The organism is Kosakonia sp. R1.Fl (assembly GCF_023516815.1).
Lineage (GTDB): Bacteria > Pseudomonadota > Gammaproteobacteria > Enterobacterales > Enterobacteriaceae > Kosakonia.
The window spans coordinates 4,528,984-4,644,326 of the sequence record NZ_JAMGSQ010000001.1 but is presented as its reverse complement, the minus strand read 5'-3'; the positions used below and the strand labels follow the sequence as shown (position 1 = coordinate 4,644,326).

General features: G+C 50.8%; 98 protein-coding genes, 1 tRNA gene and 1 pseudogene (2 of these 100 only partly in view). 62 read left to right on the top strand and 38 right to left on the bottom strand.

Features of this window, described 5'->3' with window-relative positions; all coding sequences use genetic code 11:
- Positions 1 to 580, top strand: the final stretch of a protein-coding gene (gene macB, locus M8Q36_RS21935) for a macrolide ABC transporter ATP-binding protein/permease MacB (RefSeq protein WP_249882364.1). The gene continues 1,367 nt to the left of window position 1, outside the view; the window shows 580 of its 1,947 coding nt (coding positions 1,368-1,947); the start codon falls outside the window, past its left edge; its stop codon occupies positions 578 to 580.
- 64 nt (positions 581 to 644) lie between these two features.
- Here macB and cspD read toward each other — a convergent pair whose 3' ends face one another.
- Positions 645 to 866 carry a cold shock-like protein CspD gene (cspD, locus tag M8Q36_RS21930; RefSeq protein ID WP_007374119.1) on the bottom strand — a complete coding sequence of 74 codons (222 nt, stop codon included), beginning with the start codon at positions 864 to 866 and terminating at the stop codon, positions 645 to 647.
- Between the two features lie 328 nt (positions 867 to 1,194).
- On the opposite strand from cspD, the gene clpS reads away from it, so the two are divergent.
- Positions 1,195 to 1,515, top strand: a complete 321-nt coding sequence (gene clpS / locus M8Q36_RS21925) for an ATP-dependent Clp protease adapter ClpS (protein ID WP_017456164.1) — start codon at positions 1,195 to 1,197, stop codon at positions 1,513 to 1,515.
- A gap of 30 nt (positions 1,516 to 1,545) precedes the next feature.
- Positions 1,546 to 3,837 (top strand): ATP-dependent Clp protease ATP-binding subunit ClpA, encoded by a 2,292-nt coding sequence (gene clpA, locus M8Q36_RS21920; protein WP_249882363.1) that lies wholly within the window; start codon positions 1,546 to 1,548, stop codon positions 3,835 to 3,837.
- 67 nt (positions 3,838 to 3,904) lie between these two features.
- Here the strand turns inward: clpA and M8Q36_RS21915 are convergent.
- The 8 genes and pseudogenes from M8Q36_RS21915 to trxB form a co-directional block, all read right to left on the bottom strand.
- Positions 3,905 to 4,463: pseudogene (locus M8Q36_RS21915) on the bottom strand (GGDEF domain-containing protein); the annotation flags it as partial.
- 7 nt (positions 4,464 to 4,470) lie between these two features.
- Positions 4,471 to 4,935, bottom strand: coding sequence for an RES family NAD+ phosphorylase (locus tag M8Q36_RS21910; RefSeq protein ID WP_249882362.1), 465 nt, complete (start codon positions 4,933 to 4,935; stop codon positions 4,471 to 4,473).
- A complete protein-coding gene (locus M8Q36_RS21905; RefSeq protein WP_249882361.1) occupies positions 4,932 to 5,375 on the bottom strand; it encodes an Xre family toxin-antitoxin system antitoxin in 444 nt (147 codons plus the stop codon). The genes M8Q36_RS21910 and M8Q36_RS21905 overlap by 4 nt, the downstream gene beginning before the upstream one ends.
- Before the next feature lie 156 nt (positions 5,376 to 5,531).
- The gene (gene infA, locus M8Q36_RS21900) at positions 5,532 to 5,750 is read right to left on the bottom strand and encodes a translation initiation factor IF-1 (RefSeq protein ID WP_001040187.1); all 219 of its coding nucleotides are present in this window, start codon (positions 5,748 to 5,750) and stop codon (positions 5,532 to 5,534) included.
- 289 nt (positions 5,751 to 6,039) lie between these two features.
- The gene (gene aat / locus M8Q36_RS21895) at positions 6,040 to 6,741 is read right to left on the bottom strand and encodes a leucyl/phenylalanyl-tRNA--protein transferase (protein ID WP_249882360.1); all 702 of its coding nucleotides are present in this window, start codon (positions 6,739 to 6,741) and stop codon (positions 6,040 to 6,042) included.
- Between the two features lie 106 nt (positions 6,742 to 6,847).
- A complete protein-coding gene (cydC, locus tag M8Q36_RS21890; RefSeq protein WP_249882359.1) occupies positions 6,848 to 8,569 on the bottom strand; it encodes a heme ABC transporter ATP-binding protein/permease CydC in 1,722 nt (573 codons plus the stop codon).
- Positions 8,570 to 10,336, bottom strand: coding sequence for a heme ABC transporter permease/ATP-binding protein CydD (cydD, locus tag M8Q36_RS21885; protein ID WP_249882358.1), 1,767 nt, complete (start codon positions 10,334 to 10,336; stop codon positions 8,570 to 8,572).
- Positions 10,337 to 10,451: 115 nt separating this feature from the next.
- On the bottom strand, positions 10,452 to 11,417 hold the full coding sequence (trxB, locus tag M8Q36_RS21880) for a thioredoxin-disulfide reductase (RefSeq protein ID WP_020457224.1): 966 nt from the start codon (positions 11,415 to 11,417) through the stop codon (positions 10,452 to 10,454).
- A gap of 554 nt (positions 11,418 to 11,971) precedes the next feature.
- On the opposite strand from trxB, the gene lrp reads away from it, so the two are divergent.
- On the top strand, positions 11,972 to 12,466 hold the full coding sequence (gene lrp, locus M8Q36_RS21875; RefSeq protein ID WP_000228469.1) for a leucine-responsive transcriptional regulator Lrp: 495 nt from the start codon (positions 11,972 to 11,974) through the stop codon (positions 12,464 to 12,466).
- Positions 12,467 to 12,586: 120 nt separating this feature from the next.
- Positions 12,587 to 16,603, top strand: a complete 4,017-nt coding sequence (gene ftsK / locus M8Q36_RS21870; RefSeq protein WP_249882357.1) for a DNA translocase FtsK — start codon at positions 12,587 to 12,589, stop codon at positions 16,601 to 16,603.
- 69 nt (positions 16,604 to 16,672) lie between these two features.
- Here the strand turns inward: ftsK and M8Q36_RS21865 are convergent, their stop codons facing one another.
- On the bottom strand, positions 16,673 to 17,350 hold the full coding sequence (locus M8Q36_RS21865; protein ID WP_249882356.1) for a hypothetical protein: 678 nt from the start codon (positions 17,348 to 17,350) through the stop codon (positions 16,673 to 16,675).
- A gap of 325 nt (positions 17,351 to 17,675) precedes the next feature.
- Between M8Q36_RS21865 and lolA the strand changes: the two genes are divergently transcribed.
- The 4 genes from lolA to M8Q36_RS21845 all read left to right on the top strand — a co-directional run bounded on the left by lolA (position 17,676) and on the right by M8Q36_RS21845 (position 22,627).
- The gene (lolA, locus tag M8Q36_RS21860) at positions 17,676 to 18,287 is read left to right on the top strand and encodes an outer membrane lipoprotein periplasmic chaperone LolA (RefSeq protein ID WP_249882355.1); all 612 of its coding nucleotides are present in this window, start codon (positions 17,676 to 17,678) and stop codon (positions 18,285 to 18,287) included.
- Positions 18,288 to 18,296: 9 nt separating this feature from the next.
- On the top strand, positions 18,297 to 19,640 hold the full coding sequence (rarA, locus tag M8Q36_RS21855) for a replication-associated recombination protein RarA (RefSeq protein WP_086871898.1): 1,344 nt from the start codon (positions 18,297 to 18,299) through the stop codon (positions 19,638 to 19,640).
- Between the two features lie 91 nt (positions 19,641 to 19,731).
- Positions 19,732 to 21,024 carry a serine--tRNA ligase gene (serS, locus tag M8Q36_RS21850; RefSeq protein WP_249882354.1) on the top strand — a complete coding sequence of 431 codons (1,293 nt, stop codon included), beginning with the start codon at positions 19,732 to 19,734 and terminating at the stop codon, positions 21,022 to 21,024.
- 454 nt (positions 21,025 to 21,478) lie between these two features.
- Entirely contained in the window at positions 21,479 to 22,627 is a 1,149-nt protein-coding gene (locus M8Q36_RS21845; RefSeq protein WP_249882353.1) for an MFS transporter, read from the top strand.
- A gap of 66 nt (positions 22,628 to 22,693) precedes the next feature.
- On the opposite strand, the gene pflA is transcribed toward M8Q36_RS21845, so the two are convergent.
- From pflA to ycaO, 4 genes are all read right to left on the bottom strand, one after another.
- Positions 22,694 to 23,434, bottom strand: coding sequence for a pyruvate formate lyase 1-activating protein (gene pflA, locus M8Q36_RS21840; RefSeq protein ID WP_020457230.1), 741 nt, complete (start codon positions 23,432 to 23,434; stop codon positions 22,694 to 22,696).
- Between the two features lie 194 nt (positions 23,435 to 23,628).
- Complete coding sequence (gene pflB, locus M8Q36_RS21835) at positions 23,629 to 25,911, bottom strand: formate C-acetyltransferase (RefSeq protein ID WP_249882352.1); 2,283 nt, start codon at positions 25,909 to 25,911, stop codon at positions 23,629 to 23,631.
- Between the two features lie 51 nt (positions 25,912 to 25,962).
- Positions 25,963 to 26,820 carry a formate transporter FocA gene (gene focA, locus M8Q36_RS21830; RefSeq protein WP_200553099.1) on the bottom strand — a complete coding sequence of 286 codons (858 nt, stop codon included), beginning with the start codon at positions 26,818 to 26,820 and terminating at the stop codon, positions 25,963 to 25,965.
- A gap of 406 nt (positions 26,821 to 27,226) precedes the next feature.
- Positions 27,227 to 28,987: a 30S ribosomal protein S12 methylthiotransferase accessory factor YcaO gene (ycaO, locus tag M8Q36_RS21825; RefSeq protein ID WP_249882351.1), complete on the bottom strand. Its 1,761-nt coding sequence runs from the start codon at positions 28,985 to 28,987 to the stop codon at positions 27,227 to 27,229.
- A gap of 136 nt (positions 28,988 to 29,123) precedes the next feature.
- Here ycaO and M8Q36_RS21820 point away from each other — a divergent pair, with 136 nt between their 5' ends.
- From M8Q36_RS21820 to M8Q36_RS21760, 13 genes are all read left to right on the top strand, one after another.
- Positions 29,124 to 29,816 (top strand): DUF421 domain-containing protein, encoded by a 693-nt coding sequence (locus tag M8Q36_RS21820; protein WP_097406920.1) that lies wholly within the window; start codon positions 29,124 to 29,126, stop codon positions 29,814 to 29,816.
- 162 nt (positions 29,817 to 29,978) lie between these two features.
- Complete coding sequence (gene serC / locus M8Q36_RS21815) at positions 29,979 to 31,064, top strand: 3-phosphoserine/phosphohydroxythreonine transaminase (RefSeq protein ID WP_249882350.1); 1,086 nt, start codon at positions 29,979 to 29,981, stop codon at positions 31,062 to 31,064.
- A gap of 71 nt (positions 31,065 to 31,135) precedes the next feature.
- On the top strand, positions 31,136 to 32,419 hold the full coding sequence (aroA, locus tag M8Q36_RS21810; protein ID WP_249882349.1) for a 3-phosphoshikimate 1-carboxyvinyltransferase: 1,284 nt from the start codon (positions 31,136 to 31,138) through the stop codon (positions 32,417 to 32,419).
- Positions 32,420 to 32,585: 166 nt separating this feature from the next.
- Positions 32,586 to 33,269, top strand: coding sequence for a (d)CMP kinase (cmk, locus tag M8Q36_RS21805; RefSeq protein ID WP_017456187.1), 684 nt, complete (start codon positions 32,586 to 32,588; stop codon positions 33,267 to 33,269).
- A 113-nt stretch (positions 33,270 to 33,382) separates the two neighbouring features.
- Positions 33,383 to 35,056: a 30S ribosomal protein S1 gene (gene rpsA / locus M8Q36_RS21800; protein WP_017456188.1), complete on the top strand. Its 1,674-nt coding sequence runs from the start codon at positions 33,383 to 33,385 to the stop codon at positions 35,054 to 35,056.
- Between the two features lie 183 nt (positions 35,057 to 35,239).
- Entirely contained in the window at positions 35,240 to 35,524 is a 285-nt protein-coding gene (ihfB, locus tag M8Q36_RS21795; RefSeq protein WP_007374142.1) for an integration host factor subunit beta, read from the top strand.
- A gap of 216 nt (positions 35,525 to 35,740) precedes the next feature.
- Positions 35,741 to 38,005, top strand: a complete 2,265-nt coding sequence (locus tag M8Q36_RS21790; protein WP_249882348.1) for a ComEC family protein — start codon at positions 35,741 to 35,743, stop codon at positions 38,003 to 38,005.
- Positions 38,006 to 38,041: 36 nt separating this feature from the next.
- The gene (gene msbA, locus M8Q36_RS21785; RefSeq protein ID WP_249882347.1) at positions 38,042 to 39,790 is read left to right on the top strand and encodes a lipid A ABC transporter ATP-binding protein/permease MsbA; all 1,749 of its coding nucleotides are present in this window, start codon (positions 38,042 to 38,044) and stop codon (positions 39,788 to 39,790) included.
- Entirely contained in the window at positions 39,787 to 40,764 is a 978-nt protein-coding gene (gene lpxK, locus M8Q36_RS21780) for a tetraacyldisaccharide 4'-kinase (RefSeq protein ID WP_249882346.1), read from the top strand. Before msbA ends, lpxK begins: the two co-directional genes overlap by 4 nt.
- A gap of 45 nt (positions 40,765 to 40,809) precedes the next feature.
- Positions 40,810 to 42,039, top strand: a complete 1,230-nt coding sequence (locus tag M8Q36_RS21775) for a winged helix-turn-helix domain-containing protein (RefSeq protein WP_249882345.1) — start codon at positions 40,810 to 40,812, stop codon at positions 42,037 to 42,039.
- Between the two features lie 53 nt (positions 42,040 to 42,092).
- Complete coding sequence (gene ycaR, locus M8Q36_RS21770) at positions 42,093 to 42,275, top strand: protein YcaR (RefSeq protein ID WP_020457241.1); 183 nt, start codon at positions 42,093 to 42,095, stop codon at positions 42,273 to 42,275.
- A complete protein-coding gene (kdsB, locus tag M8Q36_RS21765) occupies positions 42,272 to 43,018 on the top strand; it encodes a 3-deoxy-manno-octulosonate cytidylyltransferase (protein ID WP_249882344.1) in 747 nt (248 codons plus the stop codon). The genes ycaR and kdsB overlap by 4 nt, the downstream gene beginning before the upstream one ends.
- A gap of 136 nt (positions 43,019 to 43,154) precedes the next feature.
- Complete coding sequence (locus M8Q36_RS21760; RefSeq protein WP_045506688.1) at positions 43,155 to 44,048, top strand: YcbJ family phosphotransferase; 894 nt, start codon at positions 43,155 to 43,157, stop codon at positions 44,046 to 44,048.
- Here M8Q36_RS21760 and elyC read toward each other — a convergent pair.
- Positions 44,025 to 44,804: an envelope biogenesis factor ElyC gene (elyC, locus tag M8Q36_RS21755; RefSeq protein WP_249882343.1), complete on the bottom strand. Its 780-nt coding sequence runs from the start codon at positions 44,802 to 44,804 to the stop codon at positions 44,025 to 44,027. The two genes, M8Q36_RS21760 and elyC, sit on opposite strands and share 24 nt — an antisense overlap.
- A 118-nt stretch (positions 44,805 to 44,922) precedes the next feature.
- On the opposite strand from elyC, the gene cmoM reads away from it, so the two are divergent.
- The 7 genes from cmoM to M8Q36_RS21720 all read left to right on the top strand — a co-directional run bounded on the left by cmoM (position 44,923) and on the right by M8Q36_RS21720 (position 55,563).
- Complete coding sequence (cmoM, locus tag M8Q36_RS21750) at positions 44,923 to 45,717, top strand: tRNA uridine 5-oxyacetic acid(34) methyltransferase CmoM (RefSeq protein ID WP_249882342.1); 795 nt, start codon at positions 44,923 to 44,925, stop codon at positions 45,715 to 45,717.
- A complete protein-coding gene (mukF, locus tag M8Q36_RS21745) occupies positions 45,710 to 47,032 on the top strand; it encodes a chromosome partition protein MukF (RefSeq protein ID WP_249882341.1) in 1,323 nt (440 codons plus the stop codon). Before cmoM ends, mukF begins: the two co-directional genes overlap by 8 nt.
- Positions 47,013 to 47,717 (top strand): chromosome partition protein MukE, encoded by a 705-nt coding sequence (gene mukE, locus M8Q36_RS21740; protein WP_017456199.1) that lies wholly within the window; start codon positions 47,013 to 47,015, stop codon positions 47,715 to 47,717. The genes mukF and mukE overlap by 20 nt, the downstream gene beginning before the upstream one ends.
- Positions 47,717 to 52,165, top strand: coding sequence for a chromosome partition protein MukB (mukB, locus tag M8Q36_RS21735; protein ID WP_249882340.1), 4,449 nt, complete (start codon positions 47,717 to 47,719; stop codon positions 52,163 to 52,165). Before mukE ends, mukB begins: the two co-directional genes overlap by 1 nt.
- 184 nt (positions 52,166 to 52,349) lie before the next feature.
- Positions 52,350 to 54,152: a L,D-transpeptidase gene (gene ldtD, locus M8Q36_RS21730; protein ID WP_249882339.1), complete on the top strand. Its 1,803-nt coding sequence runs from the start codon at positions 52,350 to 52,352 to the stop codon at positions 54,150 to 54,152.
- A 188-nt stretch (positions 54,153 to 54,340) separates the two neighbouring features.
- On the top strand, positions 54,341 to 54,889 hold the full coding sequence (gene mepK, locus M8Q36_RS21725; protein WP_249882338.1) for a peptidoglycan L,D-endopeptidase MepK: 549 nt from the start codon (positions 54,341 to 54,343) through the stop codon (positions 54,887 to 54,889).
- A 26-nt stretch (positions 54,890 to 54,915) separates the two neighbouring features.
- Entirely contained in the window at positions 54,916 to 55,563 is a 648-nt protein-coding gene (locus M8Q36_RS21720; RefSeq protein WP_249882337.1) for an MBL fold metallo-hydrolase, read from the top strand.
- A gap of 45 nt (positions 55,564 to 55,608) precedes the next feature.
- Here M8Q36_RS21720 and M8Q36_RS21715 read toward each other — a convergent pair whose 3' ends face one another.
- The 4 genes from M8Q36_RS21715 to pncB all read right to left on the bottom strand — a co-directional run bounded on the left by M8Q36_RS21715 (position 55,609) and on the right by pncB (position 61,494).
- On the bottom strand, positions 55,609 to 56,799 hold the full coding sequence (locus M8Q36_RS21715; RefSeq protein WP_249882336.1) for an amino acid aminotransferase: 1,191 nt from the start codon (positions 56,797 to 56,799) through the stop codon (positions 55,609 to 55,611).
- Positions 56,800 to 56,986: 187 nt separating this feature from the next.
- Entirely contained in the window at positions 56,987 to 58,129 is a 1,143-nt protein-coding gene (locus tag M8Q36_RS21710; protein WP_065368872.1) for a porin, read from the bottom strand.
- 602 nt (positions 58,130 to 58,731) lie between these two features.
- Positions 58,732 to 60,132, bottom strand: a complete 1,401-nt coding sequence (gene asnS, locus M8Q36_RS21705; protein ID WP_249882335.1) for an asparagine--tRNA ligase — start codon at positions 60,130 to 60,132, stop codon at positions 58,732 to 58,734.
- Between the two features lie 159 nt (positions 60,133 to 60,291).
- A complete protein-coding gene (gene pncB / locus M8Q36_RS21700) occupies positions 60,292 to 61,494 on the bottom strand; it encodes a nicotinate phosphoribosyltransferase (protein WP_249882334.1) in 1,203 nt (400 codons plus the stop codon).
- 263 nt (positions 61,495 to 61,757) lie between these two features.
- Here pncB and pepN point away from each other — a divergent pair, with 263 nt between their 5' ends.
- Together pepN and M8Q36_RS21690 are read left to right on the top strand one after the other, a co-directional pair.
- Positions 61,758 to 64,370, top strand: coding sequence for an aminopeptidase N (gene pepN, locus M8Q36_RS21695; RefSeq protein WP_249882333.1), 2,613 nt, complete (start codon positions 61,758 to 61,760; stop codon positions 64,368 to 64,370).
- On the top strand, positions 64,342 to 64,545 hold the full coding sequence (locus M8Q36_RS21690) for a hypothetical protein (protein WP_249882332.1): 204 nt from the start codon (positions 64,342 to 64,344) through the stop codon (positions 64,543 to 64,545). Before pepN ends, M8Q36_RS21690 begins: the two co-directional genes overlap by 29 nt.
- Before the next feature lie 32 nt (positions 64,546 to 64,577).
- On the opposite strand, the gene ssuB is transcribed toward M8Q36_RS21690, so the two are convergent.
- The 5 genes from ssuB to ssuE are packed head-to-tail and all read right to left on the bottom strand — an operon-like array spanning position 64,578 to position 68,828.
- Positions 64,578 to 65,354 carry an aliphatic sulfonates ABC transporter ATP-binding protein gene (gene ssuB / locus M8Q36_RS21685; RefSeq protein ID WP_020457255.1) on the bottom strand — a complete coding sequence of 259 codons (777 nt, stop codon included), beginning with the start codon at positions 65,352 to 65,354 and terminating at the stop codon, positions 64,578 to 64,580.
- Complete coding sequence (gene ssuC, locus M8Q36_RS21680; protein WP_249882331.1) at positions 65,351 to 66,139, bottom strand: aliphatic sulfonate ABC transporter permease SsuC; 789 nt, start codon at positions 66,137 to 66,139, stop codon at positions 65,351 to 65,353. Before ssuC ends, ssuB begins: the two co-directional genes overlap by 4 nt.
- A 7-nt stretch (positions 66,140 to 66,146) precedes the next feature.
- Positions 66,147 to 67,292 carry an FMNH2-dependent alkanesulfonate monooxygenase gene (gene ssuD / locus M8Q36_RS21675; RefSeq protein WP_249882330.1) on the bottom strand — a complete coding sequence of 382 codons (1,146 nt, stop codon included), beginning with the start codon at positions 67,290 to 67,292 and terminating at the stop codon, positions 66,147 to 66,149.
- The gene (locus M8Q36_RS21670) at positions 67,289 to 68,260 is read right to left on the bottom strand and encodes a sulfonate ABC transporter substrate-binding protein (RefSeq protein ID WP_020457258.1); all 972 of its coding nucleotides are present in this window, start codon (positions 68,258 to 68,260) and stop codon (positions 67,289 to 67,291) included. The genes ssuD and M8Q36_RS21670 overlap by 4 nt, the downstream gene beginning before the upstream one ends.
- Positions 68,253 to 68,828, bottom strand: a complete 576-nt coding sequence (gene ssuE / locus M8Q36_RS21665) for an NADPH-dependent FMN reductase (RefSeq protein WP_249882329.1) — start codon at positions 68,826 to 68,828, stop codon at positions 68,253 to 68,255. Before ssuE ends, M8Q36_RS21670 begins: the two co-directional genes overlap by 8 nt.
- Before the next feature lie 247 nt (positions 68,829 to 69,075).
- On the opposite strand from ssuE, the gene pyrD reads away from it, so the two are divergent.
- Positions 69,076 to 70,086, top strand: a complete 1,011-nt coding sequence (pyrD, locus tag M8Q36_RS21660; RefSeq protein WP_065368864.1) for a quinone-dependent dihydroorotate dehydrogenase — start codon at positions 69,076 to 69,078, stop codon at positions 70,084 to 70,086.
- A 168-nt stretch (positions 70,087 to 70,254) separates the two neighbouring features.
- Positions 70,255 to 70,797 carry a cell division protein ZapC gene (gene zapC / locus M8Q36_RS21655; protein WP_249882328.1) on the top strand — a complete coding sequence of 181 codons (543 nt, stop codon included), beginning with the start codon at positions 70,255 to 70,257 and terminating at the stop codon, positions 70,795 to 70,797.
- On the opposite strand, the gene M8Q36_RS21650 is transcribed toward zapC, so the two are convergent.
- The gene (locus M8Q36_RS21650; RefSeq protein ID WP_249882327.1) at positions 70,794 to 71,903 is read right to left on the bottom strand and encodes a YcbX family protein; all 1,110 of its coding nucleotides are present in this window, start codon (positions 71,901 to 71,903) and stop codon (positions 70,794 to 70,796) included. The two genes, zapC and M8Q36_RS21650, sit on opposite strands and share 4 nt — an antisense overlap.
- 99 nt (positions 71,904 to 72,002) lie before the next feature.
- On the opposite strand from M8Q36_RS21650, the gene rlmKL reads away from it, so the two are divergent.
- The 6 genes from rlmKL (at position 72,003) to rmf (ending at position 79,931) form a co-directional block, all read left to right on the top strand.
- Positions 72,003 to 74,111 carry a bifunctional 23S rRNA (guanine(2069)-N(7))-methyltransferase RlmK/23S rRNA (guanine(2445)-N(2))-methyltransferase RlmL gene (rlmKL, locus tag M8Q36_RS21645; RefSeq protein ID WP_249882326.1) on the top strand — a complete coding sequence of 703 codons (2,109 nt, stop codon included), beginning with the start codon at positions 72,003 to 72,005 and terminating at the stop codon, positions 74,109 to 74,111.
- A gap of 12 nt (positions 74,112 to 74,123) precedes the next feature.
- The gene (locus M8Q36_RS21640) at positions 74,124 to 76,031 is read left to right on the top strand and encodes an ABC transporter ATP-binding protein (protein WP_249882325.1); all 1,908 of its coding nucleotides are present in this window, start codon (positions 74,124 to 74,126) and stop codon (positions 76,029 to 76,031) included.
- A gap of 11 nt (positions 76,032 to 76,042) precedes the next feature.
- On the top strand, positions 76,043 to 77,311 hold the full coding sequence (gene pqiA, locus M8Q36_RS21635) for a membrane integrity-associated transporter subunit PqiA (protein WP_249882324.1): 1,269 nt from the start codon (positions 76,043 to 76,045) through the stop codon (positions 77,309 to 77,311).
- Complete coding sequence (gene pqiB / locus M8Q36_RS21630; protein WP_017456220.1) at positions 77,301 to 78,941, top strand: intermembrane transport protein PqiB; 1,641 nt, start codon at positions 77,301 to 77,303, stop codon at positions 78,939 to 78,941. Before pqiA ends, pqiB begins: the two co-directional genes overlap by 11 nt.
- Complete coding sequence (pqiC, locus tag M8Q36_RS21625) at positions 78,938 to 79,510, top strand: membrane integrity-associated transporter subunit PqiC (protein ID WP_249882323.1); 573 nt, start codon at positions 78,938 to 78,940, stop codon at positions 79,508 to 79,510. The genes pqiB and pqiC overlap by 4 nt, the downstream gene beginning before the upstream one ends.
- A 253-nt stretch (positions 79,511 to 79,763) precedes the next feature.
- Entirely contained in the window at positions 79,764 to 79,931 is a 168-nt protein-coding gene (gene rmf, locus M8Q36_RS21620; protein ID WP_017456222.1) for a ribosome modulation factor, read from the top strand.
- A gap of 70 nt (positions 79,932 to 80,001) precedes the next feature.
- Here the strand turns inward: rmf and fabA are convergent, their stop codons facing one another.
- Both fabA and M8Q36_RS21610 read right to left on the bottom strand, forming a co-directional pair.
- Positions 80,002 to 80,520, bottom strand: coding sequence for a bifunctional 3-hydroxydecanoyl-ACP dehydratase/trans-2-decenoyl-ACP isomerase (gene fabA, locus M8Q36_RS21615; protein WP_131411023.1), 519 nt, complete (start codon positions 80,518 to 80,520; stop codon positions 80,002 to 80,004).
- A gap of 69 nt (positions 80,521 to 80,589) precedes the next feature.
- Positions 80,590 to 82,350 (bottom strand): AAA family ATPase, encoded by a 1,761-nt coding sequence (locus M8Q36_RS21610; protein WP_249882322.1) that lies wholly within the window; start codon positions 82,348 to 82,350, stop codon positions 80,590 to 80,592.
- A 182-nt stretch (positions 82,351 to 82,532) separates the two neighbouring features.
- On the opposite strand from M8Q36_RS21610, the gene matP reads away from it, so the two are divergent.
- On the top strand, positions 82,533 to 82,985 hold the full coding sequence (gene matP, locus M8Q36_RS21605; protein WP_065368857.1) for a macrodomain Ter protein MatP: 453 nt from the start codon (positions 82,533 to 82,535) through the stop codon (positions 82,983 to 82,985).
- 74 nt (positions 82,986 to 83,059) lie between these two features.
- On the opposite strand, the gene ompA is transcribed toward matP, so the two are convergent.
- Positions 83,060 to 84,109, bottom strand: coding sequence for a porin OmpA (gene ompA / locus M8Q36_RS21600; RefSeq protein ID WP_017456226.1), 1,050 nt, complete (start codon positions 84,107 to 84,109; stop codon positions 83,060 to 83,062).
- A gap of 367 nt (positions 84,110 to 84,476) precedes the next feature.
- A complete protein-coding gene (gene sulA, locus M8Q36_RS21595; RefSeq protein WP_020457271.1) occupies positions 84,477 to 84,986 on the bottom strand; it encodes an SOS-induced cell division inhibitor SulA in 510 nt (169 codons plus the stop codon).
- Positions 84,987 to 85,204: 218 nt separating this feature from the next.
- On the opposite strand from sulA, the gene M8Q36_RS21590 reads away from it, so the two are divergent.
- Positions 85,205 to 85,825, top strand: coding sequence for a TfoX/Sxy family DNA transformation protein (locus M8Q36_RS21590; RefSeq protein ID WP_249882321.1), 621 nt, complete (start codon positions 85,205 to 85,207; stop codon positions 85,823 to 85,825).
- Here M8Q36_RS21590 and yccS read toward each other — a convergent pair.
- Positions 85,819 to 87,948 (bottom strand): YccS family putative transporter, encoded by a 2,130-nt coding sequence (gene yccS / locus M8Q36_RS21585; RefSeq protein ID WP_249882320.1) that lies wholly within the window; start codon positions 87,946 to 87,948, stop codon positions 85,819 to 85,821. The two genes, M8Q36_RS21590 and yccS, sit on opposite strands and share 7 nt — an antisense overlap.
- 17 nt (positions 87,949 to 87,965) lie before the next feature.
- Positions 87,966 to 88,412: a YccF domain-containing protein gene (locus tag M8Q36_RS21580; protein ID WP_249882319.1), complete on the bottom strand. Its 447-nt coding sequence runs from the start codon at positions 88,410 to 88,412 to the stop codon at positions 87,966 to 87,968.
- A gap of 122 nt (positions 88,413 to 88,534) precedes the next feature.
- On the opposite strand from M8Q36_RS21580, the gene helD reads away from it, so the two are divergent.
- The gene (gene helD / locus M8Q36_RS21575; protein WP_249882318.1) at positions 88,535 to 90,589 is read left to right on the top strand and encodes a DNA helicase IV; all 2,055 of its coding nucleotides are present in this window, start codon (positions 88,535 to 88,537) and stop codon (positions 90,587 to 90,589) included.
- Positions 90,590 to 90,619: 30 nt separating this feature from the next.
- On the opposite strand, the gene mgsA is transcribed toward helD, so the two are convergent.
- On the bottom strand, positions 90,620 to 91,078 hold the full coding sequence (gene mgsA, locus M8Q36_RS21570; RefSeq protein WP_249882317.1) for a methylglyoxal synthase: 459 nt from the start codon (positions 91,076 to 91,078) through the stop codon (positions 90,620 to 90,622).
- Between the two features lie 137 nt (positions 91,079 to 91,215).
- Here mgsA and M8Q36_RS21565 point away from each other — a divergent pair, with 137 nt between their 5' ends.
- Positions 91,216 to 91,629 carry a CoA-binding protein gene (locus M8Q36_RS21565; protein WP_017456234.1) on the top strand — a complete coding sequence of 138 codons (414 nt, stop codon included), beginning with the start codon at positions 91,216 to 91,218 and terminating at the stop codon, positions 91,627 to 91,629.
- Between the two features lie 28 nt (positions 91,630 to 91,657).
- On the opposite strand, the gene hspQ is transcribed toward M8Q36_RS21565, so the two are convergent.
- Both hspQ and rlmI read right to left on the bottom strand, forming a co-directional pair.
- On the bottom strand, positions 91,658 to 91,975 hold the full coding sequence (hspQ, locus tag M8Q36_RS21560) for a heat shock protein HspQ (protein WP_017456235.1): 318 nt from the start codon (positions 91,973 to 91,975) through the stop codon (positions 91,658 to 91,660).
- 60 nt (positions 91,976 to 92,035) lie between these two features.
- Entirely contained in the window at positions 92,036 to 93,226 is a 1,191-nt protein-coding gene (gene rlmI / locus M8Q36_RS21555) for a 23S rRNA (cytosine(1962)-C(5))-methyltransferase RlmI (RefSeq protein ID WP_249882316.1), read from the bottom strand.
- A gap of 92 nt (positions 93,227 to 93,318) precedes the next feature.
- On the opposite strand from rlmI, the gene yccX reads away from it, so the two are divergent.
- The gene (gene yccX, locus M8Q36_RS21550; RefSeq protein ID WP_045506776.1) at positions 93,319 to 93,600 is read left to right on the top strand and encodes an acylphosphatase; all 282 of its coding nucleotides are present in this window, start codon (positions 93,319 to 93,321) and stop codon (positions 93,598 to 93,600) included.
- On the opposite strand, the gene tusE is transcribed toward yccX, so the two are convergent.
- Both tusE and yccA read right to left on the bottom strand, forming a co-directional pair.
- Positions 93,597 to 93,926 (bottom strand): sulfurtransferase TusE, encoded by a 330-nt coding sequence (tusE, locus tag M8Q36_RS21545; RefSeq protein WP_086871984.1) that lies wholly within the window; start codon positions 93,924 to 93,926, stop codon positions 93,597 to 93,599. The two genes, yccX and tusE, sit on opposite strands and share 4 nt — an antisense overlap.
- A gap of 88 nt (positions 93,927 to 94,014) precedes the next feature.
- Positions 94,015 to 94,674 (bottom strand): FtsH protease modulator YccA, encoded by a 660-nt coding sequence (yccA, locus tag M8Q36_RS21540; RefSeq protein ID WP_020457281.1) that lies wholly within the window; start codon positions 94,672 to 94,674, stop codon positions 94,015 to 94,017.
- Positions 94,675 to 94,946: 272 nt separating this feature from the next.
- On the opposite strand from yccA, the gene M8Q36_RS21535 reads away from it, so the two are divergent.
- On the top strand, positions 94,947 to 96,575 hold the full coding sequence (locus M8Q36_RS21535; protein WP_249882315.1) for an ABC transporter substrate-binding protein: 1,629 nt from the start codon (positions 94,947 to 94,949) through the stop codon (positions 96,573 to 96,575).
- A gap of 134 nt (positions 96,576 to 96,709) precedes the next feature.
- Positions 96,710 to 96,797: transfer RNA gene (locus M8Q36_RS21530), tRNA-Ser, on the top strand.
- Positions 96,798 to 97,013: 216 nt separating this feature from the next.
- Here the strand turns inward: M8Q36_RS21530 and M8Q36_RS21525 are convergent.
- Both M8Q36_RS21525 and M8Q36_RS21520 read right to left on the bottom strand, forming a co-directional pair.
- Positions 97,014 to 97,496: a YqeJ family protein gene (locus tag M8Q36_RS21525; protein WP_249882314.1), complete on the bottom strand. Its 483-nt coding sequence runs from the start codon at positions 97,494 to 97,496 to the stop codon at positions 97,014 to 97,016.
- Positions 97,489 to 98,343: a winged helix-turn-helix domain-containing protein gene (locus M8Q36_RS21520; protein ID WP_249882313.1), complete on the bottom strand. Its 855-nt coding sequence runs from the start codon at positions 98,341 to 98,343 to the stop codon at positions 97,489 to 97,491. Before M8Q36_RS21520 ends, M8Q36_RS21525 begins: the two co-directional genes overlap by 8 nt.
- Before the next feature lie 595 nt (positions 98,344 to 98,938).
- Between M8Q36_RS21520 and M8Q36_RS21515 the strand changes: the two genes are divergently transcribed.
- From M8Q36_RS21515 to M8Q36_RS21440, 16 genes are all read left to right on the top strand, one after another.
- A complete protein-coding gene (locus M8Q36_RS21515) occupies positions 98,939 to 100,648 on the top strand; it encodes a ShlB/FhaC/HecB family hemolysin secretion/activation protein (protein WP_349654607.1) in 1,710 nt (569 codons plus the stop codon).
- A 19-nt stretch (positions 100,649 to 100,667) separates the two neighbouring features.
- Positions 100,668 to 101,060: a holo-ACP synthase gene (acpS, locus tag M8Q36_RS21510; RefSeq protein ID WP_249882830.1), complete on the top strand. Its 393-nt coding sequence runs from the start codon at positions 100,668 to 100,670 to the stop codon at positions 101,058 to 101,060.
- Positions 101,053 to 101,808: an SDR family oxidoreductase gene (locus tag M8Q36_RS21505; protein ID WP_249882829.1), complete on the top strand. Its 756-nt coding sequence runs from the start codon at positions 101,053 to 101,055 to the stop codon at positions 101,806 to 101,808. Before acpS ends, M8Q36_RS21505 begins: the two co-directional genes overlap by 8 nt.
- Before the next feature lie 3 nt (positions 101,809 to 101,811).
- Positions 101,812 to 102,378 (top strand): 3-hydroxyacyl-ACP dehydratase FabZ family protein, encoded by a 567-nt coding sequence (locus tag M8Q36_RS21500; protein WP_249882312.1) that lies wholly within the window; start codon positions 101,812 to 101,814, stop codon positions 102,376 to 102,378.
- Between the two features lie 3 nt (positions 102,379 to 102,381).
- Complete coding sequence (locus M8Q36_RS21495) at positions 102,382 to 102,663, top strand: acyl carrier protein (RefSeq protein WP_249882311.1); 282 nt, start codon at positions 102,382 to 102,384, stop codon at positions 102,661 to 102,663.
- A 30-nt stretch (positions 102,664 to 102,693) separates the two neighbouring features.
- A complete protein-coding gene (locus M8Q36_RS21490; protein WP_249882310.1) occupies positions 102,694 to 103,854 on the top strand; it encodes an aminomethyl transferase family protein in 1,161 nt (386 codons plus the stop codon).
- Positions 103,855 to 103,954: 100 nt separating this feature from the next.
- Complete coding sequence (locus M8Q36_RS21485; protein ID WP_249882309.1) at positions 103,955 to 106,513, top strand: beta-ketoacyl synthase N-terminal-like domain-containing protein; 2,559 nt, start codon at positions 103,955 to 103,957, stop codon at positions 106,511 to 106,513.
- 4 nt (positions 106,514 to 106,517) lie between these two features.
- Positions 106,518 to 107,729, top strand: coding sequence for a beta-ketoacyl synthase N-terminal-like domain-containing protein (locus M8Q36_RS21480; RefSeq protein WP_249882308.1), 1,212 nt, complete (start codon positions 106,518 to 106,520; stop codon positions 107,727 to 107,729).
- 11 nt (positions 107,730 to 107,740) lie between these two features.
- Positions 107,741 to 108,730 carry an ATP-binding protein gene (locus M8Q36_RS21475; RefSeq protein ID WP_249882307.1) on the top strand — a complete coding sequence of 330 codons (990 nt, stop codon included), beginning with the start codon at positions 107,741 to 107,743 and terminating at the stop codon, positions 108,728 to 108,730.
- 3 nt (positions 108,731 to 108,733) lie between these two features.
- Positions 108,734 to 109,441: an ABC transporter ATP-binding protein gene (locus M8Q36_RS21470; protein WP_249882306.1), complete on the top strand. Its 708-nt coding sequence runs from the start codon at positions 108,734 to 108,736 to the stop codon at positions 109,439 to 109,441.
- Complete coding sequence (locus tag M8Q36_RS21465; protein WP_249882305.1) at positions 109,425 to 110,081, top strand: hypothetical protein; 657 nt, start codon at positions 109,425 to 109,427, stop codon at positions 110,079 to 110,081. Before M8Q36_RS21470 ends, M8Q36_RS21465 begins: the two co-directional genes overlap by 17 nt.
- A gap of 6 nt (positions 110,082 to 110,087) precedes the next feature.
- Positions 110,088 to 111,392 (top strand): ABC transporter permease, encoded by a 1,305-nt coding sequence (locus M8Q36_RS21460; RefSeq protein WP_283945981.1) that lies wholly within the window; start codon positions 110,088 to 110,090, stop codon positions 111,390 to 111,392.
- A 59-nt stretch (positions 111,393 to 111,451) separates the two neighbouring features.
- A complete protein-coding gene (locus tag M8Q36_RS21455) occupies positions 111,452 to 112,186 on the top strand; it encodes an outer membrane lipoprotein-sorting protein (RefSeq protein ID WP_502825498.1) in 735 nt (244 codons plus the stop codon).
- A gap of 17 nt (positions 112,187 to 112,203) precedes the next feature.
- The gene (locus tag M8Q36_RS21450) at positions 112,204 to 113,571 is read left to right on the top strand and encodes a hypothetical protein (protein ID WP_249882303.1); all 1,368 of its coding nucleotides are present in this window, start codon (positions 112,204 to 112,206) and stop codon (positions 113,569 to 113,571) included.
- 11 nt (positions 113,572 to 113,582) lie between these two features.
- Positions 113,583 to 114,515, top strand: a complete 933-nt coding sequence (locus tag M8Q36_RS21445; RefSeq protein WP_249882302.1) for an ACP S-malonyltransferase — start codon at positions 113,583 to 113,585, stop codon at positions 114,513 to 114,515.
- Positions 114,516 to 114,525: 10 nt separating this feature from the next.
- A protein-coding gene (locus tag M8Q36_RS21440) for a YcdU family protein (protein WP_249882301.1) crosses the window boundary here: on the top strand, positions 114,526 to 115,343 show its 5' portion. The gene runs 184 nt beyond the window's last position; only the first 818 of its 1,002 coding nucleotides appear in the window; the start codon lies at positions 114,526 to 114,528; the stop codon falls past the right edge of the window.

Below are 115,343 nucleotides of genomic sequence, written 5' to 3'. Positions count from 1 at the left end.
TAGCACCATCTCCGGGCGTATTATGGGGCAGTCCTGGCTAAACTCTATTACGGTGCGGGTGAATGAGGGCTACGGCAGTGAACAGGCGGAACAGCAGCTCACGCGGTTGCTCAGTTTGCGCCACGGTAAGAAAGATTTCTTCGTCTGGAATATGGACGGGGTCTTGAAAACGGCGGAAAAGACCACACGTACTCTTCAGCTGTTTTTGACGCTGGTGGCGGTCATTTCGTTGCTGGTTGGCGGTATCGGTGTGATGAATATTATGCTGGTGTCGGTCACCGAGCGGACGCGTGAGATTGGCATCAGGATGGCAGTTGGCGCCCGGGCCGGAGACGTCTTGTCGCAGTTTCTGATTGAGGCGGTGTTTGTTTGCCTTGTCGGTGGCGCGCTCGGCGTCACGCTCTCCATGTTGATTGCCTTTACCTTGCAGCTTTTTTTACCGGGCTGGGAGATTGGTTTTTCTCCGGTGGCGCTGTTAACGGCGTTTTTATGTTCGACGTTTACCGGTGTACTGTTTGGCTGGTTGCCTGCGCGTAATGCCGCGCGGCTTGACCCGGTGGACGCGCTGGCTCGCGAGTAATAAAAATGCCAGCCGATTGGGCTGGCATTTTGACTGCGGCATGTACACAATGTGATAACAGGCTTCAGGCCATGGCTTCCACTTCTACGGGCACGATGACGCTGGCGTGATTGCCTTTAGGGCCCTGGTGTACATCAAACCGGACAGTCTGCCCGGCTTTTAACGTTCTGTAACCATCCATTTGAATGGTGGAGTAATGCGCGAAGATATCTTCGCCGCCGCCTTCAGGGCAGATAAAACCAAACCCTTTGGCATTGTTGAACCACTTAACAGTACCCGTTTCCATGCTTCGACATCCTTCGTAAATCTTATTTAAGTAAGATGGAATGAACCGGTGGTAGAGCTAGCGGGCTGTTCAAAACCTCGCCAACTCTCGACTGTACAATTTAGATAATTCGTATAACGCGTCAAGCATTTGGCAGGGGTTCTGGGAGGCGGCGCATCAAAATTTTGAAGCAGTTAACGCTATTACAAAGGAATGTGACAGCCGTCGCGAATGACAACGATAGATGATTGTTATCTGACATCTGATGTAGATTGAAAATACATCTAGACTCATGTAATCGGCCGATTAAACGCTGCCGGAAACTGTAACCTAAGATGAAACGCTAACGATGGGTAAGAGCAATAGCTGGCTGGATTTTGACCAATTGGCGGAAGATAAACTGCGCGACGCGCTGAAACCGCCATCCATGTATAAAGTTATGTTAATGAACGATGATTACACGCCGATGGAATTTGTTATTGACGTGCTACAAAAGTTCTTTTCTTATGATGTAGAACGTGCAACGCAACTGATGCTTACGGTTCACTATCACGGCAGGGCCATTTGCGGTGTTTTCACCGCCGAGGTTGCCGAGACGAAAGTCGCAATGGTGAACAAGTACGCCAGGGAGAACGAGCATCCGTTGCTGTGTACGCTGGAAAGAGCCTGAATGCAGGCATGAAACTTGGGGGAGGTGCCTATGCTCAATCAAGAACTGGAACTCAGTTTAAACATGGCTTTCGCCAGAGCGCGCGAGCACCGACATGAGTTTATGACCGTCGAGCACTTGTTACTGGCGCTGCTCAGTAACCCATCTGCCCGCGAAGCGCTGGAAGCGTGTTCAGTGGACCTGGTGGCGCTGCGGCAGGAACTCGAAGCCTTCATCGAACAAACCACACCCGTTCTACCCATGAGTGAAGAGGAGCGCGATACGCAGCCGACGCTCAGCTTCCAGCGTGTTCTTCAGCGCGCGGTGTTTCATGTTCAGTCATCCGGGCGCAGCGAAGTGTCCGGCGCGAACGTGCTGGTTGCCATTTTTAGCGAGCAGGAGTCGCAAGCGGCTTATCTGCTGCGCAAACATGAAGTAAGCCGCCTTGACGTGGTGAACTTTATCTCTCACGGCACGCGTAAAGACGAGCCAGGCCCATCATCTGACGCCACTGGCAGCAGCAGTAGCGGGCAGGTGAACAGCGAAGAGCAGGCAGGAGGGGAGGAACGTATGGAAAACTTCACCACCAACCTTAATCAGCTTGCTCGTGTGGGAGGAATCGACCCGCTGATTGGCCGTGGTAAAGAGCTTGAGCGTGCGATTCAAGTTCTGTGTCGCCGTCGTAAAAATAACCCGCTGCTGGTGGGTGAATCCGGCGTAGGTAAAACCGCGATTGCCGAAGGGCTGGCGTGGCGTATTGTGCAGGGCGACGTGCCAGAAGTGATGGCAGATTGCACAATTTACTCGCTGGATATCGGTTCACTGCTGGCCGGTACTAAATACCGTGGCGATTTCGAAAAACGTTTCAAGGCGCTGCTGAAACAACTTGAGCAGGACAATAACAGCATTCTGTTTATCGATGAGATCCATACCATCATCGGTGCAGGCGCTGCGTCTGGTGGTCAAGTGGATGCCGCAAACCTGATCAAGCCGCTGCTTTCCAGCGGTAAAATCCGCGTCATGGGTTCCACCACGTATCAGGAATTCAGCAATATCTTTGAAAAAGATCGTGCTCTGGCGCGTCGCTTCCAGAAAATTGATATTACTGAGCCGTCCGTTGAGGAAACGGTGCAGATTATCAATGGCCTGAAACCGAAATATGAAGCGCACCACGATGTACGTTACACGGCAAAAGCGGTGCGTGCGGCGGTAGAGCTGGCGGTGAAATACATCAATGATCGCCATCTGCCGGATAAAGCGATTGATGTTATCGACGAAGCAGGCGCGCGTGCGCGTCTGATGCCGGTAAGCAAGCGCAAGAAAACCGTTAACGTGGCGGATATCGAATCGGTGGTGGCCCGTATCGCGCGTATTCCTGAGAAGAGCGTTTCTCAGAGCGACCGCGATACGCTGAAAAATCTTGGCGATCGTCTGAAAATGCTGGTGTTTGGCCAGGATAAAGCCATTGAGGCGTTAACTGAAGCCATCAAAATGAGCCGTGCAGGGCTGGGTCAAGACCATAAACCGGTCGGTTCCTTCCTGTTTGCTGGCCCAACCGGCGTGGGTAAAACCGAGGTGACAGTGCAGCTGTCAAAAGCGCTGGGCATCGAGCTGCTGCGTTTTGATATGTCCGAGTATATGGAACGTCATACGGTCAGCCGTTTGATTGGCGCGCCTCCGGGCTATGTTGGTTTTGATCAGGGCGGTCTGTTGACCGACGCGGTGATCAAACATCCGCACGCGGTGCTGCTGCTTGATGAAATCGAAAAAGCGCATCCGGACGTCTTCAACTTACTGTTGCAAGTGATGGACAACGGAACGCTGACCGATAACAACGGGCGCAAAGCTGATTTCCGCAACGTGGTGCTGGTCATGACCACTAACGCCGGGGTGCGCGAAACCGAGCGTAAATCCATTGGTCTTATCCACCAGGATAACAGCACCGATGCGATGGAAGAGATCAAAAAGATCTTTACGCCGGAGTTCCGCAACCGTCTGGACAACATTATCTGGTTCGATCACTTGTCGACTGAGGTGATCCACCAGGTGGTCGACAAATTTATTGTCGAACTCCAGGTGCAGTTGGACCAGAAAGGCGTATCGCTGGAAGTCAGCCAGGAAGCTCGCGACTGGCTGGCAGAGAAAGGATACGACCGTGCTATGGGCGCTCGCCCGATGGCGCGTGTTATCCAGGACAACCTGAAAAAACCGCTGGCCAACGAACTTCTGTTCGGTTCGCTGGTTGATGGTGGCCAGGTCACGGTAACGCTGAATAAAGAGAAAAATGAGCTGGAATATGGCTTCCTGAGTGCGCAGAAGCACAAACCGGAAGCGGCACATTAATCTTTGCGGTTCACGTCTAAAAACCGGGCGACATCAGCCCGGTTTTTTTATGTCTGCAAAAGCAGCTTCAAATTTCTCTGGTTTCGATACGACTGCGCCCGTGGCTTTTAGCAACATAAAATGCACGATCTGCTTTATCAATTAAACGTTTGTAATCCGGGTGGTAAACGAACCCGGTGACGCCGATGCTAACGGTGACCGAAAAGTGTTGCGCCGGCGCGACTTCAATTGTCAGCGCGGCAATTTTTTGCCGCAGTGCTTCAAGAATAATCTTCGCCTGTAACAGGTCAAATTCTACTACCAGCAGCACCATAAACTATTCACCGCCATAGCGGAAAACGTAACTACTACTGCGTAAATGATCGTAGATGACAGCGGCTACCGTTTTGAGCGTGGTATCGCCCGCGCAGTGCCCGAAGCTGTCGTTGATTCTCTTACAGTGATCGATACCAGCATTGCCAGAATAAAGGGTTTACGCACATTCAGTGCCAGCGAGATCTCCTGGCGCATGATGGTGGGAATAAAGCGTCGGTTGAGCAGCTGCGCCAGCGGATCTTTACCATTTCCAGCTCTCCCAGCGCATCGAACAACGCGGCTAGCAGGCGATGGATTTGTCCGGTAAGCTGCAAAAAATTATGGGTTTGCCAGGCGTGGATCGAAAGAGAAAGGAAGCGCTTTTACGGTTTTTAGCAGCTTATTAAAAGCAGGATGAAGCGGGTTCAGAATCGCATTATTCTCAAGCGGAATAACGCATGACGGCAGCACCAGTGCGATGGCGCTGTTGGCTTCCAGCCAGGCGGTACCTAAATCCATGGTCGAAAGTGGTGCCGGGTTTTCCTGCCAGTCTGGCGGTAGCCATTGCTTATCCAGATGTTCAATATCCTTGTCAGGGATCTCAATACTGAACAGCCCATACTGGTTCAGAACCGTGTCGCTGTGCACATGTACCAGCATTTCGAGTGTGGCAAGTGAAACGGACGAAGCGACGTAAACCGCCGGATGACCCTTGTGATTCCAGCGCCCGCCATAAAGATTTGCACCGCTGCCTGTCCAGGCCTCGCTGGCGTAGCGGCGCGTTACCAGTCGATAAAAGATCACGCAAACACTCCGTGCTCCAGCCTGCCGAGCAGGTCGGTCACCTCCAGCGCGCCACTTTCGGTGGCAATCAGCGAAATCGGCGCTACGTTACCAAGGCCGCGAACGGGGGTTTCCAGCCAGTTCCACGCCATTTTTTTGCTACCGAAAAACTGTACCGCAGCATCAACAACCCTCACTAAACGCGCAATGCGCTCACTTTCTTCCGGCGTGAGTGTGCGGCCGGCGCTTTTGCGACGCGCGACATTGCGTTCATTAATACCAGTGACGCGCAGAATGTCGGAGCGGGACATTTCTGTCCATTCATGAATATTGTCGAGAATGCTGACAGGCAAGCCCTCGTTTAACATCTGAACGAGTTTTAGCCCTCGGTTGGCAGGAAAACCGGCAAAGCGCCAGAGCGCATTTTCGACCGGTTTTTGATCCGGACTCCAGGTTCTCATTTTTCCTCCCGCGTGATGACATTTGTCAGGTTTGATTATAGACAATTGTCGTTATTGGTTAAAGTCTAATCAGGAAGGATAGGCGTAAGAAAAACAAAAGGCCGGGGGTTACCCGGCCTTCAAAATAGGTGCACTTAGCTGTGCTGATGGAAGATCTTAGCGGCTACGGAAGACAATGCGGCCTTTGCTCAGGTCGTACGGGGTCAGTTCCACAGTCACTTTATCGCCCGTCAGAATGCGGATGTAGTTTTTACGCATTTTACCGGAGATATGCGCAGTGACCACGTGACCGTTTTCCAGTTCTACGCGGAACATCGTATTAGGCAACGTTTCAAGAACGGTACCCTGCATCTCAATATTGTCTTCTTTGGCCATCTAATCCTCGGGGGTATCACTACCATAATTTTTGAACCGGCAAGATAATGCCGAAGTTCGTCTGTTAAGTAAAGATTTGCGCTGATAAAACGCAGCAAAACGACTTTTGCCAGTTACCCTCACGCCAACAGCCAGGACGCGCTAAAAGCGCAACCGTAAAGGGGAGCGGTGGAGTAAAGCGAAGGGCATCCCTGATACGAACAACTCCCGGGTGGGGCGGGGCAACAGGCAAAAGCTGCTCTGAGCGTCCATTATAACACCCTGATAAAAAATGTGCCGAAAACATTCGTCAGCGCGATGAAAACAGCGTTCGGGGCACCCAGAAGTGGGAAGAGAGCGGAAGTTTGCGCATTTTCTCGAGATGTAAAAGGTAATCCCGACGCGGGATCTCAATGGCACCGAGCGACGCAGTATGGCTGTTCAGGACCTGGCAATCAATTAACTCGCCGCCCATGCGTACAAATTCGCCGCTGAAAACAAGCAACGCTGTTTTGGAGGCATTTACACGGCGACTAAACATTGATTCACCGCAGAACAGCGCACCTTGTGACACGCCATACATCCCACCCACCAACTCGTTACCTTCCCAGACTTCAATCGAGTGCGCATGCCCCAGCTCATGAAGGCGATGATAAGCCATCACCACGTCAGGCGTGATCCACGTGCCCTCATCGCGATCCTGCGAGCAGCCATCGATCACCTGACCAAAAGCATGATTCAGCGTTACGCGATAGGGAGAGGTTTTATGAAAACGCTTCATGCTGCGGCTGATATGAAATGTTTCCGGCCACAGCACGGCGCGCGGATCGGGCGACCACCACAGGATTGGGTCGCCAGGCGAGAACCAGGGGAAGATGCCGCGCTGGTAGGCCATCAACAGACGCGCCGGACTGAGATCGCCGCCCAGCGCCAGCAGTCCATTGGGTTCACGCAACGCCGCTTCGGGCGAAGGAAAAGCGATTGAATGACGAGAGAGCTGCACCAGGCGCATGACTTCTGTGCTCCACAACGCGACAAGGGACCCTACTTACTATCGTCATTTTGGCCGTTCCACTTTAACGTTGCCGTTACAGAAACGGCAAAATGACGAATAGTCACTACAGACGCTGCTTAAACTGGTAGTACCGACCCTGTTTCGCCATTAACGCTGCGTGATTACCTTGCTCAATTATTTGCCCGTTGTCCATCACAATTATCCGATCGCAACGCGCCAGTCCGCGCAGACGGTGTGTGACCATCAGCAGCGTTTTGCCTTTCATCACATCACCCAGTAATTCAAGAATTTGGCTCTCTGTAGCAGCATCCAGACCTTCGGTCGGTTCGTCCAGAAGCACCAGCGGGGCATCATGCAATAACGCACGAGCAATCGCCAGACGGCGTAGTTCACCACCGGATAGCTGGCGTCCACCTTCGCCGAGCCAGGCATTCAGACCATTATCCTCAAGCAGTTTTTCCAGCCCAACGCGGGTTAGCATCGCACTCAGTGTGTCGTCATTGGCTTGCGGTGAGGCCAGCAGCAAGTTATCTCGCAGCGTCGCGCTGAACAGATGCACGCGCTGGGGCACCATACTGATAAGTTTGCGTAAATCAGCTTCCGCAAAGCTAGCAAGCGGCTGGTCATTGAGACGAATCTCTCCTTGCTGCGGATCCCATGCGCGCGTCAGTAATTGCAATAACGTGGATTTTCCGCACCCGGTGCGGCCAAGGATTGCCACATGTTCTCCGGCGGCAATCGATAAAGAAATTGAGTCCAGCGCACGCTGCGGTTGGCCTGGGTAGCTAAATGTCAGGGCATCGAATTGCACGGCGACATCTGTTGGCGTGATGACACTATTTTGCTGGAACGTCACTTCCGGCTGGCATTCCGTTACCTGCGTGATGCGTATGGCGGAAGCAATAACCTGACCCAGGTGCTGGAATGCACCGGTTACCGGGGCCAGCGCTTCGAAAGCCGCAAGCGCACAGAAGACAAACAGCGCAATCAATGCGCCAGGCTGCGTGTTACCACCAATATCGGCGGACGCAAACCACAGCATAACCAACACCGCTGTGCCGCTGATGAGTAGCATCACGGCCTGCGAGACAGCACTCAGATCGGACTGACGGCGCTGGGCGTCATGCCAGCTAAGTTCGGTGTTTTCTAACTGCGCACGATATCGCTGGCTGGCACCAAAAATGGTTAATTCCGCCTGGCCTTGCAGCCAGCTGGTTAATTGCTGGCGATACTGCCCGCGCAGGGCAGTCAGACTTTCGCCGGTCGGCTTGCCCGCGCGGTAAAATAACGGCGGCAGGATAATCAAGGTTGCCAGCATGATACCGCCCAACATCAGTGCCAGCGGTATGTCCAGTACGCTTAAACCCAGGGTAACAACAATGATCACCACCAGTGCACCAACCAGCGGGGAGATCACGCGCAGGTAAAGGTGATCGAGCGTGTCGACATCGGCGACGACGCGGTTCAGCAACTCGCCCTGGCGAAAACGCGCCAGCCCGGCAGGGGAGAGGGGGAGCAGTTTACTGAATGTCGAAACGCGCAAATGTTCCAGAACGCGAAACGTCGCATCATGGCTTACCAGTCGTTCAAAATAGCGCCCGGCAGTACGAATAATCGCTGCGCCACGCACACCGGCGGCGGGCAGCATATAGTTAAAACTGTAGATCCCCGCGACGCCAACCACGGCGCACGCAGAGAGGAACCAGCCGGAGAGCGTCAGCAAGCTAATACTGGCCAGCAAAGTGATAACGGCGAGGATAACCCCGAGCATCAACATCCACTTGTGGCGTTTATACAGTGCGAGATAAGGCAGTAATGCGCGCATTTAAATCTCCTCCTGGCGATGGGCGAGGAGATCCGCGAAGATCCCCTGCGCAGCAACGAGTTCGGCGTAGCTGCCTTGTTCCATAATCTGGCCATCCTGCATTACCCAGATAGCATCCCAGTCGGCCAGGTTTTCTAACTGGTGCGTCACCATCAGGGTCGTTTGCTGGCGCGAAGCATCGGTAAGTGCCTGCATCACGCGTTGCTCACTGTGGGCATCAAGGCTGGCGGAAGGTTCGTCCAGTAGCAGCAGTTTGCAGGGAGAGAGCAGCGCACGGGCAACGGCTACGCGCTGTGCCTGGCCAACAGAGAGACGTACCGCCTGATCGCCTGGCTGGGTCTCCAGCCCCTCTGGCAGCAGTGGCAGAAACTCACTGACCCAGGCTTTATCCAGAACGGCTTGCAGCTCCGCATCGCTGGCAGTGGGGCGTGACAGCAGCACATTTTCGCGCAACGTGATAGCGGGAAGTTGCGGATTTTGCCCAACCCAGCTTATCGCTTCGCGCCAGCTATCCGGCTCTAACTCACTCAGTTCGATGCCGTTAACGCGCAATGAACCTTCATAAGGCAGAAAACCGGAAAGTACATTGATAAGCGAACTCTTGCCGGAGCCGCTTCTTCCTACCACGACGACGCGCTGACCTGCGGACAGGGAAAAATTGAGCGGCCCGGCGAGCACCGTGCCTTCGGGTGATTTCAGCAGCAAATCGCTTGCCGTTAGCGTTACCGGCTCATCGGTTTTCAGCGTGAGATCACCTCGCTGCGGATGTGCGAGCGGCGCTTCCATAAAGGTTTTCAGGCTATCCGCTGCGCCAATCGCCTGGGCTTTAGCGTGATAAAAGGTACCGAGATCGCGCAGCGGCTGGAAGAACTCCGGTGCCAAAATTAACGTGAGAAAACCGGCGAACAGGGTTACGCCAGCCCCGTAGTGACCAAAATTCAGCTCGCCAAGGTAGGAAAAACCGAAATAGACCGCCACCAACGCAATCGATAACGAGGTGAAGAACTCCAGCACGCCGGAAGACAAGAAGGCCATGCGCAGTACTTCCATGGTTCGGCTACGAAAATCCTGCGAGGCTTGACGAATATTTTCTGTTTCCGCCGCGCCCCGGCCAAAAATGCGCAATGTTTCCATCCCACGTAAGCGGTCAAGGAAGTGGCCGCTCAGGCGCGCCAGCGCTTTAAAGTTACGGCGGTTGGCGTCCGCCGCGCCCATACCAACCATTGCCATAAAGAGCGGAATTAACGGAGCTGTACCCAGCAATATGAGCGCTGCTGCCCAGTTAATTGGGAACAGGGTGATAACAATCAGCAGCGGTACGCTCGCCGCCAGCGCCATTTGCGGCAAGTAGCGGGCATAGAAATCATGCATATCATCGATTTGCTCAAGTATCAGCGTGGCCCAGCTTCCGGCGGGTTTCCCCTGGATCCACGCCGGACCGGCCTGATGCAGTCGATCAAGAACCTGACGACGGATTTCGAAGCGAATATGCGCACCTGCATGGAAACCGACACGTTCACGTAGCCAGACTACCCAACTGCGCAGGATAAAAATCAGAACCAACAAGGTGAACGGCAGTAACAGGGCTTCGCGCGGGATATTCTCCATAATCATATGGTTCAGAATACGCGCCATAATCCAGGCTTGCGCGACGATCAGCACGCCGCTGACCACGCCGAGCAGGCGGGAGAGCGTCAGCCAGCGACGGGAAATAATACTTTGCTGTTTTAACCAGCGGGTCAGTTCTTGTTGACGGGTTTTATTCATTGCGCGCTTTGCAGGTGAAGTTATCGGATTTTTGAGCTGGCGCAATGTTACATCGGGGCAAAAATAAAGGCGACTTATAGTCGCCTTTTTTACCTTTGTTACTGAGTTGTAAAGATTATTTACGTTCAGCAAGCCCGTCGAGGTAGCGTTCTGCATCCAGCGCGGCCATACAGCCCGTGCCCGCAGAAGTGATCGCCTGACGGTAAATATGATCCATGACATCACCGGCAGCAAAGACGCCAGGAACACTGGTTTGCGTGGCATTGCCATGAATACCGGACTGCACTTTGATGTAGCCGTTTTCCAGCGCCAGTTGACCTTCAAAGATAGCCGTGTTCGGACTGTGACCAATAGCCACAAACAGACCTGCAACCTCCAGCGATTCGACGTTGTCTGCATTCTGCGTATCGCGCAGGCGCAGGCCGCTAACGCCCATCTGGTCGCCCGTTACCTCTTCCAGCGTACGGTGGGTGTGCAATACGATATTGCCGCTTTCCACTTTATCCATCAGGCGCTTGATGAGGATTTTTTCCGCGCGGAAGGTGTCACGGCGATGGATCAGATGCACTTCAGAGGCAATATTTGCCAGATACAGCGCTTCTTCCACTGCGGTGTTACCGCCGCCGATCACCGCGACTTTCTGGTTGCGGTAGAAGAAACCGTCACAGGTTGCACAGGCGGAAACGCCGCGGCCTTTGAATGCTTCTTCAGACGCCAGGCCCAAATAACGCGCAGACGCGCCAGTGGCAATAATCAATGCGTCGCAGGTGTACTCGCCGCTGTCGCCAGTCAGGCGGAACGGACGATTTTGCAAATCCACGCTGTTGATATGATCGAAAATGATTTCGGTATCAAATTTGGTGGCATGCTCATGCATGCGTTCCATCAGCAGTGGCCCGGTCAGATCGTGCGGGTCGCCCGGCCAGTTTTCCACTTCAGTGGTGGTGGTGAGCTGGCCGCCTTTTTCCATACCGGTAATCAGCACCGGTTGCAGGTTTGCGCGCGCAGCATAGACCGCAGCGGTATAACCGGCAGGGCCTGAACCAAGGATAAGCAGCTTACTGTGTTTGGCCGTACCCATGAGATCCTCATTGTTGTTTGGCAGACATTGGGCTGGATTGTAGGGAATTTACCGGCGTAAAAAAAGGGTGCAGCGATTTTGTTAACGATATGTGTAATAGAAAGGACCGATGGTTGAGGGGGCTGTTAACCGGCTAAATATAATAATTCCTACTGAAAAAGGGGCAGTTATAAGGTGATAAAATGATGATTAGGGAACGAGCCTGATGAATATCTGGCATGTTGTACTAAAAAAAGATGTTTTGCTTTGACAATCCCCTGCGCATTTGCGAAAACATCAAAGGAAGAAAAAAAGCAGTGTTTCGCGCGTGACGCAAATTCATGCATGTAAATGCCATTTTTACCGGGCTAGCGAAATCTACGTATGGCGTGGACAGACGCCATTCGTGATATCGATAGCTGCCCCAGGCAACGGTCTTCTCAATACTGCCCCTGGGATTACGTGACGCGCTAATTTAAATTACGCGCCGCGTAGCGCGACGGGCAAAGACTCTGAACAGTGAAGTGCACAGGGTCAAGACAGGAGTAGGGAAGGAATACAGAGAGACAATAATAATGGTAGATAGCAAGAAGCGCCCTGGCAAAGATCTCGACCGCATCGATCGTAATATTCTGAACGAATTGCAAAAAGATGGGCGTATTTCCAACGTCGAGCTTTCTAAACGAGTGGGGCTTTCCCCAACGCCATGCCTTGAGCGTGTGCGCAGGCTGGAAAGACAAGGGTTTATTCAGGGCTATACGGCGCTGCTGAACCCGCATTATCTGGATGCATCACTTCTGGTATTTGTTGAGATTACTCTGAATCGTGGCGCGCCGGATGTGTTTGAACAATTCAACGCCGCAGTGCAAAAACTTGAAGAGATTCAAGAGTGTCATCTGGTTTCAGGCGATTTCGACTACCTGTTGAAGACGCGTGTGCCGGATATGTCGGCTTACCGCAAACTGTTAGGGGAAACCCTGCTGCGTCTGCCGGGCGTTAATGACACCCGCACATATGTGGTAATGGAAGAAGTCAAACAGAGCAATCGTCTGGTAATTAAGACGCGCTAATACGGAACAGGTGCAAAATCGCTGTTTTTTGATTACACTCCTGTTAATCCATACAGCAACAGTGCCGGGGAGACCCGGCGCTGTTGTCCGTTTTAGCATCAAGGACCTGGAGAGCCTGTCTTGAGCCAGGAATACACCGAAGACAAAGAAGTCACACTGACCAAGTTAAGCAGCGGACGTCGACTCCTGGAGGCGTTGCTGATCCTCGTTTCACTTTCTGCCGTCTGGTTAATGGCAGCGCTTCTCAGCTTTAACCCGTCCGATCCGAGTTGGTCGCAAACGGCCTGGCATGAGCCTATCCATAATCTTGGCGGCGTGCCTGGCGCATGGCTTGCCGATACGCTGTTTTTCATTTTCGGCATCATGGCTTATACCATTCCGGTGATCATTATCGGTGGCTGCTGGTTTGCCTATCGCCATCGGGCCAGTGAAGACTATATCGACTATTTTGCCGTATCGCTGCGCATGATTGGCGCGCTGGCGCTGATCCTCACTTCTTGTGGTCTGGCGGCGATTAATGCGGATGATATTTGGTATTTTGCCTCCGGCGGCGTCATTGGCAGCTTGCTCAGTACCACGTTACAACCCTTGTTGCGTAGCAGTGGCGGCACACTGGCGCTACTCTGTATCTGGGCCGCCGGTTTGACGCTGTTCACCGGGTGGTCATGGGTGACCATTGCCGAGAAAATTGGCAGTGTGATCCTCAACATTCTCACTTTTGCCAGTAATCGTACCCGTCGTGATGACACCTGGGTCGATGACGAAGAGTATGAAGAGGATGATGAAGATAAAGGTGATATGGACGCGCCGCGTGAATCTCGTCGTACCCGTATTCTGCGTGGCGCGCTGGCACGGCGAAAACGCGTTGCCGAAAAGTTTGCGAATCCGATGGGGCGCAAAACGGATGAGGCGTTGTTCTCCGGCAAGCGGATGGATGACGATGAAGACGATATTGCTTATAGCGCTCGCGGCATCCCTGCGGATGCTGACGATGTGTTGTTCTCCGGGCATCGCGCAACTGAATCTGAACAGGAATACGATCCGCTGCTCAATGGTCGCAGTATAACGGCACCTGTTGCCGCCGCTGCGGCCGCGACGACTGTCGCTGCCCAGGCTTATGCCGCGCCGGTTGATCCGGTTGTGCAGGCGCCGCAGGAAATTGAATGGCCCTATGCGCAGCCCTCTGTACAGCAGGCCGCTACGCATCAGCCAGATGAACAGAACTCTCTTGCTTCTTACCAGCCTGTAACAAACCCGTCGGTTTCGCAGGAAGGTGCATATGCTTCTGCACAATACGCAGAACCACAGTGGCAGCAGCCTGTCGCACAGGATAGCTGGACGCCAGAATCTCCGGTGACGGCGCAGCCGCAAGAAGACGATATTTATACGCAGCCGGTACACGATCCGCTGCCATGGCAGGGTGAGCCGCAGCCGCAAATCTCCCCGGCACCAGAACTCGTAGTCGAACCTGAACCTGTCGTTGAAGACGTGAAACAGACTCGTCCACCGCTCTATTACTTCGAAGAAGTAGAGGAGAAACGTGCACGCGAGCGTGAGCAACTGGCGGCGTGGTATCAGCCGATTCCTGAGTCTGAAAATATTGAACCGGTTTCGAAACACGTTGCGCCGACTATGCCATCTATACCGCCGGTTGAAGCCACTGTTGCACCAGTAGCAGCCGGGGTACAGCAGGCCGCCAGTAGTGTCGCTGCGACAACCACTGCCGCAGGTCCGGTATTCAGCCTTGCAGCTGGTGGCACACCGCGTCCGCAGGTGAAAGAGGGAATTGGCCCGCAGCTTCCGCGTCCGAACCGGGTGCGTGTACCGACGCGCCGTGAGCTGGCTTCTTATGGCATTAAACTACCGTCTCAGCGGATGGCCGAAGAGCGCGCACGCGAAGAAGATGAAACGCGCCATCATCACGATCAATTCACAGAAGACGATGCTGATATGCAGCAGCAGGATGAACTGGCACGCCAGTTCGCCGCCACGCAGCACCATCGCTATGGTGATGGATTCCAGCATGAGACGCCGCAATCCCAGTCGCAGCATGCTGTATCGAGTGAAGAAGACGCCGAAGAGGCGGAACTCGCGCGCCAGTTCGCTGCGTCGCAGCAGCAGCGGTATGCGGGTGAGCAACCTGCCGGGGCTCAGGCGTTTATGCCAGAGGACTTTGCATTCTCGCCAATGAAGACGCTGGTAGATGATGGCCCTGGCGAACCACTGTTTACACCAGGCGTAATGCCGGAGCAGGAATCTCCTGCGCATCATCAACAACAATCGCAACAGCATTATCAGCAGCCAGCTCACCAACCTGTTGCACAGCCGCAGCAGTATCAGCAGCCGGCGCAGCAACCTGTCGTACAGCCGCAGCAGTATCAGCAGCCAGCTCATCAAGCTGTTGCACAGCCGCAGCAATATCAGCAGCCGGTGCATCAACCTGTTGCACAGCCGCAGCAATATCAGCAGCCGGTGCATCAACCTGTTGCACAGCCGCAGCAGTATCAGCAGCCGGCGCAGCAACCTGTCGCACAGCCGCAGCATTATCAGCAGCCAGCTCACCAACCTGTGGCGCAACCGCAGCCGCAAGAAAGCCTGATTCATCCGTTGCTAATGCGTAATGGCGACAGTCGGCCGATGCAAAAACCGACAACACCGCTGCCGTCGCTGGATTTACTGACGCAGCCGCCAGCGGAAGTAGAACCGGTAGACACGTTTGCGCTGGAACAGATGGCGCGTCTGGTGGAAGCGCGACTGGCGGATTTCCGCATTAAAGCTGATGTGGTCAACTATTCTCCAGGCCCGGTTATCACACGTTTTGAGTTGAATCTTGCACCAGGTGTGAAAGCTGCGCGTATTTCGAACCTCTCCCGCGATCTGGCACGTTCGTTGTCGACTGTTGCAGTGCGTGTAGTGGAAGTTATTCCGGGTAAACCGTATGTGGGTCTGGAACTGCCGAACAAGAAACGCCAAACCGTTTACCTGCGTGAAGTACTGGACTGCGTGAAATTCCGCGAAAACCCGTCACCGCTGACGGTGGTGCTGGGGAAAGATATCGCGGGCGATCCGGTAATAGCCGACCTGGCGAAGATGCCGCACCTGTTAGTTGCGGGTACAACTGGTTCAGGTAAATCGGTGGGCGTGAATGCTATGATCCTCAGCATGCTGTATAAAGCGACGCCGGAAGAGGTGCGCTTTATCATGATCGACCCGAAAATGCTTGAGCTATCAGTGTATGAGGGGATCCCGCACCTGCTTACCGAAGTCGTTACCGACATGAAAGACGCGGCTAACGCCTTGCGCTGGAGCGTCAACGAAATGGAGCGTCGCTACAAGCTGATGTCGGCGCTTGGCGTGCGAAACCTGGCGGGATATAACGAAAAGATCGCTGAAGCAGCGCGGATGGGCCGCCCGATCCCGGATCCTTACTGGAAACCGGGTGACAGCATGGATGTCGAACATCCGGTGCTGGAAAAACTGCCGTATATCGTGGTGCTGGTGGATGAATTCGCCGATTTGATGATGACTGTCGGTAAGAAAGTGGAAGAGCTGATTGCGCGTCTGGCGCAAAAAGCGCGCGCTGCGGGTATTCACCTGGTACTGGCGACTCAGCGTCCGTCAGTGGATGTCATTACTGGCCTGATTAAAGCCAACATCCCGACACGTATCGCGTTTACCGTTTCGAGCAAAATTGACTCGCGTACCATCCTCGATCAGGGCGGTGCAGAATCGCTGCTGGGGATGGGGGATATGCTCTATTCCGGCCCGAACTCGACTTCTGCACCCGTGCGTGTACATGGTGCATTCGTTCGCGACCAGGAAGTGCACGCCGTTGTGCAGGACTGGAAAGCGCGCGGGCGTCCACAGTATGTCGATGGCATTACCTCGGATAGCGAAAGCGAAGGCGGTGCAGGTGGCGGTTTTGAGGGGGGAGAAGAGCTGGATCCGTTATTCGATCAGGCTGTTAATTTCGTAACTGAAAAACGCAAAGCTTCTATCTCCGGCGTACAGCGCCAGTTCCGTATCGGCTACAACCGCGCAGCACGTATCATCGAGCAGATGGAAGCGCAGGGGATCGTCAGCGAACAAGGGCATAACGGAAACCGTGAAGTGCTGGCGCCGCCGCCGTTTGACTAATATTTTAACAGCACTATTCTGCCTCCATTTGCGGGAATTATCGACAATGGAGGCAGATTATGCAGATGGTTAACGATATTTATTAATTTTTTCTAACTCATCCAATTCAGACTTCAAAGTAGATAAGCTATCGCTTTCTTGGGTGATAGCAGTAGTGTTAAGGCCACAGTCAGAGGCGGAACTTGTATAGGTTACGGTTTCGAAATACTTCCCGGTGCTATCATGGTTACCATGATAGCACTTATATGTAACTGGTTGGTTATTTCCATTTGCAATAGCCGTTTTCAATACCTCAATTCTTCTTGGTAACCATTCATAATTCTTCCAATCTATAAGTAACTGATCCTCGGGGTTTATAAAAAAAGCATCCAACGTTGTAGATGCTCTATCACTGTATTTTTCCACAGTGACTTCCATCACAGCTGTTTCTTGCTGGTGATCTCCATAAATCCTTGTGGCCCAACATTTCATAGGATATTCAACAATATGGTCAAAGTGTGGCCCATTTATACTTCTGATGTTGGTAATGGCCACAACATCACGCTCAGATGTTGTATGAGTTCGATTATAGTAATTAATAAATTGAGGGGACTTAAAATACTCATTAGCGCAAAACAGGAATGGTGCCCTATTGGAATTTGTCCTGTCGTCTAAAAATACCCAGTTAGTTAAATACCCATCCGTAGTGAGCGCCTTACAACCTGCCAGAAATAATGGCAGTGTCAATATTAATGGCCTAAGATTCATAAATATTCCCTGTTAACTCTACTGTTGATAAAATCATTAAAGATGAGCTTAAGTTAAATTGCTGAAACGTTATGACGTAATTGTTGGATTGTATTATGTTCAGATGATTACGAATATACTATAGGTTTTTTAAGGTGATTGAAATTATGAACTTATTTTCAAAAAGATGAGCATCTTTAGAGATGCTGTCTTTTGCCTAAGTGTAAGGCTTAGCTAGTCGATTTCAGTTTTTTTACCAGGAAACTACGCTGCTGAATTGTTATAGTAGGGGCAGTTATTTGTTTAGTCAGTTGACTGGCAGTATGGGAAAATTTAAGGAATCAAGATGAAAAAAATTGCCATCGCCTGCGCTTTATTTGTCAGCTTTGCCGCCAGCAATGTCTGGGCTGATGCTTCAAGCGACCTGAAAAGCCGTCTCGATAAAGTCAGCAGCTTTCACGCGACCTTCACTCAAAAAGTGACTGACGGCAGTGGCGCTGCGGTGCAGGAAGGTCAGGGCGACCTGTGGGTGAAACGTCCAAACTTGTTCAACTGGCACATGACCCAGCCGGATGAAAGTGTTCTGGTGTCAGATGGTAAAACGCTGTGGTTCTACAACCCATTTGTTGAGCAGGCAACAGCGACCTGGCTGAAAGATGCCACGGGTAACACGCCATTTATGCTGATTGCCCGTAACCAGGCAAGCGACTGGCAGCAGTACAATATTGAGCAGAAGGGGGACGATTTTGTGCTGACGCCGAAAGGCAACAACGGCAACCTGAAACAGTTCACCATCAACGTGGGGCGTGATGGCACTATCCATCAATTTAGCGCCATTGAGCAGGACGATCAGCGCAGCAGCTATCAGCTGAAATCACAGCAAAATGGCACCGTTGATGCGTCTAAATTTACCTTTACCCCGCCGAAGGGCGTAACGGTTGACGATCAGCGCAAGTAAGAGGCGTGCATGAGTAACATGTCGCTCGACTTTTCCGATAATGCGTTTCAACCTCTGGCCGCACGTATGCGGCCAGAAAATTTAGCGCAGTACATTGGTCAGCAACATCTGTTTGCGCCGGGTAAGCCACTCCCGCGCGCGATTGAAGCTGGTCACTTACACTCTATGATTCTATGGGGACCGCCTGGAACGGGCAAAACCACGCTCGCCGAAGTGATTGCGCGTTATGCCAGTGCGGATGTGGAGCGCATTTCGGCAGTGACCTCCGGGGTGAAAGAGATCCGCGAAGCTATTGAGCGCGCGCGTCAAAACCGCAATGCCGGGCGCCGTACCATTCTGTTTGTCGATGAAGTTCATCGCTTTAATAAAAGCCAGCAGGACGCTTTTCTGCCGCATATTGAAGACGGCACTATCACTTTTATTGGCGCGACGACGGAAAACCCCTCTTTTGAACTCAATTCTGCATTGCTGTCTCGTGCGCGCGTTTATTTGCTTAAATCGCTGACCACCGAGGATATCGAACAGGTCTTAACGCAGGCAATGGAAGACAAAGCGCGCGGTTACGGCGGGCAGGATATTGTTCTGCCGGATGAAACCCGACGGGCGATTGCCGAGCTAGTTGGCGGTGATGCGCGCCGGGCGCTAAATACGCTTGAGATGATGGCGGATATGGCGGAACTCGACAGTTCCGGTAAGCGTGTATTAAAGCCAGAACTGCTTACGGAAATTGCCGGTGAACGCAGCGCCCGTTTCGACAACAAAGGCGATCGGTTTTACGATTTGATCTCCGCGTTGCACAAATCGGTCCGCGGCAGTGCGCCGGATGCTGCGCTTTATTGGTATGCGCGAATTATCACCGCCGGTGGCGATCCTTTATATGTCGCGCGCCGCTGCCTGGCGATTGCCTCTGAAGATGTCGGTAACGCCGATCCGCGTGCGATGCAGGTCGCGATTGCCGCCTGGGATTGTTTTACACGCGTTGGTCCTGCAGAAGGCGAACGTGCGATTGCGCAGGCGATCGTCTACCTTGCCTGCGCGCCGAAAAGTAATGCGGTTTATACCGCCTTCAAAGCGGCACTGGCGGATGCGCGCGATCGCCCCGATTATGACGTGCCGGTTCATCTGCGTAATGCGCCAACCAAACTGATGAAGGAGATGGGCTACGGGCAGGAGTATCGCTACGCGCATGACGAACCCAATGCCTATGCCGCCGGGGAAGAGTATTTCCCGCAAGAACTGGCACAGACACGTTATTATCATCCCTCGACAAGAGGCCTTGAAGGTAAGATTGGTGAAAAGCTCGCCTGGCTTACCGAACAGGATCATAAAAGCCCTATAAAACGCTATCGCTAGTGCGGGCGTTGCGGTAAGGTTACGGCTTACACCATCGACCGCAGGCTGCGGTCGTATTCTTTTATTTCAATTCGATAAGCACAGGAAAAGCATGCTCGATCCCAATCTGCTGCGTACCGAGCCAGACGCAGTCGCTGAAAAACTGGCACGCCGGGGCTTTAAGCTGGATGTAGATAAATTACGCGCTTTAGAAGAGCGTCGTAAAGTCCTGCAAGTTAATACTGAAAACTTGCAGGCGGAACGCAACTCGCGATCGAAATCCATTGGCCAGGCGAAAGCACGCGGGGAAGATATCGAGCCTTTACGCCTGGAAGTGAACAAGCTGGGTGAAGAGCTGGACGCGGCTAAAGCGGAGCTGGAAACGCTGTTGGCTGAGATCCGCGACATCGCACTGACAATCCCTAACCTGCCAGACGATTGTGTTCCAGTCGGCCGTGACGAAAACGACAACGTTGAGGTCAGCCGTTGGGGTACGCCGCGCAAGTTCGATTTTGACATTCGCGATCACGTGACGCTGGGTGAGATGCACAGCGGGCTGGATTTCGCCGCAGCGGTGAAACTTACTGGCTCTCGCTTTGTGGTGATGAAAGGGCAGATTGCGCGTATGCACCGTGCGCTGGCGCAGTTCATGCTGGATTTGCACACCGAACAGCACGGTTACGCAGAGAACTATGTTCCGTATCTGGTCAACCAGGATACGCTGTACGGCACCGGGCAGTTACCGAAATTCGCGGGTGATTTATTCCACACCCGTCCGCTGGAAGAAGAAGCGGACAGCAGCAATTACGCGTTAATCCCGACTGCCGAAGTTCCGCTGACGAACCTGGTGCGTGATGAGATCATTGATGAAGATGATCTGCCGATCAAAATGACTGCCCACACGCCATGTTTCCGTTCAGAAGCGGGATCTTATGGGCGTGATACGCGTGGTCTCATCCGTATGCACCAGTTCGATAAAGTTGAAATGGTGCAGATCGTTCGCCCGGAAGATTCTATGGCGGCACTGGAAGAGATGACTGGTCACGCTGAGAAAGTGTTGCAGTTGCTGGGGCTTCCTTATCGTAAAGTGCTGCTGTGCTCGGGCGATATGGGCTTCGGTGCATGCAAAACCTACGATCTGGAAGTGTGGGTACCGGCACAGGATACTTACCGCGAAATCTCTTCCTGTTCTAACGTGTGGGATTTCCAGGCTCGTCGTATGCAGGCGCGCTGCCGTAGCAAGTCCGACAAGAAAACCCGTCTGGTTCATACGCTGAATGGTTCCGGTCTGGCAGTTGGCCGTACGCTGGTGGCGGTAATGGAAAACTATCAGCAGGCTGATGGGCGAATTGAAGTACCGGCAGTACTGCGTCCGTACATGAACGGCCTTGAGTACATCGGCTAATCATTTGCCTGTAGTAAATATTGATTCTGAAAGCGCCTGCGGGCGCTTTTTTATTGCTTACTTAAAACCACGCCCTGTGGGCGGGGTCAGCAGCAGGTTCGGGTTTAACGTCCACAGAACTGGCTGAAGCTTCTTCACATTTTTTTGGCAGGCCCTTCACGGATGAGAACAATGCAGCCTGCTGTGGAGGGTAATAATTTTACGGCACCTGTTCAGCCATTTTATTCCGGCATTCATCATGAATTTTTTCGACCGATAATTCTGCCTGTTTGCAAAAGTATTCTTTTATTTTCAATAGAGTGAATCGTGTCGTCCATTGTTAGGCCCAATGCTGGATAAGTTTTACGAATCGTCGTGGCACAAAACGTGTCAGCGTCCAAAATCCGTGGATTGACAATGTTCTTACCGGTGGCATGATGCGCACGCAAACTGAACTTCCTCACGGTTTTTATCCATGTCCATCTATACCCGGCCAGTGCTGCTATTGCTCTGTGGCTTAATGCTGTTGACGCTGGCGATCGCGACGTTAAATACGCTCGTACCGCTCTGGCTCGCCCACGAAAACTTACCGACCTGGCAGGTGGGGATGGTGGGTTCTTCCTACTTCACTGGCAATTTGCTGGGTACGTTACTGACCGGGCGATTAATTCGCCGTCTGGGTTTTAACCGCAGTTATTATCTTGCTTCGCTGATTTTTGCCGCAGGCTGTGTTGGCCTGGGGCTAATGATTGGCTTCTGGAGCTGGATGGTTTGGCGCTTTATCGCTGGTGTGGGCTGCGCGATGATTTGGGTGGTTGTGGAAAGCGCCCTGATGTGCAGCGGTACATCGCGCAATCGTGGGCGCCTGTTGGCAGCTTATATGATGGTTTACTACGTCGGCACAGTGCTTGGCCAGGTGATGGTCAGTAAGCTGCCGACAGATCTGATGAGCGTACTGCCGTGGACGACTACGCTGGTGTTAACGGCGATCCTGCCGCTGCTGTTTACTCGCATTGTCAACCAGCAGAGTGAAGAGCAGGCTCCGACCTCGGTATGGCCGATGCTGCGCCTGCGCCATGCTCGCCTGGGCGTGAATGGCTGTATTATCTCCGGGATCATCCTTGGTTCGCTGTACGGCTTGATGCCGCTTTATCTTTCGCACCAGGGGATCAGCGATTCGGGGATTGGTTTCTGGATGGCGCTGATGGTTAGCGCCGGTATTGTAGGGCAGTGGCCGATTGGTCGGCTGGCAGATCGTTTTGGTCGCCTGCTGGTGCTGCGTGTGCAGGTGTTTGTCGTGATCGTGGGATGTTTTGCGATGTTGAGCAATGCCGCTATGGCCCCCGCGCTTTTTGTGCTCGGGACGGCGGGCTTTACCCTTTATCCGGTAGCGATGGCATGGGCCTGTGAGAAAGTGGAACATCACCAACTTGTGGCAATGAACCAGGCGCTGCTATTAAGTTACACCGTTGGCAGCCTGCTTGGACCGACGCTGACCGCAATGCTGATGCAAAACTACTCAGATAGCTTGCTGTTTATCATGATCGCGGGTGTGTCGTTTATCTATCTGGTGATGCTGATGCGCAAACCAGGGCATCACCGAACGCCGGTGGCGCATGCCTGATATACGCCGCTTGATAAATAAAAAAGCCACAACTCAGCGTTGTGGCTTTTTTGTCTCAGGGACGGCTCAGTACATCACTTTGTGACCGTACTGCTCCAGGATACCTTTTACGCGCTCCATGGTCTCTTTCTTCGGCGGGTGAATACCGTCCAGCTTATACTCTTCACCCATTGCCACCCATTTATGCTTGCCCAGCTCGTGATAAGGCAGCAGTTCGATTTTCTCGACGTTGCCCATGTCGCGGGTAAATTCACCAAGTCGATGTGCGGAATCGTCATCGTCAGACCAGCCGGGTACCACGACGTAACGGATCCAGACGTTGATATTTTTCTTCGATAAATACTGAGCGAATTCAAGGGTCCGGTGATTGGATACGCCGACCAGATTCTGGTGGATCTCATCGTTCATTTGCTTGAGATCGAGCATCACCAAGTCGGTAACTTCCAGCAATTCATCAATCACCGGATCGTAACGGCGCACAAAGCCGTTAGTATCGAGGCAGGTGTGGATGCCCTCTTTTTTACAGGCACGAAACCAGTCGCGAACGAATTCTGCCTGCAAGATTGCTTCTCCACCGGATGCCGTGACGCCACCGCCGGAGGCGTTCATAAAGTGCCGATAGGTAACGACGTCTTTCATTAGTTCTTCAACGGTGATCTCTTTGCCACCGTGTGTATCCCAGGTATCGCGGTTGTGGCAATACAGGCAGCGCATCAGGCAGCCCTGGAAGAAGGTGATAAAACGGATGCCCGGGCCGTCGACCGTGCCGCAGGATTCAAAGGAGTGGATGCGACCAATAACTGACATTGCGGTGTTTTCTCCAGATGTGGCCCATCCGGGGCCTGTGTCTGCGCAGTTTAATTCCTTCTGCGCTAAGTCTGTTTTGGCAGACATCCAGCAAGTATAGATGGCTGACAAAGCACACTTCAGGTGTTAAAAAGGCCCCACAGTCGTGGAGCCTTTATTATACGCTTTTTACTGCGTAGTTTCAGTCAATACCATTACATGGTCTGAGTGAAAGTACGAGTAATAACGTCCTGCTGCTGTTCTTTAGTCAGGGAGTTAAAGCGTACGGCATAACCAGAAACACGGATGGTCAGCTGCGGATATTTTTCCGGGTTTTCCATCGCGTCGAGCAGCATTTCGCGGTTCATGACGTTCACGTTCAGGTGCTGGCCACCTTCGATGGACGCTTCGTGATGGAAGTAACCATCCATCAGACCCGCCAGGTTGGTTTTACGCACTTCATCGTCTTTACCCAGCGCATTCGGCACGATAGAGAAGGTGTAAGAGATACCATCTTTAGCGTAAGCAAACGGCAGTTTAGCAACGGAAGTCAGAGAGGCAACAGCACCTTTCTGGTCACGGCCGTGCATCGGGTTAGCACCCGGTCCGAACGGCGCACCAGCGCGACGGCCATCCGGGGTGTTACCTGTTTTCTTACCGTACACAACGTTAGAAGTGATGGTCAGAACAGACTGAGTCGGGATAGCGTTGCGGTAAGTGGTCAGTTTCTGAATTTTCTTCATGAAACGTTCAACCAGGTCAACCGCCATATCATCAACGCGAGCGTCGTTGTTACCAAACTGCGGATATTCGCCTTCGATTTCGAAGTCGATAGCCAGACCGTCTTCGTCACGAATCGGTTTAACTTTCGCGTATTTGATAGCAGACAGGGAGTCAGCCGCTACGGACAGACCAGCGATACCGCAAGCCATGGTACGGATAACGTCACGATCGTGCAGCGCCATCAGTGAAGCTTCGTAGCTGTATTTGTCGTGCATGTAGTGGATGATGTTCAGCGCGGTGACGTACTGTTTAGCCAGCCAATCCATGAAATGATCCATACGATCCATCACTTCGTCGAATTTCAGCACGTCGCCTTTGATCGGTTCAGATTTCGGACCAACCTGCATTTTCAGTTTTTCATCAACGCCGCCGTTGATGGCGTACAGCATGGTTTTCGCCAGGTTAGCACGCGCACCGAAGAACTGCATTTGTTTACCCACAACCATCGGGCTTACACAGCAAGCAATTGCGTAGTCATCGTTGTTGAAGTCCGGACGCATCAGATCATCGTTCTCATACTGCAGAGAAGAGGTATCGATGGAGACTTTCGCAGCGAATTTTTTAAAGTTCAGCGGCAGTTTTTCAGACCACAGAACAGTGATGTTCGGTTCCGGAGACGGGCCCATGGTGTACAGGGTGTTCAGGAAACGGAAGCTGTTTTTGGAAACCAGCGTACGGCCATCAACGCCCATACCACCGATAGATTCAGTTGCCCAAATCGGGTCGCCAGAGAACAGTTCATCATATTCAGGAGTACGCAGGAAGCGAACCATACGCAGTTTCATGACCAGGTGGTCAATCATTTCCTGCGCGTCTTGCTCAGTGATTTTACCTGCTTTCAGGTCACGTTCGATGTACACGTCCAGGAAGGTGGATACGCGACCGAAGGACATTGCAGCGCCGTTCTGAGACTTAACAGCGGCCAGGTAACCGAAGTAGGTCCACTGGATTGCTTCCTGGGCGTTGGTAGCCGGACCAGAGATATCGCAACCGTATTTCGCTGCCATCTCTTTGATCTGACCCAGTGCGCGGTGCTGTTCAGCAATTTCTTCACGCAGACGGATAGTCGCTTCCAGGTTTACGCCATTTTCCAGATCAGACTGCAGAGACTGGAACTGAGCGTATTTGTCTTTCATCAGGAAGTCGATGCCGTACAGCGCAACGCGACGGTAGTCACCAATGATACGACCGCGGCCGTAAGCATCCGGCAGACCGGTCAGAACACCGGATTTACGGCAGTTCAGAATGTCTTTGGTATAAACATCGAATACACCCTGGTTATGGGTTTTACGGTATTCGGTAAAGATTTTTTTAAGTTGCGGATCCAGTTCGCGGTTGTACGCTTTGCAGGAACCTTCAACCATTTTGATGCCGCCGAACGGGATGATTGCGCGTTTCAGCGGAGCTTCAGTCTGCAGACCAACAATTTTCTCTAACGCTTTGTTGATGTAGCCAGCGTCGTGAGAAGTGATAGTGGAGGCAACGGAGGTGTCAAAATCAACTGGCGCGTGGGTGCGGTTTTCCAGTTTAACGCCTTCCATGACTTTGTCCCACAGTTTGGTGGTCGCGTCAGTAGCGCCAGCCAGGAAGGACTCATCGCCTTCGTACGGGGTGTAGTTTTTCTGGATAAAGTCACGTACGTTGACTTCTTTCTGCCAGTCACCTTTCGCAAAACCTTCCCAGGCTGTGGCTAATTTTTCATTAAGCTCGGACATGTAACACCTACCTTCTTAAGTGGATTTTTTATTTACTGCCTGGAACAACCATTAATGATGGTCGTTGCCACGCAGGTAAATGACCCAGTATGTCAACCCGACTAATAATCCTCCACCGATGATATTCCCGATTGTTACGGGGATCAGGTTATCAGTGATGAAATTCATAATGGTCAGGTGAGAGAAACTTTCCGGGCTGGAACCAACTGCGGTCCAGAACTCCGGGCTTGCAAAGTTGCGAATTACAATACCCATCGGGATCATAAACATATTCGCAATACTGTGTTCAAAACCGCTGGCAACAAACATCGCCACCGGCAGAACCATAATCATGGCTTTATCCATCAGGCTGCGGCCGGAATAACTCATCCACACGGCCATACAAACCATCAGGTTAGCCAGAATGCCCAGCGCCACGGCTTCAATAAATGTATGGTGTACTTTATGGTCTGCGGTTTGTAGCACGTTTAAGCCCCAGCCACCGTTGGCGACCATATACTCGCCAGACAACCACATTAACAACACAAACAGTAGTGCACCCACCAGGTTGCCGACGTAGACGTTAATCCAGTTGCGGGCCAGTTGCCCCCAGGTAATACGTCCACTGGCTTTAGCCACGACAATCAGTACGGTTGAAGTAAAGAGATCTGCACCGCAAATGATGCAAAGAATCAGCCCCAGTGAGAAGCAGACACCACCGATCAGTTTAGCAATACCGTACGGCATTGCGCCGGTACCTGTGGTGGCGGTGATGTAGAAAACGAAAGCAATGGAGATAAACACGCCTGCGGTAATCGCAAGATAGAAAGTCTTAAGCGGATGTTTAGTCGCTTTATAGACGCCAGCTTCTTCGGCAACTTTGGCCATCTCGGCTGGAAGAATAAGATCAAAAGGGTTGTCAGCTTTCACACTAACTCTCTCTTTATTAAGTCGGCGACGAGATACTAACAAAGCATTATAGAAGAGAATTTGATATGGATCATATCTCGCCTGGCTTATAGGACCGCAAAGAGCGTGGTTTTTCTACGAATGCGGAGTAACTTGTTGATTATAAAAATAAAAATAAATTTTAAAAATTGCAAAATGAGTTGAATTTTTTTATATGACCTCCCAAAAAACAGTTAATTAAAATGGAGTAATTGCCATAAGAAGTAACAATATTAGTCGGAGTGGATAATTATATTTACCCATATTTAACTTTAATATTACATATGGCTGTCATTGCCAAAAAAATAAATAAAACGGGGCAATGAAATTGCCCCGTAATATAGCGTAGACCACTCATTAAGCCTACATATTGTCGTACTATTTGTCGTTATTTCGACCAGAATGCCCGTTTGGCTCGTTGTAATTTTTCGTAAGCCGCTAACAGCGACTGATGCGCCGGGAATGCCTGCAGGGAACCGTCTGCCGCTTGCAGGCCATAGAACGGTGCTTCTCCGCTTAATGCGGCGCTAGCGGCTTCAACTGCTTGCGCACCATACATACGTACGAATGCATTCAGGTATTGCAGCGGCTCGCGCTCCTCTTCCTGCGCCAGTAGTAATAATGTCTGCAGGCAGCGGTAGTAGTTTGCCCGTTCGGCGCTAAAGATCGAAGCGTTGAATTCCATCGTCCATTCAGTCCAGGCTAATGCCTGATCCAAATCGCCGCCTGCCAGCGCCAGCATCGCTTTTAGCTCGCCAATGCGCAGCGTGTACCAGCCATTGTCTTTACCGGTCGCCAGACCCAACAGCTCGCGAACGCGGGTGAAGTCATCATGACCTTCGTCATCAAGCTGCGCGATAAGGTTGAGGTACTCCTCTTTTTCCCATTCACTGCCAGGCAAAGAGAGGATGGTTTCGCGTAAATGGCTGCCCATGGTGTTGTTCGCCAGCCACAGATCTTCCGCCGGATAAATATCGGACATGCCAGGCACCAGAATACGGCAGGCGTAAACGCCCAGATGCTCATAATCGGCAATATAGACTTCTTTATCTTCTGCCTTAAAGATAGCCATGAGTGTGGCGAACTCTTCTTCCGTCGTGCCTGCGAAGCTCCAGTCAACAAACGGATAATCCGCATCCTGCTTGAACAGATCCCAGGAGATCAAACCGCTGGAGTCGATAAAATGCGTTTCGAGGTTGGCATGCTCGGCCACTTCTTCATCATCAAACGTTGGCGGTGTGAAGACATCCAGATCTTTCAACCCGCGGCCTTGCAGCAGCTCGGTAACAGTACGCTCGAGCGCCACACCGAAATCAGGGTGCGCGCCAAAAGAGGCAAAACAGGTGCCGTTGGCCGGGTTGAACAGGACAACACAGATAACCGGGTATTTACCGCCCAGGGAACCGTCGTAAGCGAAGATCGGGAAACCTTCCGCTTCCAGTTTGGCAATCGCTTCGACAACGCCCGGGTAGCGCGCCAGCACATCCTGCGGAATTTCTGGCAGGCTGATGCTCTCGGCAATAATGCGATTTTTAATATGGCGTTCGAACACTTCTGACAGCCCCTGCACGCGGGCTTCATTGCGCGTGTTCCCGGCGGACATGCCGTTAGAAACATATAAGTTACCGACGATATTCATCGGGATATAAACTGTCTGCTCATCAGACTGGCGGGTAAACGGCAGGGCGCAGATACCGCGCTCATCATTGTCGGATTGCAGATCAACGAGCATCCCGGCAGCCAGTTCGTTCTGCGGATCGTAGTAGGCGCGCAGACGCGCATCCAGAATGCCTTCCGGCAGAGAATCATCTTCCGGCAGCGGGAACCATTTCTCATTCGGATAATGAACGAACGGGCTCTGAGCGATAGCATCACCCAACCAGAAATCAGCGAAGAAGTAGTTGGTGGACAGACGCTCGAAATACTCGCCCAGCGCAGAGGCCAGCGCGGCTTTTTTGGTCGCACCTTTGCCGTTGGTGAAGCACAGCGCGCACTCTTTATCGCGAATATGCACTGACCAGACGTTTGGCACCGGATTCAGCCATGAGGCCTCTTCGATGTTAAAACCGAGATCGGTGAGCTTTTGCTGGAAGCGAGCGATGGAATCTTCCAGCGCGGCGTCTTTGCCGGGAATAAATGTTTGAGTCATGGCGGTCACTTTTTTCGTACGTAAAGCGCGCAATGATACGGGTTTTGCGTGACTGACGCTATCTTCCACGTCTGACCGACGAAAATAAAACTTATGGCTATGATTAAGAAAAGTAACGACTGTTCAGGCATAAAAAATGAAAGCGTTTGATCTGCACCGCATGGCGCTCGACAAGGTCCCTCTTGATTTTCTCGGGGAAGTCGCACTACGTAGTGTCTATACCTTTGTTTTGGTCTTTTTATTTCTCAAAATCACCGGACGACGCGGCGTACGCCAGATGTCCCTGTTTGAGGTGCTGATAATCCTGACTCTGGGATCGGCGGCCGGGGATGTCGCTTTTTACGACGATGTTCCCATGCTGCCGGTGCTGGTGGTTTTTATCACTTTAGCGTTGCTCTATCGATTTGTGATGTGGCTGATGTCGCACAGCGAAAAGCTGGAAGATCTGCTGGAAGGCAAACCGGTTGTCATTGTCGAGAATGGCGAACTGGCCTGGGAAAAGGTGCATGCGGCAAACATGACCGAGTTCGAGTTCTTTATGGAGCTACGTTTAAATGGCGTGGAACAACTCGGACAGATTCGTCTGGCAATAATGGAAACCAACGGTCAAATCAGCGTTTACTACTTCCCGGACGATGAGGTGAAACCCGGGTTATGTATTTTGCCTGAAGGTTGCAGTGAGCGTTTCACGACGGTTCCCGAAGCGGGGGATTATGTTTGTGTCCGCTGCAGTAAAATTGTCGCCATGCATAAAGGGGAAAAGCAATCTTGCCCGCGTTGTGCAAATCCGGAATGGTCGAAGGCAAGCCGGGCTGTTCGCGTGACATAACAGCGTTTTTATCGGGTCTGGGGTGAGCAAACAAAACTTTCTGCTATGTGAGTTAGCGCACATCTTGCCGCTGGCGCCCATTACCCGTTGCGGCGCGTAGCGCTGAATGATAAAACCGATGTCACAGGAATAACTTATTGCTTTATAGCGTGGTGAGGGGAAATGACTCAGGTCTTTAATTTTAGTTCTGGCCCGGCAGTATTACCGGCGGATGTGCTCAAACAAGCGCAACAAGAGCTGTGCGACTGGCAAGGTCTTGGAACGTCGGTGATGGAAATTAGCCATCGTGGCAAAGAGTTTATCCACGTGGCGGAAGAAGCAGAAAAGGATTTTCGCGACCTGCTGAATATTCCCTCTAACTATAAGGTTCTGTTCTGTCACGGTGGCGGTCGCGGCCAGTTTGCCGGCGTTCCGCTGAACTTGCTGGGCGATAAAACCACCGCAGATTACGTTGATGCGGGCTACTGGGCGGCGAGCGCGGTAAAAGAAGCGAAAAAATACTGCTCACCGAACGTTATTGACGCCAAAATCACTGTTGATGGTCTGCGCGCAGTGAAACCGATGCGCGACTGGCAACTGAGCGATAATGCGGCCTATCTGCACTACTGTCCGAACGAAACGATCGACGGTATTGCGATCGATGAAACACCGGACTTCGGTGATGTGGTTGTCGCCGCTGACTTCTCCTCGACGATTCTCTCTCGTCAGATTGACGTAAGTCGTTTTGGCGTGATCTACGCAGGCGCGCAGAAAAATATCGGCCCGGCGGGTTTGACGCTGGTGATTGTGCGCGAAGATCTGCTCGGTAAAGCGCATCAGGCTTGCCCGTCGATCCTTGATTACACCGTCCTGAATGAAAACGACTCAATGTTTAACACGCCGCCGACCTTTGCCTGGTATCTCTCTGGGCTGGTGTTTAAGTGGCTGAAAAAACAGGGCGGCGTGGCGGCAATGGATAAAATCAATCAGCAAAAAGCCGACCTGTTATACGGTGTAATCGATAACAGCGATTTCTACCGCAACGATGTGGCGAAAGCGAACCGCTCGCGCATGAATGTGCCGTTCCAGTTGGCAGATAGCGCGCTCGATAAAGTCTTCCTGGATGAGTCGTTCGCTGCGGGTTTGCACGCGCTGAAAGGCCACCGTGTTGTCGGCGGTATGCGCGCCTCTATCTATAATGCGATGCCGCTGGCTGGCGTACAGGCGCTCACTGACTTTATGGTCGATTTCGAACGCCGCCACGGTTAATTACACTGTTTTGACGTACCCCCGTAGTCTGACTGCGGGGGTTTTATTCTGTTTGTTGAGAGTGAAGTTTCATGGAATCCCTGACGTTACAACCCATCGCGCGAGTTGATGGCACCATCAATCTGCCTGGTTCAAAGAGTGTCTCCAACCGCGCCTTGTTGCTGGCCGCATTCGCGCGTGGCACGACTGTTCTGACTAATCTGCTGGACAGTGATGATGTGCGCCACATGCTCAATGCCCTCAGCGCGCTGGGAGTTCATTACACGTTGTCTGCCGATCGTACCCGTTGTGAAGTGACGGGGGTTGGCGGCCCGCTGCACTCAACAGAAAAACTGGAGCTGTTTCTGGGTAACGCAGGAACGGCCATGCGTCCGTTGGCCGCCGTGCTGTGCCTTGGCGAAAACGATATTGTGCTGACTGGCGAGCCGCGCATGAAAGAGCGTCCGATTGGCCATCTGGTCGATGCGCTTCGTCAGGGCGGGGCAAAGATTGATTACCTTGAGCAGGAAAATTATCCGCCGCTGCATTTGCGCGGTGGCTTTACCGGCGGCGAAGTGAGCGTCGATGGCAGCGTTTCCAGCCAGTTCTTAACCGCATTGCTGATGACAGCCCCGCTGGCGCCCAACGACACGGTTATCGCTATCAAAGGTGACCTGGTATCCAAACCGTATATTGATATCACACTGCATCTGATGAAGACCTTTGGCGTTGAGGTTGAAAACCAGCAATATCAACGCTTTGTTGTGCGCGGTGCGCAGCAATATCAGTCACCGGGACATTATCTGGTCGAAGGCGATGCGTCTTCTGCTTCTTATTTTCTCGCGGCCGGCGCAATCAAAGGCGGTACGGTGAAAGTGACCGGTATAGGCCGTAACAGTGTGCAGGGCGATATTCGTTTTGCTGATGTGCTGGAAAAAATGGGCGCGACCGTGGTCTGGGGCGATGATTATATTGCCTGCACCCGTGGTGAGTTGAACGCCATCGATATGGATATGAACCACATTCCCGATGCGGCAATGACCATCGCGACGGCAGCGCTGTTTGCCAAAGGCACGACCACTCTGCGCAACATCTATAACTGGCGCGTAAAAGAGACCGATCGCTTGTTCGCGATGGCGACGGAGCTGCGTAAAGTTGGGGCCGAAGTGGAAGAGGGTGAAGACTATATTCGCGTGACACCGCCTGCCAGGCTGCAGCTTGCGGAAATCGGAACTTATAACGATCACCGTATGGCGATGTGCTTCTCGCTGGTGGCGCTGTCTGATACGCCGGTCACTATTCTTGATCCGAAATGTACAGCGAAGACTTTCCCGGACTATTTCGAGCAATTAGCCCATATTAGTACGCTGGCATAATTCCTCCCTCTTGCGGGCTGGTGTAAATCAGCCCGCTTCCCGCGCAATTATTCTACACTCAGTTGCATCCTCTTCGGTTATTCGCACGCAATAGTAACGGTTGTGGGCATTGGCGCGTATAATGCGCGCGGTTATGTAACGATATGCCTTGATTAAGGAGAGAAAGATGACGGCAATTGCCCCGGTAATCACCATTGATGGGCCAAGCGGCGCGGGTAAAGGCACGCTTTGCAAGGCAATGGCGGAAGCGTTGCAATGGCATCTGTTGGACTCAGGCGCAATTTATCGTGTTCTGGCGCTCGCTGCGCTGCATCACCATGTCGATGTTTCTTCCGAAGATGTTTTGGTTCCGCTGGCAGCGCACCTGGATGTGCGTTTTGTCTCAACAAATGGCCATCTGGAAGTCATTCTGGAAGGCGAAGATGTCAGCAGCGAAATCCGTACTCAGGACGTGGCAAATGCAGCCTCGCAGATTGCAGCGTTCCCGCGAGTGCGTGAAGCGTTATTACGTCGCCAGCGCGCATTCCGTGACGCACCAGGCCTCATCGCCGACGGGCGTGATATGGGGACTGTGGTTTTTCCGGACGCGCCGGTAAAAATTTTTCTTGACGCTTCTTCTGAAGAGCGTGCGCATCGGCGCATGCTACAGTTGCAGGAGAAGGGCTTTAGTGTTAACTTTGAACGCCTTTTGGCCGAGATAAAGGAACGTGACGATCGCGATCGAAATCGTCCTGTTGCACCGCTGGTTCCCGCTGCCGATGCTTTAGTACTGGATTCAACCAGTTTAAGTATTGAGCAAGTGATTGAGAAAGCGCTACAATATGCTCGCCAAAAATTGGCTCTCGCATAAGCGACCGAATTCGTAGTACCTGCTGCAATGGAATGTGAGCAGGCATGTGAAACAACCCCATCCGGCATGAAGCCAGGTGGACGTTAAATTGAAGAATCCTGAAGATTATCAATATGACTGAATCTTTTGCTCAACTCTTTGAAGAGTCCCTGAAAGAAATCGAAACCCGCCCGGGTTCTATCGTTCGTGGTGTTGTTGTTGCTATCGACAAAGACGTAGTTCTGGTTGACGCCGGTCTGAAATCTGAGTCCGCCATTCCGGCAGAGCAGTTCAAAAACGCCCAGGGCGAGCTGGAAATCCAGGTTGGTGACGAAGTTGACGTTGCCCTGGATGCAGTAGAAGACGGCTTCGGTGAAACCCTGCTGTCCCGTGAAAAAGCTAAACGTCACGAAGCTTGGATCACGCTGGAAAAAGCTTACGAAGACGCTGAAACTGTTACCGGTGTTATCAACGGCAAAGTCAAGGGCGGCTTCACTGTTGAGCTGAACGGTATTCGCGCGTTCCTGCCGGGTTCCCTGGTAGACGTTCGTCCGGTCCGTGACACTCTGCACCTGGAAGGCAAAGAGCTTGAATTCAAAGTAATCAAGCTGGACCAGAAACGTAACAACGTTGTTGTTTCACGTCGTGCGGTTATCGAATCCGAAAACAGCGCAGAGCGCGATCAACTGCTGGAAAACCTGCAGGAAGGCATGGAAGTTAAAGGTATCGTTAAGAACCTCACTGACTACGGTGCATTCGTTGATCTGGGTGGCGTTGACGGCCTGCTGCACATCACCGATATGGCATGGAAACGCGTTAAGCATCCGAGCGAAATCGTAAACGTTGGCGATGAAATCACTGTTAAGGTGCTGAAATTCGACCGCGAACGTACTCGTGTTTCCCTGGGCCTGAAACAGCTGGGCGAAGATCCGTGGGTAGCTATCGCTAAACGTTACCCGGAAGGCACCAAGCTGACTGGTCGCGTGACCAACCTGACCGACTACGGCTGCTTCGTTGAAATCGAAGAAGGCGTTGAAGGCCTGGTTCACGTTTCCGAAATGGATTGGACCAACAAAAACATCCACCCGTCCAAAGTTGTTAACGTTGGCGACGTAGTGGAAGTTATGGTTCTGGATATCGACGAAGAACGTCGTCGTATCTCCCTGGGTCTGAAACAGTGCAAATCCAACCCGTGGCAGCAGTTCGCAGAAACCCACAACAAGGGCGACCGCGTTGAAGGTAAAATCAAGTCTATCACTGACTTTGGTATCTTCATCGGCCTGGACGGTGGTATCGACGGCCTGGTTCACCTGTCTGACATCTCCTGGAACGTTGCAGGCGAAGAAGCAGTTCGTGAATACAAAAAAGGCGACGAAATCGCTGCAGTTGTTCTGCAGGTTGACGCAGAGCGTGAGCGTATCTCTCTGGGCGTTAAACAGCTCGCAGAAGATCCGTTCAACAACTACGTTGCTCTGAACAAGAAAGGCGCAATCGTAAACGGTAAAGTTACTGCAGTTGACGCTAAAGGCGCGACCGTAGAACTGGCTGACGGCGTTGAAGGTTACCTGCGCGCTTCTGAAGCTTCCCGTGACCGCGTTGAAGACGCAACTCTGGTTCTGAATGTTGGCGACGATGTTGAAGCTAAATTCACCGGTGTTGACCGTAAAAACCGCGTGGTTAGCCTGTCTGTTCGTGCGAAAGACGAAGCTGACGAGAAAGATGCAATCGCTTCTGTTAACAACAAACAGGAAGAAGGCAACTTCTCTAACGCTATGGCTGAAGCTTTCAAAGCAGCGAAAGGCGAGTAATATCAAGCGCTCTGAATTATTTACGCTGTACCAGGACGTAAGTCACACGACTGCAGCGTGAACGGTGAGGAGTTACTTGACAGATCACAGGATTCGTCCTGTAATCAATGACAAAGGGCGGCTACGGCCGCCCTTGTTAAAGCTAGTAAAGCTAATTTTGCGTTGAAGGAAACCGGAGGAATCATGACCAAGTCAGAATTGATTGAAAGACTTGCAAGCCAGCAGTCGCATATTCCGGCTAAAGCTGTGGAAGATGCTGTAAAAGAGATGCTGGAGCATATGGCCTCTACTCTTGCCCAGGGCGAGCGCATTGAGATCCGCGGTTTCGGCAGTTTTTCCCTGCACTATCGTGCACCTCGCACCGGGCGTAACCCGAAAACAGGCGATAAAGTGGATCTGGAAGGAAAATACGTTCCGCACTTTAAACCGGGTAAAGAATTACGCGACCGCGCCAATATTTATGAGTAATTTTTAGCTACACGCTGAAATTAACTTTGACGAAAAAAGCACCTGTAGGTGCTTTTTTTGTTTCTCTGACCTCTTCATTTCTGAAGCTGCTTCGCACAATTTTGCAGATGCTCTGTAAGTGCATCGAAAGCAACCAGCCTGCACCGCAAAACGGTTATTACAAACAGAAAACACTGGCGACAGCGGGCATACTCTCCACGCAACAAGGAGGTATGCATGACGTTACCGGCATTAGCGATATGCCTCATAATTGGCATTTTGCCATTACAGTGGATGCCTTCACTACCATCCACAGGATGTGTGTGGTTTCTCATTGCCATCGGATGTCTATTCGCGTGTTTTCGACCTCGTCTGTTTCGTTACTGCGCCGTCACATTACTTGCATTCGCATGGGGAGTGCTGGCAGCAATGCAGGCTGTCTGGCCTGCCGGGCACATAGCTGGTGCGACTCACCAGGCTGAAGTGGTAATTACCGATACGGATCATATGACCCGGCATTGGGGAAAAATCACTCGTCTGGATGGTAAGCGCTTGTTTCCATCAGTAGGAATAAGCCTCTATGGCCAGTATTTGCCTGAGCCAGTTTGTACCGGCCAGCGATGGACGATGGCGATTAGAGCTCGTGCCGTTCACGGGCAATTAAATGATGGCGGTTTCGATACGCAGCGTTATGCAATGGCTTCCCACCTGCCGTTGAGTGGCCGTTTTATCGATGCCCGCCTGACCGAACCCCAGTGCTCATGGCGCGCGCGCTACCTGCAATCATTAACCGAAACACTGACTAAATACCCCTGGCAGCAGGTGATACTTGCGTTAGGGATGGGCGAACGCGCAACGTTGGATGCCAGTGTCAAAGAGATCATGCGGCAGACCGGTACTGCGCATTTGATGGCGATATCCGGGCTACATATTGCTCTGGCGGCAATGTTGGGTTGGCTGATTATTCGTGGCGTACAATGTTTCTTTCCCGGCGGCTGGATTAACTGGCGTTTACCCTTGCTTATTGGCGTAGGGTTTGCAGTAAGTTACGCCTGGCTGACCGGGCTACAACCGCCTGCATTGCGTACCGCTATTTCTCTTAGCGTCTGGGCCGCGTTACGGCTATCCGGGCGATTGTGGTCGCCCTGGCAGGTATGGCTTTGTTGCATTGCCGCTATCTTATTCACCGATCCCCTCGCCGTGCTATCAACCAGTCTGTGGCTGTCCGCTTTCGCAGTAGCCGCGCTGCTGTTTTGGTATCAATGGCTACCAGCCTCAACAAAACAACATACCTGGCTGGTCCAGAGCAGTATTAATTTGCTTCATCTACAAGTGGGGATGACCTTACTGCTGCTCCCTGTGCAGTTGTCAATTTTCCACGGTATAAGCCTGAGCTCGTTAGTGGCAAATTTGTTGGCCATTCCGTTAGTAACGTTTGTTACTGTACCGCTCATTTTACTGGCAATGTTGCTGCACTTGATCGGTCCTGCGGTGGGGGAGTTGGCTTGCTGGTACCTTGCAGATAAGACACTGGATTTCCTGTTTGCTTTTCTGCATTGGCTACCTGCTGGTTGGCTTAATGTGGATATGCGCTGGCAGTTGCTGGCCTGGTTGCCGTGGCTGACGCTAATTTTCTGGCGTTTGCATTTATGGCGGAGTGTCCCGGCGCTGTGTCTGGCATGCCTGACATTGCTTACTCTGCCGTTCTGGCGCACTGAACGGCAGGGGGAGTGGGCAGTGCATATGCTCGACGTCGGGCAGGGCCTGGCAATGGTGATTGAACGTAATGGCAAAGCGATACTTTATGACACTGGCGTCGCGTGGCCGGGCGGCGATAGTGGACAACAGTTGATTATTCCATGGCTGCGTTGGCATGCTTTACAGCCTGAAGGCATTATTCTGAGTCATGAACATTTGGATCATCGCGGTGGACTGGACTCACTGATAAATGCCTGGCCGCAATTATGGATCCGTAGCCCGCTGGGTTGGGCTGCTCACCAACCATGCTTTCGTGGTCAGCAATGGCAATGGCAGGGATTAACATTTACCGTTCATTGGCCGATAAGCGGTACCGGGACGAAAGGAAACAACCATTCGTGCGTAGTCAGAGTCGATGACGGTCAACACAGCTTCCTGCTCACAGGCGATATTGAAGCGGCAGGTGAGATGGCGATGCTGAGCCACTACTGGACGCATTTGCAGTCTACACTAGTGCAAGTGCCTCATCATGGAAGCAATAGTTCATCATCGCTGCCGTTTGTGCAGCGAATTGGCGGCGAAGCAGCACTGGCGTCGGCGTCGCGTTACAACGCCTGGCGATTTCCCTCAATAAAGGTGATCGACCGCTACCGTGAACAAGGGTATCGCTGGTACGACACACCGCATCAAGGGCAGTTAACGGTATCGTTTACGTCACAGGGCTGGGAAATCCATAGTTTACGAGATCAACTTTTACCGCGTTGGTATCATCAGTGGTTTGGCGTCCCCAGTGATAACGGGTAGAATATGCGGCTATTTCAACAAGTGCTGGTTTTTTGAATGCATAACGACAAAGATCTCTCCACGTGGCAGACATTCCGCCGATTATGGCCAACTATTGCGCCTTTCAAAGCGGGTCTGATCGTGTCGGGGATAGCGTTAATCCTCAACGCAGCCAGCGATACCTTTATGTTATCGCTGCTCAAACCGTTACTGGATGATGGTTTTGGTAAAACCGACCGCTCTGTGCTGCTGTGGATGCCGCTGGTGGTTATTGGGCTGATGATCCTGCGTGGCATCACCAGCTACATCTCAAGTTACTGCATTTCCTGGGTTTCTGGAAAAGTGGTGATGACCATGCGTCGTCGCCTGTTCAGCCATATGATGGGCATGCCGGTCTCATTTTTTGATAAACAATCTACAGGCACTTTACTTTCGCGTATTACCTATGACTCTGAACAGGTCGCTTCTTCCTCCTCCAGCGCATTGATCACTGTCGTGCGTGAGGGGGCATCGATCATCGGCTTGTTTATCATGATGTTTTGGTACAGCTGGCAACTCTCCCTGATTCTCATTGTGCTGGCGCCGATCGTTTCGATAGCGATTCGCGTCGTTTCCAAACGCTTTCGTAACATCAGTAAAAATATGCAAAACACGATGGGGCAAGTGACCACCAGTGCGGAGCAGATGCTGAAAGGGCATAAAGAAGTGCTGATGTTTGGTGGCCAGGAAGTAGAAACCAGCCGTTTTGATAAAGTCAGCAACAAGATGCGCTTGCAGGGCATGAAAATGGTCTCGGCATCGTCTATTTCCGATCCTGTTATCCAGCTTATTGCGTCACTGGCGCTGGCGTTTGTGCTGTATGCCGCCAGTTTTCCAAGCGTAATGTCCACCTTGAGTGCGGGTACTATCACCGTTGTCTTTTCATCAATGATCGCGCTTATGCGCCCATTGAAATCCCTGACCAACGTCAATGCTCAGTTCCAGCGTGGTATGGCGGCCTGCCAGACTTTGTTCGCGATTCTGGATAGTGAGCAAGAAAAAGACGAAGGCACGCGGGTGATTGAACGTGCGCGCGGTGATATTGAGTTTCGCAACGTGACCTTCACCTATCCGGGGCGTGAAACGCCAGCATTGCGTAATATCAACCTGACGATTCCGGCGGGAAAAACCGTCGCACTGGTAGGGCGTTCCGGTTCGGGTAAATCGACGCTGGCAAGCCTGATCACGCGTTTTTACGATGTCGACGAAGGGCAAATCCTGATGGATGGCCATGATTTACGTGAATATAAGCTCACGTCGTTGCGTGACCAGGTTGCGCTGGTGTCGCAAAACGTACATCTGTTTAATGATACGGTTGCCAATAACATCGCTTACGCACGTACCGAAACATACAGCCGCGAAGAGATTGAGCAAGCAGCGAAAATGGCCTATGCCTATGACTTTATCAATAAGATGGATGAGGGGCTGGATACGGTGATCGGGGAAAACGGTGTGCTGCTTTCAGGCGGCCAGCGCCAGCGCATTGCGATCGCCCGCGCGCTGCTGCGCGACAGTCCTATCCTCATTCTTGATGAAGCGACCTCGGCGCTTGATACAGAATCTGAACGTGCCATTCAGGCCGCGCTGAACGAGCTGCAAAAGAACCGTACCTCAATGGTGATTGCTCACCGTTTGTCGACCATCGAACAGGCCGACGAAATTGTGGTGGTGGAAGATGGCCGTATCGTTGAACGTGGCACCCATGCGGATCTGCTGGAACAATGTGGGGTCTATGCTCAGCTTCACAAAATGCAGTTTGGCGAATGATTGCACGCATCTGGTCCGGTGAATCCCGCCTGTGGCTACTGTTGCTACCGCTCTCCTGGCTTTACGGCCTGGTGAGCGGTGCCATTCGTTTCGCCTATCGCATTGGTTTAAAAAAATCCTGGCGTGCACCGGTTCCTGTTGTGGTCGTCGGCAATCTGACGGCAGGCGGTAACGGTAAAACGCCCGTTGTCATCTGGTTGGTGGAGCAACTACAGCAGCGTGGCATCCGTGTTGGCGTGGTGTCGCGTGGTTACGGCGGTAAAGCGGATCGTTACCCGCTCGTGCTGACACCCGAAACCACTACGGCTCAGGCAGGTGATGAACCGGTACTGATTTATCAACGCACTGGCGCGCCGGTTGCGGTTTCTCCCGTCAGAAGCGACGCCGTCAGTGCGATTCTTGCGCAATACTCGGTACAACTGATCATTACGGATGACGGTTTGCAACATTATAAGCTGGCGCGTGATAAGGAAATTGTCGTTGTTGACGGCGTCAGGCGTTTTGGCAATGGCTGGTGGTTGCCCGCAGGGCCGATGCGTGAGCGGGCGTCGCGTTTAAAAAGTGTGGATGCCATCATTACCAACGGCGGTGTAGCCAGAGCGGGAGAGATCCCGATGTGTTTGCGGCCTGGGTTGGCGGTCAATCTGTTTACCGGCGAACGCCGTGACGTTCACACATTGACCAATATCGTTGCGATGGCAGGCATCGGTCATCCACCGCGTTTTTTTGCTACTCTCACCGAGTGCGGAGCGACGCTGCAAAAGACGGTGGCGCTTGCCGATCATCAGGCGTTAACGCTGCATGATGTAAAGCCTCTGGTGAAACCAGGACAAACATTGGTGATGACCGAAAAAGATGCAGTTAAGTGTCGGTCTTTTGCTGAGGATAACTGGTGGTATTTGCCTGTAGACGCGCAGCTTGAGGGCGAGCAGGCGCAAGAATTACTGCAGGAATTGTTCACTCTGGCGCGCTGACGGTGGTCGCATCGGCCGCGCCCTGTTACTTAAACAGGAACTCCCATGTCCGTGCCGCAACTTTCTCTGACTGCTGCTCGTCATCTGCATCTCGCAGCCCAGGGGCTATTACGTAAACCTTCTCGTCGGGCAAAACCGGGCGATATTCTCTCCACTATTCAGCGCATGTCGCTGCTGCAAATTGACACCATCAATATTGTTGCCCGCAGCCCTTATCTGGTGCTTTTTAGCCGCCTTGGGCACTATCCGCAGCATTGGCTTGATGATGCGCTGCGCAACGGTGACCTGATGGAGTACTGGGCGCATGAAGCCTGTTTTCTGCCGCGTGAAGACTTTGCACTGGTGCGCCATCGCATGCTGGCGCCAGATCAAATGGGCTGGAAGTATCGCGAAGCGTGGATGCAGGAACATGCGGCGGAAATTGAGCAGCTCATTGCACATATAGAGCAAAATGGCCCGGTGCGTTCGGCTGATTTTGAACATCCACGTAAAGGACCCAGCGGCTGGTGGGAATGGAAGCCGCATAAGCGGCATCTGGAAGGGCTATTTACGGCCGGAAAAGTGATGGTGGTTGAACGTCGCAATTTTCAGCGTGTTTATGATTTAACGCAGCGTGTTGTGCCGTACTGGGATGATGCTCGCGACCTGCTGTCGCAAGATGCGGCGGAGTATCAGATGCTGGAAAACAGCGCCCGCAGTTTAGGGCTGTTTCGCGCGCAGTGGCTGGCGGATTACTATCGCTTGCGGAAAGTGGCATTACCGTTAGTGCTGGAGAAGATGCAGGACGCGGGAACCATTTATCCCGTCAATGTCGAAAACATTGGCCCGGCCTGGCTGCATGCCTCTTTATTGCCGCAGCTTGAACAGGCGCAGGCAGGCAAACTTGCCGCTACTCACAGCGCGGTGCTTTCACCGTTTGATCCGGTGGTATGGGATCGTAAACGAGCCGAGCAACTGTTCGATTTTAGCTACCGTCTGGAGTGCTATACCCCGGCCCCTAAACGGCAATTCGGCTATTTTGTGTTGCCATTATTGCATCGTGGGCGACTGGTGGGGCGTATGGATGCAAAAATGCACCGCAAAGCGGGCGTGCTGGAGATTATTGCGCTGTATCTGGAAGATGGCGTTAAACCCGGGCATTCGCTGGAAAAGGGGCTATCAGGTGCCATTACCGAGTTTGCCCGTTGGCAGGGAGCTCTGCGGGTCACGTTCTCGCGGTTGCCTGAGGGGTTATTTGCTGCATGCTGCGCCGGGCTGGAAATAGACGCGGCGTAAGAAATGAATATGATAAGCTTAAACCGTTAATTATCGGTGTAGCAGGAGGAAAGATGGATCACCGTTTACTTGAAATTATTGCCTGCCCGGTGTGTAACGGAAAACTGAATTACACCCAGGATAAACAAGAGTTAATCTGCAAAATCGACAGCCTCGCCTATCCGGTGCGAGACGGTATTCCTGTATTACTGGAAACCGAAGCGCGTTCATTAACTGCGGAAGAGAGCCGGCCATGAGTTTCGTTGTTATCATTCCCGCGCGTTATGCTTCCACACGCTTGCCCGGCAAACCTTTAGTCGACATTAACGGTAAGCCCATGGTGGTGCATGTGCTGGAGCGCGCCCGTGAATCCGGCGCTGAGCGTATTATCGTGGCGACGGACAACGAAGAGGTGATGCATGCGGTGCAGGCGGTTGGCGGTGAAGTCTGTATGACCCGCGCCGATCATCAGTCCGGCACTGAACGCCTTGCTGAAGTCGTGGAAAAATGCGGTTTCAGCGACGATACCGTGATCGTCAATGTGCAGGGTGATGAACCCATGATCCCGCCAGCGATTATTCGCCAGGTGGCAGAAAACCTTGCCGCGCGTGATGTTGGGATGGCAACGCTGGCGGTACCCATTCACAGTGCGGAAGAGGCATTCAACCCGAACGCGGTGAAAGTGGTGATGAACGCCGAAGGTTACGCGCTCTACTTCTCCCGCGCTACGATCCCCTGGGATCGCGATCGTTTCGCACAATCTCGCGAGACGATTGGCGATACTTTCCTGCGCCATATCGGCATTTATGGCTATCGCGCTGGTTTTATCCGCCGTTATGTCAGTTGGCAAACCAGCCCGCTTGAGCAGATAGAGATGCTGGAGCAACTGCGCGTCCTCTGGTACGGCGAAAAAATCCACGTCGCCGTCGCCAGTGTGGTGCCGGGCACCGGTGTGGATACCCCTGAAGATCTGGCGCGCGTCCGTCAGGAACTGCGTTAATCCTTCCATCCCCTCCACCCGGAGGGGATTTGCCGCTTGTCAGCGGAATTCTCATGCTGTTTTGATCTCATCAGGATGACATCTGTGCTATCGGCGCTCATTATAAAAGCAGTCATCTTTGTGAGGGCAATCTGCTATGGAACAACTGCGCGCTGAACTGAGTCATCTGTTGGGTGAAAAACTGAGCCGCATGGAGTGCGTCAGCGAAAAGCCGGATTCCGCACTCTGGGCGCTGTATGACAGCCAGGGTAATCCGATGCCACTGCTGGCACGAAGCTTCTCAACGCCTGGCATTGCGCGACAGTTAGCCTGGAAGATATCAATGCTGGCGCGCGGCGGCGCTGTTCGCATGCCGGTTGTTTACGGCGTCATGACGCACGAAGAGCACCCGGGGCCGGATGTGTTGCTTATAGAACGCTTACGCGGCGTACCGGTTGAAGCGCCAGCGCGTACGCCTGAGCGCTGGGAGCAACTCAAAGACCAAATCGTTGAGGCGTTGCTTTTCTGGCACCGCCAGGATAGCCACGGTTGCGTTGGCACTGTTGATAGTACCCAGGAAAATATCTGGCCCTCCTGGTATCGCCAGCGCGTGGAAGTGTTGTGGACCACCCTCAACCAGTATCACAACACCGGGTTGACGATGCAGGATAAGCGCGTGCTGTTTCGTACTCGCGAGTGCCTGCCCGCGCTGTTTGATGGTTTTAACGATAACTGTGTGCTGGTGCATGGCAGCTTTAACTTGCGCAGTATGTTGAAGGATGCCCGCAGCGACCAGTTACTGGCAATGGTTGGGCCTGGCATTATGCTCTGGGCGCCGCGCGAATATGAACTGTTCCGGCTGGTGGAAGGTGCGCAGGCAGAAGGATTGCTCTGGCATTATCTCCAGCGCGCGCCGGTTGCGGAATCCTTCCTGTGGCGGCGCTGGCTTTACCTGTTATGGGATGAAGTGGCGCAGTTGGTGAATACCGGACGGTTTAACCGCGCTAACTTCGATCTTGCCTCAAAATCACTGCTCCCCTGGCTGGTCTGAGCTGCCTTTCAGCCACTGCCAGAGACGACCTAATGTTTCATAACCCACCCGGTCGCTGTGCATCAGCCACACCGGGGAGGGAATAATGCGTTCCCACGGATTAAGCGGAGAGGCAATTGCCAGCTGGTTTGCCGGCGCGGGCAATGGATGCAGGCCAGCACGCTGGAAGAAAATCATTGCGCGTGGCAGATGAGACGCTGAAGTCACCAGCAGGAAAGGCGCATCGCCAATCGCCTCTTTCACCGCGAGCGCTTCCCGCTCGGTATCTTTCGGTTGATCCAGCGTCATGATGGCACTGCGCGGCACGCCCAGGCTTTCAGCGACGCGTGCACCCGCTTCCGCCGTGCTGACCGGGTTGGTTTGCGCCGCCGCACCGGTAAAAATGATTTTCGAACCGGGGTTGGCCTGCCACAGACGAATGCCCTCCGTCAGGCGCGGCAGGCTGTTATTAATCAGGTTTGAACTCGGCGCCCACGCATCGTTCCAGGTGTAACCACCGCCGAGTATCACGATGTATTTTACCGGCTGCGTACCGCGCCAGGTGGGGTAGGTGTCTTCAATCGGTTGTAAAAAGCGATCGGCAACGGGCTGCATGCTCAACAGCAATAAAACCAGCCACCCGACGCTGATAAATACTTTGCCGGTTTTTTGCCAGCGGCTAAACCAGATCAGCGCAATGCCCAGCCCGATCAGCAAAAGCAAAAAAGGCAGAGGCAGCATCAGGCCGCCGATGTATTTTTTAAGAGTAAAAAGCACCGTATCCGTCTCCTTTTTGACCATATAGCAGGCCTTTTGCGCCGATCTTACACCAGATGGGTTCATTATCGGCACGGCTGTGACAAAATAGCGGTTTTGCCAGAAGCGTGGAGCACCCATGAAGGATCGCAATTTCGACGACATTGCTGAGAAGTTCTCGCGCAACATCTACGGCACGACGAAAGGCCAGCTGCGTCAGGCGATTTTGTGGCAGGATCTTGATGCCCTGTTGGCCCGGATGGGCAACGAGCCATTGCGCGTGCTGGATGCTGGTGGCGGGGAAGGCCAGACGGCGATTCGCATGGCGCAGTTGGGTCATCACGTCACGCTCTGTGATGTGTCGAAAGCGATGATCGCGCGTGCCCAGGCGGCGGCCGAAGAGAAAGGTGTGAGCGGTAACATGCATTTTATACAATGCGCCGTTCAGGACGTTGCTCAGCATTTGGAATCGCCGGTTGATCTGATATTGTTCCATGCTGTGCTGGAGTGGGTCGCAGAACCGGTTCCTGTACTGCAAATATTGTGGTCGGTGCTGCGCCCAGGCGGTGCGTTGTCGTTAATGTTTTACAATGCCGACGGCTTGCTGATGCACAATATGGTGGCAGGAAATTTTGACTATGTGAAAGTCGGTATGCCGAAGCGCAAAAAACGTACCCTTTCCCCGGATTTTCCGCGTGCTCCTGCGGATGTTTATGGCTGGCTCGAACAGATTGGCTGGCAGATAACGGGCAAAACGGGTGTGCGCGTGTTTCACGATTATCTGCGCGAAAAACACCAGCAGCATGACTGCTTTGACGCGTTACTTGAACTGGAAACACGCTATTGCCGCCAGGAACCCTATATTAGCCTTGGCCGCTATATTCACGTGACCGCGCTTAAGCCGCAAATCGATGAAAGGACAAACGATGAGTGAATTTTCCCAGACAGTCCCCGAACTGGTTGCCTGGGCCAGGAAAAATGATTTCTCCATCTCGCTGCCGGTCGACAGGCTCTCTTTTTTGCTGGCCATCGCCACGCTCAATGGTGAGCGTCTGGATGGGGAAATGAACGAAGGTGAACTGGTCGATGCCTTTCGCCATGTGAGTGATGCGTTTGAGCAAACCAGTGAAACCATTACCCAGCGTGCCAATAACGCCATTAACGACCTGGTGCGCCAGCGTTTGTTAAATCGCTTTACCAGTGAGCAGGTGGAAGGCAATGCCATCTACCGTCTGACGCCGCTGGGCATTGGCATTACTGACTACTACATTCGCCAGCGCGAGTTCTCCACGCTGCGTCTTTCTATGCAGCTTTCCATTGTGGCCAGCGAGTTAAAACGCGCCGCAGACGCGGCACAGGAAGGCGGAGACGAATTTCACTGGCATCGCAATGTTTACGCGCCGCTGAAATACTCGGTCGCGGAGATTTTTGACAGCATCGATCTGACTCAACGCCTGATGGATGAACAGCAGCAACAGGTCAAAGATGATATTGCACAACTGCTGAATAAAGACTGGCGCGCGGCCATCTCCAGTTGTGAATTGCTGCTGTCTGAAACCTCCGGTACGTTACGCGAACTGCAGGATACGCTCGATGCCGCCGGGGATAAGTTGCAGACCAACCTGTTGAGCATTCAGGATGCGACACTTGGGCGCGATGATCTTGAATTCCTCGATCAACTGGTCTTCAACCTGCAAAGTAAGCTGGATCGTATTGTGAGCTGGGGCCAGCAGGCCATCGATCTGTGGATTGGTTACGATCGCCACGTACACAAATTTATCCGTACCGCTATCGATATGGATAAGAACCGCGTCTTTGCTCAGCGTTTGCGTCAGTCGGTACAATCCTATTTCGATGCGCCGTGGGCGTTAACCTATGCCAGCGCCGACAGGCTGCTGGACATGCGCGATGAAGAGATGGCGCTGCGTGATGAAGAAGTCACAGGTGAGTTGCCGCCGGATCTGGAGTTCGAAGAGTTTAACGAAATCCGCGAGCAACTGGCGGCGCTTATTGAGCAGCAACTGGCAATTTATAAGACCAAAGGTGTGCCGCTGGATCTCGGCCTGGTGGCGCGCGAGTATCTGGCGCAATATCCACGCGTTCGTCATTTCGACATTGCGCGCATCGTGGTTGATCAGGCGGTACGTCTTGGCGTAGCGCAAGCAGATTTCACCGGACTGCCGCCGAAGTGGCAGCCGATTAATGATTACGGAGCCAAGGTACAGGCGCATGTCATCGACAAATATTGAACAAGTGATGCCGGTTAAACTGGCACAGGCGTTGGCTAATTCTCTGTTTCCGGCACTGGACAGCGCATTGCGCTCAGGGCGACATATCGGCCTCGACGAGCTGGACAATCACGCATTTTTAATGGATTTCCAGGAGTATCTGGAAGAGTTTTACGCGCGCTACAACGTTGAGCTGATCCGCGCACCGGAAGGTTTTTTCTATCTGCGTCCGCGCTCCACCACGCTTATCCCGCGTTCGGTGCTCTCCGAGCTGGATATGATGGTCGGCAAAATTCTTTGCTATCTCTACCTCAGCCCGGAACGTCTGGCAAATGAAGGGATCTTCACCCAACAAGAGCTGTACGACGAGCTGATGTCGCTGGCGGATGAAGCGAAGCTGCTGAAGCTGGTAAATAACCGTTCTACCGGTTCCGATCTTGACCGACAAAAACTGCAGGAAAAGGTGCGCTCCTCGCTGAACCGCCTGCGCCGTCTCGGCATGATCTGGTTTATGGGTAACGACAGCAGCAAGTTCCGTATCACTGAATCCGTATTCCGCTTTGGCGCCGATGTACGCTCGGGCGATGATGCGCGTGAAGCGCAACTGCGCATGATCCGCGACGGTGAAGCGATGCCTGTCGAAAACCATCTGCAGCTCAATGATGAGCCTGAAGATAATCAGCCGGATAGCTCGGAGGAAGAGTAATGATTGATCGCGGTAAATTTCGTTCGCTGACGCTGATTAACTGGAACGGCTTTTTTGCCCGTACGTTTGACCTGGATGAACTGGTGACGACGCTCTCCGGGGGCAACGGTGCCGGCAAATCGACCACAATGGCCGCTTTTGTTACGGCATTGATCCCGGATTTGACGCTGCTGCACTTCCGTAACACCACCGAAGCGGGCGCAACCTCGGGGTCTCGTGATAAAGGCCTGCACGGTAAGCTGAAAGCGGGTGTCTGTTATTCGGTGCTGGATGTCATCAACTCGCGCCATCAGCGCGTGCTGGTGGGGGTGCGTTTGCAACAGGTCGCCGGTCGCGACCGCAAAGTGGATATCAAACCGTTTGCGATTCAGGGCTTGCCCACCTCAATGCTGCCGACGCAACTGCTGACGGAAACGCTGAATGAACGGCAGGCGCGCGTACTTTCACTGCAAGAAGTGAAAGACAAGCTGGATACGATGGAAGGGGTGCAGTTCAAGCAGTTCAACTCCATCACCGATTACCATGCGCTGATGTTTGACTTAGGGATTGTCGCGCGTCGTTTACGCTCGGCCTCGGATCGTAGCAAGTTCTATCGTCTGATTGAGGCTTCGCTGTACGGCGGGATCTCCAGCGCCATTACGCGTTCGCTGCGCGACTATTTGCTGCCGGAAAACAGCGGCGTGCGCAAAGCGTTCCAGGATATGGAAGCGGCGCTGCGTGAAAACCGCATGACGCTGGAAGCGATTCGCGTAACCCAGTCGGATCGTGACCTGTTCAAGCATTTGATCAGCGAAGCGACAAACTATGTGGCGGCGGACTATATGCGCCACGCCAACGAACGGCGGGTGCATCTGGACAAAGCGCTCGAATTTCGTCGCGATCTGTTTACCTCGCGCCAGCAACTGGCGGCAGAGCAGTATAAGCATGTCGATATGGCGCGCGAACTCTCCGAGCATAGCGGTGCGGAAGGGGATCTGGAGGCCGACTATCAAGCTGCCAGCGATCACCTGAATCTGGTGCAAACCGCGCTGCGCCAGCAGGAAAAAATCGAGCGCTACGAAGCGGACCTCGACGAACTGCAAGTTCGCCTGGAAGAGCAGCATGAAGTGGTGGCCGAAGCTGCTGAGCGTCAGGAAGAGAACGAAGCCCGCGCGGAAGCCGCCGAGCTTGAAGTGGATGAGCTGAAAAGCCAGCTTGCCGATTACCAGCAAGCGCTGGATGTCCAGCAAACTCGCGCCATCCAGTATAACCAGGCGTTGCAGGCGTTACAGCGTGCGAAAGAGCTGTGTCATCTACCGGATTTGACGCCGGAAAGCGCCGACGAATGGCTGGAAACTTTCCAGGCGAAAGAGCAGGAAGCGACGGAAAAACTGCTGTCGCTGGATCAGAAATTAAGTGTGGCGCAAACCGCGCACAGTCAGTTCGAGCAGGCGTACCAATTAGTGGCGGCGATTAACGGCCCGCTGGCGCGTAACGAAGCCTGGGATGTAGCGCGTGAGCTGCTGCGTGATGGCGTTAACCAGCGCCATCTGGCCGAGCAGGTACAGCCGCTGCGTATGCGCCTGAATGAGCTGGAACAGCGTCTGCGTGAGCAGCAGGATGCCGAGCGTTTGCTGGCTGAGTTCTGCAAGCGCCAGGGCAAACAGTATGACGCAGACGATCTTGAAGCGCTGCATCAGGAACTGGAAGCGCAAATCGCCGCACTCTCTGACAACGTTTCCGCCGCTGGTGAGCAGCGCATGGCGATGCGCCAGGAACTGGAACAATTACAGTCTCGTATTCAATCGCTGACCAAACGTGCGCCGATATGGTTGGCGGCGCAGAGCAATCTGACGCAACTGTGCGAGCAAAGCGGTGAGCAGTTCGAGTCCGGGCAGGACGTGACAGAGTATCTGCAACAACTGCTTGAGCGTGAGCGTGAAGCCATCGTTGAGCGTGATGAAGTGGGCGCGCGTAAACGTGCTGTCGATGATGAAATCGAACGTTTAAGCCAGCCTGGCGGCGCCGAAGATGGCCGTCTCAATGCGCTGGCGGAGCGTTTTGGCGGTGTACTGCTGTCGGAAATCTATGACGATGTCAGCATTGACGACGCGCCGTATTACTCCGCGCTATACGGGCCATCGCGTCATGCGATTGTGGTGCCGGATCTGTCGCAGGTCGCCGAAATGCTGGAAGGTCTGGAAGACTGCCCGGAAGATCTCTATCTGATCGAAGGGGACCCACAATCCTTCGATGACAGCGTGTTTAGCGTTGATGAGCTGGAAAAAGCGGTGGTGGTGAAAATCGCCGATCGCCAGTGGCGTTATTCACGCTTCCCGACGCTGCCGCTGTTTGGTCGCGCGGCGCGGGAAAGCCGTATCGAAAGCCTGCATGCGGAGCGTGAAGCGCTGGCAGAGCGTTTTGCCACGCTCTCTTTTGATGTGCAGAAAACGCAGCGCCTGCATCAGGCATTCAGCCGCTTTATCGGTAGCCACCTTGCGGTGGCATTTGAGGACGATCCGGAAGCGGAAATTCGCACGCTCAGCAGCCGTCGTGGCGAGCTGGAGCGTGCAATCAGCAACCATGAAAATGACAACCAGCAAAACCGCGTGCAGTTCGAACAGGCGAAAGAGGGCGTTGCCCAGCTTAACCGCTTGCTGCCGCGTATTAATCTGCTGGCTGACGATACCCTTGCCGATCGCGTGGATGAAATTCAGGAACGCCTGGACGAAGCACAGGAAGCGGCGCGATTTATCCAGCAGTTTGGCAACCAACTGGCGAAACTTGAACCGGTTGTTTCCGTACTGCAAAGCGATCCGGAGCAGTTTGAACAGTTAAAAGCGGATTACGCCACCTCACAGCAGGTGCAGCGTGATGCTCGCCAACAAGCATTCGCCCTGGCGGAAGTGGTACAGCGCCGTGCGCACTTCAGCTACTCCGATGCGGCTGAAATGTTCAACGGTAATAACGATCTCAACGAAAAACTGCGCCAGCGTCTGGAACAGGCAGAAGCGGAACGCACCAAAGCGCGTGAAGCGATGCGCAGCCATGCCGCGCAATACAGCCAGTACAATCAGGTACTGGCTTCGCTGAAGAGTTCGTTCGATACCAAAAAAGAGTTGCTCAACGATCTGCAAAAAGAGCTGCAGGATATTGGCGTTCGCGCCGACAGTGGAGCAGAAGAGCGGGCGCGTATCCGTCGTGACGAGCTGCATGCACAGCTCTCAGGCAACCGCGCCCGTCGTAACCAGCTGGAAAAAGCCATCACCTTCTGCGAAGCGGAGATGGATAACCTGACGCGTAAATTACGCCGCCTGGAACGTGACTACCATGAAATGCGTGAACAGGTGGTTACCGCGAAAGCAGGATGGTGCGCGGTGATGCGCATGGTGAAAGACAGCGGTGTTGAACGCCGTCTGCACCGCCGCGAGCTGGCCTACCTTTCTGCCGATGAATTACGCTCGATGTCGGATAAGGCGCTCGGTGCTCTGCGTCCGGCGGTTGCGGATAACGAGCATTTACGCGATGTGCTGCGTCTCTCGGAAGATCCGAAACGCCCTGAGCGCAAAATCCAGTTCTTTGTCGCGGTGTATCAGCATCTTCGTGAGCGTATTCGCCAGGATATTATTCGTACCGATGATCCGGTTGAAGCCATCGAACAGATGGAGATCGAGCTTAGCCGTTTGACGGAAGAGCTGACGTCCCGTGAACAGAAGCTGGCGATCAGCTCGCGCAGCGTGGCGAACATTATTCGTAAAACCATTCAGCGCGAGCAGAACCGTATCCGTATGCTGAACCAGGGGCTGCAAAGTGTCTCCTTTGGTCAGGTGAATAGCGTGCGCCTGAATGTGAATGTGCGGGAAACCCATGCCACATTGTTGACGGTGCTTTCTGAACAGCACGAGCAGCATCAGGATCTGTTTAACAGCAGCCGCCTGACCTTCTCGGAAGCGCTGGCGAAACTTTATCAGCGTCTGAATCCGCAAATCGATATGGGTCAGCGTACGCCGCAAACCATCGGCGAAGAGTTGCTGGACTACCGCAACTATCTTGAGATGGAAGTGGAAGTTAACCGTGGTTCCGACGGCTGGCTGCGCGCGGAATCTGGTGCGCTGTCGACCGGGGAAGCGATTGGTACCGGGATGTCGATTCTGGTGATGGTGGTACAGAGCTGGGAAGACGAAGCGCGTCGACTGCGCGGTAAAGACATCTCTCCGTGCCGCTTGTTGTTCCTTGATGAAGCCGCACGTCTGGACGCCCGCTCTATCGCAACACTGTTTGAGCTGTGCGAACGTCTGGAAATGCAGCTCATTATCGCGGCACCGGAAAATATCAGCCCGGAGAAAGGCACCACCTACAAACTTGTGCGTAAAGTGGTGCAAAATCACGAACATGTGCACGTTGTCGGTTTGCGCGGTTTTGCCGCTCAGCTTCCGGAAACGCTTCCCGGCACGGCGGATGCATCGTAAATCAGCCTCATGCGAAAGGGCGACAGCAATGTCGCCCTTTTTGTTTTCGGAAAGCTATTGCCAGCCCGCGTTTAATCTTTAAACTTCTTTACATTAGGGAAGGCAAATGCTTTTTTGTCTTTATATACTGAGAGAAAGGTGACGAATTCGTCACGAGCAATGTAAGAGAAACAGGGGGCAAGGGATGTTGCTTAAGAAGTCGTATGGTCGTCGAATGTCGGCGCTGAGTTTATGCCTGGCATTCGCATTCGCTCCACTGTTTAGTGTGCAGGCCGATGAGCCTGAAATCGTGCCGGTGGATAGCACGGCGACGCCAGGTGAGCAGCCAACCGTGCTGCCGCAGCCGCAGGAACAGTCACCTGCGACGGCGATGTTGATCGGCGTTAAATCTTTCCCGTCCGGCGTTTCCGTTGCCGATGTGCGCACACAACTTCAGTCGCAATTACCTGCCAACTGGACGCCGGTCTATATGGATCAGCTCGCTGCGTTATACGCCGCGCGCGGGCAAAAACCGATGTGGGATAACCGCGACGCGGTACAGGCGTTTCAGCAGCAACTCGCTGAAGTGGCGATTGCAGGGTTTCAGCCGCAATTCACAACCTGGGTTGAGTTGTTAACCGATCCAGCGGTTTCTGGCATGGCGCGTGATGTCGTGTTGTCTGACGCGATGCTGGGTTATTTGCACTTTGTCTCGGGTATCCAGTCGAAGGGCCAGCGCTGGCTCTACAGCGACAAACCTTATGCGCTCGCAACGCCTGCCATTTCGGTCATTAACCAGTGGCAACTGGCGCTGGACAATGGATCTCTGCCAGGTTTTATCGATCATCTTGCACCGCATCACCCGCAGTATGCTGCTATGCACCAGTCTCTATTGGCGCTGGTAGGGGATTCGCGTCCGTGGCCGCAAATCACTAGCACGGTAACGTTGCGTCCGGGGCAATGGAGCAATGATATTCCGGCGCTGCGAGAGATCCTGCAGCGCACCGGTATGCTGGATGGCGGACCAAATATCGCCTTACCGGGTGATAACGTCGCGGTCAGCCCTTCAGCTCAGCACGTGAAAAAAGCGCCGCAGACGCGCGCGGCATATGACCGACAGCTGGTGGAAGCGGTCAAACGCTTCCAGGCATGGCAAGGGTTGCATGCGGATGGCGTGATTGGACAGGGGACGCGCGACTGGCTGAACGTAAGTCCGTCGCAGCGCGCCGGATTACTGGCGCTGAATATCCAGCGCTTGCGTTTACTGCCGGGTACGCTTTCGACCGGTATCATGGTCAACATTCCTGAATATTCGCTGGTTTATTACCTCAATGGTAACCAGGTGCTGGCATCACGGGTGATTGTGGGTCGCCCGGATCGCAAAACGCCGATGATGAGCAGCGCACTGAACAATGTGGTGGTTAACCCGCCGTGGAACGTGCCGCCAACACTGGCGCGTAAGGATATTCTCCCGAAGGTATGGAATGATCCGACTTACCTTGAGCGCCACGGTTACACCGTATTGCGAGGATGGAACAGCAAGGAAGCGATTGACCCGTACATGGTTGACTGGGCGACCATAACGCCTGCGAACTTACCGTTCCGTTTCCAGCAGGCTCCTGGTGCGCAGAATTCGCTGGGACGCTATAAGTTCAATATGCCGAGCTCGGACGCTATCTATCTGCATGACACGCCGAACCATAATCTGTTCCAGAAAGAGGCGCGGGCATTGAGCTCTGGCTGCGTGCGCGTCAACAAAGCCTCTGAGCTCGCTAATATGCTGTTACAGGATGCGGGATGGAACGACACGCGGATTTCGGATGCGCTAAAACAGGGAGATACGCGTTATGTCAATATTCGTCATGATATCCCGGTCAATCTGTATTACCTGACGGCCTTTGTCGGTGCTGACGGGCGGACGCAGTATCGTACAGATATTTACAATTATGATCTGACGGCGCGATCGGGTGCACAAATCTTATCGAAAGCTGAACAATTAATCAGATAAATGAAGCAGTTTCAGTCAGCGTGTTGTCGTAATAACTGGTAGAAAATGGGCTCTGGAGGCTACAGAGCCCGTATTTACTGGGATGAGGCAGCCTTGACGTGGCGTTTGTTGCCCGGTAAGGTGCCTCTCGTGCGCTATACGAGTGCATAAATTTTGTTCAACATTGCTTATCTGTAGAATTTATTATCATGGATAAATTTGACGCTAATCGCCGCAAACTGCTGGCGTTGGGTGGGGTCGCACTCGGTGCTGCCATCTTACCAACACCGACTTTTGCCACCCTTTCCACGCCGCGCCCGCGTATTTTGACGCTGAATAATCTAAATACCGGTGAATCTATTAAAGCTGAGTTTTTCGATGGCAGGGGCTATATTCAGGATGAATTAGCAAAACTTAATCATTTTTTCCGTGATTACCGCGCGAATAAAATCAAAACCATCGACCCTCGTTTGTTCGACCATCTTTTCCGTTTGCAAGGGCTGCTGGGAACACGCAAGCCTGTGCAACTGATCTCCGGTTACCGTTCTGTTGATACCAACAATGAACTACGCGCGCACAGCCGCGGTGTGGCGAAACAGAGCTATCACACCAAAGGTCAGGCTATGGATTTCCATATTGAAGGGATTTCGCTGAGTAATATTCGCAAAGCCGCGTTATCTCTGCGCGCAGGTGGTGTAGGATACTACCCCAGCAGCAACTTTGTGCATATTGATACCGGGCCGGTAAGGCACTGGTAAAACTCAGGCTGAGCTACAGGAGCAGTATGAACTATCGTATTATTCCGGTTACCGCGTTCTCCCAGAATTGTTCGCTTATCTGGTGTGAACAGACCCAACTTGCCGCCGTGGTCGATCCCGGTGGTGACGCCGAACGGATTATTCAGGAAGTGGACGCTTCTGGCGTGACCCTCACGCAGATCCTGCTTACACATGGTCACCTTGATCATGTTGGCGCGGCAGCCGTACTGGCGCAGCATTACGGTGTGCCGATTATCGGCCCGGAAAAAGAAGACGAGTTCTGGCTGCAAGGCCTGCCGGCACAAAGCCGGATGTTTGGTCTGGAGGAGTGTCAGCCGCTGACGCCCGATCGTTGGTTAAATGAAGGCGACAGCGTCACGGTGGGTAAAATAACGCTGCAGGTATTGCATTGTCCGGGTCATACGCCGGGGCATATTGTGTTTTTCGATGCACAATCCCGCTTGCTGATTTCCGGCGACGTGATTTTTAAAGGCGGCGTGGGGCGCAGCGATTTTCCGAAAGGCAACCATGGGCAATTGATTGATTCCATCAAGCGCAAATTGTTGCCACTGGGCGATGATGTTACTTTCCTTCCCGGGCATGGCCCGATGTCAACGCTGGGGAATGAGCGGTTGCACAATCCGTTCCTGCAAGATGAATTACCGGTCTGGTAAATAAAAAAGGGTCGCTTCGGCGACCCTTTTTGTTACTGCCATAACTTACAGTACGGCAACGATAGCTTCGCACAGCGGTGACATATTATCCGGCGTCATGCCTGCGACGTTAATGCGTCCTGAAGCAACCGCATAGATACCAAACTCTTCACGCAAGCGCAGCACCTGTTCTTTGCTCAGGCCGCTGAACGAGAACATACCGTTCTGTTTGGTGATAAAGCTGAAATCGCGGTTAGCCCCTTTCTCCTGCAACGTGTTAACAAACAGCAGGCGCATACGCTGAATGCGCTGGCGCATGTCCGTTAACTCTTGCTCCCAAATGGCACGCAGAGCCTCGTTACTGAGAATGGTTGCAACCACGGAAGCGCCGTGCGCTGGCGGGTTAGAGTAGTTGGCACGAATAACGGCTTTCATCTGGCTGAATGCGCGATCGGCGCTTTCCGCGTCCGCGCTCACCAATGTGCAGGCACCGACGCGCTCATTGTACAGGCCAAAGTTTTTCGAGAACGAACTGGCAACCAGCAGCTCTTTATGCAGCGCGGCAAACGCGCGCAATCCTTCAGCATCTTCTTCGAGACCGCGGGCAAAGCCCTGATAAGCGAAGTCGAACAGCGGCAGCCAGCCTTTTTCAACGGACAGTTTCGCCAGTGTTTCCCACTGTTCCAGCGTTGGATCGATACCTGTCGGGTTATGGCAGCAGCCGTGGAACAGCACCACGTCGCCAGCCTGGGCGTTATTCAGGCTTGCCAGCAAACCATCGAAGTCCAGCGCATGGTTTTGCGCGTCGTAGTAAGCGTACTCACACACTTCCAGACCGGCTGAATTAAACACGCCTTTGTGGTTCGGCCAGCTCGGGTTGCTCACCCAGACTCGTTTTGCAGAGGTGTTTTTGGCGAGGAAATCCGCCGCCACGCGCAGGCCACCCGTACCGCCAGGCGTTTGCGCGGTGCGCGCACGTTTGTCATTGATAATCGCGCTGCCTTTGCCGAACAGCAGTTCCTGAGTGCAACGGCCAAACTCAGGAATACCGTCGATACCGAGGTAGTTCTTGGTGGTTTCATTTTCCAGCAGATAAAGTTCGGCTTTTTTAACGCTGGTCAGCACCGGGGTCTTGCCGGTTTCATCTTTATAGACACCAATGCCTAAGTTGATTTTATTGGGGCGTTCATCGGCGCGAAACAGATCGGCCAGACCCAGAATGGGGTCGGCAGGGGCGGCGGTTATATTCTCAAACATGACGAGGTTCCATTTTGATGACAGAAGGGAGATCCGCTATCAGGTTAACGGCTGACACAGGAATTGCCAACCGTTTGCGATAAAAAGCGCGATGCTTTTCAAAAGTCATTGTGATTTATCTTGCAGGCATAAAAAAACAGGGCCAAAGGCCCTGTTTGATATGCATATAACAGTCGAGGGTGACTGATTAGAACTGGTAGGTGAGACCAACAGCTGCCTGGTCATCAGTACCGATGCCGTAGGTTTTAGCGCTGTAATCGTTGCTATCCAGCAAGTTGAAGCGGTAATCGAAGAACACGTTCATGTTCTTGTTGAAGTAGTAAGTCACGCCAGCCTGGATATATTTAGCCAGATCTGCAGTGCTTTCCGCACCGTTCAGGTTTTTACCTTTGCTCTGGACATAAGAAATTGCCGGACGCAGACCGAAATCGAATTGGTATTGGGCAACAACTTCAAAGTTCTGGGTTTTGTTAGCCGCTTCCCAGTAATCAGCTGCAGTCTGTCCTGCCGGAGTAGCATTGTTAATTGCAGTCTGGCCAGCAGCGCTATTAACAATGGTCATGTTACGCGTTTCAGCATAAACAGTGGCGAGGTAGATGTTGTTTGCATCATATTTTGCACCAACAGCCCATGCTTCAGCACGGTCACCGTTGCCATCTGCTTCCTGTGCGGTGGTACGTTTGGAGTTGCTATATGCTCCGGAAACGCCGAAACCGCCACCAAAATCATAAGCTACTGAGTAACCGACACCATCACCGTTCTGCGCATTCAGGCTGTGGCTGGATTCGTTTTTGCCTTGATATTGTACAGCGAAAGCCAAGCCATCAACCAGACCGAAGAAATCAGAGTTACGGTAGGTCAGAACACCACCAGCACGGCTGGTCAGGTAGTTATCAGTGTAAGCGCCGCCCCAGGTTTCGCCGGAGAAGTACGGTGCCATATCAGTATAGGACTCAACGTCATATACAACACCGTAGTTACGGCCGTAATCCAGAGAACCAGCGTTGGCAACTTTCAGACCTGCAAATGCCAGACGGGTATTGCCTGCGCCTTGCTCGCCTTCAGCTTTGCTTGCATTGGTACGATATTCCCACTGACCATAACCAGTCAGATCGCTATTGATCTGAGTTTCGCCTTTAAAACCGATCTGGCCGTAAGTTGCATCGCTGTTAGAGCTGCCTTCGCCAGTGGTCGTCCAAACATGACGGCCTACAGCTTTACCATACAGGTCTACTTTGTTGCCGTCTTTGTTGTAGATTTCTGCAGCGTTAGCTGCACCGGCTGCCAGCAGAGCAGGGATAACCACTGCCAGAATATTGCGCTTCATCATTATTTATTACCCTCATTGGTTTTTTTGAACACCTGCCACTGCCGCCAATAAATTCCGTCAAAAAAAATTTACGGAACTATCGATGAGAGTTTGGTGTCTTTCTGTGTCTGAAAGGCATCTTTCCAAACATAACAACGTTTCGCTAGCCTGAAAGTGCTACAAATGTCTTAAAGCGGTAACAAAAAGAAATATTGTGTAATATTTTGTGTATTTTCGGGAACTTTGTGAACCATCTCAAAGTTCAGTACTGAGCGCTGATTTAATGAGCGATATCATTGCTATTTATATGAATTACTTATATTTAATTGAGCTAAAGGCTTTTCTTATCCGCTAAACGCTTGTGGCGTGTTTTTTCTTATAACGGCGTTTAGCCATCCGGATAGCTGTGTGTATTTTAACCAAAAGTGCTAATTAACAGGCTGACATATCCCGCAATAAACACTTTGGTTGATTTTGTGCCGAATGATTTCAGATATAAAAGTTGTGCAAAGAAGGGTAAAAAACACGGAGAGGATCGGTGATTACGCTGATGAGCTGTTAAGAAAAGTTGACGGGTGTCACATAAATGAAAAAGGCCAGCGATAACGCTGGCCTTTAAAACATCAGAATGTTGCTGAGCGCGGAGTACGCGGGAACGGGATCACATCACGCACGTTTTGTACGCCGGTCACATAAGCAATCAGACGTTCAAAACCGAGACCGAAGCCGGAGTGCGGTACAGTGCCGTAACGGCGCAGATCGCGATACCACCAGTAATCTTCTTTATTCAGCCCCATTTCTGCCATGCGGGCATCCAGGACATCAAGACGCTCTTCACGCTGCGAACCGCCAATGATTTCACCGATACCCGGCGCAAGCACATCCATCGCCGCCACGGTTTTACCATCTTCGTTTAGACGCATATAGAACGCTTTAATATCTTTCGGGTAGTTTTTCACCACCACCGGTGCTTTGAAGTGTTTCTCGGCCAGGTAACGTTCATGTTCAGAAGCCAGGTCAACGCCCCAGTACACCGGGTTTTCGAACTTCTCACCGCATTTTTCGAGAATGGCAACCGCATCGGTGTAATCAACCTGGGCGAAATCGGCCGCAATGAAGCGCTCAAGACGGCCAATCGCATCTTTGTCCACGCGCTCTTCAAAGAACTTCAGATCATCCAGACGCTCTTCCAGCACCGCTTTAAAGGCGTATTTCAGCATCGCTTCAGCCAGACGGGCGTTATCGTCGAGATTGGCGAAAGCGATTTCCGGTTCCAGCATCCAGAACTCCGCCAGGTGGCGGCTGGTGTTGGAGTTCTCCGCGCGGAACGTCGGGCCGAAGGTATAAACCTTGGACAGAGCGCAGGCATAGGTTTCCGCATTCAACTGGCCGGAAACGGTCAGGAACGCTTCTTTGCCAAAGAAATCTTTATCAAAATCGACTTTGCCTTCCGCGGTACGCGGCAGGTTTTCCATATCCAGCGTGGAGACGCGGAACATTTCGCCTGCGCCTTCGGTATCTGACGCGGTGATAAGCGGCGATGAGACCCAGAAGAAACCTTGTTCGTCGAAGAAACGATGCAGCGCCTGCGCCAGAGTGTGGCGAACGCGCGCAACCGCGCCAATCAGGTTAGTGCGCGGGCGCAGATGAGCAACTTCACGCAGATACTCAATACTGTGGCGTTTTGCCGCCATCGGGTAGGTATCCGGATCTTCAACCCAGCCGGTGACGTCGACAGAGGTCGCCTGAATTTCCAGACTCTGGCCTTCGCCCGGTGACGCCACAACTTTGCCGGTGACGATAACGGAGCAGCCGGTGGTCAGACGCAGCACTTCGTCATTGTAATTGGGCAGAGAATTATTAATAACGGCCTGTACAGGATTAAAGCAGGAGCCGTCATAAACGGCGAGGAAGGAGATACCAGCTTTAGAATCTCGGCGGGTGCGTACCCATCCGCGTACGGTGACTTCACTGTCAACGGCCACGCGGCTATGGAATACGTCGGCTACAGGCACAACGCTCATAATATTCTCTCTGTTAATAGTCGGAAAAAATAAACACTTGTCCGCCCGATTAGGGGGGATATCTATGTTACCTGGCGTACGCCATCAGACAAGCAGAATTCGCAGGAACAATTAATAAATTATTGGCAAAAAAGAAGGGAGCCCCCAGGCTCCCTGCTATTAACTGGCTTTTTTGACCTGCGGCAGGTCAAACGCTTCGCGTAAGGCGCGAACAAACGCCTTGTCATGGCAGATAGTTTTCCCGGGGCTGTCGGATAATTTCGCCACCGGTTTTCCGTTGCACTCAACGAGCTTGATAACAATATTCAGCGGTTTTACGCCGGGAATATCACACGTCAGGCGTGTCCCGATACCAAAGCCCAGCTTGACACGATCGGCAAAATGGCAATAGAGATCCAGCGCTTTGTTCAGGTCCAGATTATCCGAGAATATTAGCGTCTTCGACAGAGGGTCGATGCCGAGTTTCTCATAGTGGGCAATCGCTTTTTCGCCCCATTCCACCGGATCGCCAGAATCATGGCGCAGACCCTGGTAACGGGTTGCGAATTCCGGGCCGAAGTCACGTAAAAACGCATCCATCGTAATGCAGTCTGTTAACGCAATCCCCAGTTGGTTTGGATACTCCTCAAGCCAGGCCGCGAGTGCCGCGCGCTGGCTGGTGGCCAAATCGGGACTGATCTGTTGGTGGGCCTGGAACCACTCATGCGCCTGGGTGCCCATGGGGGTCAGCGACAGTCGGCGGGCCAGGTCATAATTACTGGTGCCAATAAACCAGGGTTCTTGTTGCAACCGTTCGACTATCGCTTGTTGCACATCGCGGGAGAAACGGCGGCGCGTACCGAAATCCATCAGGCGGAAGCCGGACATATCTACCTGCGCGGTACGTGCAGCGAAATCCGCCAGTTTCTCTTCCAGATGCAGCAGAGCCTGCTGCACGCCAGTCTGTGGCGAACGGCAGCGGTGAACCACTTCACTGATCACGGCCAGCAGCGGCACTTCCCACATGATCACTTCGCGCCACGGGCCGGAAAGGCTGATATGCAGCTTGCCGTTGTCGTTAGTAATCGTGACCTGGCGCGGGTCATAACGAAAATGACGTAGCCAGTTAAGGTAGTCAGGCTGAAAGAAGGGGAGGCCGGACAGCCACAGATACTCGTCATCTTGCAGACGCAACGATTGCATGGCGTCGACCTGTTCGCGAATCGCATCTGCGTAGATACCGAGCAGGTCATCGCCGCGACAGCGGAATTCAGCCGACACATGCACGTTATAATAGTGGTGAAACACCGCTTGCTGCATGTGCAGCTTGTAAGCGTCGGTATCCAGCAGCGTTTGCAGACCTGAGAAAGCAAGTTGAGTCATGGTGCGCAGTAGCATCCTCTTACAGGAGCGTTTAGTACAATAAACAAAGCAGAATGTCGCTGGAGTATACCTTGTTTACCTGGTTATTGAACCCTGATCACACCATAAGGTGTTGAATGGGTCGATGGCATTTCGTGCCGACTGTTATAAAAATGTAGCAGACAGAGCTTTTCCCTCTGAAAAGATGAAGATTCTGCGTGGCGCGTTTGCGGCAACCGGAATAGACTGGAGTCGTAACCAACAGAAGATGCTAAAGGTTTTTTATGACACAACAGCCACAAGCCAAATACCGCCACGACTACCGTGCGCCGGACTACCTGATTAGCGATATTGACTTGACCTTTGACCTTGACGCCGCAAAAACTGTCGTCACTGCGCTGAGCAAAGTGTCACGCCATAGCGCCTCTGCTGTGCCACTGCGCCTGGATGGCGGCGAGCTGACCCTGATTTCCATTCACATAAATGATGAGCCCTGGACCAACTATAAAGAAGAAGGCTCCCAACTGGTGATCGATGGCTTGCCAGAGCGTTTTACCTTACGCATTGTGAATGAAATAAGCCCGGCCGCGAATACCGCGCTCGAAGGGCTGTACCAGTCCGGTGAAGCGCTGTGTACGCAGTGTGAAGCGGAAGGTTTTCGCCATATTACCTGGTACCTGGACCGCCCGGATGTGCTGGCGCGTTTTACCACCAAGCTGATTGCCGATAAAACCCGCTATCCGTTCTTGCTCTCAAACGGCAACCGTGTTGATCAGGGCGAACTGGAGAATGGTCGTCACTGGGTACAGTGGCAGGATCCGTTCCCGAAACCCTGCTATCTGTTTGCGCTGGTCGCCGGGGATTTCGACGTCCTGCGCGACACGTTTACCACCCGTTCCGGGCGTGAAGTGGCGCTGGAACTATATGTCGATCGCGGCAACCTCGATCGTGCACCGTGGGCGATGACCTCGCTGAAAAATTCCATGAAGTGGGACGAACAGCGTTTCGGCCTCGAATACGATCTCGATATCTATATGATTGTCGCGGTCGACTTCTTCAATATGGGGGCGATGGAAAACAAAGGGTTGAATATCTTCAACTCGAAATACGTGCTTGCCCGCACCGATACCGCGACCGATAAAGACTACCTTGATATCGAGCGCGTCATTGGTCACGAATATTTCCATAACTGGACCGGTAACCGCGTAACTTGCCGCGATTGGTTCCAGCTCAGCCTGAAAGAGGGCCTGACGGTGTTCCGCGATCAGGAGTTCAGCTCTGACCTGGGCTCCCGTGCGGTAAACCGCATTAATAATGTGCGCACCATGCGTGGTCTGCAGTTCGCCGAAGACGCCAGCCCGATGGCGCACCCGATCCGCCCGGATAAAGTTATTGAAATGAATAACTTCTACACCCTGACGGTGTATGAAAAGGGCGCGGAAGTGATTCGCATGATGCATACATTGCTTGGCGAAGAGAATTTCCAGAAAGGGATGCAACTCTATTTTGAGCGTCATGACGGTAGCGCGGCGACCTGCGACGATTTCGTGCAGGCCATGGAGGATGCGTCAAACATCGATCTGTCGCATTTCCGCCGCTGGTACAGCCAGGCCGGTACGCCAGTGGTGACGGTGCACGATGATTACAACCCGAACACCGAACAATACACGTTAACCATCAGCCAGCGCACACCGCCGACCGCCGAACAGCAAGACAAACTGCCGCTGCACATTCCGTTCGATATCGAACTGTACGATAACGAAGGTAAAGTGATCCCGTTGCAGAAAGACGGGCACCCGGTACATAACGTCCTGAACGTCACTCAGGCGGAACAGACCTTTATCTTTGATAACGTCTATTTCCAGCCGGTGCCGTCGCTGCTGCGTGAATTCTCCGCGCCGGTGAAACTGGAATATAAGTGGAGCGATCAGCAACTGACCTTCCTGATGCGCCACGCCAGTAACGATTTCTCCCGCTGGGACGCGGCGCAAAGCCTGCTGGCTACGCACATTAAACTGAACGTTGCGCGCCATCAGCAGGGCCAGGCGCTGTCGCTGCCATTGCATGTCGCGGATGCTTTCCGCGCGATCCTGCTGGACGAAACGATTGATCCGGCGCTTGCCGCAGAGATCCTGACGCTGCCGTCGGCAAATGAGATCGCCGAACTGTTTGAAATCATCGATCCTGTGGCCATCGCGGCGGTACGCGAAGCGCTGACGCGCACGCTTGCCACCGAACTTGCGGATGAGTGTCTGGCGGTGTACAACGCGCACAAACTCGATAGCTACCGCGTTGAACATGCGGATATCGGCAAACGCTCTTTGCGTAACACGTGCTTGCGTTACCTGGCGTTTGGCGATGCGCAACTGGCAGACAAACTGGTGAGCCAGCAGTATCACGACGCCGATAACATGACGGATGCGCTGGCAGCGCTCTCGGCGGCGGTTGCCGCACAGCTGCCATGCCGCGATGCGCTGATGCAGGAGTACGATGACAAGTGGCATCACGACGGCCTGGTGATGGATAAATGGTTTATCCTGCAGGCCACCAGCCCGGCGGAAGATGTGCTGCAAACGGTGCGCAGCTTGCTGAAACACCGCTCGTTCACACTCAGCAACCCGAACCGCATCCGCTCGCTGATTGGCGCTTTTGCCGGCAGCAACCCGGCCGCGTTCCATGCGCTGGATGGTAGCGGCTATCAGTTCCTGGCTGAAATGCTAACCGAGCTGAACAGCCGCAACCCGCAAGTGGCATCGCGTCTGATTGAGCCGTTGATCCGCCTGAAACGCTATGATGCTAAACGTCAGGCGATGATGCGTGCGGCGCTGGAGCAGTTAAAAGCGTTGCCGAACCTTTCCGGCGATCTGTATGAGAAAGTCAGCAAAGCGCTGGCGTAATAACAATGCCGCCTTCACTGAAGGCGGCATTGATTTTCCCCGTAAAGGGCGCGCCGAAACGGTTATAAAGAAGCGTCTGCCAGTCCGTGATTTAACCTTCAAACCAATCGAACCGAGCCAGAGCCTGTTGATGATCACGCTGGCAGAGCGGTGTTCAGTGACTAATCAGCCTTAACGGGCGCGAAGTGTGCCAGCTAATACAGAACATTAAGCGTGACGAGTTTTTGGGAACGGAACGGTTTCCGACTCGCTGCGTTTCATCACCCGATTCAACACTTCCGCTTCCAGTTCTGCCAGTCTCACCGAACCCAGGCGGCGCGGATGCGGCAGATCGATGGCCAGGTCCAGCCCGATTTTTCCCTCTTCGATTAACAGGACGCGATCCGCCATCGCCACCGCTTCACTGACATCATGTGTCACCAGCACCACCGTGAAACCGTGTGTCTGCCACAGCTCCATAATGAGCGCCTGCATCTCCAGACGGGTTAACGCATCCAGCGCGCCTAATGGCTCGTCGAGCAGCAACAATCCCGGTTGATGTACCAGCGCCCGCGCCAGCGCGACCCGCTGTTTCTGCCCGCCGGACAGCGCCGCTGGCCACTCGCTGGCTCGCTGCTCCAGCCCGACCGCGCGTAACGCATCCTGTGCGGCTTCCCGCCAGCGGCCTTTCAACCCTAAACCAACATTATCTATCACAGACTTCCATGGCAGCAGCCGGGCATCCTGAAACATCATCCGCGTGTCGTTTTGAATATTCGCCAGCGGTGTATTGCCCGCTAACAGCTCTCCGGCATTGGCGGTTTCCAGCCCGGCGAGCAGGCGCAGCAATGTGCTTTTGCCTCCGCCGCTGCGGCCTACCACGGCGACAAACTGCCCGGCGGCAATATGCAGATCCAGCCCGCTGAGGACGGTGTTATCGCCGTAACGTTTACTCACGCCGTTTAATAACAACGGGATCCCCTGAGTGAGTCGCGCCGTATTCATGCTGTTGCCTCCTTCACGTGGTAAGCGGGATGCCAGCGTAGCCACAGGCGCTCCAGCAATTGCGCACTCACATCGGCCAGTTTGCCGAGCAGGGCATAGAGAATGATGGCGACTACCACAACATCGGTTTGCAGGAATTCTCTGGCGTTCATCGCCAGGTAGCCAATTCCGGCGTTGGCGGAAATTGTCTCGGCCACAATCAGTGTCAGCCACATCAGACCGAGTGCAAAACGCACCCCGACCATAATCGACGGTAGCGCACCGGGCAGGATCACATGAGCAAAGAGCGCAAAACCAGACAAACCGTAGCTGCGCGCCATCTCCAGTAATCCCCGGTCGATATTACGAATGCCGTGCCAGGTATTGATGTAAATGGGGAACAACGTGCCAAGTGCTACAAGAAAAATTTTCGCGCTCTCATCGATACCAAACCACAAGATAACCAGTGGGATCAGCGCCAGATGCGGCACATTGCGCAGCATCTGGATGGAGGTATCCAGCAGACGTTCTCCCCAGCGCGATAACCCGCTAATCAACCCCAGTGTCAGACCGATACTGCCGCCAATCGAGAAACCAATCACCGCGCGCCAGGAGCTGATCGCAAGATGTTGCCATAATTCACCACTCACGCTTAATGTCCAGAACGCTTCCAGCACACCTTCCGGTGAGGGCAGAATGCGCGTGGAGAGCAAGCCGGTGGAGGAGGCGATTTGCCACACCACCACAATCCCCGCCGGCAGCAGCCAGGGGGCAATGTGCAGGAGCCATTTCTTTTCCGCTGCCATAATTGCCTCAGCTTTGCGCCACTTTTCGGGGAATAAACTCGTTCGCCACCGTTTCGCCCTGCAGTTGCAATGGCTGTGGCTGCGGAATTTGCGGCACAGCAACATCAAGGTGCGGGAACAGCAGTTCACCAACGCGATATGCCTCTTCCAGGTGCGGATAACCGGAAAGAATAAAACTGTCGATACCAAGCTCAGCGTATTCATTGATTCTTGCCGCGACGGTCGGGCCATCGCCCACCAGCGCGGTTCCCGCGCCGCCGCGCACCAGCCCAACGCCAGCCCACAGGTTGGGGCTGATCTCCAGTTGATCGCGCTTGCCGCCATGAAGCGCCGCCATCCGCTGTTGACCTACGGAATCCTGGCGAGAGAAGGCGGCCTGCGCTTTAGCAATCGTGGCATCATCCAGATGGGCGATCAGGTTATCTGCTGCCTGCCAGGCTTCGGCATTTGTTTCCCGGACAATCACATGCAGACGAATACCGAAGCGCACTTTACGCCCGTGGGCTGCGGCTTTGGCGCGCACCTGCTCAATTTTTTCTTTTACCTGCGCTGGCGGCTCGCCCCACGTCAGATAGAGATCAACCTGCTCAGCGGCCAGATCCTGCGCCACATCGGACGATCCACCGAAATAGAGCGGCGGTCGCGGTTGCTGCACCGGCGGGAAAAAGAGTTTCGCGCCGCGTACATGAATATGTTTGCCTTCGAAGTCTACGGTGTCGCCTTCCAGCAGACGACGCCAGACGTGAGTAAATTCCGCGGAGGCTTCATAACGCTGCGTATGATCGAGAAATACCCCGTCTCCGGCCAGTTCCTGCGGATCGCTGCCGGTCACCAGGTTAAACAGCGCACGTCCATTTGAGAGCCTGTCCAGCGTGGCCGCCTGGCGCGCCGCAACGGTCGGCGACGTGACGCTGGGACGCAGGGCGACAAGAAACTTCAACCGCTGCGTTACCGGGATAAGTGAGGCGGCGACCAGCCACGCATCTTCACAGGAGCGTCCGGTCGGGATCAGCACCCCGCTGAACCCTAAACGATCCGCCGCCTGAGCGACTTGTTGTAAATAAGCATGATCTACCGGGCGCGAGCCGTGGTCCGTCCCTAAGTAGTGACCATCGCCGTGGGTGGGTAAAAACCAGAACAGATTTAAGCTCATGATTTGGCTCCTTGTTTGGCCGGTTGCCAGATACGGGTGCGAATATCGACTTTTTTCGGTAGCAACCGGTTCTCATAAAAGAGATCGGCCGTTTGCTGTTGCAGTGCGGCGGTGGTGTCATCGACCGGTGAGATTTTGGTCGGTGGGCGGTGATCGAAATAGCTGGCAATCACCGGCTGGGGCAGTCCCAGCGTTTTGGCAAACAGCGCGATGCTTTCGTCACGCTGGCTAATGGTTAATGCATCGGCTTCGCTAAAGGTATTCAGCACGCCCTGAATAAATGCACCGTTTTTTTCCGCATAGGGACGCGAAGCTAAATAGAAGGAGCCAGTCTGTTTCAGTGTGGTGCCGTCTTTTAATACACGCACGCCACCCTGCAACAGCGCCGCTGAGTAGTAAGGATCCCAGATGGCCCAGGCATCAACGTTACCTTGCTGGAACGCGGCGCGCGCATCCGCAGGTGTCAAAAACACGGGCTGGATATCGCTGAATTTCAGCCCAGCCTGTTGCAGTGCGCGCAGCAGTAAATTGTGTGAACTGGAACCTTTCTGGAAAGCGACTTTATGCCCTTTCAAATCGGCAACCGTTTTAATCGGACTGTTTTGTGCAACAAGGATCACTTCTGCTTTCGGCTTTGGTGGCTCAACGCCGACATACAGAAGATCCGCCCCCGCGGCTTGGGCAAAAATTGGCGGAATGTCGCCCGTGCTGCCGAGATCGATACTGCCAATATTCAGTGCTTCCAGCATTTGCGGGCCTGCCGGGAATTCCGTCCAGGTGATTTTGGTGTTCGGGTAGCGTTTTTCCAGCAGTTCATGGCTTTTTGCCAGCACCATGCTGACGCTGCCTTTCTGGTAACCAATACGCAAACTTTCCGGTGCCGGTTCGGCGGCCTGCGTCCAGGCGGAAAGCGTCAGTAAGCCGCTTAACGCCAGCCATTGCGCGCGATTTTTAAACAGATTAAACATGCGCGACTCCTTGCGGCAGGTGGAAATCCGGCGCCTGGATATCCCGGCGGTGCAGCGCTTGCCAGAAAGTTTCCAGCGCCTTATCCAGTCGGGTTTGCAGATTGGGCGTCAGGCTGGGCTTATGCTGGTAATCCAGCACCTGGCTATCATCGGCGAAGACGCCATGCAGGATCTCTTGCGCTTTCAGTGCGCTGAGCACCGGCTTCAGGGCGTAATCCACCGCCAGCATATGCGCCACGGTGCCGCCAGTGGCCAGCGGTAACACCACTTTGCCTTCCAGCGCTCGCTCAGGAAGGAGATCGAGCAGCGTTTTCAGGGCGCCGGAGTAGGCCGCTTTATAAATAGGTGTCGCGACGATTAACCCGTCGGCCTCGTTGAGTTGCTCAATAAAGGTTTGCAACGCGGGGCTATCGAAGCGGGCATAGATGAGATCCTCCGGCGCGAAATTTTGCAAATGCCAGTGACACACTTCGATATCCTGCGCATTCAGGCGCTCGCGGGCATACTCCAGCAACGCGCTGGAGCGGGAGGGAAAGCGCGGGCTTCCGGCCAGGGTGACAACTCTCATAATCGCTCCTTATAACCAATTGTTTGCTTTTAGATAACATTCATAACAATTAAGGGCAGTGTGGCAGAGTCGATTTATTCCACTAAATGATTTATTCGATGAAAATATGCTGAAATTTGCATAAAGGAGAGAGGTAAGAGAAAACGATTGCGTCGATTCGCCTTTTTTTGCCGCAGGTCAATTCCCTTTCGTCGGGTAATCACTGATAATACGCCCCCGGTTTGCAACCGGGAATCCAGGAGAGTTCATGTACTACCCCTTCGTTCGTAAAGCCCTTTTCCAGCTCGATCCAGAGCGCGCTCATGAATTAACGTTCCAGCAATTACGCCGTATTACCGGCACGCCTTTCGAAGCCCTTGTACGTCAGCGTGTACCGGAGAAACCGGTCAAATGCATGGGTCTGACCTTTAAAAACCCGTTGGGGTTAGCGGCCGGGCTGGATAAAAATGGCGAGTGCATTGATGCGCTGGGCGCGATGGGGTTTGGCGCCATCGAAATCGGTACCGTGACGCCACGCCCGCAGCCGGGTAACGACAAGCCGAGGATCTTCCGTCTGGTGGATGCCGAAGGGCTGATCAACCGTATGGGTTTTAATAATCTTGGCGTGGATAACCTGGTTGAGAACGTAAAGAAATCACACTTCGACGGTGTGTTGGGCATTAATATTGGTAAGAATAAAGACACGCCAGTCGAGCAGGGTAAAGATGACTATCTGATTTGTATGGAAAAAATCTATGCCTACGCCGGTTATATCGCCATTAATATTTCTTCGCCAAATACGCCCGGTTTGCGCACGTTACAATATGGCGAAGCGCTGGACGATCTGCTTACGGCAATTAAGAATAAGCAAAACGATCTACAAAACCTGCATCATAAATATGTTCCGGTAGCCGTAAAGATCGCACCAGATCTTTCTGAAGAAGAATTGATCCAGGTGGCCGATAGTTTAGTTCGCCACAATATTGATGGTGTTATTGCCACTAATACCACGCTTGAAAGATCGCTGGTTCAGGGAATGAAACATTGTGACGAAACGGGTGGGTTAAGCGGTCGTCCGTTGCAATTAAAAAGCACGGAAATTATTCGGCGATTGTCGCAAGAATTAAACGGACGCTTGCCGATTATTGGCGTAGGCGGCATCGACTCGGTGATAGCGGCTCGCGAGAAAATCGCCGCCGGTGCGTCACTGGTGCAAATTTATTCGGGCTTTATTTTTAAAGGTCCACCGCTGATTAAAGAAATCGTTACCCATATCTAATCTTTTATCCCTTCCTGCGCAACCAGGGCTTTATTTCCCGCCCTGGTTGTTTTATATTCCACCACTGTTGCTAATTTAAACATTTTAGTCTTTTATTATTTAGGTAATAAACGAGGCGGCAAACAGGATGAAAAAGCGACAGGATGTTTAGGGGAAGGGGAGAGGAAAATGCGAATTAAACCTGACGATAATTGGCGCTGGTATTTTGATGATGAGCATGATCGCATGATGCTCGATTTAGCCAATGGCATGTTATTTCGCTCTCGTTTTGCCCGTAAGATGCTGACGCCAGACGCTTTCTCACCGTCTGGTTTTTGCGTTGATGATGCTGCGCTCTATTTCTCCTTTGATGAAAAATGCCGCGATTTGCCGTTATCCCATGAGCAACGCGCTGAACTGGTGCTTAACGCGCTGGTAGCGATTCGCTTCCTCAAGCCGCAAATGCCGAAAAGCTGGCACTTTATGACGCATGATTCCCTGTGGACGCCTGTTACGGGCGAAGGCGCTTGCGTCTGGCTGAGCGATACGCAAGAGTGTGTGAATCTGCTGGTGGTTGAACCGGGTGAGAATGCTGCGCTGTGTCTGCTGGCGCAACCCGGCGTGGTGATTGCCGGGCGCACCATGCAACTGGGCGACGCGATTAAAATTATGAACGATCGCCTCAAACCACAGCTGCATACCAACGCAATTCAGCTCGAACAGGCGGTTTAAGCCTCCAGTCGCAGCGATGTTTTCGGCACACAGCTACAGCAGAGAATTGAACCATCCGGCGCAACCGCTGATTTCTTCAGCGCACTGACTTCACCTTCCACTACGCGAATACGGCAGCAACCGCAAATCCCGGCGCGACACGAGTAGGGCACGCGAATCCCCTGATTTTCAAGCTGTTCAAGCAACACTTGTTGGTTATTGCCGCGAAATGTTTGACCTTGCCAGTTGATTTCTACCGTGCCTGCGGGTTGCGCATCCTGTTCAACAGCCTCTTCGGCTTCGCCTGCGCCGTATATTTTCGCCGGCGCCGTTGCCAGCACGGCCACTTCATCGCCAACGCGGATCACACCGCTATTACGGGCAATCAGGTTTTGGCCGAAATCGACGGTACCGTTGTCCTGCGCGGTGCGAAAACGCTGTAAGGTGGCGAGAGGTTCACCGGAGGGGTGTTTTTGCCCGCGCTCCGGGCTGACGGTAGTGAACACGCAGCGGCTGCACGGTTTCACGACGTCGAAAACCACCTCGCCAATACGCACCACTTTCCAGCTGTCCTCTTCCCACGGCTGCGCGCCTGTTACCACCAGGTTGGGGCGAAACTGCTCCATTTTCACGCTGGCCGGACAACGGTTTTGTACATCACGCAGCGAGGCTTCGTTAGCCAGCAGATAGGGAAAACCATCGGCGAAAGATAACGGTACGTCGTCGTGGTGTTTAACGCGGCGGGTTAATTCAGGTCCAACCCAGCGCAACTGCACCTCGCGCGCAAAAAAGCCGCTCAGCCAGCGATTAATTTCGTCGGGCGCGATAAGGGCAGTAAAGTGGTTTCCCCACACTTCCGTGGGCGCGGCGTCGGGCGCAAAATCGGCAAAGCGAATGACCGCGCTGCTGCCATCCGGTGCGGTCAGGTGCAAACCATCGGTTAACGGTGAGGGCGTAAAGCGCGCCATCTGCGGATACTGTCGTGCGGTAATAAAAGTGCCATCGGGTTGCGTGACCATAAATACACGGTCAAAAGCGAGGCCGCTGATATCGGCAAGCGCATGCGTGAGGCCGATACCGCGCATGGATTTTACCGGATGAATAAAAAGACGTGAAAGCGTTGGCACGTCTTCCCCCTGTCTGATGAAAATTAGCCCTCAACTTTATGACATGAACGCCAGATTAGCTATAATGCGCAACAATTTTCGTTGAGTGTAAGTGACATTATGATTTCTCTGTTTGCCAGTACGGCCCGCGGGCTGGAAGAGCTGTTAAAAACTGAACTGGAAAAACTCGGTGCCGTTGAGTGCCGGGTGGTTCAGGGTGGTGTCCATTTTGAAGGGGACACGCGGCTCCTGTACCAGAGCCTGATGTGGAGTCGTCTGGCTTCGCGCATTATGCTGCCGCTCGGGGAGTGCAAGGTTTACAGCGATCTTGATCTCTACCTCGGCGTGCAGGCGATCAACTGGACAGAGATGTTTAATCCGGGCGCAACCTTCGCCGTCCATTTTAGCGGCCTGAACGATGAAATTCGTAACAGCCAGTACGGCGCGCTGAAAGTCAAAGATGCGATCGTCGACAGCTTTACCCGCAAAAACCTGCCGCGTCCGAATGTGGAACGTGAGATGCCGGATCTGCGTATTAATGTCTGGCTGAACCAGGATACGGCAAATATCTCCCTTGATCTGAGCGGCGAAGGTTTGCACCTGCGCGGCTACCGCGATCGCACCGGGATGGCGCCGATCAAAGAGAACCTGGCCGCCGCGATCGTGATGCGTTCTGGCTGGCAGCCAGGCACGCCGCTGCTCGATCCGATGTGCGGTTCCGGGACACTGCTGATTGAAGCTGCGATGGCGGCGACCGATCGCGCGCCGGGTCTGCACCGCGGCCACTGGGGTTTTGGTGGCTGGGCACAGCACGATGAAGCGCTGTGGCAAGAGGTGAAAGCCGAGGCGCAAACGCGCGCGCGCGCGGGGCTGGCGAATTACGCCGCCCATTTTTATGGGTCAGACAGCGACGCGCGCGTTATCGATATCGCCCGTAAAAACGCCCGACGCGCCGGGATTGGCGAGCTGGTGACTTTTGAGGTCAAAGATGTTGCCGAGCTGAGCAACCCGCTGCCAAAAGGGCCGTACGGTACGGTGATCAGTAACCCGCCGTATGGTGAGCGTCTGGAGAGCGAACCGGCGCTGATCGCGCTGCATAGCTTGCTGGGCCGTCTGCTGAAAGCGCAATTTGGCGGCTGGAATCTGTCGCTGTTTAGCGCCTCGGTTGATCTGCTGAACTGCCTGCAATTGCGCGCGGAGCGCCAGTTCAAAGCGAAAAACGGCCCGCTGGATTGCGTGCAGAAAAATTACCATCTGGCGGAAAATACCGGCGAAGCGAAAGCGCCGGCAATGGCGGAAGATTACGCGAATCGCCTGCGCAAAAACGTTAAAAAGCTGGAAAAATGGGCGCGTCAGGAAGGTATCGAATGTTATCGCCTGTACGATGCCGATCTGCCGGATTACAACGTCGCGGTCGATCGCTATGCCGATTGGGTGGTGGTGCAGGAGTATGCCGCACCGAAAACGATTGATGCGCAAAAAGCGCGTCAGCGCCTGTTTGATATCATTGCGGCCACCATTCATGTGTTGGGGATTGCGCCAAACAAGCTGGTGTTGAAAACCCGTGAACGGCAGAAGGGCAACAATCAGTATCAGAAAATGAATGAAAAGGGTGATTTCATGGAAGTGAGCGAATATAACGCTCGCCTGTGGGTCAACCTGACCGATTATCTTGATACCGGTCTGTTCCTCGATCACCGTATCGCGCGCCGTATGCTCGGCCAAATGAGCAAAGGCAAAGATTTCCTGAATCTTTTCTCTTATACCGGCAGCGCCAGTGTGCATGCAGGTCTGGGCGGTGCGCGCTCGACGACAACGGTGGATATGTCACGTACCTATCTGGAGTGGGCCGAGCGCAACCTGCGCCTTAATGGTCTGAGCGGTCGTGCGCATCGCCTGATCCAGGCTGACTGCCTGGCGTGGCTGCGCGATACTGATGAGCAGTTCGACCTGATCTTTATCGATCCGCCGACCTTCTCCAACTCCAAACGTATGGAAGAGTCTTTTGATGTACAGCGCGACCATATGGCGCTGATGCAGGATCTCAAACGCCTGTTGCGTAAGGGCGGCACGATCATGTTTTCCAATAACAAACGCGGTTTCCGTATGGATCTCGACGGGCTGGCGAAACTGGGTCTTAAAGCACAAGAAATCACCCAAAAAACGCAGTCGCAGGATTTTGCCCGCAACCGTCAGATCCACAACTGCTGGCTGATTACCGCAGCCTGAAAGGATAAATAAATGTCATTAATCAGTATGCATGGCGCGTGGCTGTCATTCAGCGATGCGCCGCTTCTCGATAATGCTGAGCTGCATATCGAAGAAAACGAACGCGTGTGCCTTGTCGGGCGTAACGGCGCGGGGAAATCAACGCTGATGAAGATCCTCAACCGGGAAGTTAACCTGGATGATGGTCGCATTGTGTATGAGCAAGATTTGGTGGTGGCACGCCTGCAACAGGATCCGCCGCGTAATGTTACCGGCAGCGTCTACGATTTTGTCGCTGAAGGGATTGAAGAGCAGGCCGAGTATCTCAAGCGCTACCATGAGGTTTCCCATCTGGTGATGAGCGATCCGAGCGATAAAAACCTCGCCGAGTTAGCGCGTGTACAGGAGATGCTAGATCACCACGGTTTGTGGCAACTGGAAAACCGTATCAATGAAGTGCTGGCGCAGCTGGGGCTGACGGCGGATATGTCGCTCTCCGCCCTTTCCGGCGGCTGGTTGCGTAAAGCGGCGTTAGGGCGCGCGCTGGTGAGCGGTCCGCGTGTGCTGCTGCTCGACGAACCAACCAACCACCTGGATATTGAAACTATCGACTGGCTGGAAGGGTTCCTGAAATCTTTCGGCGGCACCATCATCTTTATCTCTCACGATCGTTCGTTTATTCGCAATATGGCGACGCGTATCGTCGACCTCGATCGCGGCAAGCTGGTTTCCTATCCGGGCAACTACGATCAGTATCTGCTGGAGAAAGAAGAAGCCCTGCGCGTGGAAGAGCTGCAAAATGCGGAGTTTGATCGCAAGCTGGCGCAGGAAGAGGTGTGGATCCGCCAGGGCATCAAGGCGCGTCGTACTCGTAACGAAGGCCGAGTCCGCGCGTTAAAAGCCATGCGCCGCGAGCGCAGTGAACGCCGTGAAGTGATGGGCAGCGCGAAGATGCAGGTAGAAGAAGCTTCCCGCTCCGGCAAGATTGTTTTCGAGATGGAAGACGTCAATTACGGCATCGATGGCAAAGTGCTGGTGCGCGATTTCTCCACGCAAGTGCAGCGCGGCGACAAAATCGCGCTGATTGGCCCGAACGGCTGCGGTAAGACTACGCTGCTGAAACTGATGCTGGATCAACTCAAAGCCGATAGCGGGCGTGTCCATGTCGGCACCAAACTGGAAGTGGCCTATTTCGATCAGCACCGCGCCGAACTGGATCCGGATAAAACGGTGATGGACAACCTTGCTGAAGGTAAGCAAGAAGTGCTGGTGAATGGCAAGCCGCGCCACATTCTGGGTTACTTGCAGGACTTTCTGTTCCATCCGAAACGGGCGATGACGCCGGTACGTGCGCTCTCTGGTGGGGAACGTAACCGACTGTTGCTGGCGCGTTTGTTCCTGAAACCCAGTAACCTGTTAATTCTTGATGAACCAACCAACGACCTGGATGTTGAAACGCTGGAGCTGCTGGAAGAGCTTATCGACGCCTATCAGGGGACGGTTCTGCTGGTGAGCCACGATCGTCAGTTCGTTGATAATACCGTGACCGAGTGCTGGATCTTCGAAGGCGAAGGTCAGATTGGTCAGTATGTTGGCGGCTATCACGATGCCCGTGGTCAGCAGGCGGCGTCGCAGATGCAAAAGCAGGACGCCGCGAAAAAAAGTCTGGAAGTGCCGGTAGCCAAAGCAGAAACTGTCAAACGCAACAGTAACAAACTAAGCTATAACCTGCAGCGTGAACTGGAACAATTACCGCAAAAGCTGGAACAACTGGAAGCACAGCTTGGGGATTTGCAAGCGCAGGTCGCCGATGCCAGTTTCTTTAGCCAGCCGCACGACCATACGCAGAAAGTCTTAGCCGATATGGCTTCGGCGGAGCAAGCGCTTGAGGAAGCGTTTGAACGCTGGGAGTATCTGGAGGCTCTGAAAAACGGCGCATAAAGGGAGCCTGTATGTGTGAACACCACCACGCCACTCGCCACATTCTCTGTTCGCAATGTGACATGCTGGTGGCGTTACCGCCGCTGCAACATGGACAAAAAGCGGCGTGCCCGCGTTGTGGGACAACGCTTGCGACCGAGTGGGACGCGCCGCGGCAGCGTCCCACTGCGTATGCTATCGTCGCGCTGTTTATGCTATTGCTCTCCAACCTTTTTCCCTTCGTAAACATGAAAGTAGCAGGCGTTGCCAGCGAGGTGACGCTGCTGGAAATCCCTGGTGTGATGTTCTCGGAAGATTACGCCAGCCTTGGCACTTTCTTTCTGTTGTTCGTGCAGTTTGTGCCGGCGTTTTGCCTGGTGACGATCCCGCTGTTGGTTAATCGCGTGCCGATGGATTTTCGCCTGAAAATTGGTCTTGCCCGCGTGTTATTTCAACTGAAGAGTTGGGGGATGGCGGAGATCTTTCTCGCCGGGGTATTGGTGAGTTTCGTCAAACTCATGGCTTATGGCGATATTGGTATCGGCAGCAGTTTCATTCCCTGGTGCCTGTTCTGTCTGCTGCAACTGCGGGCGTTTCAATGCGTAGACCGCCACTGGCTGTGGGACGACATTGCGCCAGCGCCAGCTGTTGCGCAGCCGCTGCATGTCGGTGTACCAGGTATCCGCCAGGGGCTGCGATCCTGCCCTTGCTGCACGGCGATAGTGGCGATTGACCAGCCGGTTTGCCCACGTTGCCATACTCATGGCCATGCACGTCGGCGCAACAGTATTCAGTGGACGCTGGCGCTGCTGATGACCGCCATCATGCTCTATCTGCCCGCCAATATTTTGCCCATCATGGTGACCGACCTGTTGGGCGACCGCATGCCGTCGACCATTCTGGCCGGGGTGATTTTGCTGTGGAGCGAGGGGTCGTATCCGGTTGCGTTAGTGATTTTTATCGCCAGCATTATGGTGCCGACGCTGAAAATGATTGGCATCGCCTGGCTGTGTATTGATGCGAAAGGGCACGGAAAGCGCGATTGCGAACGCATGCATTTTATTTATGAAATAGTGGAATTCGTTGGGCGCTGGTCAATGATCGACGTGTTTGTTATTGCCGTACTGTCTGCGCTGGTGCGGATGGGGGGGCTGATGAATATCTATCCTGCGATGGGTGCGCTGATGTTTGCGCTGGTCGTTATTATCACGATGTTTGCGGCAATGACTTTCGACCCGCGTCTGAGCTGGGATCGCGAGCCACAAACGCACCATGAGGAGTCGTTAAAGCATGGAGAATAAGAGTGGGGAAGCCAGGGTGCAAAAGGTGAGAAACTGGTCACCGGTGTGGATCTTCCCGATTGTGACGGCACTGATTGGGGCCTGGATCCTTTTCTATCATTACAGCCATCAAGGCCCGGAAGTCACCCTGATCACCAATAACGCCGAAGGAATTGTCGGTGGTAAAACGACGATTAAAAGCCGCAGCGTGGACGTTGGCGTAGTGGAGAGTACGACGCTGACCGATGATCTTACCCATGTTGAAATCAAAGCGCGGCTCAATTCCGGCATGGAAAAGCTCCTGCATAATGATTCGGTATTCTGGGTGGTGAAACCGCAGGTGGGTCGCGAAGGTATCAGCGGGCTTGGTACGCTGCTTTCGGGTGCCTATATTGAACTTCAGCCCGGTGTAAAAGGCAATGCGCCGGAGCGCTACAACTTGCTCGATTCGCCGCCGCTGGCCCCGCCGGATGCGAAAGGTATCCGGGTGATCCTTGACAGTAATAAAGCGGGGCAATTAACCGCAGGCGATCCGGTGTTGTTCCGGGGTTATCGCGTAGGTTCGGTGGAAACCAGCACCTTCGATACGCAAAAACGGACCATGAGCTATCAGCTCTTTATTAACGCGCCGAACGATCGGCTGGTGACCAGCAATGTGCGTTTCTGGAAAGACAGCGGGATTGCTGTCGATCTCACCTCCGCCGGGATGCGCGTCGAGATGGGTTCGCTGACGACGCTGTTTGGCGGCGGTGTCAGCTTCGATGTGCCAGATGGCCTGGATTTGGGGCAGCCAGTGGCGGAAAACAGCGCTTTTAAGTTGTATGACGATCAGCGCAGTATTCAGGATTCGCTATACACCGAACACGTTGATTATCTGATGTTCTTTAAAGATTCTATCCGTGGCTTGCAACCCGGCGCGCCGGTTGAATTCCGCGGCATCCGTCTTGGTACGGTGAGCAAGGTGCCGTTCTTTACGGAAGGTATGCGCCAGGCGCTGAATGATGATTACCGTATTCCGGTTCTGATCCGTATTGAGCCTGAACGTCTGGCGAACCAATTGGGTGAAGATCCGGATATGAGCGCACATCTGAATGAGCTACTGAAGCGTGGTCTGCGAGGCTCGTTGAAGACCGGTAATATCGTTACTGGCGCCCTGTATGTTGATCTCGACTTTTACAATAATGCCCCGGCGATCAGTGGCATGCACGAGTTCGCTGGCTATCCCATCATCCCGACTGTGAGTGGTGGACTGGCGCAGATCCAACAACGGTTAATGGATACGCTTGATAAAATCAACAACTTACCGTTGAATCCGATGATCCAGCAGGCGACGAGCACGTTATCTGAAAGCCAGCAAACGCTCAAACGTCTGCAAACGACGCTGGATAACCTCAACAAATTGACCGCCAGCCAGTCGATGCAGCAACTGCCTGCAGATATGCAGAGCACACTACGAGAGCTTAACCGCAGTATGCAGGGCTTCCAGCCGGGTTCCGCCGCTTACAATAAAATGGTGGCGGATATGCAGCGCCTCGATCAGGTATTGCGTGAACTGCAACCGGTGCTGAAAACGCTCAACGATAAGAGCAACGCGCTGGTATTTGAAGCGAAAGGGAAACCCGATCCGCAGCCGAAGAGGGCAAAAGAATGAAAAGGAGCGCATTAGCGATACTGGCGCTGTTGCTGACAGCCTGCAGTAGCAGCGGTGATAACAAAAGCTACTATCAGCTTCCTTCGCCGTCGCAAGTAAAGGCGCAGGCGATGGCCGGGCAAAACCAGGGGAATCGTCAGTTATGGGTAGAGCAGGTCTCGGTACCTGATTTTCTCGCGGGGAATGGCGTGGTGTACCAGACCAGCGATGTGCAATATGTCATTGCTACGAACAATTTGTGGGCCAGTCCGCTCGATCAGCAACTGCGTAACACGCTGGTATCCAATCTGAGCAATCAACTGCCTGGCTGGGTGGTCGCATCGCAGCCGCTAGGCAGTGAACAAGATACGCTAAACGTAACCGTGACCGGTTTTCATGGTCGCTATGATGGGCGAGTGATTGTAAGCGGCGAATGGTTACTTAAACACCAGGGACAACTGATTAAGCGCCCCTTTCATATTGAGCTGAAACAGCAGCAGGATGGCTATGATGAAATGGTGAAAATGCTGGCTCAGGGCTGGCAGCAAGAGGCTGTCAGTATTGCGAATGCGCTAAATCGTCTGCCATAAGTAAATCTAAAGTCTGTAAAAACCGCCATAGACAAAATCTATGGCGGTTTTTTTATGTTTCAGTACAAACCATTAGTTGTGCTGGCTCACATTTTTTGTACAAATGAACTTTTGTGTAGCTCACATTTATGACACTGGCGTGAATTTTGCGCATTGACGACGAAGTCTATTCAAGGTATTTGTGACCTGTGGTTGCGCATTAAGTGACCACTGTTTTCTTTTCCACCAGATCAAATAATGAGGGAAACGAGGCATGAAGAGACAAAAACGCGATCGCCTGGAACGGGCACATCAACGTGGTTATCAGGCTGGTATTACCGGGCGTCCGAAGGAAATGTGTCCCTACCAAACCCTGAATCAAAGGTCCGAGTGGCTGGGAGGCTGGCGGGAGGCCATGGAGGACAGGGCAGTCATTGCCTGATTCTGTCTCTTTAAAAAAGAAACCTCCGCATTGCGGAGGTTTCGCCTTTACCGGGGTGGGTAACCTGGTATCAGAAATTAGACGTATCCTGGAACAGACCTACTTTCAGATCCGCAGCAGTGTAGATAACGCGGCCATCAACCAGCACTTCGCCATCTGCCAGACCCATGATCAAACGACGGTTTACAATGCGTTTAAAGTGAATACGGTAAGTCACGGTTTTCGCCGTTGGCAGCACCTGGCCGGTGAATTTCACTTCGCCTACGCCCAGCGCGCGACCTTTTCCTTCGCCGCCGAGCCAGCCCAGATAGAAACCAACCAGTTGCCACATTGCATCAAGGCCGAGGCAGCCTGGCATCACCGGGTCGCCAATGAAATGGCAGCCAAAGAACCACAGATCCGGGTTGATATCCAGCTCAGCTTCAACATAGCCTTTATCGAAGTTACCGCCGGTTTCAGTCATTTTGACCACACGGTCCATCATCAGCATGTTCGGTGCCGGCAATTGCGGGCCTTTTGCGCCAAACAATTCGCCACGACCAGAGGCAAGAAGATCTTCTTTTGTATAGGATTCGCGTTTATCTACCATGTTCTCAGTAAGCCTTATTTGTAGTTTCGGACGCAGGATAGCTAACACGTGTACGCTGAACAAGTCCGATCAGTTTCGGATAAACCAGTTCAACCAGCGAAGCGGCCACGGGAAGCGGTGGCGCGCATCCTGCTGTGTTGCCTGCGCGATACGTTCCTGGATGAGTTGCTTAAGGTTGTTTTGCCCTTCGGCATCCCACGGCAAACCCGTTAATAAGGGTAGCGCATCCATCATGTCATCTACTGCCCAGATGAAAAATTGCTGCGCCTGAATAGCATCCAGAAGTTCCTGCTGCAGGCAGAGATGGCGTACATTTGCCGAGGGAATAATCACCCCTTGCTTGCCAGTGAGCTGGCGCTGCTGACAAATAGCGAAGAAGCCTTCGATTTTTTCATTCAGCCCGCCGACCGGCTGGGAGCGACCAAATTGATCCACCGAGCCTGTGATCGCAATGCTCTGATTAAGCGGAACTTCAGATAGCGCGCTGATTAATGCGCACAGTTCAGCCATTGATGCGCTGTCACCGTCGACTTCGCTGTATGATTGTTCAAAAGCCAGTGAGGCGGAGAAGGGGATCTGTTGTTCCAGTTCCAGTTCCGACATCAGGAACGCTTGCATGATCATCATGCCTTTGGCGTGGATATTACCGCCCAGCTCAGCTTTGCGTTCAATATCGTTAAACTCGCCATCGCCAACATGTACCACACAACTGATTCGCGAGGGTTCACCAAAGGCACGTGGATGTCCCGGAAACTCGATAACGGACAGCGCATTGATCTGGCCGATGCGTTCTCCTTCGGTTTCGATCAGGATTTGCTCAAGCAGGATCTCATCCTGCATGCGTTCCGCCAGGAAGCCTTCACGCCACTCTCGCTGAGCAAGCATTGTCTGGAACTCTTCCCCGCTGAAGGTTTCATCGGTGGACATCGCTGCCACTTCGCGCAGTTGCCGCGACAACCACATTGGGCAAAGTGGTAATGTTTCCTGATCGCCTGTGTAACGGACGGCTTCACGAATTAGCTTTGGCCATGCATCAGCTGCAGGGGCAGGCAAGTGCGCATCGCGTGCGGTTTGCTCGACCCACTGACGCCATATGGACATCGTTTCGGCATCGGCAATTTGCAGCGTTTCTTCGTATTCGCTGTAAATGGCCTGCGACGCGAGTTCCGGCTCCATTTCCTGGAAATCCGCCAGTGATTCACGTTCACCCACCAGGATGACTTTGAGATCCATTGGCATAGACGGCACAATGACCGGCAGGGGGCGCGATTCATCAAAGGAAACCCAGTCAAAACGGCGCTGCGTTACCATGGTTTTCAGACGCATCCACAAAAGTGGCTGTGCAAGAAGAGTACGTAGGGAAATTATCAATACCCCACCGTTTGCCTGATGGACGAGGCCGGGTTGTAACGTGATTTCCTGATTAAACTGGCGAAGGCAGCCGAAAAGTTGTTCTGCCTCTACCCAGTCAGCGATCGCGGTAGGCTTGTTGCCGATAAAATTTGCCTGAGCATCAGCCGAAGGTTCAAAGTGAATCGCGGAACCATTGACATGATATTGGCCACCAGAAAATGGGCGGGCTTCGGGGATGAGCATTTCGGTGGCGCTGGCGATAAGCGCAAGATATTCGGCTTCTTCTGGCGCTTTAGCCAGCAAAAAGCGTGACGTCGCCTGCGGATAGAGCAATTGCTCCAGCGCGTACTGTAATCGGGGTTGCGTATCGGCCAGGGAGAAGTCCGTTTCGCGGGCTAATTCGGACGATTCAAACACTTCCTGATAGCTGGTGGTATCAGGAACCAGGTCGTTCCATTCAAGTTTTGTAATGGTCAAAGTCGTTTTTTTAGTCTGATGTCAAAGGCGCGATTATACCGTAAACGCTCCAACAGCACACATTGATTACACGCTTTCGCGACGCGAACACTATTGGCCTAAACGAGGCCGTGATTTCTTTTCAGCAGAGTTGGAAAAAACTGATATTCTGAACTGAGTTACACGGTCACGTTGAGAGCGCAATGAAATATCAACAACTGGAAAATCTCGAAAGCGGCTGGAAATGGAAGTATTTGGTAAAAAAGCATCGTGAAGGGGAATTAATCACGCGCTACATTGAAGCCAGTGCCGCTAAAGACGCGGTCGATTTATTGTTGACACTCGAAAATGAACCCGTACAGGTCAACGACTGGATTGGGCAGCATATCAATCCGGCATTGATTAACCGGATGAAGCAAACTATTCGCGCCCGCCGCAAGCGGCATTTCAACGCCGAACATCAGCATACGCGCAAAAAATCGATCGATCTGGAATTTGTGGTCTGGCAGCGTCTGGCTGGGTTAGCGCAGCGCAGAGGTAAAACGCTTTCTGAAACGATTGTGCAGCTGATTGAAGATGCTGAACACAAGGAGAAGTATGCCTCTCAGATGTCTACGCTGAAGCATGACCTGCAGGCATTACTCGGGAAAGAATAGGTGCGTATTATTCCAGGCTGTTATTTCAGGCAATAAAAAACCCCGCTGATGAGCGGGGTTTTTTAGACGGAAACTTAAGCCTGCGGCTGAGTTACAACGTCTTTGCTACCTTTAACTTCGATCTCTACGCGACGATCCGGTGCCAGGCAGTCGATCAGCGCTGCACGCGGTTTCACGTTGTCACAGGTGCTGCCGGTAACCGGGTTGGATTTGCCCATGCCACGTGCGGAGATTTTGTTAGCCGGGATACCTTTAGAAACCAGGTAATCAACTACGGACTGTGCACGTTTCTCAGACAGACCCTGGTTGTAAGCGTCAGAACCGATACGGTCGGTAAAGCCCAGAACCACTACGGAGCCGTCTTTCGGATCCAGGTTGCTCAGCTGACCATACAGCTGATCCAGCGCCTGCTGACCTTCCGGTTTCAGCGTCGCTTTGTTGAAGTTGAACAGAACGTCAGACTTCAGAGTGAAGTGTTTGGTCTGTACTTCCGGAGCCGGGGCCGGGGCCGGAGCAGCTACTACCGGAGCAGCGTCTTCCTGCTGGCCGAAGCGGTAGGAAACACCTACGCTCAGCATGCCGTTGTCCGGACGAGCACCAACGGTGTTTGCATCACCGATGTTGTTAACCCACTGGTATTCCAGGCGGGTAGCGATATCGCGGGTAACTGCCCACTCAACACCACCAGCGAAGACCGGGGAAACACCGGTATCGTGATCTTTGAAGCCCTGGTTGTTCTGAGCGTCTGCACGCCAAACCATACCACCCAGACGAGTGTACAGGTCCAGATCGTCAGTTACCGGGTAACCCAGTTTAGCAGTCAGCTGAACGCCCTGAGCTTTGAACGCGCCGTTAACGGTGTCGCCTTTGTACGGCATACGACCCAGCCAGTCATAGCCCAGTTCGAAACCTACGTACGGGTTAACCTGGTAGCCACCGAACGCACCAGCACCCAGTTGGCTTTCGTGGGTCGGGCCATCGTTCTGCCATACCGCACCTTTGTCATGATACTGGGACCAACCCAGTTTACCACCTGTATACCAGGTGTTATCTTTCGGAGCGGCCTGCGCTACGGTAGCGAAACCAGCCAGTGCCACTGCAATCGCGATAGCTGTCTTTTTCATTTTTGCGCCTCGTTATCATCCAAAAATCGCCATGGGAATCTCTTTAGAGAAGCCACGGTTAAATCCTTCACCGGGGGCATTGCTCACTGACAACTCTGCAGATATCTTTACCGATATCTTTGGCTTATGCCGAGCACCCCTGGCGATGTAAAGTCTACAACGTAGTTGGAAACTTACAAGTGTGAACTCCGTCAGGCATATGAAAAAAAAGGCTTTGTATACACAATATTTAACACTTCTGATGAATCTTTCGCCACGGCTATTTCCGTACAAAGCGCGCTACACAGGCTTTCACGCTGTATTTTGACGATAAATTTGAAGTCCTACTCTTACGCAAAAAATATCCTAGGAAAACTCCTAAATTTACTCAATGATACAAATTCGAGTGAATTTTTATCCCGGAAAGCTGTCTCGCAGCCAGAGGATCGTGGCGTACAGGTCGCATAACGAAGCCTATTGCATTGCCTTCTTCTGCCGCCATAGCTAATTGGCGATGTTCCTCAGCGGTGAGCTCTTCAGAATGCCAGCCAATAACGACGCTATAGTTACCGGTGCGTAATGCACGAATCATTGAGTCCAGTGTTACGCTTGGAGAAAGCTGGTTCACCTGCATCACCTTGGTGAGGGGTAATCCAGCGGATTGCACCCACTCACGGCTGAGTTTTTGTTGAGGCGTCAACCACAACTGCCAACGGGATTGTTGCCCGAGTTGCTGCAGCAAAGGCAGCAAAAGAAGCTGTGTCATCCAGGGCTGGTCCTCACGATAGACCATTTCGCTAATCAGCCCGGTAGTGATGCTTGAAGGCTCAACGTGGTTCAATTTGTTGAGTGTAGAAGCGAGTGTTGTCGAACGATTAGCATAGCCTGAAGTGTACATAAGCAATCCAGCCCTGTGAGTTACTGTATGTTTATACAGTAACCGTTACATGCTCAGAGATCAACCTCATTTTCTGAAACTATCTCGCATTTTTGTTTTGTCCCTGCCACGTAATGAAAAATTTGCTTGCCGTCTTGCTCACAGTTGCCTATGTTCCTGCGTAGTGGTTTCACTAATTTAAAACTGGCTTTTACTACGTGATTTATAAGGGAAAAATCATGGAAGACCTATCTTATCAACGGATATATCAGTCGCGCGAATACCTCATGCCTCTCGGAACAATTTGTCACCGCGCTCATTTTGGCGGTTACAGCTTGTCAGTGGATAAAACTGTTTTCGCTATGGTTGCCGAGGGGGAACTCTACCTTCGAGCTTGTGAAGAGAGTGCGCAATACACGGTTACGCAAGATGCTCCTTTGCTGATATTCAACAAACGCGGGCGTCAGGTTTCGTTAAATTATTACTTCGTTAACGAGAGCCTGTGGCGTGATCGCTCGTTACTTCTGCAACTTTCGTCACTTTCACTCGATGCTGCCCGGCGTGATAAGGTTCGGCGCAGTGCCAGAATGCGATTGCGCGATCTGCCTAATCTTACTTTTCAACTTGAAGCTCAACTCCATGAAGCGGGGGTACTGGATGCGCATACACTGCGGATGCTCGGGGCAAAAGTTTGTTGGCTTAGATTGAGAAAAACAAATAAGCACCTGAGCGCGAAAGTGCTTCTGGCCCTAGAGGGCGCAATTGTTGGGCTTCACGAGGCTGCGTTACCGGCGCCTCGACGCCGGGAACTGATGGAGTGGTTTAAGGGGGTGTTGAATAAAGGGGCAAATCCTTATTGAGTGATTTGGTTTTTCAGACGGCACACTTCAGGCAATAAAGCGATCAGCAGGCCAATCTGTTGCAGTACCAGTGGCTCTTTGCTATCCGGGCGCGGTTCCAGGTGTTTAATGCGTTGGGATAGATCGACAAGGGTATCCTGCACACGTTTTTGGTCTGCTGGTAGGTGATGCAGGGCATCGTCAACATAGCAGACTGCATCATCGAGCAAACGTAGGATATCCGGCTGGGTGAGTTGCTCACGATGTGCGCCAAGCGCGGAAATATAACTGGTAAAGGTATGATTCAAGCATAATAAACGGAACGCGGCATCGCGACGTTCAGGTGAGGTTCCGGGTTCGGAAGACATATTTGAAACGACCGATGCCAGTTCCGCATCACGGTTATAAGCATTACGTCTGGCGATGCGGTAAGCAAGCCGGTTATCGCGTCCCTGATGGTACTGTTCAAGGATGGCATCAAGGTAGCGGCAGTTCGCGTCGAAGGCTTGCTCAGTGACGCGGGGCAGGTGCCGAAAACGCCAGTCCGGCCAGATAAAACTCACCGCCGCCCAGGCGATCGCACATCCAATAAGCGTATCAATAATACGGGGAAGCGCGACTTCAAATCCTTCGCCCAGCAAATTAAAGCACAGCAACACCAGCAATGTGATAAACATCGTGGCATGCGCGTATTGCACTGTTCGAAATGCAAAAAACAGTACGCCGGTGATGACGATGAGTATTAGTTGCCCTTCATGTGAGGGAACGAAGTAAAGTACCGGCAATCCGATCGCAACGCCAATCAGCGTACCAATTACGCGTAATGTCAGGCGGTGGCGAGTGGCGTTATAGTTCGGCTGGCAGACAAAAAGACTGGTCAGTAAGATCCAATAACCATGCTGTAGCCCGGTTATTTGGATAAAAGCATAACCGATACATAACACCACCGACATCCGTACTGCGTGGCGAAAGAGTGCGGATTCTGGCGTCAAATTATTACGTAACCGCTGCCTTATGTCGTTAAAACCACTCAGACTATCGTCCGAAAGCTGATTTTCAGTGTCATTTGATAATGAGGGCTGTGGTTGCCCGGATTCAATAGTTGCTAACTGAGCGTCAATAGCCCTTAGGTTATCAAGAAGAAAACCAAGTGCTTTCATATGCTCCTGCGGCGTGATGCCATTAGCGCGAAGACGATCAAGCGCCGCGTCAAGGTGGATAAATGCCCGTTCGAAGCGAGAATCGTGTTGATACGGAGTGCGAAGCAAGATGGCGCGTGATAACTGAGCGCATGCATGCGATTGCATGGAAAGTAAGCGCTGAAAGCGAAACATTACATCGCTGTAACGGAAGTGTTCGCGCAGTGTTTGGTATTGAATATGTGACGAACTGGCTCGTTCGTGAATATCTTGCGCCGCAAAATAGTAATGCAATGTTTGACGTGTGCCGCGCTGCCCACGATCTCCGCGCAAACGCGTGAGCAACGTGGCTTTGGTTTGATTGAGCGTGTTCACTAACTGGCCATTCGCCAGTGCTAAATCATAGAGCGGTGCCTGGCTATCATCTTCAATATCCGGGTCAAAAAGACGTGATTTTAGTTCAAGATAATGCGCCAGTTGTTCATAGCAGCGCGCCAGGTTGTCTTGTAGGGCGCGAATGGGGAAAACCAGATGTCCGACCAGAGTAAGCAAGTTAAACCAGATGGCCCCGGCCAATAGCAGCAGTGGTTGCTGATACCACTGTTCGAAAAGGGAAATTCCCAGCATGGTATAGACCGCAATAAGCAGCGCACCAAAAGCAATGGTGGCGTAACGCTGTCCGAGCCCGCCAAGCAGGATGAAACCAATGGTGGATGTCACAAGACCAAGCGCAAACAACCATGGCCACGGGAAGAGTAACTCCACAGATGCAGACGCAATAAAAAAGCACACCAGCGTAATTATCAGGTTTTTCAAGCGTCCCGTCAGACGGTCATCAAGGTCGGCAAGTGCGGCGGCAACGACGCCAAGCGTTAACGGGATGGTCAGTTTCACCTCACCGAGTAGCCAGGGCAGCAAAGCAGTCCCGCAAAGCGCAATAAAAATTCTGACGTTATAGAGCCAGGCACTGTTCCATGTATAACGGCGAAGCAGAGGACTTAACATAATGACAAGCGATCCGATTATTGAAAACGACGGTGCGCATTGGCTTCGCGGGCAGCGCGAGCGGTTTCTACAGATACCACCCGACGGCCAACTGGCCACAGTGCAATCGCAGCGATTTTAAAGTTCGCGACGCCAACGGGAATGCCGATGATGGTAAGACACTGCGCGATACCGGCGGTAATATGCATAATGCATAGCCACCAGCCAAACAGAATAAGCCAGATAATATTCAATACTGTTCCACCTGCATTTAACAGGCTGTTTTTGCTCTGCGGTTCGAGTTCATCAATGTGAATGGCTTCATTTCCCCAGGGGATAAATGAGAGCTTTGTGATTTCCCAGCAAGAGCGCGTCAACGGCAGAGTGATAATGAGCAGGGCGCTAATTATTGTCGCGAGTAGCCACCCGAGTGTTGTGGCGAAACCACCAAGCACAAAATTTAGAATATTCAAAACAGTACGCATAAAACCTCAGTACAAACTGGTCGGTAGTGAATGCCGGTAATTGTAACGATTATTTGGGCTGGAGCGCCAATTCTCTGGCAGGTAAACTGGCAATTATTGTCACAAGTTGAGAACGATAAGTCATGGAACTGAAAGCGACCTCACTGGGAAAACGTCTGGCGCAACACCCGTATGATCGCGCAGTCATTCTGAACGCCGGCATTAAAGTGGCAGGTGACAGACACGAATACCTTATCCCTTTCAATCAGTTGTTGGCGATTGAATGCAAGCGTGGGTTGGTGTGGGGAGAAATGGAATTTCAGCTTGCCGACAACAAAGTGGTTCGTCTTCACGGAACGGAATGGAGTGAAACACAGCGTTTTTACCATCTCTTAAATGAGCGCTGGAACCGGTGGAGCGCGGAAATGAGTGAGGTCGCGGCCGGGGTTTTATCTGAGCAACTGGCGCTGATTTCCGGGCGTATTGAGCCAACGAAATGGCTTACCCGCAAGCAACTACAGGGGCTACAGCAGCAATTGCAGCAGGCGTTTGCTGCATTGCCGATTCCAACAAGCCGATTAGCGGAGTTTGATAATTGCCGTGAGCTTTGGCGTCAGTGCCAGTCGTGGCTGACGGATGTTGAGAAGCGCCGGACAGAGCACAATCAAACTTATACTGAAACCATGGTTGCTCAGTACGCTGCTTTTTTTGAGCAAGTCGAAACATCTCCTTTAAACCCGGCGCAGGCGCGGGCCGTGGTCAACGGTGAGCACTCTTTACTTGTGCTTGCTGGCGCGGGGAGCGGAAAAACGTCGGTGCTGGTGGCCCGAGCAGGCTGGTTGCTGGCTCGTGGCGAAGCCTCGGCGGATCAAATCCTTCTGCTCGCGTTTGGTCGCAAAGCTGCCCAGGAGATGGATGAGCGTATCCAGCAACGGCTACATACCGAAGAGATTACCGCGCGCACTTTTCATGCGCTGGCGTTGTATATCATCTCCCAGGGAAGCAAAAAAGTGCCCGCTTTAAGCGAGCTGGAAAATGATACGTCGGCTCGCTTGTCCTTGCTAACAGACACCTGGTGCCAGCAGTGCAGTGAAAAGAAAACACAGGCGAAAGGGTGGCGTCAGTGGCTGGAAGAAGAGATGGAATGGGAAGTTCCTGAAGGCAATTTTTGGGAAGATGCAAAATTGCAACGCCGCATCGCTCCACGTCTCGATCGCTGGATTGGACTGATGCGTATGCATGGTGGTGCACAGGCGGAGATGATCGCCGGCGCACCAGATGACGTTCGTGATCTGTTCAGTAAGCGCATTAAACTGATGGCGCCGATTTTAAAAGCGTGGAAAGCCGAGCTAAAGTCTGAAAACGCCGTCGATTTTTCCGGGCTGATTCATCAGGCAATCAATGTGCTTGAAAAAGGGCGTTTTATTAGCCCATGGAAGCATATTCTGGTTGATGAATTTCAGGATATTTCACCGCAGCGCGCGGCTTTGCTGGCTGCGTTGCGTAAGCAAAACTCACAAACGACGCTGTTTGCTGTCGGTGATGACTGGCAGGCAATCTACCGTTTCAGTGGCGCGCAACTTTCCTTAACCACCGCTTTCCATGACTATTTTGGTGAAGGCGATCTCTGCGCGCTGGATACGACTTATCGTTTCAATTCACGCATTGGCGAAGTGGCGAATCGCTTTATCCAGCAGAACCCATGGCAACTTGCAAAGCCGTTGAATAGTTTGAAAACAGGCGATAAAAATGCAGTGACGCTGATGGCGCAGGATCAGCTGGATGCGCTATTAGATAAGCTCAGCGGATATGCAACGCCGGAAGACAGGATCCTGGTTCTGGCCCGTTATCATCACGGAAAACCTGCCGTTCTGGAGAAAGCAGCTACCCGCTGGCCGAAACTTCAGCTCGATTTTACGACTATCCACGCCAGTAAAGGGCAACAAGCGGATTATGTAATTGTGGTGGGGCTGAAAGAGGGCGCGGATGGTTTTCCTGCCCCGGCGCGTGAATCCATTATGGAGCAAGCCTTGCTGCCGCAGGTGGAAGAGTTCCCGGATGCGGAAGAGCGGCGATTGTTGTACGTCGCATTGACGCGCGCACGCCATCGCGTCTGGCTGTTGTTTGATAAAGATGAACCGTCACGCTTTGTCGACACGTTAAAATCGCTGGATGTGCCAGTTGCGCGGAAACCGTGAAACGAAGGCGGCCGCTGCGGCCGCCAGGACTTATTTCAGACGTTCAGCGAGATAACGTTGGTAGTCCGGAATGAGGATATCGACGCTGTTATTAAACTGCGGCGAGTCGATAATAAAATCAGCGGTAGATAAATTGGTGGCAACCGGGATATTCCACACTGTGGCAAGACGTAAGAGAGCTTTCACGTCAGGATCGTGCGGGACAGCATTAAGCGGGTCCCAGAAGAAAATCAGTACGTCGATTTTGCCTTCTGAAATCAACGCGCCGACTTGCTGGTCGCCGCCCATCGGGCCGCTCAGCATAGCGTTGACTTCAAGGCCGGTTGCTCGCTGAATCAAATTTCCGGTTGTACCCGTTGCATAGAGCTCATGCTTGGTCAGTACTGGTTGGTGACGTTCCACCCATTTCATTAATGATTGCTTGCAGTGGTCGTGTGCGACCAGTGCAATATGTTTGCGCACGGGTAAGGTGCGAGTGGTTGATTCCATAATCCGCTTCCGTCAGTGGTTTTCGCTACAGATTACTGGAAGCGTCTGATGCTGCAAGAGAAGTGAATAAAAAAATCCGAAAATGGTCGAGTGGATCTGTTTGATTTACACTTTGGTGACATCGCCGGGAGGAAAACATGAAAGAAACCGATATTGCCGCTATTTTACAGTCGACCCAAACTATTGCGCTGGTTGGAGCAAGTGATAAACCCGATAGACCAAGCTATCGCGTAATGAAGTATTTGCTGGACCAGGGTTATCATGTGATTCCCGTCTCGCCGAAAGTAGCAGGCACTACCCTTCTTGGGCAGCAGGGTTATGCAACGCTTGCTGATGTGCCAGAAAAGATCGACATGGTGGATGTTTTTCGTAATTCGGAAGCGGCGTGGGGAGTTGCTCAAGAGGCGATTGCCGTTGGTGCGAAAACGCTTTGGATGCAATTAGGGGTGATTAATGAACAAGCCGCCGTGCTGGCGCGTGAGGCGGGGTTAAGTGTAGTGATGGATCGCTGCCCGGCGATTGAGATCCCGCGGCTCGGTCTGGCGAAATAAAAAATACCCCGCATCTGGCGGGGTATTTTTAGTTGCGCAGGCGCGGAGCCTGAAGCTGTCGGCGAATGGTTCGCGCCAGTTCGTCCATGGATGGCTGCTCCGGATGCTCATCCGTAATTTCGCTTGTCAGCTGTGCTTCTGCCAGATATGTGTGCACTGGCTGACCATCATCATCTTCCATCACGACATGATACCAGGGCAGCGCGCGGAGTTCGTCGTTCACCGCCAGTTCGTCTGCTGACGGCTCGTCCAGTGAATACTCAGGATCGATATCGACCACTACGCCAAGATACCCCAGCAGTGAGTGGCGAACTTGCTGACCGATACCGAATTTGCTGGCAATCATTGTCACCTCCCGGGAACCTTACATACCCGCAGATATGCGGGCGCAGTTCCAAATTTCAAGTTACATGACGCGGCAGGCAAACCCTTTCAGATACAGCCCTTCCGGGTAGGTAGCGATCACAGGATGATCGGCGGCCTGACGGAACTGTTCTATAAATTGTACATCACGACCAGCATCTATTGCGGCGTCAGCAATGATTTTCTGAAATAAATCTGTGGTCATCAAACCGGAACAGGAGAAAGTGAGCAGTACACCGCCGGGATTCAGGAGCTGGATCGCCAGCATGTTTATGTCCTTATAACCGCGACAGGCGCCCATCAACTGACTTTTGTTTTCCACGAACTTTGGCGGGTCCATCACGATGACATCGAAAGTTTCGCCCTGATCACGATATTTGCGCAGCAGTTTGAATACGTCGTCGCGAACAAATTCTGCTTTGCTTAAATCCAGCTCGTTCAGCGTAATGTTCTGTTTTGCGACATCCAGCGCTTCCTGCGAAGTATCCACACTGACGACCTGGCGGCATCCGCCCATCAGCGCGGAAACAGCAAAGCCGCCGGTGTAGGAAAAGCAGTTTAGTACGCGTTTGTCTGCCACGTAGCGACGTGTTGCCAGCCGGCTGTCGCGCTGATCGAGGTAGTAACCGGTTTTATGCCCGCCCTGAATATCGACAAACAACTTCATGCCGTGCTCTTTGATAGGCAACAATGCGGGCGGCAGTTCGCCGACCACCAGCCCTTGCGCGAGTTCCAGCCCCTCTTTTTTACGCACGGCAACATCGCTGCGATCGTAAATTGCACATTGTGGATAAAGTGACTGGAGTGCTGAGATAATGGCTGGACGCTGGTATTCTGCACCTGCGCTAAGAAGTTGAAGAACAAGAAAATTACCGAAACGATCAATGGTTACGCCTGGTAACCCGTCTGATTCGCCAGCAATCAGGCGATAGCTGTCGAGACCATCGCGTTGCGCCAGCCAATCTCGCCACTGCTGCGCTTGTTGTAGGCGACGGGTGAAGAACGCGATATCAATGCTTTCATTTTTATCGAAAGTCCAGACGCGAGCACGAATCTGCGATGCAGGAGATAATGCTCCACGCGCCAGCCACTTGCCCTGATGATCGACGATATCAACTGTTTCACCGAGGCTGGCTTTGCCTTCCATTCGCGCTACCGCGCCGGAGAAAATCCAGGGATGACGGCGAAGCAGGGATTTCTCGCGCCCTTTGGCTAACACTAAACGTACACTCATATTCGGCTATTCTATAAACTGAAGAAAATGGGCGCTATTGTCACGGGTTCACCGGGCAAATGCAACGAGCCTGAGTCGAAAGGGGGTCAAAGATGGCACATGTCTGCACAATCGCCTGGGTACACGGAATGGTGCAGGGCGTCGGGTTTCGTTATAGCACGCAGCACGAAGCACAGAAGCTCGGTGTGACGGGGTATGCACGTAACCTTGATGATGGCAGCGTCGAAGTGGTTGCCTGCGGCGACGAGCATGCAGTGAATCAGCTGATTGCATGGCTGAAAGCAGGGGGACCGCGTAGCGCCCGGGTTGACAGAGTTCTTGCCGAACCGCATCAGCCCGGCAGGGAATGGACAAACTTCGGCATTCGCTATTAGATGCACTTCACCGGTTTTGGCAAACCAGCGATCTTTGTCGCCTGTTTAGCAGGCCCTTTGGGAAACAGACGGTACAAATAGCGGCTATTGCCTTTCTCTTCGCCAAATTTATTCGCCATCGCTTTTACCAGCATGCGAATAGCGGGAGAGGTATTGAATTCCAGGTAAAATTCACGCACAAAGCGCACCACTTCCCAGTGCTCAGGAGAGAGAGTTATGTTCTCTTTCTCAGCGATGATAGGCGCTAAGGTTTCGCTCCACAGCGTAGTGTCTTTTAGATAGCCTTCGCTATCGGTTTCGATTTCTTTACCTTCAAAGATCAACATAATTTTTCGCAGCGTTAGTCAACAACGGCGGGAGTGTAGCAAAAAACAAAGCCCCGCATAAGCGGGGCTAATCGGGAGTCAAGATTGTTTAATCCCGGTTGGCGAAGCCCAGGATACTCAACAGGCTAACAAAGATGTTGTACAGCGACACATAAAGGCTGACAGTGGCGCGGATGTAGTTGGTTTCACCGCCATGGATGATATTGCTGGTTTCATACAGGATGGCGCCGCTGGAAATTAGGATGAATACAGCGCTGATTGCCAGGTGCAATGCTGGCAACTGCAAGAAGATGTTAGCGACCATGCCAATCAGTACCACCACAACACCCGCCATCAGCATGCCACCGAGGAAGGACATATCCTTGCGTGTCGTTAACACGTATGCGGAACAGCAGAAAAAGACCAATGCAGTGCCGCCGAGTGCCAGGCCAATCAGATCGCCCATTCCTGCTGAAAGATAGGCATTAAGCATTGGCCCCAGGATATAGCCGAGGAAACCAGTGAACGCGAACGCAGCCAGAATACCTGTCGGTTTGTTCGCCAGCTTATAAGTTAGGAACATTAAACCGTACATCCCAACCAGCGTCAGGATCAGGCCCGGAGAAGGCAACATTAATACGGTGCTGGCAGTCGCCGTAATTGCGGAAAACGCCAGCGTTAAGCTTAAAAGGAAATAGGTGTTACGCAGAACTTTGTGCGTACTTAGCAGGGAAGTACGGTCACGCGATGAAGTAATAATACGATCCATGAGTCACTCTCTTATGACAGATGTAATTGTTTGCAGAGTCTAAAAAAGTCTCGCTTGCTGACAAAGTTGTTTTACCCATCTTTACTCATAAAACCTCGGTGCTGACAGAGTGTTTCGTGCGCAGAAATGCGCGCTACTCAGCATAAAGGGATAAATGTGAGACAGATCCATATTGGTGTCTTATATGTCACTGAAATCTATTGCTATATAACTATTGGGGCGCTAAGAGTGTAATCGCGTCGTGACAAAGTACATTATTAAGGCGAAAGGACATGAAATCACAAACACGTAACCACATTGCACTTTCATTATTGACTATCGGCATTCTGAGCGCATGTTCTGGCGCGTTTGCAGCAACGGTACCCGCAGGAACAACGCTTGCTGAAAAACAGGAGCTAGTGCGTAACAATGGCAGCGAGCCTGCATCGCTGGATCCACATAAAGTGGAAAGCGACGTTGAGTTCAACATCATTAGCGATATTTTCGACGGGTTGGTTGCAGTTAAGAGAGATGGAACCATTGAACCTCGGCTGGCGGAAAAATGGGAGAACAAAGATAACACCGTCTGGATTTTCCACTTACGCCCGGGGATTACATGGTCTGATGGTACGGCGATCACGGCAAAAGATGTGGTCTGGAGCTGGCAACGTTTAGTTGATCCGAAAACGGCATCCCCTTATGCCAGTTATCCTGGAAATATGCATATTGTTAATGCCGCTGATATCGCGCAAGGTAAAAAAACGCCTGATACGCTTGGTGTGAAGGCATTAGATGATTCAACGCTGGAAGTCACTTTGACGCAACCTACGGCATCTTTCCTACCGATGCTGGCGCATCCATCTTTGGTTCCGGTAGACAGCGTGTTGATCAATCGTTTTGGTGATAAATGGACAAAGCCGGAACATATTGTGACGAGTGGTGCTTATAAGATCACCGATTGGGTCGTTAATGAACGCATTGTTGCCCAACGCAATACCCGTTATTGGGATAATAAAGCGACGGTGATTAATAAGGTCACTTATCTTCCTATCAACGCTGAAACTGCGGACGTTAACCGCTATAAAGCTGGCGAGATTGATATTACCTACACTATTCCTGTGAACCAGTTTGCGCAGTTGAAGAAAACGTTAGGCGATCAGGTGCATGTTGCGCCGCAACTGGCGACTTATTATTACGAGTTTAATACCACTAAGCCGCCATTTAACGATCCCCGAGTACGCCGCGCACTCAATATGGCGCTGGATAAAGATGTCATCGCGGATAAAGTCATGGCACAGGGACAGCGCCCTGCATGGGTAGTGAGCCAGCCAGAAATTGGCGGTGTGAAAATAGCATCACCTGACTACGCATCATGGCCGCGGGAAAAACGACTGGCCGAAGCGAAAAAGCTCCTTAATGAAGCTGGCTTTAATGATGAACACCCACTGAGTTTCAGCCTCCTGTATAACACGATGGAAACACATCAGCGGATTGCGATTGCCGCCAGCTCAATGTGGCAAAAAAATCTTGGCGTTAATGCAAAACTGCAAAACCAGGAGTGGAAAACCATGCTCGATACCATGCATACGGGTAATTTTGATGCGGTACGGTATGCATGGATTGCAGACTATGCTGATGCAGCCACTTTCCTGAATAATTTCCGTACTGGGGACAGTGAAAACACGAGTAAATACAGCAATCCGGCGTATGACGAAGCCCTGAAAAGTGCTGCGAAGGCAAAGGATATTGCTGAGCGTGGTAAATATTACCAGCAGGCAGAGGATATCCTTGGAAAGGATGTTCCGGCTATCCCGGTTTATCATTATGTTCGTACGCATTTGGTGAAGCCTTGGGTGGGTGGGTTTGCGCCCGATAGCCTGGGGGTATACCTGACAAAAGATATGTACATTGAGAAACACTGATCTTAGATGCGCTGAATAAACGGTCATTGTGCTGGTATTTCAAGCTAACAACACGATTTTGATGGTTTTTCAGGCAAACAAACATTCCCGGGCTTTACATGAGACTCGAGGATGTTTATAGTGCGCCTCACACCGGAAGTGTGGCCGAGCGGTTGAAGGCACCGGTCTTGAAAACCGGCGACCCGAAAGGGTTCCAGAGTTCGAATCTCTGCGCTTCCGCCAAATATAAAGCCCCCAGCTTACTTAGTAAGCTGGGGGCTTTTTTGTTGCGGGAAAATAAGCTCTGGGTGCATTCACGCCATTCTTAGGCTTGCATAGGGAATGTGTGAATTACATTGATGTTCAATCAGCTCTGCTGTTGTTATTAAAGATGAAAGCAGGGGAGGACTGGTTTGGTCGTCCCCATCATGCAAATTTAATGACCTTCGCTTACTATTTTTAGCGGGCGCAAAAGAACAGCGGCCGTTTACCAATGGTGAAGAGAAATCCTTGCGAGCCCTGAGGATGGATTGAATACGTGATGCTTTTATTCGGATAAACGTAAAAGCCGGGCAACACAGTAGCGATGACTTTATCCGGTAAGGTTTCCAGGCTATCGACTTTGTTTATCCCGGATGAATGAAAGTTATAGGTATCGTGATTTTCGGTCCAGGTAAAAGAGATATCTCTTCGTATAGTTCCTTCTGGATGAGTGTTTTCCAGATAACTTCCGCTTACCGAAACGATTCCACTTCTTTTTTCGTTATTGTACATAAAATCGAAAGTAATGTTGGCTTGTGTACCTTTATGAAAAACAATCATAGAAGCGCTGCAACTTTCAGCACTTCTATTTTTTATAAGCAATGAGTAATAAAAATATCCCGCCACAATCCCCACGCTTATAAAAATCAGACTTAGAAAGAAGATTGCTTTTTTAGTCACCGTTAACTCCCCTTATTAAAAGTGAAATGCATGCTGGCGATGATGTTGTTGAGAATTTATTCTTGCAGACTAAAGCCGCGAGTGATGGAGAGGTCGGTGAGGTTGGAAAATAGACCCAAGGGTAGTTTTTACAATTCAAACCAGAGTCTTTAATAAGAGATTTATACTTCAGATAATATTCATTGTTATCATGGCTATCATCCTTAGTGTAAAAATGGCAACCATCTTCCTTTTCAATAAATTTATAACTTTCAAAAAAATCAGCATCGTTTTTAATATTCCATGTCAGGTAAACTACGAGCAGACCTATGATAAATGAGGATGAAGCGGCGAAAATTCCATTCGACATTGCAAATGGCTTCTTTTTCTTAATCGTACGAGTGTCTGTTTCTGCGGGAAGAACTTGCTCGCTCACATCATCCTTTGGCTGATTAAGCACCTCAGGAATGTTATAAGTTGTTTGATAACTGGTAGTAGAAACAGGGAAAGGTGTAGCCGGTTCGTTATCGTTTCGTTTGGAGATTTTTACACTATCATCTATCTGAAAACCTTTCCGGGGAATGGTTGCAATAAGTCTTCTGTCTGTCTCACCAACAGCACGCAGTCCACGGCGAACAATGGATATATTTTGGTAGAGCGTATTCGTTGGAACTAACATTCCTTCTTCTTCCCAAACTTTCTTAAAAAAATCTTGTTGAAGTACAATATCTGGAGATGCTTCAAGCAGTAAGAGAAGGCAACGGCTGGCAGGCGATGTAAGAGTGACATTCATTTCAGGATTATTTACTGAGGACAGTCTTTTCATTCCCGGTCTGAATTCAATGTTGTCGTTGATAATCCAGTACATATATATTCCAAAGCAGCCAGAGGCTGTGTCCTTTATTAGCAATGTATGTAATAGGTTAAAATGTCAGGTTATTAATTTCAGCATAACAATAGATGTATTGCTATGTTTTTTACAACAATTAATGCCGTCGGTCTGATGGTTTCATCGTAGATTGGTTAATAATCAGTGCTATTGACAAAAAGATTCTAAAAAATCTTGATAGCAAGGTAGATCCTTCTGAGTGTTCGGGGTCGGTATATATCTTAAATTTAAGTTTGTTGCTTTAAGATCTTATTTAAGAGAGCGGGAGTGAAGGGTTTTTCTTGCGAGAATATATATTTATAAAATATATGATTGCTTGATGCTAATGCATGATGTTTCGTTATGTGGTGTTTAAGGTCGGAGGGGGACAGGATTCTCACAAAATAGATGTTTTAGCACTTTATTAGGCGTTGAAATGATTGTTAATCCACCAGTGGTTAGCCTAACAATAGCAAGAGTAATTCATTGAATGCATAGTTCTTAATTATATATTATGTTAATAACATTACCATGTTAACAATGTTTGATGTTTAACGGATGTTGATTTTCCTTCTTTAAGGATAATTAAGTTGTTTTGGCTGTTGTTATGAAGATAATTGCCGGCGTTAGACGTTCTCATACTTTTAATTTTCTTGAGGTAATGGAAATCAAATTTTATTTTTTAGCTTTCATTTTGCTATGCAGTGCTCGTGCGTATGCTGATACTCAGTTAGAACGACTAGCCAAAGAACAGCAAAAAAATGATAATAACACCACTCTGGAAAACCGGATTGATAAAAAAGATGTTTTTTCGAAAGTTGAAGATAAAAACGTTATAGATTTCAAATTACCCGCTGAGGAAGACTGTTATCCTATTGCAGAACTCATCCTCGAAAACGAATTTTTGGGTAATAAAATGATTCGAAATATAAAGGATGAGATATCGAACACCTGTCTTGGGACGAAAGGTATTGAGTATGTTGCTACGTACTTGCAGGATTATTATATAAAGGCCGGATATGTAACAACACGCGTCGATATTCCTGTGCAAAATCTAAAGGCAAAAAAGTTACAACTGAATATTTTAGCAGGAAAGATCAATAAGGTTATCATTGCAAAAGATGACATCAGAAGTTGGATCCTGCCATTTACATCAGGTGATATTCTTAACCTGCGAGACATTGAACAGGGGCTGGAGAACTTGCAGAAAGTTCCAGGCGTTGATGTTAAGATCAATATCGTGCCTGGACATCGCGTCGGTCATAGCGATATTGTTATCCACACTAATCGTAATAAATTATGGAATATCAGGACGACGTATAATAATTGGGGTGATAGAAGTACAGGAAAGATGCTTACTGGTATTTCAGGTTATTTGTACAACTCTGCAAGGCTTGGCGATCTTTTTTATTTGGCAGGTACCAGCAGTACAACTGGCGGATATAAAAGTATCAGCGCTTTTTATAGCATACCTGTGGGTTTTTGGGATTATGAAGTTTTCTACAGTAGCAGCATGTCTCGCCAGCGTGTTGGACTGAGCTATTGGGATTTAGACTACCAGGGGAAAAATCAATACCTTAGTTTGAAAGGAACCCGAACCTTTTTCCGCAATACGGACAAAAAAATAACCGGGAGTGTAGAAATATTAAGGCGCAGATCTGCGTATCAATTAGGTGGCGTGGATTTAGCGCTGCAAGAACGCGATATGGGTAATCTGCGCCTTGGGCTAAATTTTAAACAAAATTTACAGGATGCGACCCTGGACTCCTCTCTTAGCTGGCAACGTTTTATGACTTGGTTAGGGGGTGAGAAAACACCAGATATGGTGTCAGGCGATGTGAATTCTAAAAGCCAAATTTTTAACCTGAATACAAGCTATGTTAAATGGTTCAACGCTCAGCCTTTACGCTATTGTTATGAATTAAATATGGGTGCTCAATTTTCGCAATCACCGTTAACATTACAAGATCAATTTACAATAGGTAACCGGTGGAATGTTAGAGGCTTTGAAACCAGTGCGGGATTAGACGGAAATAAAGGATTCTATATCCAGAATACATTCCATTTCCTTATCGGGGATTATAACTCTGAGTTATATTTTGGCGCAGATTATGGACAGATTTTAGGTGAGGTATACCCACAAAATGCTTTTGATGGGAAAAGGATAATCGGGTCAATCATTGGCATTAAGGGAGCAATTAAATCACTAGGATATGATATTTCTTTATCAGCTCCCTTAATAACCCCGGCGGGCCTCGTTGAAGATCGATTTATATCTAATTTTAATATAACTTATCAGCTGTAATCTTATGGCAAATGCAGGAATACGTATCGGTACTGATATCGTTGAAGTAGAACGGATTATCAACGCGATTAACAATGGCGGAGTGTATTTTTTACAGCGTGTATTTACAAAAAAAGAGATAATAAAAATTAATGCCAATGAACCAAATTTTGAAAGGGCATCCGGATTCTGGGCTGCGAAAGAATCAATTGTTAAAGCGCTTGGTTGTGGTTTCCGGAATGGAGTGTGCTTTAAAGATATTGAGATAAATCATGATGAATATGGTTGTCCCTCATTTTTATTTACTGGAAGATTAAACGAAGTAATAAAGGAAAGTGGTGTTGTTGACGTGTCACTTAGCATATCGCATTGTCGTACTCATGCCGTAGCTGTATCTGTTGTTAACTCAATTGTGTGTAATGGAAATGTATAAATATAATGATCTAAAAGGCAAAACAGTTTTGATATCAGGAGCCAGTGGTGATATTGGTATTGCCATTTGCGAAAAATTTCTGGAACAAGGATGTGAAGTCTACGCATTGTATAATACCAATGCGGATCGTTTAAACGAGCTAAAAGAAAATGACTCAGCAGGGCTAAGGTTAAATATATTACAATGTGATATAGCTGATCCTGAAAAGGTGGCTATATTAATGAAGTATTTAAATACTAAAGTAACGAAAATCGATGTATTAGTGAATAACGCCGGTATTGTTAAAGATAGTCTATTTGCGTCAATGACTTTTGAGGACTTTAGTACTGTTATTGATACAAATATGCTAAGTACTTTCAGATTAACGAAGGAAGCTTTAATGCTGCTGCGATGTTCTGAAAGCCCCGCGATTATCAATGTTGCGTCTATAGCAGCTGTCATTCCAAGTGTAGGCCAGGTTAATTACAGTGCGTCAAAAGGTGCTTTGCTCGGTTTTACCAGAACATTAGCCGCAGAATTGGCCCCTCGAGGTGTGCGAGTGAACGCAGTTGCACCTGGAATGATTGAATCGAGGATGGTAAAGAAAGTTTCTCGTACTGTGGTGCGTGAGGTTACTCATTCCATTCCTTTGAAACGTTTAGGGCAGTGTCAGGAAGTAGCAAATACAATTGTGTATTTAAGCTCTTCTGCCGCCAGTTATATTGTTGGCCAAACCATCGTGATCGATGGTGGCCTGGTTATGCGGTGATTTATGTCCAGATATTCTATTCCTTCTAAACTTTTTCTTGAAATGGGCGGGTGGCGGCAACCCTTATTAATGGTCGACAGAATAGATGATTATAAATATGGGGAAAATGGGTATGTGCAGATCGTAAAGCATATTACTTATAATGAACCCTATTTACTTGGCCACTTTCCAGATGATCCTATCATGCCCGGTGTTCTCATTGCGGAGATATTTGGTCAGGCAAGTGAGTATCTTTCATTTATTACTGATGTTTGCGATATTTATTTTGAAAATTTTGGTGTTGAATTAAAAAATTTACGAGATATTTATGCGAAGATCCATCAACAAGAGTTGTTGGATATCATTCGAAAAAGACGTTCGCAAGTGCGTGGCGTATTAGCAGCACAAAATTTAAAGTTTAAAGATATTGCTTATCCGGGAGATACAATCGAGGTCACAAGCAAGCTGGCATTTTCAGATCCAACTGGGTTTAAGCACTATTCCGTGACGGCTAATGTGGGTAAGAAGTTAATTAGCCAGGGAACAATAATTAACTACCGTGAAGCGAAACACATCATTAATGGGACATAAACAATGACAACTATGCATGATAATATCCAGGAACGTAAAAATGTACTTTTCACAATCAAAACCGAAATCATCCAGCGATTAAATATTCAAAGGAATGAAACGCAAATTGATGACGATACACCATTATTCGGTAACGGTTTAAAGCTGGATTCAGTAGACGCGACAGAAATTATTGTTTTACTTGATAAGGTCTTTGATATCCAGGTAAGTGAAGGAGACGATCCTTCTTACATGCGTAGCATTAATAATTTGGCATCATTTGTTATTACAAAAAAACGTTCCTGACTTTTTGATCAATTTACCCGAAGAGGTTTTATGAAGTCTCTTAATGATTTGCATTTGGAAAACAATGCCCGGATGGGCATTTATAATAATCACTCTGTTCCCGTAGCGTATCACGACCTTGCGATTGAATATAAAGCAGTCAGAGAAAATGCCTTACTCGTCGATTATTCACATATGTCTATCGTTAGCGTGATGGGAGATGATGCATGGGCTTTAGTGAATCATATGGCCTCTGCAGATATCTCAATCATTCGCGATGAGCAAGGTATCTATTCATTGGTATTAAATGAGGATGGAACCATCCGTGGGGACATGTATGTGCTCTGTACCTCTGACGGTTATTACCTCCTTTCTGAAAACATCCCGGCGCCGGAGATAATCGAACGTCTTACTTCAATTTTAGAAAGCAGTGAAGAACTTGATATCGTTGAACTGCCTGCGATTAACTCTATGGCAGATAGCGGTTGGGGTGCTATTATGCTGGAAGGGCCTTACTCCTGGGAAGTTATGTCAGAAATATATGGCTACGACATTATTGGTTTACCTTATTTTGAATACATTAATGAGGCCGATGAACTGATCATCTTCCGCTGTGGAAAACATGGCGAATTTGCCTATATGGCCATTGGTCAGGAACCCGCTCTGGTGAAATTATGGGAAAACATCCTTTCGATGAGTGATAAATATGAATTGAAAACGGGTGGTATTCAGTACCAGGATATTGTTCGTCTTGAAAACACCGGCTGGGATGAAAGTATTTTTTCCGGGTATAGCCAAAACCCGATTGAGCTGCAAATGCAATGGGCAATTCAATACGATAAAGAAAATTTTATTGGCAAGTCAGTGATAGAGCCACAGTCCCATAACCAGGGGGAGCGTAAACTCGTTGGTATGCTCCCAACTGCAGAGTGCAGTGGTATTAAATCTGATGATAAAGTTTTGGTTGAGGGTAAAGAGGTTGGCATTATTGTTAAATCCGGTTTTTCCCCTGCGCTACAATCTTTTATCGCGCTAGCTTTGATTGATAATGACTATGCTTTGGCGGATATCCCAGGGTTTGAAATTTTAACGGCGGAAGAAAATATCCCTGCCAGAACACAAAGTGTGCCGTTTTTATATAATTTAAGTATGTTGGTTAATCCGGCTGAACATAGTTTTATTGATTCGTCAAAGTCAAAGCGAATTATGTAACTCTAATAATTAAAATAAAAGTAAAGCGACAGATATAAATATGTTGCTTTACTTTGGCTATTTATTATGGGCAAAAGTTTTTCTACTCCGGGGGATAACGATGAAGACAAACCGAAAACGAGTTGTAATTACAGGCATGGGAATTTTGTCATCCCTGGCCGAAACCATTGAAGATTTCAAAAAAGCGCTATTTGATAAGAAAAATGGTGTCGGCGACAGTGAGCGGTTTACAGCGTGGTTTGAAAATGCTCGTGCAGCGGAAGTTCTTCACGAAATAGATTATTCAGGGATCCCCGAAGACATCATCCACTCTCTGGATAATGCTGCCTTATGGGCATACAAAGTGGGCAAAGATGCCCTGATTCAGGCTGGGCTTGTCAATAATAAAGCATGCCTGGATGAGACAGGATTAATTGTTGGCGTTTCTTCCGCTGGCACAGAAGCGTTTCTGCCAATTTTCGAGCAGCGAATGGAGGATTTCTCGCTTCGCAAGGCTATTTATTCGGGGGGATTTTCTTCCTGTTGCTCAAGTGTTTCGACACTCTTAGGCCTTAAAGGCGGCGGGGAATTAGTCGCAACAGCCTGTACAGCCAGTCCTAACGCGATCGGGATGGCTTTTGATTATATCCAAAATGGTAAAAGTAAGACCATGCTGGCTGTCGGTACAGAACCGATCTATCTGCCGACGTTTGCTGGATTTTACGCATTGAACGTAATGCACCCCGACACCTGCACCCCCTTTTCAGGTCAGTCTGGCATGTCTATCGGCGAAGGTGCCGGCGCGATCGTGCTGGAGGATTATGAACACGCTATCGCTCGCGGAGCCAAAATTTACGGTGAGATTCTCTCTTACGCGACCTCCTGCGATGCCTACCACGAAACCGGCCCGGACCCCCGAGCCAGTGGTGCTGTACAGGTCATGCTTAAAGCCATGGAGAACGCTGGCGTAAAACCGGAACAAATTGATTATGTTAATGCGCACGGTACCGGTACCGAAGCGAATGATCGCATTGAAACGCTGGCGATGAAAAAAGTGTTTCCTGATAATGACCATTTGCTTGTCAGTTCAACAAAATCTTATTTCGGCCACAACATTGGTGCTGCTGGCATTGTTGAGCTCATCGCTTGCCTGGTGACGCTGCCTGAAAATAAAGTTTTACCAACTCTCAATTTCTCAATTGCGCGACCAAATTGCGACCTGGACTATGTCGCTAATGAGTTTCGAGAAAAAGAAATTAATATCTTTATGAAAAACAACTATGCATTTGGTGGAAATAACTGCTGCATGGTGGTGAGTACAAAACCAGGAACGGTGCCGGTCAGTCAATATGACCGTAAGCGTGTGGCTATAACTGGCACAGGAGCCGTAACGGCGATTGGTCACACGGTTAATGACATTTTGCACAACGTCTGGCAAAAAAATAACGAACCTGTATTGGGTGGCGTCACGTTTCCTGATGATACCCTCGCAGAAGCGCGGGAATTGTTACGGGTGCTGGTAGCCACAAATCAACTCGAAGAAATTTTTGGCGATGAAGCCGCCATGAGCACCGGAACGTTTCCGGAACAGGAGCCGGATTTTAAGACCTTTCAGGTAATGGGACTGGAGCCGCGTAAACATCTGCGCCGTTTTGATGCCAGAAAGGCAACACGTGGCGCTACGTTTGCACTTGTTGCACTGTCCGAATCGTTGAATATGGCAAAACGCAAAATAAAACGCGATGGCGAAGAGCTCGGTATGATCATGGGGATGTCTCGTGGCCCTCAGGAGACAACCTATAAATATTTGCAGAGCTTGAAACCTGATCCGCGGAAAGTGAGTACTTCAGAGTTCCCGGGCTCGCTAATGAATTCTATTGCCACTTTCTGCGGTATTTCTGAAGGTATTAAAGGTTATACCACCACACTCGCTACCGGCGAGAACGCGGCACTCGGTGCACTAACTTATGGCTATGAGATTGTCCGGCAAAACCTGCAACCCCATGTGATAGTGGGCGGTGCTGATGAATATTTCCCCTCACTGTCTCTCTATATGGATGCACTAACACAGAAAATCCATATGACTTCTGATGTCAACGATTATCAGATTTATGGCGAGCAGCCAAAAGGATTCATTCCCGGCGAAGGGGCTTGCATGATGCTACTGGAAGACCCTGATGCTGCGGTAGCGCGTGGTGTCGAAGTGATGGCCGAAATTGCGGGCTACGGTAAATCCAGCAGTAATAGTTACTTTGACGCATCGTTATTGAATGAAAAATCGTCAGCAATGTCGCTGGCCATCGAGCGTGCGCTGAATGATGCCGGGGTCAATGCAGCAGATATCGATTTGGTTTGTGGCAGCAGTAATGGCAGTAAAGAAAATTCGCAAATTGAAATCGACGCCATCTACAACGTTTTCCAGGAAGGGAATCCACGGGTTCCGGTTGTTAACTATAACGCTTATTTCGGGTTCGTAGCTTCATCTGCCGGATTACTCAATCTTTTAATTCTCATTGATTGTATTAAAAAGCAAAAAGTGCCGGCTATTCCCTATACGCAAGCGTTCTTCGATCCACGTATAAACTTTGTACGGAGCCCTCAAAATTTAACGCTTAAGCATGTACTTCTGGTTGGGGCAACAGAAGGCGGAAACTATTATGCATTCGTAATTAAGGAATAGAGCAATGGATAATGCGGCTATCATTGCTGGTTACAGTCTATATTTACCCTTTGCTGAAAATTATAGTCAGTTGATCAATAATCTTCGCGTCGGTAAGCGTGTTAATGAAAACTATTGGTTTGCATCTGATGAAGTAGCGCTGAAATGTGGGTTTAAAGGAAATAAGCGCGTGGCAAGGCTAGAGCAAATAGATGATAGCCCATTAATGTTATTATACCGGTTAATTGATGATGCACTGGTTCAGGCTAATCTTAGTAAAAGCGCGCTTACCGGCGAAAGGGTAAGAGTATATTTAACCGGGCTGGGGCCTCGTGTTGATGGTATGGACTATAAATCTTTCTATGATCACAATGACGTTGAGGATCTTAAATGTTCACCATCAATAAGTCGTATTCATGTGAAAAATATGTCGCAAGATGAACTCGCCTATAATATTGCACATAAATATCGGTTAAACCATCTTCCGCCTGATTTACATTGCACCAGTAATTCATCATTGACTGCGGTTCATCTTGGTTGTCAGGCAATCGATAATGACGGGGCAGATCTTGTTTGTGTGATTAATTGCTCTAAAATTAAAACGCAAGATATTTGGTTTCTCGAAAACCAATCTATGCTTGATAGCGAATCAGTACAGCCCTTTGGTCAAAATAGCAGATCGGTTTTATTTGCAGAAGGGTATTGCGTCATATTACTTGAGAGTAAAGCACATCGGCAGGCCAGAGGAATAAATGGGGGGATACAGCTCAAATCCACGTATGCGCAAATTAGTGCGAGTCGCAGTAATGATTCAGGATGGTTAAGCGCCAATATTATTAAGGTAATCGGTAAAATATTGGATGATGCGAACGTTGGCCTCGGCGATTTATGTGCAATTATTCCTCATGGCAACGGTTCATCAAACAGCGATAAGGCAGAAGCCAAAGCAATAGCCATGCTTTCTGACAAGATACCTGTTCCGGTTCTCGCATATAAAGGACAACTGGGTTACACCACAACGGGTTCAGGGATCGTCGATTTAATTATTGGTGAGCACTCCCTTCGCCAACGCGAATTACTTACTCCGGTAAGTAATGATGACATTATCGAAGAAATTGCAAGTCAGCTGTTGACTGACATCGGAGTCATCAAACATGAAAAGAAACATTTGCTTAAAACGGGGCTTGGCGTTGATGGATCAATTATCGGTATTGTCATGTCTGATACCCGGATTTGAGATTAGTAGTTATGAAAAATGAGATATATCTGTCGTCATTTTCTCTTTTGGAACCAGACGAGAATTTTTATTTCTATGTTCCTCACTGGTTAAATGCCTGGGAAGCGTATCTGTATAATCAGGCGCTTAAATCCACCTCGACAAGTGGCTGGGCGTTTAAGCGATTTGGCACTGATAAAGAAACTTATGCGCGTGAAATGATACGTAAACCGCGTTATATTGATTATCTTGAGTCCATGGAGCAAGCCGCTGACACTGCATTGCAAAAGATGACCCCAAGAGATCGCATGTTATTGCTAAAGTCGCGTGCTGCTTTCATTTATATCGACGCATGGGGTGAATCATCCGTCTTTGAAAATATCACCAGTGCACTGCATACTTCGACGATTGATACATTACCCAAAAATATCTTAAAGAAATTCTCAATCAAAAACGTGACTTGTAAAGTTCGGGGGGAGAAATTTTCGCTAATACAAGCGATGCAACTAGCACAGGATTATCTACACTGGCAGGTTTTTGATTTTGTGGTTATCTGCGGAGCGTACAGAGCAATTCCAGTGTTGGCCTTTTCTGATGAAGATACTCCTGATATTAGAGGTAGCGTCAAATCGAAGCAAAAAAATGGTGTGCAACTCTCAGTCGAGCGTACAGGATGTTTTATTTTTAGCTTGCGCGAGAGTGGGCTAAGAGTCAGTTGCGGTAAGTATATCGCCCATGGCAACGTGGATGACATTCAACGTGAAATGACGAGGAATTTATCGGAAGATGATCTGCTTACCTTTTCGGGTAGAAAAGAAAATGTCATGCGAATAATACCGCGAACTTGCATTAATGTCGTTGATCTGAAAGATATTTATGGGGCGAGTGGTTGTCTTACGCCTGCGCTGAGTTGGGAGTATCTATTGAATAAAAAATATCCTTCAAAAAAAATGCGCACGATATTAGCTGATAACTTTGGTGGGTATAGTTATTTTGATACCTGCTTTTCGGCGGAGCGGTGATTGATGAGCAATACAATAAAAGAACTTCCAGCAATCTTTATGCAGGATATTTGTAAGAGTTTTGGCATAAACGAAAATAAGGTCGATGCGCTAAAAAATATTAACCTGGAAATTAAGAAAAGCGAGTTTGTGGCGCTGTGTGGACCTTCCGGTAGTGGAAAAAGTACGTTGCTAAATATTCTTTCAGGCATTGATACACCTTCCGCCGGAACTGTCATGTTTCTTAACAATGTTCTTAATGAAATGCCTGAAAAACGATTAGCGTATATGCGAAGCAAATACGTAGGATTTATTTTCCAGTTTTTTAACCTTATTCCAGTGCTCAGCGTTTTTGATAATGTATTTTATCCGCTCGTTTTGAATGCACATTTCAATAAAAAAGAAGCAAAAGAGCGTGCTTTACATTTCCTGGACAGCGTGGGGCTAGGCCATTTGGTTGATCGAAAACCCGGTCAGTTATCGGGGGGACAACAGCAACGCGTTGCGATTGCCCGCGCACTTGCGCATGAACCCAGTGTCGTCGTCGCCGATGAGCCAACCGGGAATCTGGACTTAACGACGGGGGAGGCCATTTTAGAGTTGTTAATGAAAATAAATCAGCAGACCGGCACCACATTTGTTATTTCCACGCATTCAACCCAGCTTAGAGATAGCGCCGGACGGGTAATTGAAATTCAAGATGGAGTGTTAGTTCATGGCTCAAATGCGTAAGTATTATTGGCCTCTCTGGGTGGGGTTGGTCTTTGCTGTGGTAGCGAATAGTGCTTATGCAATGACTGCCCCGGAGGCCGATAAAGTGATACAGCACGGTCTCCCTGAACAATCCGATGCGTTAGCAAAAACGACGCAGGCGCTTTTTCAGGAATTTGTAACAACGAAGAACGTTACGTCGCTGATCTTTTATTCATATGGAATGTTACGGCAGGCGAATCACTATTCGGCTGTTAATGATTTTATCCATGCTTCGGAATATGCGAAAACAGGCTTTTTTTATCTTGATGAAGCGGTAGATTCACATGAAAAAAATCCACGTATTAGATATCTACGCGTACGCATCGACGCTTATTTACCTGCTGTAATAGGGCGGTGTGTGGTAACACTCGATGATACCGACCGGCTATTAAAAGAAAAGAATGTATTCGGCGATGATATTGTAAAGCATATTGAGTATATGCGTTATAGAGCCCTGGTAAACTGCAATCAGCCTCAGCAGGCTAAATTGCTAATGAAAAAAATGAAGGCGCAAACCTCCGTGAGTGCGAAATACCTGAATACTAACCTCCACGCTGAACCGGAGTGGGATATGAATGAAATTTCTCAGGTTGTTATTCCATTATTTAAAGGCGAGTAGATCTCTATGCACATGCTTTTAATGAATATTGTTGTTCTTGTGATAATGTGTTTTGTCTTTTATTGTCTGCTTTTTAAATTTAGGGATGCAAAGTTTGCCTTTTTAAATTTGTTTCGACATAAAAAAAGAACAATTTCAACAACGTTTGCCATTATACTAGGTGGTGTGTCTATTTTCCTGTATGGTGGGTTTATTGATTATTCTTTTTGGATTTTGAAGGAGCAAACGATTCGAACAAATATAGGGCATGTGCAGATCTATAATCCACAATATTTTGAGACATCAAATAAAAGCCGCAGCCTGATTGCGAATTATGCAAATCTGAAAAAAGAAATTCTCAGCGATTATACGTTGGCTGATGATATTTCAACTATTTCAGGACAGCTTGAATTCAGCGGCGTCGTCTCGCAATACGAAAATGAAACTTCCAGTTTTTTTTCAGGGTTAGGTGTAGAACCTTTGCCATCACTAAAGCTAGGTTCTTTCGATAAGATTATTTCTGGCAGCGACTTATCTCGAGTGAAAACCAATGAAGTTACCCTCGGAGAAGGACTTGCCGGAACGTTAAATACTAATTATGGTGACTGGCTTGATATAATGACTGTCAATACCCATGGTGGTCAGGGGGCCCTTTCATTGAAATTACGCGGCATCTTTTCCTCAGGGATTAAAGATTATGATGATGTTGCGATGAAAATGCCCCTGGCTACAGCACAAAAATTGATGGGTACAGACGGCGTAAGCAAAGTATTAATCTTGCTAAAAAAAGACAATACCGATCTTTTTATCAATAATTTACGGCTTTTTATCAATGAACATCATTTACCATTGATAGTTAAAAGCTGGAAAGATGCTTCGATTTTTTATCAACAGGTAGAGAGCTTACTTTCAGGTATTTATTTCTTTATCAAGCTCATTGTGGCCCTCATCGTCATCTTTATGATCAGTAATGCGATGACAATGAATATTATAGAACGTACGAGAGAAATCACCACGCTGCGGGCTATTGGTTTACAGCCATTACATGTTTCGCGGTTGTTTCTGCTTGAAGGTATATTTATTGGTACCCTCAGCGCGATAGGAAGTCTTCTCATCGGCTTTATTCTGGCAGATATTATTAATTTACACGGTATTGCCATGCCTCCATCCCCCGGGCAAACGCAAGGCTATACTGCATTCATTAAAACTCACAACGTCGAGTTGATATGGTTAACGTTTGTATTGCCTGTGCTAACCTCCTCGTTAGCGTCGATACTACCGGCTTTGCGAGCATCCAGATTAAATATATCAGATGCATTTAAATTTTCTTAAGGGTAAATATGCTGGGCTTCGCTAGTTTTCGAATCGTTATAGTGTCTGTTTTTTTTATCATGATAAATGTCAGCGCGGCGGCTGCAGTCGAAGCGCTGGATATTATTCGGCGCGCTGACGAAATTCGCTCACCCAATAAACCTTTTCGCTATACTGTTACTGTGTTTGAGTACAAAGATGGTGAGGAAAAAGAAGAAAATAAACAGATTCTTGATATATCAATGCGTTTTATGAAGCCTGAAAAAGGAATGCCGGCTGATGCTCGTTCTCTGGCTCGTTTTATTTATCCCCCCAGGGATAAAGGTAATATCATGCTATCTGATTGGTATGATTTATGGTTTTATACGCCAACGCTTCGACGACCTATACCAGTATCGCGAGAGCAAAGGTTAGTTGGGCAGATTTCTAATGGTGATGTTATCGTTACCAACTTTGAATATTCTTATAGCGCAACGCTGTCTGGAGATAAGCTCTGCGGGGAATCGATCTGCTACGAACTCGTATTGCTACGCAAATCGGATGCGGTGACATACCCAAAGATTATCTATTTAGTTGAAAGAGATAATTATCATCCGTATCAGGCTTCTTATTATTCAATGGACGATAAACTGCTTAAAACAGTCAAGTATGAAAATTTTCAAATGGTGCTGGGGGAAATGCGACCAATGAAAATTATTGTGCGCGATGCAAAACATAGTAAAGGTTATTCTGTAATGGAGTACAGTGATGCCAGGTTCGAGTCTTTACCTGAATCAAATTTTACCCGGGAATATATTCAGCGAGGTGCCAGGTGAGTTGCCGCATAAATCTGGTGACTTTATCAATTATATTGTTACCTGTTAGTCTCTTTGCAAATTGTCTTTCTGGTTCAGATATACAAAAAAACGCTGATGTTACGCTGTCGTTGCAAGGCTCTTATACAAAAAAGAAACCATCGATATGGAATATTGAAGGAAAGAATGCCTATGTAAAAAGTAACATTAATAATAGCGCGGGTGTAAAATTCAGCAGCGGTTGTTCGCTTATCGAGGGACGTCTGAATTTAGATCTATCACTTTATGGATTGACTTATTACCCATGGCGAACCCTGGGGAAGTTTGAGAAGGATAACCATCGTTCGCGAATGCTACTGAATCAGGTCAAACTTACGTTTATAGTGTCTGACGACGTTCGTCTGGAAGCTGGTAAACTCAGAGTTAAACCGGGTATTTTTTTTCTTAAATCACCATCGGCTCTGCTAACCAATTATTATGCGGGATTTAAAAATGACCGCCTTTATACTCCGGCAATGAAGCCGGTTTATACCGAATCATTTTGGGGGGCAAGCATTGTTCATGATACAAGGGATTACGGACTGGCTTTCACCGTCGCCCCACAATTAGCACGAATAAAAAAGCGCTATGAGTCGTCAGGCAACTGGTCTGCTGATCAACGATCTAATTCCAGCGAACGTTATTTGTTAAGTTATACGGAATATCGGCTTAAAAAGCATACGCCGTCAGTTAATGTGATGTTGGGAGAATCCCGCTCTATTGCTTTAGCTGACAGTTTTAATTACACGCCACAATGGATTATCAATGCTGAGATTGCCTTGCATTCAGCCCAACAATGGCGGCATTTTTCACCGCAAAGTGCCGCTGCGGTGCAGAGTTATACTTTCCCTTCTTCGCTCTATACCACCAAAGATAAACAGGGCGTTGAAGTGGCTATAGGGGGACAGTACACAACAGATAACTTCAGTTTGTTTGGCATAGAATACTATTTCCAAAGTGAGGGATATTCTGCACGCGAGTCGCGGCAACAAACTAATTTTGTCGATTATCTCAATACCAAAAATCAATATGCTGTATTAGACCAGGTGTTTGATGCGTATAAATATCTTATGGGGGCAGAAATAAGTAATGTCGCCAATAAAAGTAATTTACAAGGCAAACACTACATCAATGCATATGCAAGTTTGGCTTTCGAAGGTGGTTCGGGTTTACAACCCTATATTATTACAAATATGGTGGATTACAGTTCGCTAATCGGGATGCACTACTCGACGCCATTTGATTATTTCGATGGGAAAGTTGAAGGTTATGCTGGTATGTTCTCAGCATTTGGCTCGCAGGATGCTGAATTTTCCCACTTTGGTAGAACAGTCGGTTTTTATCTGGGAGTTGAATATCATTTATAAGGATATTATTTATGGATATAAATAGTACATCACAGTCTGTTGTTTTTCTTTTCGCTGGCCAGGGGAATCCTGTTATCGGAATGGGGGCCGATTTATGGAATATAAATCAAACAACACGTGCCATATGGGATTGTGCCAGTGATATTTCGGGTATGGATATCAGGAGATTATGTTTAAAGGGGCCAATGAATCGCTTGATACAGACAACGGTGCAACAAATTGCTGTAACCGCGATAAATGTAACACTCTATACCCTTTGTAAAGACAAATTTGATGACACAAATGTTATAGGTTCATGCGGGCACAGCGTCGGGGAATATAGTGCTCTTTATGCTGCCGGAGCAGTAACATTGGAAAATTTGTTTCGCCTGATTCATCTTCGCTCACATGTGATGAATGAGGTTAGTAAAAAATTCAAAGGTTATATGTTGGCGGTAAAAGACATCGATCGTACCGCTCTTAGTCAAATGATTATGGAATCTGATCTGCCAATCGATATCAGTTGTGATAATAGTATCCGACAACAAGTGGTTGGTGGAACGATAGCGGCGCTTAACGAGTTCTCTCGTCAGCTCCGTGCTGCCGGTCATGAGACAGTGAAGCTTGGCGTAAGCGGTGCCTGGCATACGCGTTTGATGGCCGAAGGCGTACCCTTTATGCGCAAATACCTGTCTGATATTGAATTTTGTCCTCCCCAACATGATGTCGTCATGAATGTGACGGGCAAGGCAGAAAATGAACCGGCACAGATCAAAGAAAACCTCTCCTTGCATTTGACACATACGGTTAAATGGGCGGATTCAATGTCACTTTTTTTAGCCAATAACAGGCCAGTCTTATTCGTCGAAATTAGCAATAAAGCTTACCTTGGGAAAGTATTGAAGGATTTCGTAAACTTTAACCCTGAGATGATATTGCATTGCAGGGGATTATTTTCAATTTAATGGTGCTATTGTGATTCCAGACTATCTAAAATTTATCCGTGTTCAGGACAAAAAAATACTGCCTTTTCTCTTCATTGTCGTTTTTATTATGATTGGTTTTTATTGGAAGAATAATGGCTTTGAATTTAATAAAAGTGACGTTTATTATCTCAGTGGTATTGTAGGCATTTTACTCTTTAGCTCAATTTACGAACTTAAAGCTTTTTGGGCATATAAATGTGTTACTAAAGCAATCGACTTCAGTTTTTTTTCTGGAAAGAAACTCGGAAGAATGGAAACATCGTATTCTCATCCTTTCGTTGCCAGTATTTTATTTGCTGTTGTCGTTGGGGTAATTATACAAGGCTTTTTTTTTCTTCACTTGCCGATGTATATACTGATTTCTTTGCTGGCGATTTTACCGATCTTTATGTACATCGTGTTTCGGATCTTAAGAAACAGTTATATTAAGCAAGTTGCAACTGCAGCGGCTGATAAGGTGAAATATAAGCATCTTTATCGTTATGTTTTTTCCTCTCTTTCTCTTGGGATTATTTTAAATTTACTGACTGTTTCTCCTTTGAAACGTGAGACAGATTTTTCATTTCTGGCTGGAGTTTTCTCTGCCAGAGTAGTGGTTGCAATGTTTATTTTGTGTTGCATTGTTTTGATGATGAATCTGCTTTTTACTCGTTTGTCAAAACGTTATATCTTTCTCGGTAGGTTATTTCTAAAAGAAATTGATTTTTATTTTTCAGTTTCATTGCCATGGCCTGCATTCTATGACATACCTTTTTTGGTGCGAATAATTCTGTTACTGATCATAGAGTTTGTATGGATCATTCTCGT

Coding starts and splice junctions, on each gene's coding strand:
- M8Q36_RS21670 (WP_020457258.1), bottom strand. CDS start 68,260: ATGTTTAATCTGTTTAAAAATCGCGCGCAATGGCTGGCGTTAAGCGGC.
- mukF (WP_249882341.1), top strand. CDS start 45,710: ATGAGTGAATTTTCCCAGACAGTCCCCGAACTGGTTGCCTGGGCCAGG.
- M8Q36_RS21465 (WP_249882305.1), top strand. CDS start 109,425: ATGGCTCAAATGCGTAAGTATTATTGGCCTCTCTGGGTGGGGTTGGTC.
- ompA (WP_017456226.1), bottom strand. CDS start 84,109: ATGAAAAAGACAGCTATCGCGATTGCAGTGGCACTGGCTGGTTTCGCT.
- pepN (WP_249882333.1), top strand. CDS start 61,758: ATGACACAACAGCCACAAGCCAAATACCGCCACGACTACCGTGCGCCG.
- M8Q36_RS21445 (WP_249882302.1), top strand. CDS start 113,583: ATGGATATAAATAGTACATCACAGTCTGTTGTTTTTCTTTTCGCTGGC.
- helD (WP_249882318.1), top strand. CDS start 88,535: ATGGAACTGAAAGCGACCTCACTGGGAAAACGTCTGGCGCAACACCCG.
- kdsB (WP_249882344.1), top strand. CDS start 42,272: ATGAGTTTCGTTGTTATCATTCCCGCGCGTTATGCTTCCACACGCTTG.
- M8Q36_RS21505 (WP_249882829.1), top strand. CDS start 101,053: ATGTATAAATATAATGATCTAAAAGGCAAAACAGTTTTGATATCAGGA.
- sulA (WP_020457271.1), bottom strand. CDS start 84,986: ATGTACACTTCAGGCTATGCTAATCGTTCGACAACACTCGCTTCTACA.
- fabA (WP_131411023.1), bottom strand. CDS start 80,520: ATGGTAGATAAACGCGAATCCTATACAAAAGAAGATCTTCTTGCCTCT.
- M8Q36_RS21845 (WP_249882353.1), top strand. CDS start 21,479: ATGTCCATCTATACCCGGCCAGTGCTGCTATTGCTCTGTGGCTTAATG.
- M8Q36_RS21790 (WP_249882348.1), top strand. CDS start 35,741: ATGACGTTACCGGCATTAGCGATATGCCTCATAATTGGCATTTTGCCA.
- cmoM (WP_249882342.1), top strand. CDS start 44,923: ATGAAGGATCGCAATTTCGACGACATTGCTGAGAAGTTCTCGCGCAAC.
- cmk (WP_017456187.1), top strand. CDS start 32,586: ATGACGGCAATTGCCCCGGTAATCACCATTGATGGGCCAAGCGGCGCG.
- mukE (WP_017456199.1), top strand. CDS start 47,013: ATGTCATCGACAAATATTGAACAAGTGATGCCGGTTAAACTGGCACAG.
- trxB (WP_020457224.1), bottom strand. CDS start 11,417: ATGGGTACGGCCAAACACAGTAAGCTGCTTATCCTTGGTTCAGGCCCT.
- M8Q36_RS21460 (WP_283945981.1), top strand. CDS start 110,088: ATGCACATGCTTTTAATGAATATTGTTGTTCTTGTGATAATGTGTTTT.
- mepK (WP_249882338.1), top strand. CDS start 54,341: ATGGATAAATTTGACGCTAATCGCCGCAAACTGCTGGCGTTGGGTGGG.
- hspQ (WP_017456235.1), bottom strand. CDS start 91,975: ATGATTGCCAGCAAATTCGGTATCGGTCAGCAAGTTCGCCACTCACTG.
- M8Q36_RS21500 (WP_249882312.1), top strand. CDS start 101,812: ATGTCCAGATATTCTATTCCTTCTAAACTTTTTCTTGAAATGGGCGGG.
- mukB (WP_249882340.1), top strand. CDS start 47,717: ATGATTGATCGCGGTAAATTTCGTTCGCTGACGCTGATTAACTGGAAC.
- ssuD (WP_249882330.1), bottom strand. CDS start 67,292: ATGAGCTTAAATCTGTTCTGGTTTTTACCCACCCACGGCGATGGTCAC.
- M8Q36_RS21720 (WP_249882337.1), top strand. CDS start 54,916: ATGAACTATCGTATTATTCCGGTTACCGCGTTCTCCCAGAATTGTTCG.
- M8Q36_RS21455 (WP_502825498.1), top strand. CDS start 111,452: ATGATAAATGTCAGCGCGGCGGCTGCAGTCGAAGCGCTGGATATTATT.
- infA (WP_001040187.1), bottom strand. CDS start 5,750: ATGGCCAAAGAAGACAATATTGAGATGCAGGGTACCGTTCTTGAAACG.
- matP (WP_065368857.1), top strand. CDS start 82,533: ATGAAATATCAACAACTGGAAAATCTCGAAAGCGGCTGGAAATGGAAG.
- lpxK (WP_249882346.1), top strand. CDS start 39,787: ATGATTGCACGCATCTGGTCCGGTGAATCCCGCCTGTGGCTACTGTTG.
- pqiA (WP_249882324.1), top strand. CDS start 76,043: ATGTGTGAACACCACCACGCCACTCGCCACATTCTCTGTTCGCAATGT.
- M8Q36_RS21715 (WP_249882336.1), bottom strand. CDS start 56,799: ATGTTTGAGAATATAACCGCCGCCCCTGCCGACCCCATTCTGGGTCTG.
- M8Q36_RS21480 (WP_249882308.1), top strand. CDS start 106,518: ATGGATAATGCGGCTATCATTGCTGGTTACAGTCTATATTTACCCTTT.
- cspD (WP_007374119.1), bottom strand. CDS start 866: ATGGAAACGGGTACTGTTAAGTGGTTCAACAATGCCAAAGGGTTTGGT.
- pyrD (WP_065368864.1), top strand. CDS start 69,076: ATGTACTACCCCTTCGTTCGTAAAGCCCTTTTCCAGCTCGATCCAGAG.
- yccA (WP_020457281.1), bottom strand. CDS start 94,674: ATGGATCGTATTATTACTTCATCGCGTGACCGTACTTCCCTGCTAAGT.
- rmf (WP_017456222.1), top strand. CDS start 79,764: ATGAAGAGACAAAAACGCGATCGCCTGGAACGGGCACATCAACGTGGT.
- rlmI (WP_249882316.1), bottom strand. CDS start 93,226: ATGAGTGTACGTTTAGTGTTAGCCAAAGGGCGCGAGAAATCCCTGCTT.
- serS (WP_249882354.1), top strand. CDS start 19,732: ATGCTCGATCCCAATCTGCTGCGTACCGAGCCAGACGCAGTCGCTGAA.
- M8Q36_RS21775 (WP_249882345.1), top strand. CDS start 40,810: ATGTCCGTGCCGCAACTTTCTCTGACTGCTGCTCGTCATCTGCATCTC.
- M8Q36_RS21760 (WP_045506688.1), top strand. CDS start 43,155: ATGGAACAACTGCGCGCTGAACTGAGTCATCTGTTGGGTGAAAAACTG.
- M8Q36_RS21535 (WP_249882315.1), top strand. CDS start 94,947: ATGAAATCACAAACACGTAACCACATTGCACTTTCATTATTGACTATC.
- msbA (WP_249882347.1), top strand. CDS start 38,042: ATGCATAACGACAAAGATCTCTCCACGTGGCAGACATTCCGCCGATTA.
- clpS (WP_017456164.1), top strand. CDS start 1,195: ATGGGTAAGAGCAATAGCTGGCTGGATTTTGACCAATTGGCGGAAGAT.
- yccS (WP_249882320.1), bottom strand. CDS start 87,948: ATGTTAAGTCCTCTGCTTCGCCGTTATACATGGAACAGTGCCTGGCTC.
- rpsA (WP_017456188.1), top strand. CDS start 33,383: ATGACTGAATCTTTTGCTCAACTCTTTGAAGAGTCCCTGAAAGAAATC.
- rarA (WP_086871898.1), top strand. CDS start 18,297: ATGAGTAACATGTCGCTCGACTTTTCCGATAATGCGTTTCAACCTCTG.
- rlmKL (WP_249882326.1), top strand. CDS start 72,003: ATGATTTCTCTGTTTGCCAGTACGGCCCGCGGGCTGGAAGAGCTGTTA.
- M8Q36_RS21865 (WP_249882356.1), bottom strand. CDS start 17,350: ATGAATCTTAGGCCATTAATATTGACACTGCCATTATTTCTGGCAGGT.
- mgsA (WP_249882317.1), bottom strand. CDS start 91,078: ATGGAATCAACCACTCGCACCTTACCCGTGCGCAAACATATTGCACTG.
- M8Q36_RS21905 (WP_249882361.1), bottom strand. CDS start 5,375: ATGAGAACCTGGAGTCCGGATCAAAAACCGGTCGAAAATGCGCTCTGG.
- ssuE (WP_249882329.1), bottom strand. CDS start 68,828: ATGAGAGTTGTCACCCTGGCCGGAAGCCCGCGCTTTCCCTCCCGCTCC.
- clpA (WP_249882363.1), top strand. CDS start 1,546: ATGCTCAATCAAGAACTGGAACTCAGTTTAAACATGGCTTTCGCCAGA.
- asnS (WP_249882335.1), bottom strand. CDS start 60,132: ATGAGCGTTGTGCCTGTAGCCGACGTATTCCATAGCCGCGTGGCCGTT.
- M8Q36_RS21490 (WP_249882310.1), top strand. CDS start 102,694: ATGAAGTCTCTTAATGATTTGCATTTGGAAAACAATGCCCGGATGGGC.
- yccX (WP_045506776.1), top strand. CDS start 93,319: ATGGCACATGTCTGCACAATCGCCTGGGTACACGGAATGGTGCAGGGC.
- cydC (WP_249882359.1), bottom strand. CDS start 8,569: ATGCGCGCATTACTGCCTTATCTCGCACTGTATAAACGCCACAAGTGG.
- M8Q36_RS21580 (WP_249882319.1), bottom strand. CDS start 88,412: ATGCGTACTGTTTTGAATATTCTAAATTTTGTGCTTGGTGGTTTCGCC.
- pqiB (WP_017456220.1), top strand. CDS start 77,301: ATGGAGAATAAGAGTGGGGAAGCCAGGGTGCAAAAGGTGAGAAACTGG.
- M8Q36_RS21710 (WP_065368872.1), bottom strand. CDS start 58,129: ATGATGAAGCGCAATATTCTGGCAGTGGTTATCCCTGCTCTGCTGGCA.
- zapC (WP_249882328.1), top strand. CDS start 70,255: ATGCGAATTAAACCTGACGATAATTGGCGCTGGTATTTTGATGATGAG.
- aat (WP_249882360.1), bottom strand. CDS start 6,741: ATGCGCCTGGTGCAGCTCTCTCGTCATTCAATCGCTTTTCCTTCGCCC.
- M8Q36_RS21590 (WP_249882321.1), top strand. CDS start 85,205: ATGGAAGACCTATCTTATCAACGGATATATCAGTCGCGCGAATACCTC.
- M8Q36_RS21470 (WP_249882306.1), top strand. CDS start 108,734: ATGAGCAATACAATAAAAGAACTTCCAGCAATCTTTATGCAGGATATT.
- M8Q36_RS21820 (WP_097406920.1), top strand. CDS start 29,124: ATGAAAGCGTTTGATCTGCACCGCATGGCGCTCGACAAGGTCCCTCTT.
- M8Q36_RS21640 (WP_249882325.1), top strand. CDS start 74,124: ATGTCATTAATCAGTATGCATGGCGCGTGGCTGTCATTCAGCGATGCG.
- pflA (WP_020457230.1), bottom strand. CDS start 23,434: ATGTCAGTTATTGGTCGCATCCACTCCTTTGAATCCTGCGGCACGGTC.
- ssuC (WP_249882331.1), bottom strand. CDS start 66,139: ATGGCAGCGGAAAAGAAATGGCTCCTGCACATTGCCCCCTGGCTGCTG.
- M8Q36_RS21520 (WP_249882313.1), bottom strand. CDS start 98,343: ATGTACTGGATTATCAACGACAACATTGAATTCAGACCGGGAATGAAA.
- serC (WP_249882350.1), top strand. CDS start 29,979: ATGACTCAGGTCTTTAATTTTAGTTCTGGCCCGGCAGTATTACCGGCG.
- pqiC (WP_249882323.1), top strand. CDS start 78,938: ATGAAAAGGAGCGCATTAGCGATACTGGCGCTGTTGCTGACAGCCTGC.
- aroA (WP_249882349.1), top strand. CDS start 31,136: ATGGAATCCCTGACGTTACAACCCATCGCGCGAGTTGATGGCACCATC.
- lolA (WP_249882355.1), top strand. CDS start 17,676: ATGAAAAAAATTGCCATCGCCTGCGCTTTATTTGTCAGCTTTGCCGCC.
- lrp (WP_000228469.1), top strand. CDS start 11,972: ATGGTAGATAGCAAGAAGCGCCCTGGCAAAGATCTCGACCGCATCGAT.
- ssuB (WP_020457255.1), bottom strand. CDS start 65,354: ATGAATACGGCGCGACTCACTCAGGGGATCCCGTTGTTATTAAACGGC.
- ycaR (WP_020457241.1), top strand. CDS start 42,093: ATGGATCACCGTTTACTTGAAATTATTGCCTGCCCGGTGTGTAACGGA.
- M8Q36_RS21690 (WP_249882332.1), top strand. CDS start 64,342: ATGAGAAAGTCAGCAAAGCGCTGGCGTAATAACAATGCCGCCTTCACT.
- M8Q36_RS21495 (WP_249882311.1), top strand. CDS start 102,382: ATGACAACTATGCATGATAATATCCAGGAACGTAAAAATGTACTTTTC.
- ldtD (WP_249882339.1), top strand. CDS start 52,350: ATGTTGCTTAAGAAGTCGTATGGTCGTCGAATGTCGGCGCTGAGTTTA.
- ycaO (WP_249882351.1), bottom strand. CDS start 28,987: ATGACTCAAACATTTATTCCCGGCAAAGACGCCGCGCTGGAAGATTCC.
- ihfB (WP_007374142.1), top strand. CDS start 35,240: ATGACCAAGTCAGAATTGATTGAAAGACTTGCAAGCCAGCAGTCGCAT.
- M8Q36_RS21485 (WP_249882309.1), top strand. CDS start 103,955: ATGAAGACAAACCGAAAACGAGTTGTAATTACAGGCATGGGAATTTTG.
- cydD (WP_249882358.1), bottom strand. CDS start 10,336: ATGAATAAAACCCGTCAACAAGAACTGACCCGCTGGTTAAAACAGCAA.
- pncB (WP_249882334.1), bottom strand. CDS start 61,494: ATGACTCAACTTGCTTTCTCAGGTCTGCAAACGCTGCTGGATACCGAC.
- M8Q36_RS21475 (WP_249882307.1), top strand. CDS start 107,741: ATGAAAAATGAGATATATCTGTCGTCATTTTCTCTTTTGGAACCAGAC.
- M8Q36_RS21565 (WP_017456234.1), top strand. CDS start 91,216: ATGAAAGAAACCGATATTGCCGCTATTTTACAGTCGACCCAAACTATT.
- pflB (WP_249882352.1), bottom strand. CDS start 25,911: ATGTCCGAGCTTAATGAAAAATTAGCCACAGCCTGGGAAGGTTTTGCG.
- tusE (WP_086871984.1), bottom strand. CDS start 93,926: ATGTTGATCTTTGAAGGTAAAGAAATCGAAACCGATAGCGAAGGCTAT.